General features: G+C 56.3%; 106 protein-coding genes, 5 tRNA genes, 2 pseudogenes and 1 other annotated feature (1 of these 114 running past the window's edge). Of the genes and pseudogenes, 16 read left to right on the forward strand and 97 right to left on the reverse strand.

Annotated features, from left to right (window positions below; translation table 11 throughout):
* Window positions 1-70: 70 nt before the first annotated feature.
* The 11 genes from OL236_RS06540 to OL236_RS06590 form a co-directional block, all read right to left on the reverse strand.
* Window positions 71-871 carry a glucosaminidase domain-containing protein gene (locus OL236_RS06540; protein ID WP_265070025.1) on the reverse strand — a complete coding sequence of 267 codons (801 nt, stop codon included), beginning with the start codon at window positions 869-871 and terminating at the stop codon, window positions 71-73.
* Between the two features lie 18 nt (window positions 872-889).
* A complete protein-coding gene (locus OL236_RS06545) occupies window positions 890-2104 on the reverse strand; it encodes an NCS2 family permease (RefSeq protein ID WP_265071797.1) in 1215 nt (404 codons plus the stop codon).
* 328 nt (window positions 2105-2432) lie between these two features.
* Window positions 2433-2508 (reverse strand) — tRNA-Met (locus OL236_RS06550).
* A gap of 13 nt (window positions 2509-2521) precedes the next feature.
* Window positions 2522-2607, reverse strand: a tRNA-Tyr gene (locus OL236_RS06555).
* Window positions 2608-2640: 33 nt separating this feature from the next.
* A tRNA-Met gene (locus tag OL236_RS06560) sits at window positions 2641-2716 on the reverse strand.
* A 137-nt stretch (window positions 2717-2853) separates the two neighbouring features.
* Complete coding sequence (gene pfp / locus OL236_RS06565) at window positions 2854-4101, reverse strand: diphosphate--fructose-6-phosphate 1-phosphotransferase (protein ID WP_009646823.1); 1248 nt, start codon at window positions 4099-4101, stop codon at window positions 2854-2856.
* A gap of 183 nt (window positions 4102-4284) precedes the next feature.
* On the reverse strand, window positions 4285-5625 hold the full coding sequence (locus OL236_RS06570) for a DEAD/DEAH box helicase (protein ID WP_265070026.1): 1341 nt from the start codon (window positions 5623-5625) through the stop codon (window positions 4285-4287).
* Window positions 5622-6497: a type I methionyl aminopeptidase gene (map, locus tag OL236_RS06575; RefSeq protein WP_009646816.1), complete on the reverse strand. Its 876-nt coding sequence runs from the start codon at window positions 6495-6497 to the stop codon at window positions 5622-5624. The genes OL236_RS06570 and map overlap by 4 nt, the downstream gene beginning before the upstream one ends.
* A 216-nt stretch (window positions 6498-6713) precedes the next feature.
* The gene (locus OL236_RS06580) at window positions 6714-7178 is read right to left on the reverse strand and encodes a chemotaxis protein CheX (protein WP_006192820.1); all 465 of its coding nucleotides are present in this window, start codon (window positions 7176-7178) and stop codon (window positions 6714-6716) included.
* A 6-nt stretch (window positions 7179-7184) separates the two neighbouring features.
* Complete coding sequence (locus tag OL236_RS06585) at window positions 7185-8048, reverse strand: response regulator (RefSeq protein ID WP_265070027.1); 864 nt, start codon at window positions 8046-8048, stop codon at window positions 7185-7187.
* 105 nt (window positions 8049-8153) lie between these two features.
* Window positions 8154-9554 (reverse strand): NAD(P)/FAD-dependent oxidoreductase, encoded by a 1401-nt coding sequence (locus OL236_RS06590; protein ID WP_264918742.1) that lies wholly within the window; start codon window positions 9552-9554, stop codon window positions 8154-8156.
* Window positions 9555-9694: 140 nt separating this feature from the next.
* Between OL236_RS06590 and putP the strand changes: the two genes are divergently transcribed.
* Window positions 9695-11173, forward strand: coding sequence for a sodium/proline symporter PutP (gene putP, locus OL236_RS06595; RefSeq protein WP_320109793.1), 1479 nt, complete (start codon window positions 9695-9697; stop codon window positions 11171-11173).
* Window positions 11174-11244: 71 nt separating this feature from the next.
* Here the strand turns inward: putP and OL236_RS06600 are convergent, their stop codons facing one another.
* A complete protein-coding gene (locus OL236_RS06600; RefSeq protein WP_265070028.1) occupies window positions 11245-12246 on the reverse strand; it encodes a hypothetical protein in 1002 nt (333 codons plus the stop codon).
* A 136-nt stretch (window positions 12247-12382) separates the two neighbouring features.
* Here OL236_RS06600 and OL236_RS06605 point away from each other — a divergent pair, with 136 nt between their 5' ends.
* The gene (locus OL236_RS06605; RefSeq protein WP_265070029.1) at window positions 12383-12655 is read left to right on the forward strand and encodes a type II toxin-antitoxin system RelB/DinJ family antitoxin; all 273 of its coding nucleotides are present in this window, start codon (window positions 12383-12385) and stop codon (window positions 12653-12655) included.
* 69 nt (window positions 12656-12724) lie between these two features.
* Here OL236_RS06605 and OL236_RS06610 read toward each other — a convergent pair whose 3' ends face one another.
* The 17 genes from OL236_RS06610 to OL236_RS06690 form a co-directional block, all read right to left on the reverse strand.
* A complete protein-coding gene (locus tag OL236_RS06610) occupies window positions 12725-13306 on the reverse strand; it encodes a GerMN domain-containing protein (RefSeq protein WP_265070030.1) in 582 nt (193 codons plus the stop codon).
* Between the two features lie 25 nt (window positions 13307-13331).
* A complete protein-coding gene (locus tag OL236_RS06615) occupies window positions 13332-14405 on the reverse strand; it encodes an N-acetylmuramoyl-L-alanine amidase family protein (protein WP_265071799.1) in 1074 nt (357 codons plus the stop codon).
* A 52-nt stretch (window positions 14406-14457) separates the two neighbouring features.
* A complete protein-coding gene (locus OL236_RS06620; protein WP_006192833.1) occupies window positions 14458-14670 on the reverse strand; it encodes a DUF3006 domain-containing protein in 213 nt (70 codons plus the stop codon).
* Window positions 14671-15570, reverse strand: a complete 900-nt coding sequence (locus OL236_RS06625) for a ComEC/Rec2 family competence protein (protein WP_265070031.1) — start codon at window positions 15568-15570, stop codon at window positions 14671-14673.
* Window positions 15571-15606: 36 nt separating this feature from the next.
* A complete protein-coding gene (locus OL236_RS06630) occupies window positions 15607-16398 on the reverse strand; it encodes an HAD family hydrolase (protein WP_265070032.1) in 792 nt (263 codons plus the stop codon).
* Window positions 16395-16601: a hypothetical protein gene (locus tag OL236_RS06635; RefSeq protein WP_265070033.1), complete on the reverse strand. Its 207-nt coding sequence runs from the start codon at window positions 16599-16601 to the stop codon at window positions 16395-16397. The genes OL236_RS06630 and OL236_RS06635 overlap by 4 nt, the downstream gene beginning before the upstream one ends.
* 164 nt (window positions 16602-16765) lie before the next feature.
* Window positions 16766-17512 (reverse strand): RNA polymerase sporulation sigma factor SigH, encoded by a 747-nt coding sequence (gene sigH, locus OL236_RS06640; protein ID WP_006192838.1) that lies wholly within the window; start codon window positions 17510-17512, stop codon window positions 16766-16768.
* Window positions 17513-17714: 202 nt separating this feature from the next.
* The gene (locus OL236_RS06645) at window positions 17715-18245 is read right to left on the reverse strand and encodes an NYN domain-containing protein (RefSeq protein WP_265070034.1); all 531 of its coding nucleotides are present in this window, start codon (window positions 18243-18245) and stop codon (window positions 17715-17717) included.
* Window positions 18246-18249: 4 nt separating this feature from the next.
* Window positions 18250-19086 (reverse strand): 23S rRNA (guanosine(2251)-2'-O)-methyltransferase RlmB, encoded by an 837-nt coding sequence (gene rlmB, locus OL236_RS06650; RefSeq protein ID WP_265070035.1) that lies wholly within the window; start codon window positions 19084-19086, stop codon window positions 18250-18252.
* A 27-nt stretch (window positions 19087-19113) separates the two neighbouring features.
* A complete protein-coding gene (gene thyX / locus OL236_RS06655) occupies window positions 19114-19761 on the reverse strand; it encodes an FAD-dependent thymidylate synthase (protein ID WP_265070036.1) in 648 nt (215 codons plus the stop codon).
* A 34-nt stretch (window positions 19762-19795) separates the two neighbouring features.
* Window positions 19796-20314, reverse strand: coding sequence for a Mini-ribonuclease 3 (locus tag OL236_RS06660; RefSeq protein WP_009646865.1), 519 nt, complete (start codon window positions 20312-20314; stop codon window positions 19796-19798).
* Window positions 20311-21741: a cysteine--tRNA ligase gene (gene cysS / locus OL236_RS06665; protein WP_009646813.1), complete on the reverse strand. Its 1431-nt coding sequence runs from the start codon at window positions 21739-21741 to the stop codon at window positions 20311-20313. The genes OL236_RS06660 and cysS overlap by 4 nt, the downstream gene beginning before the upstream one ends.
* Window positions 21742-22227, reverse strand: coding sequence for a 2-C-methyl-D-erythritol 2,4-cyclodiphosphate synthase (ispF, locus tag OL236_RS06670; RefSeq protein ID WP_265070037.1), 486 nt, complete (start codon window positions 22225-22227; stop codon window positions 21742-21744).
* Window positions 22224-22937: a 2-C-methyl-D-erythritol 4-phosphate cytidylyltransferase gene (ispD, locus tag OL236_RS06675; RefSeq protein WP_265070038.1), complete on the reverse strand. Its 714-nt coding sequence runs from the start codon at window positions 22935-22937 to the stop codon at window positions 22224-22226. The genes ispF and ispD overlap by 4 nt, the downstream gene beginning before the upstream one ends.
* Before the next feature lie 74 nt (window positions 22938-23011).
* Complete coding sequence (locus tag OL236_RS06680; RefSeq protein WP_265070039.1) at window positions 23012-24169, reverse strand: PIN/TRAM domain-containing protein; 1158 nt, start codon at window positions 24167-24169, stop codon at window positions 23012-23014.
* Between the two features lie 123 nt (window positions 24170-24292).
* Complete coding sequence (locus tag OL236_RS06685) at window positions 24293-24784, reverse strand: CarD family transcriptional regulator (RefSeq protein ID WP_009646831.1); 492 nt, start codon at window positions 24782-24784, stop codon at window positions 24293-24295.
* A gap of 164 nt (window positions 24785-24948) precedes the next feature.
* A complete protein-coding gene (locus OL236_RS06690; RefSeq protein WP_009646840.1) occupies window positions 24949-25161 on the reverse strand; it encodes a hypothetical protein in 213 nt (70 codons plus the stop codon).
* Window positions 25162-25469: 308 nt separating this feature from the next.
* Window positions 25470-25704 (forward strand) — a binding site (T-box leader).
* A gap of 51 nt (window positions 25705-25755) precedes the next feature.
* Between OL236_RS06690 and OL236_RS06695 the strand changes: the two genes are divergently transcribed.
* Complete coding sequence (locus OL236_RS06695) at window positions 25756-27090, forward strand: MFS transporter (RefSeq protein ID WP_265070040.1); 1335 nt, start codon at window positions 25756-25758, stop codon at window positions 27088-27090.
* An 85-nt stretch (window positions 27091-27175) separates the two neighbouring features.
* Here the strand turns inward: OL236_RS06695 and rplL are convergent, their stop codons facing one another.
* The 22 genes from rplL to rplU form a co-directional block, all read right to left on the reverse strand.
* Window positions 27176-27547, reverse strand: coding sequence for a 50S ribosomal protein L7/L12 (rplL, locus tag OL236_RS06700; protein ID WP_009646830.1), 372 nt, complete (start codon window positions 27545-27547; stop codon window positions 27176-27178).
* Window positions 27548-27633: 86 nt separating this feature from the next.
* Window positions 27634-28188, reverse strand: coding sequence for a 50S ribosomal protein L10 (gene rplJ, locus OL236_RS06705; RefSeq protein WP_009646856.1), 555 nt, complete (start codon window positions 28186-28188; stop codon window positions 27634-27636).
* Between the two features lie 175 nt (window positions 28189-28363).
* Window positions 28364-29050 carry a 50S ribosomal protein L1 gene (rplA, locus tag OL236_RS06710; RefSeq protein ID WP_265070041.1) on the reverse strand — a complete coding sequence of 229 codons (687 nt, stop codon included), beginning with the start codon at window positions 29048-29050 and terminating at the stop codon, window positions 28364-28366.
* Between the two features lie 168 nt (window positions 29051-29218).
* Window positions 29219-29644 (reverse strand): 50S ribosomal protein L11, encoded by a 426-nt coding sequence (gene rplK / locus OL236_RS06715; RefSeq protein WP_006192855.1) that lies wholly within the window; start codon window positions 29642-29644, stop codon window positions 29219-29221.
* Window positions 29645-29708: 64 nt separating this feature from the next.
* Window positions 29709-30245, reverse strand: a complete 537-nt coding sequence (gene nusG, locus OL236_RS06720) for a transcription termination/antitermination protein NusG (protein ID WP_009646860.1) — start codon at window positions 30243-30245, stop codon at window positions 29709-29711.
* Between the two features lie 15 nt (window positions 30246-30260).
* The gene (secE, locus tag OL236_RS06725) at window positions 30261-30485 is read right to left on the reverse strand and encodes a preprotein translocase subunit SecE (protein WP_232208275.1); all 225 of its coding nucleotides are present in this window, start codon (window positions 30483-30485) and stop codon (window positions 30261-30263) included.
* A gap of 41 nt (window positions 30486-30526) precedes the next feature.
* Window positions 30527-30676: a 50S ribosomal protein L33 gene (gene rpmG, locus OL236_RS06730; protein ID WP_006192858.1), complete on the reverse strand. Its 150-nt coding sequence runs from the start codon at window positions 30674-30676 to the stop codon at window positions 30527-30529.
* 134 nt (window positions 30677-30810) lie between these two features.
* Window positions 30811-30887: transfer RNA gene (locus tag OL236_RS06735), tRNA-Met, on the reverse strand.
* 9 nt (window positions 30888-30896) lie between these two features.
* Window positions 30897-30972: transfer RNA gene (locus OL236_RS06740), tRNA-Thr, on the reverse strand.
* A 128-nt stretch (window positions 30973-31100) separates the two neighbouring features.
* On the reverse strand, window positions 31101-32069 hold the full coding sequence (locus OL236_RS06745; RefSeq protein WP_037370553.1) for a chemotaxis protein: 969 nt from the start codon (window positions 32067-32069) through the stop codon (window positions 31101-31103).
* A gap of 81 nt (window positions 32070-32150) precedes the next feature.
* Window positions 32151-33068, reverse strand: a complete 918-nt coding sequence (locus tag OL236_RS06750) for a S1 RNA-binding domain-containing protein (protein WP_265070042.1) — start codon at window positions 33066-33068, stop codon at window positions 32151-32153.
* On the reverse strand, window positions 33069-33401 hold the full coding sequence (gene rsfS, locus OL236_RS06755) for a ribosome silencing factor (protein WP_006193080.1): 333 nt from the start codon (window positions 33399-33401) through the stop codon (window positions 33069-33071). It lies immediately after the preceding gene.
* A 43-nt stretch (window positions 33402-33444) separates the two neighbouring features.
* A complete protein-coding gene (locus OL236_RS06760; protein WP_265070043.1) occupies window positions 33445-34476 on the reverse strand; it encodes an LCP family protein in 1032 nt (343 codons plus the stop codon).
* Window positions 34473-35063 (reverse strand): bis(5'-nucleosyl)-tetraphosphatase (symmetrical) YqeK, encoded by a 591-nt coding sequence (yqeK, locus tag OL236_RS06765; protein ID WP_265070044.1) that lies wholly within the window; start codon window positions 35061-35063, stop codon window positions 34473-34475. Before yqeK ends, OL236_RS06760 begins: the two co-directional genes overlap by 4 nt.
* On the reverse strand, window positions 35060-35674 hold the full coding sequence (nadD, locus tag OL236_RS06770) for a nicotinate-nucleotide adenylyltransferase (protein WP_265070045.1): 615 nt from the start codon (window positions 35672-35674) through the stop codon (window positions 35060-35062). The genes yqeK and nadD overlap by 4 nt, the downstream gene beginning before the upstream one ends.
* 69 nt (window positions 35675-35743) lie before the next feature.
* Complete coding sequence (locus tag OL236_RS06775; RefSeq protein WP_265070046.1) at window positions 35744-35896, reverse strand: hypothetical protein; 153 nt, start codon at window positions 35894-35896, stop codon at window positions 35744-35746.
* Window positions 35893-37152 carry a glutamate-5-semialdehyde dehydrogenase gene (locus tag OL236_RS06780; RefSeq protein WP_265070047.1) on the reverse strand — a complete coding sequence of 420 codons (1260 nt, stop codon included), beginning with the start codon at window positions 37150-37152 and terminating at the stop codon, window positions 35893-35895. Before OL236_RS06780 ends, OL236_RS06775 begins: the two co-directional genes overlap by 4 nt.
* A 44-nt stretch (window positions 37153-37196) precedes the next feature.
* Complete coding sequence (proB, locus tag OL236_RS06785; RefSeq protein WP_265070048.1) at window positions 37197-38324, reverse strand: glutamate 5-kinase; 1128 nt, start codon at window positions 38322-38324, stop codon at window positions 37197-37199.
* Between the two features lie 76 nt (window positions 38325-38400).
* Window positions 38401-39690 carry a GTPase ObgE gene (obgE, locus tag OL236_RS06790; protein WP_265070049.1) on the reverse strand — a complete coding sequence of 430 codons (1290 nt, stop codon included), beginning with the start codon at window positions 39688-39690 and terminating at the stop codon, window positions 38401-38403.
* A 208-nt stretch (window positions 39691-39898) separates the two neighbouring features.
* Window positions 39899-40180 carry a 50S ribosomal protein L27 gene (gene rpmA / locus OL236_RS06795; RefSeq protein WP_006193088.1) on the reverse strand — a complete coding sequence of 94 codons (282 nt, stop codon included), beginning with the start codon at window positions 40178-40180 and terminating at the stop codon, window positions 39899-39901.
* 5 nt (window positions 40181-40185) lie between these two features.
* Entirely contained in the window at window positions 40186-40497 is a 312-nt protein-coding gene (locus OL236_RS06800; protein WP_265071800.1) for a ribosomal-processing cysteine protease Prp, read from the reverse strand.
* Window positions 40497-40808, reverse strand: coding sequence for a 50S ribosomal protein L21 (rplU, locus tag OL236_RS06805; protein ID WP_009646866.1), 312 nt, complete (start codon window positions 40806-40808; stop codon window positions 40497-40499). Before rplU ends, OL236_RS06800 begins: the two co-directional genes overlap by 1 nt.
* A gap of 339 nt (window positions 40809-41147) precedes the next feature.
* On the opposite strand from rplU, the pseudogene OL236_RS06810 reads away from it, so the two are divergent.
* Window positions 41148-41606, forward strand: a pseudogene (locus tag OL236_RS06810) (DDE-type integrase/transposase/recombinase); the annotation flags it as partial.
* Here OL236_RS06810 and OL236_RS06815 read toward each other — a convergent pair.
* From OL236_RS06815 to OL236_RS06860, 10 genes and pseudogenes are all read right to left on the reverse strand, one after another.
* Entirely contained in the window at window positions 41570-41914 is a 345-nt protein-coding gene (locus OL236_RS06815; protein WP_265070050.1) for a hypothetical protein, read from the reverse strand. The pseudogene OL236_RS06810 and the gene OL236_RS06815 sit on opposite strands and share 37 nt — an antisense overlap.
* A gap of 747 nt (window positions 41915-42661) precedes the next feature.
* Window positions 42662-43288 (reverse strand): phospholipase D-like domain-containing protein, encoded by a 627-nt coding sequence (locus tag OL236_RS06820; protein ID WP_265070051.1) that lies wholly within the window; start codon window positions 43286-43288, stop codon window positions 42662-42664.
* 14 nt (window positions 43289-43302) lie between these two features.
* Entirely contained in the window at window positions 43303-45051 is a 1749-nt protein-coding gene (gene drmB, locus OL236_RS06825) for a DUF1998 domain-containing protein (protein WP_265070052.1), read from the reverse strand.
* A 1-nt stretch (window position 45052) separates the two neighbouring features.
* Window positions 45053-48376, reverse strand: a complete 3324-nt coding sequence (gene drmA / locus OL236_RS06830) for a DISARM system helicase DrmA (RefSeq protein ID WP_265070053.1) — start codon at window positions 48374-48376, stop codon at window positions 45053-45055.
* Window positions 48376-51027 (reverse strand): DEAD/DEAH box helicase, encoded by a 2652-nt coding sequence (locus tag OL236_RS06835; protein ID WP_265070054.1) that lies wholly within the window; start codon window positions 51025-51027, stop codon window positions 48376-48378. Before OL236_RS06835 ends, drmA begins: the two co-directional genes overlap by 1 nt.
* Window positions 51028-52557 carry a site-specific DNA-methyltransferase gene (locus tag OL236_RS06840; RefSeq protein ID WP_265070055.1) on the reverse strand — a complete coding sequence of 510 codons (1530 nt, stop codon included), beginning with the start codon at window positions 52555-52557 and terminating at the stop codon, window positions 51028-51030.
* Between the two features lie 11 nt (window positions 52558-52568).
* Entirely contained in the window at window positions 52569-55187 is a 2619-nt protein-coding gene (gene drmD, locus OL236_RS06845) for a DISARM system SNF2-like helicase DrmD (protein ID WP_265070056.1), read from the reverse strand.
* Window positions 55177-56463, reverse strand: a complete 1287-nt coding sequence (locus OL236_RS06850; RefSeq protein WP_265070057.1) for a DNA cytosine methyltransferase — start codon at window positions 56461-56463, stop codon at window positions 55177-55179. The genes drmD and OL236_RS06850 overlap by 11 nt, the downstream gene beginning before the upstream one ends.
* Before the next feature lie 85 nt (window positions 56464-56548).
* Window positions 56549-56752, reverse strand: coding sequence for a helix-turn-helix domain-containing protein (locus OL236_RS06855; protein WP_265070058.1), 204 nt, complete (start codon window positions 56750-56752; stop codon window positions 56549-56551).
* Between the two features lie 131 nt (window positions 56753-56883).
* Window positions 56884-57099, reverse strand: a pseudogene (locus OL236_RS06860) (DNA-binding protein); the annotation flags it as partial.
* Window positions 57100-57643: 544 nt separating this feature from the next.
* On the opposite strand from OL236_RS06860, the gene OL236_RS06865 reads away from it, so the two are divergent.
* Together OL236_RS06865 and OL236_RS06870 are read left to right on the forward strand one after the other, a co-directional pair.
* Complete coding sequence (locus tag OL236_RS06865; protein ID WP_265070059.1) at window positions 57644-58090, forward strand: hypothetical protein; 447 nt, start codon at window positions 57644-57646, stop codon at window positions 58088-58090.
* Window positions 58050-58757 (forward strand): nucleotidyl transferase AbiEii/AbiGii toxin family protein, encoded by a 708-nt coding sequence (locus OL236_RS06870; RefSeq protein WP_265070060.1) that lies wholly within the window; start codon window positions 58050-58052, stop codon window positions 58755-58757. Before OL236_RS06865 ends, OL236_RS06870 begins: the two co-directional genes overlap by 41 nt.
* A 412-nt stretch (window positions 58758-59169) precedes the next feature.
* On the opposite strand, the gene OL236_RS06875 is transcribed toward OL236_RS06870, so the two are convergent.
* Together OL236_RS06875 and glmS are read right to left on the reverse strand one after the other, a co-directional pair.
* Window positions 59170-60672, reverse strand: coding sequence for an IMP dehydrogenase (locus tag OL236_RS06875; protein ID WP_009646802.1), 1503 nt, complete (start codon window positions 60670-60672; stop codon window positions 59170-59172).
* Between the two features lie 24 nt (window positions 60673-60696).
* On the reverse strand, window positions 60697-62526 hold the full coding sequence (glmS, locus tag OL236_RS06880; RefSeq protein WP_006193103.1) for a glutamine--fructose-6-phosphate transaminase (isomerizing): 1830 nt from the start codon (window positions 62524-62526) through the stop codon (window positions 60697-60699).
* Between the two features lie 595 nt (window positions 62527-63121).
* Here glmS and OL236_RS06885 point away from each other — a divergent pair.
* Together OL236_RS06885 and OL236_RS06890 are read left to right on the forward strand one after the other, a co-directional pair.
* Window positions 63122-63826: a Bax inhibitor-1/YccA family protein gene (locus tag OL236_RS06885; protein ID WP_265070061.1), complete on the forward strand. Its 705-nt coding sequence runs from the start codon at window positions 63122-63124 to the stop codon at window positions 63824-63826.
* Between the two features lie 154 nt (window positions 63827-63980).
* Window positions 63981-65045 (forward strand): nuclease, encoded by a 1065-nt coding sequence (locus OL236_RS06890; protein ID WP_265070062.1) that lies wholly within the window; start codon window positions 63981-63983, stop codon window positions 65043-65045.
* A gap of 88 nt (window positions 65046-65133) precedes the next feature.
* Here OL236_RS06890 and moaC read toward each other — a convergent pair whose 3' ends face one another.
* The 12 genes from moaC to OL236_RS06950 all read right to left on the reverse strand — a co-directional run bounded on the left by moaC (window position 65134) and on the right by OL236_RS06950 (window position 79439).
* On the reverse strand, window positions 65134-65610 hold the full coding sequence (gene moaC / locus OL236_RS06895) for a cyclic pyranopterin monophosphate synthase MoaC (protein ID WP_265070063.1): 477 nt from the start codon (window positions 65608-65610) through the stop codon (window positions 65134-65136).
* Window positions 65611-65625: 15 nt separating this feature from the next.
* On the reverse strand, window positions 65626-66966 hold the full coding sequence (locus OL236_RS06900; protein ID WP_265070064.1) for an MFS transporter: 1341 nt from the start codon (window positions 66964-66966) through the stop codon (window positions 65626-65628).
* 27 nt (window positions 66967-66993) lie between these two features.
* Window positions 66994-67683, reverse strand: coding sequence for a class I SAM-dependent methyltransferase (locus OL236_RS06905; RefSeq protein ID WP_265070065.1), 690 nt, complete (start codon window positions 67681-67683; stop codon window positions 66994-66996).
* Window positions 67684-67686: 3 nt separating this feature from the next.
* Window positions 67687-68859: a molybdopterin-guanine dinucleotide biosynthesis protein B gene (gene mobB, locus OL236_RS06910; protein ID WP_265070066.1), complete on the reverse strand. Its 1173-nt coding sequence runs from the start codon at window positions 68857-68859 to the stop codon at window positions 67687-67689.
* The gene (locus OL236_RS06915) at window positions 68844-69770 is read right to left on the reverse strand and encodes an MOSC domain-containing protein (protein ID WP_265070067.1); all 927 of its coding nucleotides are present in this window, start codon (window positions 69768-69770) and stop codon (window positions 68844-68846) included. The genes mobB and OL236_RS06915 overlap by 16 nt, the downstream gene beginning before the upstream one ends.
* A gap of 3 nt (window positions 69771-69773) precedes the next feature.
* Entirely contained in the window at window positions 69774-70760 is a 987-nt protein-coding gene (moaA, locus tag OL236_RS06920; protein ID WP_265070068.1) for a GTP 3',8-cyclase MoaA, read from the reverse strand.
* Between the two features lie 87 nt (window positions 70761-70847).
* Entirely contained in the window at window positions 70848-72074 is a 1227-nt protein-coding gene (glp, locus tag OL236_RS06925; RefSeq protein WP_265070069.1) for a gephyrin-like molybdotransferase Glp, read from the reverse strand.
* Between the two features lie 8 nt (window positions 72075-72082).
* On the reverse strand, window positions 72083-73117 hold the full coding sequence (locus OL236_RS06930; RefSeq protein ID WP_320109813.1) for a molybdopterin-binding protein: 1035 nt from the start codon (window positions 73115-73117) through the stop codon (window positions 72083-72085).
* A gap of 11 nt (window positions 73118-73128) precedes the next feature.
* On the reverse strand, window positions 73129-73812 hold the full coding sequence (narI, locus tag OL236_RS06935) for a respiratory nitrate reductase subunit gamma (RefSeq protein WP_265070071.1): 684 nt from the start codon (window positions 73810-73812) through the stop codon (window positions 73129-73131).
* Window positions 73809-74333 carry a nitrate reductase molybdenum cofactor assembly chaperone gene (gene narJ, locus OL236_RS06940; RefSeq protein ID WP_264918693.1) on the reverse strand — a complete coding sequence of 175 codons (525 nt, stop codon included), beginning with the start codon at window positions 74331-74333 and terminating at the stop codon, window positions 73809-73811. Before narJ ends, narI begins: the two co-directional genes overlap by 4 nt.
* A complete protein-coding gene (gene narH, locus OL236_RS06945) occupies window positions 74333-75754 on the reverse strand; it encodes a nitrate reductase subunit beta (protein ID WP_265070072.1) in 1422 nt (473 codons plus the stop codon). Before narH ends, narJ begins: the two co-directional genes overlap by 1 nt.
* Complete coding sequence (locus OL236_RS06950) at window positions 75744-79439, reverse strand: nitrate reductase subunit alpha (RefSeq protein WP_265070073.1); 3696 nt, start codon at window positions 79437-79439, stop codon at window positions 75744-75746. Before OL236_RS06950 ends, narH begins: the two co-directional genes overlap by 11 nt.
* Window positions 79440-79693: 254 nt before the next feature.
* On the opposite strand from OL236_RS06950, the gene modA reads away from it, so the two are divergent.
* From modA to modB, 3 genes are read left to right on the forward strand one after another with little or no spacing between them, the layout of a single operon-like run.
* Entirely contained in the window at window positions 79694-80485 is a 792-nt protein-coding gene (gene modA, locus OL236_RS06955) for a molybdate ABC transporter substrate-binding protein (protein WP_265070074.1), read from the forward strand.
* On the forward strand, window positions 80485-81528 hold the full coding sequence (locus tag OL236_RS06960) for a sulfate/molybdate ABC transporter ATP-binding protein (protein WP_265070075.1): 1044 nt from the start codon (window positions 80485-80487) through the stop codon (window positions 81526-81528). The genes modA and OL236_RS06960 overlap by 1 nt, the downstream gene beginning before the upstream one ends.
* A 9-nt stretch (window positions 81529-81537) precedes the next feature.
* On the forward strand, window positions 81538-82191 hold the full coding sequence (modB, locus tag OL236_RS06965) for a molybdate ABC transporter permease subunit (protein ID WP_265070076.1): 654 nt from the start codon (window positions 81538-81540) through the stop codon (window positions 82189-82191).
* 88 nt (window positions 82192-82279) lie between these two features.
* Here the strand turns inward: modB and groL are convergent, their stop codons facing one another.
* The 5 genes from groL to OL236_RS06990 all read right to left on the reverse strand — a co-directional run bounded on the left by groL (window position 82280) and on the right by OL236_RS06990 (window position 87763).
* Entirely contained in the window at window positions 82280-83911 is a 1632-nt protein-coding gene (gene groL, locus OL236_RS06970) for a chaperonin GroEL (RefSeq protein WP_009647022.1), read from the reverse strand.
* Between the two features lie 57 nt (window positions 83912-83968).
* Window positions 83969-84250, reverse strand: a complete 282-nt coding sequence (gene groES, locus OL236_RS06975; RefSeq protein WP_006193124.1) for a co-chaperone GroES — start codon at window positions 84248-84250, stop codon at window positions 83969-83971.
* A gap of 198 nt (window positions 84251-84448) precedes the next feature.
* Window positions 84449-85702 carry an ATP-binding protein gene (locus tag OL236_RS06980; protein ID WP_265070077.1) on the reverse strand — a complete coding sequence of 418 codons (1254 nt, stop codon included), beginning with the start codon at window positions 85700-85702 and terminating at the stop codon, window positions 84449-84451.
* Between the two features lie 465 nt (window positions 85703-86167).
* Window positions 86168-86920: an exodeoxyribonuclease III gene (locus OL236_RS06985; RefSeq protein WP_006193130.1), complete on the reverse strand. Its 753-nt coding sequence runs from the start codon at window positions 86918-86920 to the stop codon at window positions 86168-86170.
* A 12-nt stretch (window positions 86921-86932) separates the two neighbouring features.
* Complete coding sequence (locus OL236_RS06990; protein WP_264919885.1) at window positions 86933-87763, reverse strand: undecaprenyl-diphosphate phosphatase; 831 nt, start codon at window positions 87761-87763, stop codon at window positions 86933-86935.
* Window positions 87764-88023: 260 nt separating this feature from the next.
* Between OL236_RS06990 and OL236_RS06995 the strand changes: the two genes are divergently transcribed.
* Window positions 88024-88455 carry a Dps family protein gene (locus OL236_RS06995; RefSeq protein WP_265070078.1) on the forward strand — a complete coding sequence of 144 codons (432 nt, stop codon included), beginning with the start codon at window positions 88024-88026 and terminating at the stop codon, window positions 88453-88455.
* Window positions 88456-88614: 159 nt separating this feature from the next.
* On the opposite strand, the gene glyS is transcribed toward OL236_RS06995, so the two are convergent.
* The 6 genes from glyS to nifJ all read right to left on the reverse strand — a co-directional run bounded on the left by glyS (window position 88615) and on the right by nifJ (window position 99654).
* The gene (gene glyS / locus OL236_RS07000) at window positions 88615-90681 is read right to left on the reverse strand and encodes a glycine--tRNA ligase subunit beta (RefSeq protein ID WP_265070079.1); all 2067 of its coding nucleotides are present in this window, start codon (window positions 90679-90681) and stop codon (window positions 88615-88617) included.
* Window positions 90678-91559 carry a glycine--tRNA ligase subunit alpha gene (gene glyQ, locus OL236_RS07005; RefSeq protein WP_264918682.1) on the reverse strand — a complete coding sequence of 294 codons (882 nt, stop codon included), beginning with the start codon at window positions 91557-91559 and terminating at the stop codon, window positions 90678-90680. Before glyQ ends, glyS begins: the two co-directional genes overlap by 4 nt.
* A gap of 276 nt (window positions 91560-91835) precedes the next feature.
* Window positions 91836-92048 (reverse strand): hypothetical protein, encoded by a 213-nt coding sequence (locus OL236_RS07010; protein WP_265070080.1) that lies wholly within the window; start codon window positions 92046-92048, stop codon window positions 91836-91838.
* Window positions 92049-92114: 66 nt separating this feature from the next.
* Window positions 92115-93866, reverse strand: coding sequence for an ABC transporter ATP-binding protein (locus OL236_RS07015; protein ID WP_265071801.1), 1752 nt, complete (start codon window positions 93864-93866; stop codon window positions 92115-92117).
* Window positions 93859-95607, reverse strand: a complete 1749-nt coding sequence (locus OL236_RS07020; RefSeq protein ID WP_265070081.1) for an ABC transporter ATP-binding protein — start codon at window positions 95605-95607, stop codon at window positions 93859-93861. Before OL236_RS07020 ends, OL236_RS07015 begins: the two co-directional genes overlap by 8 nt.
* 522 nt (window positions 95608-96129) lie before the next feature.
* Window positions 96130-99654 carry a pyruvate:ferredoxin (flavodoxin) oxidoreductase gene (gene nifJ, locus OL236_RS07025; RefSeq protein WP_265070082.1) on the reverse strand — a complete coding sequence of 1175 codons (3525 nt, stop codon included), beginning with the start codon at window positions 99652-99654 and terminating at the stop codon, window positions 96130-96132.
* Window positions 99655-99888: 234 nt separating this feature from the next.
* Between nifJ and OL236_RS07030 the strand changes: the two genes are divergently transcribed.
* Both OL236_RS07030 and OL236_RS07035 read left to right on the forward strand, forming a co-directional pair.
* A complete protein-coding gene (locus OL236_RS07030) occupies window positions 99889-101229 on the forward strand; it encodes an SGNH/GDSL hydrolase family protein (RefSeq protein WP_265070083.1) in 1341 nt (446 codons plus the stop codon).
* A 128-nt stretch (window positions 101230-101357) separates the two neighbouring features.
* Entirely contained in the window at window positions 101358-102527 is a 1170-nt protein-coding gene (locus OL236_RS07035) for an FprA family A-type flavoprotein (RefSeq protein ID WP_265070084.1), read from the forward strand.
* An 88-nt stretch (window positions 102528-102615) separates the two neighbouring features.
* On the opposite strand, the gene OL236_RS07040 is transcribed toward OL236_RS07035, so the two are convergent.
* From OL236_RS07040 to motA, 11 genes are all read right to left on the reverse strand, one after another.
* Entirely contained in the window at window positions 102616-103752 is a 1137-nt protein-coding gene (locus OL236_RS07040; protein ID WP_264918675.1) for a sodium ion-translocating decarboxylase subunit beta, read from the reverse strand.
* A 27-nt stretch (window positions 103753-103779) separates the two neighbouring features.
* On the reverse strand, window positions 103780-104118 hold the full coding sequence (locus OL236_RS07045) for an OadG family transporter subunit (RefSeq protein WP_013740913.1): 339 nt from the start codon (window positions 104116-104118) through the stop codon (window positions 103780-103782).
* A 131-nt stretch (window positions 104119-104249) separates the two neighbouring features.
* The gene (locus OL236_RS07050; protein WP_265070085.1) at window positions 104250-105044 is read right to left on the reverse strand and encodes a sirohydrochlorin cobaltochelatase; all 795 of its coding nucleotides are present in this window, start codon (window positions 105042-105044) and stop codon (window positions 104250-104252) included.
* Complete coding sequence (glmM, locus tag OL236_RS07055; RefSeq protein ID WP_265070086.1) at window positions 105044-106393, reverse strand: phosphoglucosamine mutase; 1350 nt, start codon at window positions 106391-106393, stop codon at window positions 105044-105046. Before glmM ends, OL236_RS07050 begins: the two co-directional genes overlap by 1 nt.
* A gap of 36 nt (window positions 106394-106429) precedes the next feature.
* A complete protein-coding gene (locus OL236_RS07060; protein WP_265070087.1) occupies window positions 106430-108046 on the reverse strand; it encodes an NAD(P)/FAD-dependent oxidoreductase in 1617 nt (538 codons plus the stop codon).
* The gene (locus OL236_RS07065; protein WP_009647045.1) at window positions 108043-108999 is read right to left on the reverse strand and encodes a YbbR-like domain-containing protein; all 957 of its coding nucleotides are present in this window, start codon (window positions 108997-108999) and stop codon (window positions 108043-108045) included. Before OL236_RS07065 ends, OL236_RS07060 begins: the two co-directional genes overlap by 4 nt.
* The gene (gene cdaA / locus OL236_RS07070; RefSeq protein WP_009647036.1) at window positions 108996-109829 is read right to left on the reverse strand and encodes a diadenylate cyclase CdaA; all 834 of its coding nucleotides are present in this window, start codon (window positions 109827-109829) and stop codon (window positions 108996-108998) included. Before cdaA ends, OL236_RS07065 begins: the two co-directional genes overlap by 4 nt.
* A 108-nt stretch (window positions 109830-109937) precedes the next feature.
* Window positions 109938-111479: an NAD(P)H-hydrate dehydratase gene (locus OL236_RS07075; RefSeq protein WP_265070088.1), complete on the reverse strand. Its 1542-nt coding sequence runs from the start codon at window positions 111477-111479 to the stop codon at window positions 109938-109940.
* Window positions 111457-111855, reverse strand: a complete 399-nt coding sequence (gene acpS, locus OL236_RS07080; protein ID WP_037370649.1) for a holo-ACP synthase — start codon at window positions 111853-111855, stop codon at window positions 111457-111459. Before acpS ends, OL236_RS07075 begins: the two co-directional genes overlap by 23 nt.
* Window positions 111856-111971: 116 nt before the next feature.
* Window positions 111972-112883, reverse strand: coding sequence for a flagellar motor protein MotB (locus OL236_RS07085; RefSeq protein WP_009647057.1), 912 nt, complete (start codon window positions 112881-112883; stop codon window positions 111972-111974).
* A 3-nt stretch (window positions 112884-112886) separates the two neighbouring features.
* Window positions 112887-113663, reverse strand: coding sequence for a flagellar motor stator protein MotA (gene motA / locus OL236_RS07090; protein WP_009647037.1), 777 nt, complete (start codon window positions 113661-113663; stop codon window positions 112887-112889).
* 596 nt (window positions 113664-114259) lie between these two features.
* On the opposite strand from motA, the gene OL236_RS07095 reads away from it, so the two are divergent.
* Window positions 114260-115141: a LysR family transcriptional regulator gene (locus tag OL236_RS07095; protein WP_037370641.1), complete on the forward strand. Its 882-nt coding sequence runs from the start codon at window positions 114260-114262 to the stop codon at window positions 115139-115141.
* Window positions 115142-115292: 151 nt separating this feature from the next.
* Window positions 115293-115343, forward strand: partial view of an LL-diaminopimelate aminotransferase gene (locus OL236_RS07100; protein WP_265070089.1) — the 5' portion only. It continues 1179 nt past the right edge of the window; only the first 51 of its 1230 coding nucleotides appear in the window; it begins with the start codon at window positions 115293-115295; its stop codon lies off the right edge, out of view.

The raw sequence follows: 115343 nt of genomic DNA on the forward strand, positions 1-115343 counted from the left end.
CTCAACCTTCCCTATACTGTTTTCTTCTTCTGCAAAAGAGCCGCGCGTTCCATGCCCGTGAAATATATATTCACTGGCGCAGGATGTCGCGGAAAAGCTGCATGATGCTCTGACCGTACGTATGTCCGGGCACCGCCCAACGTCCATTGAGATCCGTCCATGTGCCGAGCGTGCGAGCGCCGTACGTCGAGCGCACTAGGTCGTAGCGCGGATCGACGATGGGCAAGGCGGGGCGGCGCGTCGACGCATAGGCCAGAAGGTGCTGAATATGCGCGCGCACGCCCAGCTCCGACGTAGAAAAGTACGCGCCCTTGACCGTCGCGCTCGTCGTGCCGAGACCGCAGTAATTGTTCTGATCGGGCGTGACCGTGCCGCCGTAGCGGAAGAAGCCCGTTTCCTTCAGCGCCTGCGCAAACGCCACATCGGGCCGCACACCTTCGCGTGCGCCTTCCTTATAATAATACGAAACGAGCGCTTCCGGCGAAACGGAGATGTCCGGATGCGGGTTGTTCATCAGCAGATAATCGACGCACTGCTTTTCCGTCGCCATCGCTGCGCCCAAGATGGCGTCCGCTGTGCGCGGCGCCGTCACGAGAACGCCCGGCATTTTTTCCACTGGCTTCTTTTCGGGCGCAGGAGGATTCAAGATGTCCTTGATGCGCTCGGAAAGCGGCTGCTGCGCGTGCGCTGCCTGAACCTTCGTCTCCTTCGTCCTGCCCTGCTCGATGCCCTGATGCATTTCCACTTTCGTTTCCACCTGCGGATCATGCAGGCGTCTGGCGTCTGCCGCCGATGGAAGCGAAAAAGCAAATGTGCCGAGCACGAGCGCCGTCAAAACTGCCTTACCCTGAAAAGACCCCTTGAAACCCAATGCAATTCCTCCTAGAAATCACGGCGTATAGTACGCGAAATAAAGCGAGAAAGCCCCCGCGAAAAAGAACAGTACCGGATGAATCTTCTTCCCTCGTCCCGAAAAGACCTCCAAAAAAACATAGACGATCATCCCTGCGCCCAATCCTGCAACAAGACTGCAGGACAATGGCGTCACGAGAAGCACGGCGAAGAACGCGACATGTTCCGACGTCTGCTGCCAGTCGAGCCGCAGCCCCTTGAGGAGCAAACAGCCGGAAAAGATGAGGAGCGGCGCGAGAATCGCCGAAAAGTCGAGAACGGCCGCCGCCACAGGCTCCAGGAACAGCGCGAGAAGCAGAACGGCTGCCGCCGCACAGGCAGCGAGCGGCGTGCGCGCGCCGATGGCACGCGCCGCCACGGACTCCTTCGCCAAGGCGACGGGGCCAGCGCCGAGGAGCGCTGCGACGGCATTTCCTGCGGCAAGCGCGAGGAGCGTGCGCCTTTCGGCAAGTCCATGCGCCTCTTCCACCTCTCCGAGTGCGGCGAATGTGCCGCACGTATCGAAGAAGAGGAAAAGCCACAGCGCCAGAACGACGCCCGAAAGCTCTGCAAGATGCGCAAAATCAAGTGCAAACGCCGTCCGATCAAGTCCCTCTGGCAGCAGGAACGGCGCCTCGGGCAAAACGAGGAAGCCTTCGAAGAGCGCGAGCAGCACAGCCGAAAGAACGCCCCAGAACGCCGCCGCGCGAACGCCCATCGCCCAAAAGGCGAGCGATGCCGCAAGGCCTGCGAGCGCGACAAATGCCGCCGGCTCAGAAAGGCTGCCGAGCATCGTCACCGTCAGCGGCGAACCGACGACGAGCTTGCCCATCTGAAGCCCCGTAAAGACGACGAGCAAGCCCACGCCGCCGCGTGCCGCCTCCGCGATCGCACGCGGCATCGACGCGAAAAAGATGCGGCGAAGCGGTGTAGTCACCGTCAGAAGGACGAGGAGCGCGGCTATAAAGCATGCGGCAAGAGCCTCCTGCCACGCGACGCCGAGCGGATAAATGACGCCGTAGACGAGCCAGACGTTGATGCCGAGCGCAGGCGCGACGACAATCGGCTGACGCGCAAAAAGCCCCGCAACAAGCGTCGCCAAACACGCAGCGAGAAGCGTCGCCGCATAAGCTCCGACAAAAGGCGCACCCGCCCTCGCCCAAAGTGCGGGCACGACGGCAAATGTCGCCAGAAGAGCGAGCGCCGTCAGCACGCCGCCCAAAACCTCCCGCCGCCACTGGACGCGCGCCTCCTTCCATGAAGGAAAAGAAAAAATCTCGGCCCGTCCTCCCTTCTCAAAAAACCAATCCGCTCCTATTGTACCACAAGACCGCCAAGGCTTTCAATCCTAAGCAGAAGCTTTTTGCTGAACCCTCAAAAGTCCGACGAAAGGCGCAAACCGATCGACTGGCGAGAGCGGCGCACCGTGCCCACGATACCACGATAAAAGGCTCGACCTGCTTGCAAAGAAGCAGGTCGAGCCTTTCGCCGACTCTATTCACTTTCTCTGATGAGTCATCAACCCATCGGTAAACTTGCATTGGTTGCGGGAAGAGGACTTGAACCTCTGACCTTCGGGTTATGAGCCCGACGAGCTACCAACTGCTCCATCCCGCGATAAAAATAAAAATGGTGGGCAGGGATGGATTCGAACCATCGTAATCCGAAGATGACAGATTTACAGTCTGTTCCCTTTAACCACTCGGGCACCTACCCATATATCAAGACGGCTTGCGCCGCATCTCGCGTTGGTTGCGGGAAGAGGACTTGAACCTCTGACCTTCGGGTTATGAGCCCGACGAGCTACCAACTGCTCCATCCCGCGATGTTTTGTCACACCGTAAACCATCGGCTGACAAGAAACAATTATACTATAGTGGAAGAGCTTTGTAAAGGGCGCAAAAGGAAAAAGTCGCCGAAACATGCGGCATCGGCGACTTTTTCATCAAAACCTCATCTCAATCACTCAAAAAGATAGGCGTACCTCTCCTTGAACTCGTCCTTTTCCATATGATAGGCATTGGCGAGGCCGGGATCGTCGAGATCCTCCTTTTCCATGCGCATCATGAAACCACGCGCAATTTTGTAGTGGACAGACTCGATATTGACCTTGCGCACCTTCGTCTTGCCCGTCTCAGGATCCTTGATCTCGTCGAAGAAGAGCGGCTTCGCCTGGTTGTCCTGCAGAGTGATGAGCGCCCCCGTCTCGCCGCGCATGAGAAACTGCACGGCCTCGTAGCCCAAGGAGCGTGCATAGTCGATGTCGTAGGCGATCGGCGTGGCACAGCGAAGCTCGTAGCCGATTTCCTTGTCCACGATGGCGATCTTGATGCCGATCTTCTTGACTTCGGCGAGTACCGCCTGCTTCAGGATTTCGCCGAAGTCCAGTTCCGCGTAGCGAATGTGGCCATGTTCGTCGAGTACGAGATTGCCAAGCTTTTGGAAGTCCTCCTGCGCGATCTTCTCGATGACACCCTCGGCGATGACGGCGACGCCGTAGTTGTGCCCCGTCAAGTAGCGCTTGACAATCGACCCCGTGATGATGTCGACGACTTGCTGCAAGGGAATCGACTCCGCCGCGAACTCCTCGGGAATGATCGTCAGAGCCGCGCCTGCCGAGCGCCCCATACCGAGCGCCAAGTGTCCCGCAGTGCGTCCCATAGCGATCGTGAAGTACCAGCGATTGTTGCTCGTACGTGCGTCCTCCATGAGGTTTTCAATCTCCTCCGTGCCGAAAGCGCGCGCCGTCTCGAAACCGAACGTCGGGATGCCCTCGGGCAGCGGCAGGTCGTTGTCGATGGTCTTTGGCACATGGACGACGTTGATCGTCTTGCCGATCTGACGCGCGTAATTCGACACCGCCATAGCGCTGTACGCCGTGTCATCGCCACCGATCGTCACGACGTGCGTAACGCCAAGTTCCGTCAAAGTATCGACAACTGTGCGCAGGTCGGATTCCTTCTTCGTCGGATTGTAGCGCGACATCTGCAGGATGCAGCCGCCTGTCAGATGGATGCGGTTCACGCGCTCCATGTCGAGGCGCACATACTTCTTCTCGCCGCGCGCGAGGCGCGAAAAACCATCGTAGATGCCGAGTACGTCCCAGCCATGGCGGTCAGCCTCGATGGTCACGGCGGAAATAACGCTGTTGATGCCGGGCGCTGGCCCGCCGCCACAGATAATGGCAATGACATTCTTGATTCCGATCATGAAAAAGCCCCCTCTTCCATTTCGCGCATAAATTTTATTGCTTCATATTGAACATACTTCCTTTATTCTGTCAAAAAAGCGAATTTCCTGCCGCAAACGAGGAGAAGGCGAAAGAAAGTTCCCACGCGAAAGAAAAGAGCAACGGCATCGCCAGCCATCGCTCTTTCGCATGTTCCAATAAAACTACCGCTTGCCGAGATGCGAACTCCTGCCGGCGTTCGTCTTCGTACCGCTCTTGGAGCGTGCCGCAGGGCGTCCCACGCGCTTCTTGGCGACGCGGCGTGCACGCTGCGCCGCCTTGCCGCGCTTGGGCGGCGGTGCGCTCTTCGCGGGCGCTGTACGCTCTTTGTCTGCGTTCTCCTGCTTCACCGCTGCCGCTTTCGCCGCCGTCTTCCGTCGCACGTTCTTGCCGCCGCTTCTCTCCGACTTTTCCTTGGTGAGGCGAGCCTTGATGCCCGCCTCAATGCGGCGCAGCTGATCGTACTGATGCGCATTGACGAAGGTGACGGCAAGCCCCTTTGCTCCCGCACGCCCCGTCCTGCCGATGCGGTGAATATACCACTCCGTATCCTGCGGCAGATCATAATTGAATACGTGCGTGACGCCCTCGATGTCTAGTCCGCGCGCCGCGATGTCGGTGACGACGAGGATCTGCAGCTTCGCCTCGCGGAAACGGCGCATGACGAGGTTGCGCTGCGTCTGCGTGAGGTCACCGTGCAGCTCGTCGACGAGATAGCCGCGCCCCGCGAGTTCCAGCGTCACATGCGCGACCTTCTGCTTCGTATGGCAGAAGACCATCGCAAGGTACGGCTGGTATTTGTTCAACAGTTCACAGAGCTTGTCGAGCTTCGTCTCCTCGCGCGTGTCGACAATGATCTGCTCAATATTCGCGAGCGTCACGCACTCGGGCTGCACCGTAATCTCGCGCGGCTCCTTCATGTAGCGGCGCGTGAGCGCCCGTATGCGCTCAGGCATCGTCGCCGAAAAGAGCATGAGCTGATGGTCGCCCGCCAGCGCTTCGAGCATCGTTTCCACATCCTCGACAAAGCCGAGGCGCATGAGTTCGTCGGCCTCATCGAGGACGATCTTGTTGACCTGCGAGAGTTCGACCGAGTGGCGGCGCAGGTGATCGAGAAGCCTGCCGGGCGTCGTGATGATGAGCTGCGGCTTCTGTCGGAGTTTGTCCTTCTGCCGCTCAATGTCCTGCCCGCCGTAAACGAGCGCCGTTCGTATGCCGACCGCATCCGCAAGCGTCCTGGCGATGCGCGCCGTCTGCATGGCCAGCTCACGCGTCGGGCTGACGACGAGAGCCTGCGCTACCTGGACATTTCCCTTGATGCGCTCAAGCAAGGGCAGCAGGAAGGCGAGCGTCTTGCCCGTGCCCGTCTGCGCCTGCACGATGGCGTCGCGTCCCGAACGCACGGCAGGAATCGCCTGCTCCTGCACGGGAGTAGCCTCGCGTATACCCTGACGCGCGAGAGCGTCGACCAACACTTCCGGGCAGTGAAGTTCTGAAAAATTCAACTCGAAAGTACCTCCGTTCCCGTCTCCGTGATGAGAATCGTCTTTTCCCACTGCGCCGAGAGCGAGCCGTCCTTCGTGCGCACCGTCCAGCCATCCTTCTTGTCGACCGTCACCTTGTACTTGCCTGCGTTGATCATCGGCTCGACCGTCAGCACCATGCCCGGCACGAGCAGCATGCCCGTGTCGACCTCGCCCACATGCGGCACGAAAGGCTCTTCGTGGAAGTCCTTGCCCACGCCGTGTCCGCCGAGCTGCGTCACGACGGAGCAGCCGTTGGCGCGCGCGTGCGCGTCACACGCCGCACCGATATCGCCGAGGAAGTGCCACGGCCTGGCCGCCTCAATGCCGAGGTTCATGCACTCCTTCGCCACCTCGACGAGACGCGCCGCTTCCGGCGTCGTCCTGCCGCCGACGATGTACATGCGCGACGCGTCGGCATAGTAGCCGTCCAAGATCGTCGTGATGTCAACGTTCACGATGTCGCCTTCCTTCAAGATCGTTTTCTTCGACGGTATGCCGTGGCAGACGACGTCGTTGATCGAGATGCAGACGCTCTTGGGGAAGCCCTCGAAGTTCAGGCACGCGGGAATGCCGCCGTGATCGATGATATAGTCATGCGCCGCCTTGTCGAGCGTCGCCGTATCGATGCCCGGCTGCACCATCTCGCCCATGAGGTCGAGCGCCCCATCGTTGACGACGCCGCTCTTTCTAATGCCCTCGATGTCCGCCGCATTCTTGATGATGCTGTGCGGCGGACGCACCTGCCCGCGATAGATGTCGAATTTCATCGAGCGAATACGCTCATCGAAATCCATGTGGCATTTCTTGTACTTCTTGCCGCTGCCGCACCAGCACAAATCATTTCTCGTCATTTCATTGCTCCTCGCACGCATGACGCAAAGCGTCATGCAAAATCATGGCGCACCAAGGCTATGTCCAGTACACCCTTTAAAAAGTCCTTCCCATTATAACACATTCCGTCCCGCACTGCGAACCATTATCTCTAAAAAACAGATGCCGCAATCCCCTCCCGTGAGGGAAACTGCGGCACCGGATGAAAATGCTGCCTTTTTCACGCAAGGCAGGCGTCAAGTCGTCGCAACAGAAATATCAAGCTCGACGATATGACCGCCGAGATCCATATCGACGGCAAGGTAGCCATCACTGCTGATCTTGATCTGGAAGTCCTCACCGATGGAAAGCGACGGCGTGGAGATATCGACCTCCAAGCCGAGTCCTGCGATATGCGTCGCCGTGTTCGCCGTCAGCATGTTGCTGAGCTCGGAAATCGCACTCTGCGCCATCTCATCGAAGTTCTCGACGGGCATGCCCATCATCATCGTGGAGGCGATGAATTTCGCCGTATCCTCCGTCATGTTGTAAACGACGTTGCCGCGAATCTGCTTCGTGAAGCCGACGATGACAGAAACGCCGAGACTCACGGCGTTCTTCTGCTTTACCGTGACCTTGGCACGCTTCGGCTCAGGGAAGCCGATCTGCGGCATGACAGCGGTGAAGGCGTCAATAAAAGGGTTGACAAGTTTTGCATCCATCTTTCTTTATTCCCCCTCCGCAAATCCAAGATTCAAGCAGATGTTTCCGATCTCCGTCTTCGCGACGACCTCGAACGAGGTGAGCTTCGGATTGGCAATGCGGATGTTCGCGCCGCTGATCGTCCCCGGCGGAGTCAGGCGCATTTCCTTGTCGCGGAAGATATCATTGACCTTCGATACGCCGCGGCCGACGATGATGTTCGCCGCCTCCTCGACCGAATCGTTGATCTCGTCCTCCTCGATGTCGTCATGCTCATCCATCGCGAGCATGCGCAGAGCAAAGCGGCGCATGGTATCAGTATCCATGTGGACGACGGCGCGTCCCACGGGCGAACCCGTGAGTCCAATGATGACCGCGATGCCCTTGATCGCCAAATAGGGGCTTTCATCGACGGAAACCTCGATCTCGCTCTCCATGCCAAGAAGACTGAACAGACTGCGCTGAAGCCCTTGCGCAAACGTCGCCACATAAGAGTCGCGCAGCATCGTGACGGCGCTCCCCTTCTTCTGGCACAGGATGATCAGCATATCGACGATCTCATTGGGCTTCACAGGCTTCTGCAGGAAAGCGTGGATGCCCACCTCGCGCCCCTGCGTCATGAGGCTCGCATCCTTCATCGCACTGATCATGACAATCGTGGCGTCAGGATCAAAGGCGAGGATGCGGCGGCTCGTCTCAATGCCGTTGGCATCGGGCAGGTTCATGTCCATCGTCACAGCGGCCGGACGCGTCTCCTTGTATTTCTCAACGGCCTCGGCAGCGTTGCTCGCTATGGCGCAGACCTCGAAGCCCGCCTTCTTGAGGATGCCCTCAAGCATCGCCTGGCTGACGCGCGAGTCGTCGACAATCATGATCTTGATTTTATTCACTAAGCTCACCCTATTCTTTCCGTCCAATAAGATATTGCCTGAAAAAAGAACATACTCCCTTATATTATCCTATCGGCCAAAGTCACTAAAAGATTAAGAACTTTCTCAACCTGCGCCCATGCGCGAGAGTATGACGCGGGCAACATGCACGCCGCTCGCGCCCGCCTGCGAAAGGCCGCGCGTGACGCCGGCGCCGTCGCCGACGGCAAAGACGTTCTTGAGGCGCGTTTCCAGCTCATTGGACAGCACGATGCGCGAACTGTAGAACTTGACCTCGACGCCGTAGAGCAGCGTGTCGTCATTCGTCATGCCCGGTGCAACGGCGTTGAGCGCCTGCACCATCTCCATGATGTTGTCGAGATGGCGCTTGGGCAGGATCAGCGAGAGATCACCGGGCGTCGCATGAAGCGTCGGCTCCATGAAGCTGTGACTCATGCGGTGCGCGTTCGTGCGCCTGCCCTTGACGAGATCGCCGTAACGCTGCATGATGATGCCGCCGCCGAGCATATTGGAAAAAGACGCGATGCTCTTGCCGTACTTGTGTGGCTCGTTGAACGGCTCCGTGAAGTGATTCGACACCAGGAGCGCAAAGTTCGTATTGTGGCTCTGCATTTTTGGATCGCTGTACGAGTGACCGTTGACCGTCATGATGCCGCCCGTATTCTCCATGACGACATGACCGTGCGGATTCATGCAGAAAGTTCGCACGGAATCGCCGTAGCGCTTCGTGCGATAGACGAGTTTCGCCTCATAGACCTCCGACGTGATGTGGTCGAAGATCTCGTCGGGCACTTCGACGCGCACGCCGACATCGACCTGATTGTTCTTCTGCTCGACGCGCAGCCGCCGACACTCCTCGGAAAACCATTCGGCGCCCGAGCGCCCCGGCGCAACGACGAGATACTCGGCGGCGATGCGCTCGCCGCTTTCCAGTTCCAAGGCGTTTTCTCCCTCGCCGTCGGAAAGGATATTCCTGACGGGTTCATGGAAGCGGAATTCGACGCGATCCTTCATGTACTCATACGTTTTTTCGAGCATCTTCAAGTTGTTTTCCGTGCCAAGGTGGCGCACGCTCGCTTCCAAAAGATGCAGATCATGCTCCAAGGCGAGCTTGCCGATGCGGCTTCCCTTCGTGCTGAACACCTTCGCGGGCGCACCGTGGCGCATGTTGATCGCATCGACGTATTCGATGAGACGCATGACCTCGGCGGAACTGATGTACTCGCCGAGCCAGCCGCCGAACTGCGTCGTGAAGTTGTACTTGCCGTCGGAAAAGGCGCCCGCGCCGCCGAAGCCGCGCATGATGCTGCAAGGCTTGCAGCCGATGCAGCTCTTGACCTTGCCCGCCGCAATCGGACAGCAGCGATGATATATGTCGTTGCCGCTCTCTAAGACGACGATGGAAAGGCCGGGCTTCTTCTCCGCCAGCTCATACGCCGCGAAAACGCCCGCCGGACCCGCGCCCACAATGGCGACATCGTATTTTTTCACCTCGCCGCCTCCCATCCGCTCACTCTTCTACAATTGGTATTATATAGGAAGAAGTTCCTTTATGCAAGGGATTCGTTGCATAAAGGGCCGCTTTTCATTATAATAGGGAAGTATATCCGTAGAATTCATCCGTACTTCCTTTAGGGGGACTTATCTTGACAAACAACATGGCGATCATCATCGCATTCATCGTCTACCTCGGCCTCATGATGCTCATCGGCATCTACTACTATCGGCGCACGCGCTCCATGGCGGACTACATTCTCGGCAACCGCAAGCTCGGCGCATGGGTCACGTCCTTGAGCGCCGAAGCCTCCGACATGAGCGGCTGGATGCTCATGGGGCTGCCGGGCTTCGCCTACATCGCGGGACTCAATGCGGGCTGGATCGCCTTGGGGCTTGCGCTCGGCACCTATGCGAACTGGAAGTTCGTTGCCGCACGTCTTCGAAAATATACGGAGCTTGCCAACAATTCGCTGACGCTGCCCGATTTTCTGCAGAATCGCTACGAGGACAAGTCGAACCTCCTGCGCATCATTCCCGCCGTCTTCATCTTGCTCTTCTTCATCATCTATACATCGTCGGGCTTTGTCGCGGGCGGCAAGCTCTTCGAGACGATCTTCGCGCTTCCCTACACGCAGGCGCTGTTCCTCGGCGCTTTCGTCGTTGTCTTCTACACGCTCGCGGGCGGCTTCCTCGCCGTCTGCTGGACAGACTTCATCCAGGGCGTCATGATGTTCTTCGCCATCCTGCTCGTGCCCGCCGCCGCCTCCTATCTGCTCGGCGGTCCGTCCGTGACGCTCGCTGCCATCTACACGATGGAGCCGTCGTTCTTCAATCCTTTCCAGAAACCTGACGGTTCGACGCTCGGTTTCATCGAGTTCATCTCGCTCATGGGCTGGGGACTCGGCTACTTCGGTCAGCCGCATATCCTCGTACGCTTCATGGCAATCCGCTCATCCGCCGAACTCGGACGCGCCATGCACATCGCCATGACGTGGGTCGCCATCTCGCTCACCGCTGCCGTCCTCGTCGGCATGGTCGGACGCGCCTACCTTACCGAGCCGCTCTTCGGCACGGCAACGGAGACGGTTTTCCTCGTGATGACGGATTCGATCTTCAACCCCTTCATCGCTGGACTCATCCTCTCCGCCGTCCTCGCCGCCATCATGAGCACGGCATCAGCGCAGCTTCTCGTCGCAGCTTCAGCCTTCGCACAGGATTTCTACCGTTCGCTGCTTCATAAGAACGCGAGCCAAGGCGAACTCGTCTGGGTCAGCCGCCTCTCCGTCCTCTTGATTGCCGCCCTCTCTCTGACGCTTGCCATGAATCCCGAGAGCCTCATCCTCGACATGGTCGCCTACGCATGGGCAGGCTTCGGCGCCGCCTTCGGCCCCGCATTGCTCGCCTCGCTCTTCTGGCGCCGCGCCACGAGAAACGGCATCCTCGCGGGCATCATCACGGGCGGCGTCACCGTCCTCGTATGGAAGCAGTTCGCCCTCTTCGGCCTCTACGAGATCATCCCAGGCTTCGTCCTTGCCCTTTGCGCCATCTATGTCGTGAGCCTCTTGGATAAAGAGCCTGCAAAGAGCATCACGGACACGTTCGACGCCGTGGGAAAGAGCGAGATATAGTTCTGAAACGAGAAAAAGAACGATCGCCGGAAGCACATCAAGAGCTTCTGACGACCGTTCTTTTTCATGTTTCAATGTTTCGCCGCATAGCGAGCCATGGCGATGCGGACGGCTGCGCGGGCAGCAGGCGATGCAGTCGGGGCAGCGGCGCCGGCAATCTTGCCCTTGTCTTTTCCATCGTCATTATCGGCGTCGGCATCTTCCTTTTGCTTCTTTTCAGGCGGCAGAGGCAGAAGACCTTCTTTCATTTTCGCGATTTCCTCGAGCTTTTTCTGCTCTTCCTTCATCTTCTCGGTGGCCTCATCCGAGTCTTCCTGACGACCGCATTCGGCAAGCTTCAGAAGCGTCCACTCCAGATCTTCCGCCAAAGCCTGTGTGTCCTCAAGCCATATATTGAGTTTGGAAAAGCTGGCATCAAGTTCGTCAAAGTCTCTCTGTTCTCTGCCCCGCAGCCCTAGAGGATCCTCTATACGCCGGCCTGCCATCCGCGCCTCCTCTCTTTTATTTATCTTCTCAATCATCTTTTCCACTTCTTCGTGGCTGGCTTCAAACCAATTGAAATCCTCGTCCTCATCCTTCGGCAAAGGCGCACACAGGCGGTCTTCCTCGACTTCTGCACGCGCTTCAGCCACCTTCTTCTCCAACTTTGTTTTAAGGTCATAAATCATGGAGATCTTGTCGTCGTACGAGGTCGCGACAATGTGTGACAAGAGCTTTTCCTTCTCCTCCTTGAGCACTTTTCTTTCATCGTCGGTCAAGGTATCATCCTTGAGCAGTTCCTTGATGGCAACGACGCGCTCCTTCTCCGCCTTGACGACATCCCTCGTGTCCTCCACGCTTTCGATCCTGCCGCGTGCCGACATGTCGTCCCGCTCCTCGGCATCGCGCAGAATCTCCTTCGCGTCCTTTTCCCCAAGCTGCAGAAGCCGCGCCTTCCTGCTGATCAGCACCTCAGCCGCACTGCCGAGATGCGTCTTCTCCTTCTCCTTGCCCTTCAATGCCATGGCAGAGGATGGCGCAGATACAAAAGAAGCGCTCGCCTCGCGCCCGCGCACGACAGTTCCGATTCTCATGCTCATTTCCTCATCCCTTCCCTGTGCTGAGAAAACAATCTTCCGCTGTTCTTCTTTATTTCATCGAAAATTTCTTGTTGTTTCTTAAGCTGCAAACACGATACGATAGATGTACGGAAAGGAAGGAGCGAATCCTATGGCACAGGCAGTTGTAAATTTTTCTATGGATGCAGTCTTGAAAGAGCAGATGGAGCAGACATGCCATGCGATGGGCCTGACAATGGCATCCGCCTTCACGATGTTTGCTACAAAAGTCACGCGAGAACAGCGCATTCCTTTTGAAGTATCCGCCGACCCCTTTTACAGCGAAGCTAATATGGAGCGGCTGCGAAAATCCATCGCCCAAATGGAAGCAACCGGCGGTACAAATGACCATCTTACAGCAAACAAAAGGGGCTGTCGCACTTAGATCATGTGCGGCAGCCCCTTTTTCCATAGAGAAATATCTATCCTCATCCCGAAATCATCAGGATTCTTCTCACAGAAGTTCTGTCATGCGCTTGAGTGGCTTCGACGTGTCGAGGTGACCGGCCAGAGAGTCGACTTTCTTTCCTTCGAGGAGGATCTGCACGGACTTCACCTCGGGGAACTCGGTCAGAGTGTTGACGATGGAGCCGACGAGCATTTCCTCTCCCGTCGAGCCTCCTGCAAAGTTCTTGACGAGGTCTTCGCTGAAATCGACGGTCGCAATGCCGTCCTTGACTGCAACGCTCTTGAGCTTCGTCTTCTTGGGGATGATCGTGATGACGCCCTTCGCCTTCGTGCCCGAGAGCAGGGATTCCATCGCCGCCTTGTACTTGCCGTCCTGCGTCGTCTCGACCGTGCGCGTCTCGGCTACGAGCTTCATGCCGTTGTCGTCGGGATAGTAGACCTTGATGCCGATCTTTTCTGCCGGCTTGGCCGAGCCGTTCTTCGCCCCCGCGTCCTTCTTGTCTGTCGCCGCTGGCTTGTCTGCCGCCGGCGTGTCCGCGCCCTTGGATTTGTCGTCTGCGCCGCAGCCCACAGCAAGGAGAAGCGTCAGAAGCATGAGGAGCGCGAGCATGGATTTCATGATTTTCATTCTAAAAAACCGCCTTTCTTTTCGCTTATCCGCCCACAAAGAAGCGGCTCAGCCCCTTCGCTATGGCAAATGCCATCTTGTTTTGAAAATCTTCCGAGGTCAAGAGAGCTTCTTCGCGTTCATTCGAGATGAAAGCAAGCTCGACAAGAGAGGCAGGCATGCTCGAATGCTTGAGCACGTAGAGGTTTGCCTCCTTCGCGCCGCGATCCCGCAGGCCGCCCGCCGCAAGAAGCTCTTCCTGCAGGATGGCAGCGAGCCTGCCGCCCTCGATCGAGCCATAGTACGAATACGTTTCCGTGCCGTTCGCCGTCGGGCTGGAAAAAGCGTTGCAGTGGATGCTCAAGAACAGCTCCGCTCCCGGCGTGCGCTCGGCGACATCGACACGCGCCTGCAGTTCCTGTCCGTCCGAAGCGTTCGGGCCGTAGACGTCGCGATCCGTCGTTCGTGTCATCACGACGTGCGCACCTGCACCTTCCAAGAGACGCTGTACCTTCTGCGCCACCTGGAGAGCCACATCCTTTTCACGCACGCCATTCGGGCCGACCGCGCCCGAATCGCTGCCGCCGTGCCCAGGATCAAGCACGATCGTATGCCCGGCGACGCCTTCGATGCCATCGGGTGCGACGAAGGCCGGCACAGGAGCAGCGACGGGCGTCATCACGTCGATAACGAGGCGATCCGGCTTCTTCGCGCTGCGATCGGCAGGCAGCGTGTAAACGGCGTAATTCTGCTCCTCCACCTCCGAAGCGAAGGAAACCATGATCTCCACGCCGCGCCGTCCCTCCTCGCGCAGCGTCATGAAGCGTCCGAGTGCGCCGTCGAGCGTCGCATCCGTGCGCATGGCGCCGAGTTTCGCATCCTGCACGGCCACGATCAGATGCTTGGGCTTCGACGAATCTTTCTGAACCGTATAGGAAACATCCGCACGACTCATGCCGATCTCGATGCGCAGCACGCTGCGTCCATCCTCCTCGAGCACCTGATACTGGAGGTCATTGAGCTCAAGCGCCCGCGCGGCGAAAGCCTCGGGGGCAAAGAGCATGAGCGCCATCAGAAAAAGGCTGAAGGACAAAAAAAATCGTTTGAACAAAAAAACCACTCCTATCGTCAATCTCATAAGAGCGTCAAGCTCCGAGTTTCCATCTCACTTCTCAATCTCCCTTGAGACTCTGCAGAAGCGCCTCCGCTTCTTCGCGCGCCGCCTTCGTGCGCTCCTCGTCAAAGGAAATCTCCCAGCGAATATAATCGCCCTCTGAAAGCCCTGCGGGCAGTTCGTCCGCAGGAAAGACGACTTTCTTCTCTTCCTCTCCCACGAGGAGAACTGCTTTCTCTTCCTCGAAGCGATCGATGACGGCAAATGCCATTTACTTTTCCTCCTTCACGCTGTAGGTCTTGCCGTCCGAGGTTATGGCAATCGTGCCGCCTTGGTCGGTGCGATAGACCTTGATGTTGAACTTCTTGTATCTTTCGAGGACTTCCTTGTGCGGATGCCCGTAGTCGTTTCCCGCACCGCAGGAGATCGCGACGACCTCGGGCGCCGTCGCCTTCAAAAATGCCGCCGTCGACGATGTCTTGCTGCCGTGGTGCGGCGACTTGAGGATGAGGCTCTTGAGGTCGGCCGCGCTGTGGCGCGAGAGCGTTGATTTCTCCGTCTCCTTTTCTGCATCGCCCGTGAAGAGCATCGTGAAGTCACCGTATTCGAGCCTGCCGACGATCGAGTTGATATTGAGGTTCGGCTTGCCGTTTTTCTTGCCGCCCTCCTTCACCATCTCGGCCGTCGGACTCAGAACGTGAAACGAGACGCCGCCGCCGAAGTCGAGCACATCGCCGTCGACGAGCGCCTTGTAGGGAATGCTCTTCGATTTGATGGTCTTCAGGTAGTCGCGGTAGAACTTCGCCGTCGTCGGCTCGCCGTTGTCATAGACCGCCTTGACCTCGCAGTTCTTGAAGAGGACGGAAGCGCCGCCCAAATGGTCGGCATGAGGGTGCGTGATGATGAGCTTGTCGACCGTCTTGATATTTTCTTTCTTGAGCGCCGCTTCGAGCTTCGGATGCTCGTCGAGGTCGCCCGTATCGATGAATATGGTCTGATCCGCCGTTCGTATGAGGATGGCGTCTCCCTGCCCGACGTCGAGCACCTTGACGTTTAGAGCGCCGCCCTTCGCCTGCGCCGCTTCCTGCGCCGCATTCGGTGCTCCCATGCAGCCCGTCAGCAACGTGCAGGCAAAAACGAGTGCGGCGAGCATGCCCAGCATTTTCTTCATAAGGATTCTCCTATCGTTCGTCCAAGCTGTCATATTTCAATCGTCCTGCAAGATGCAATGCTCGATTCCCCATGCCGCACCGTCTTCCAGCACCGTGGGCACAACGGTCTCAGCATGAGGCAGCAGCCTCTCGTTGGCGTTCCCCATGACGAGGGCGTGCGCGACGGTCTGCATCATCTCGATGTCGTTCTCGCCGTCGCCGAAAGCGTAGCTTTCTTCCACGGGAACACCGATGTATTCGAGTGCATGAAGGATGCCCGTGCCCTTCGATTCGTGCGCGGAATACAGCTCGAAGTTCCTGCCGTGCGCCGCATCGACGAGCCCTGTGACGCCCGGAAGCTGCAGAAAGTCCGCAAAGGACGTGCGCTCTGTAGCATAAAACTCCATCTTGTAGGTCACGACATCGCGCCAGGAAAAGTCGCGGCGAAAGAAGTCAAGCGGCACATCGAAGCTCTTGAAGAAGGCTTCCAGCCCCTTGCATTCCGCGCCCATGTAGGTGAAGTCCACGCTCTCCTGGCAGAAGTCTAAGCCCTTCTCCTGAGCCAGACGCACGATGCGGCAGACGAGCGAAGGAGGCAGAGGCTTCTGGAAGATGATTTCACCGCCGATCATGACGACGGCGCCGTTCATGAGCACGAAACCGTCGAAGCCGAGGTCGAGCAGCCCCTGCTCAATGAAGCTGTACGGACGCCCCGTGGCAACGAAGGCATAGTGTCCCGCTTCCTGCAGACGGCGGATCGCCGTGCGCACCGCCTCGGCAGGCAGCGGCCTCTTGTGCGTGACATCGATGATCGTGCCGTCGAGGTCGAAGAAAACCGCCTTTCTCATTTCTCTTCGCCGACCTCACTCTTCTTCTCATGCGGCAGATCGAAGACGACGCGCATGATGAGGAACACGATCCACAGCGCCATCGAAACGAGATAGGCGATGTCGATGGTCTGCAAATTGTCATAGTCAAGCGTGGCCATGAGCCAAACGGCCACGACGAGGATGAACCAATCGAGCTTGCGTATTCTTTTCAGTTTTTCCATGCATTTCACCTTTCTCCTTGCTTTTCCTGTACGCTTTTGCATCGGAAAGCTCACGCGAATCCACCGTCAAGAACCGCTTGCCGCCCAATTTCCGAGCGCCCTCCCCCTGCATGTGAAAAAGCCGCTCCCATGCCAAGCGCCTTGGCTGAAAGCGGCTGCCCTCTCTATTTCCGCTGCATCTGGGCGTCAAGGGCGTCGTGCATACGATGATTGATCGTGCTCAAACCTCGGTAGACCGTCGTGATGTCAACCTCGTCCCCGCGGTTTTCCATATAGCGCTCCAACTTGCGCTTCACGCGCTGCAGAGCATTGTCGATGGACTTGACATGGCGGTCGAGATCGACGGCGATCTCCTGATACGACTTGCCGTCGAGGTAGCTCATGAGCACGCGCCATTCGAGATCGCTCAGGATCTCTTCCATCTTTTCCTCGATATCGACGAACTCTTCCTGACTGATGACGAGCTCCTCGGGATTTGAAACGCGTGCTCCCGGCAGAATATCGAGGAGTGTGCGGTCAGAATCCTCATCGTAAATCGGCTTGTTGAGCGATATGTATGAATTCAGCGGGATGTGCTTCTGGCGCGTCGCCGTCTTGATCGCCGTAATGATCTGGCGCGTCACGCAGAGCTCAGCAAACGCGCGAAAGGACGAAAGGCGGTCGTTGCGGAAATCGCGAATCGCCTTGTAAAGGCCGATCATTCCCTCCTGCACGATGTCCTCGCGGTCAGCGCCGATGAGGAAGTAGGAGCGCGCCTTCGCGCGAACGAAGTTGCGATACTTGTTGATCAAGTAGTCCAGAGCGATGTTGCTGCAATTTTCCTTGATCCTAGAAATGACTTCCTCATCCGTCAGGCCGTCAAATCCTTCAAACCGTGTATCATTGCCGCTGTCTCTCATTTCCGCTTCCATAGCATCGACCCCATTCGTGTTGTTTTCCACTTCTGAAGAAAACGATGTCCCCCAGAGGGCTGCCAATCCTTCGGCTTCCCCCTCAACTGCTTTGATTATACTCCACAGATGCCCGAAACGTCAAGCGCGGCGCGGCTTTTTCCGCCTTTGGCGCGTTTTGCTGCGCATATTTCTCATTTATCCGCGCCTTTTCGCGTACATTTCAGCGGCTGCGCTTTCGCAGAGCGTCGAGTTTCGCCGCCGTGCGGCTGTCGATGCGCGAGCCGACTTCGTTGCGCGAAAGGGGCAGCGTCACCTCGCCCAAGTACTCGTCGGCAATCTTTTTCTTCGTCTTCTTCACGCGCCGCCAAAGCTCCGCCGATGAGATGCGATAGGCGCCCGCGCCGAGGATCGCCGACTGCTCGGCGCCGTCGGAGGTCACGACGTGCACCTCGCGCGAGGTGCGCACGGATTCATAGGCAAGGCGCTCGATGCAGCTGTCCGCCGTCACGCCCTCGCCCGTGTAGATGACCTCGAAGTGCGGCGCGACCTGTTCTCTGTGCTCTTCGCCGCTTGCAAAGAGAGCGTCAAAGACGACGGTCATATCGTATTTTTCGTAAGCGCCGTACTCCATGAGCAGATGGAGCAAGCGGTCACGCGCTTCTGCAAGATCGCCCGCGAGGGAGGCCAGCTCGGGCAGCGCATGGATGACGTTGTAGCCGTCGATGATGAAATGCTCGCGCTTCTTCGCCATCGCCTTACGCCCTTCCCAAGAGGCGCGCACGCCTCGCCTCGTACATGAGGAGCGCCCCGGCGACGGAAGCGTTGAGCGAGTTGATCGCCCCGTGCATCGGGATGCGCACGAGAAAGTCGCACGTTTCCTTGACGAGGCGGCCGAGTCCCTTGCCCTCGCTGCCGATGACGATGCACAGAGCCCCCGTCAAGTCGGCATGGAACATGTCCTCATCGCCCGCCATATCGGCGCCGACGAACCAGAGGCCGCGCTCCTTGAGTCGCTTCATCTCCTGAACGATGTTGCCGATGCGCACGACGCGCACATGCTCGACAGCGCCCGCCGAGGTCTTGGCAACCGTCGCCGTCAGCGCACAGCCGCGGCGCTCGGGCACGAGCACGCCGTGCACACCCGCCGCGTCCGCCGTGCGCAGGAGTGCGCCGAAGTTGTGCGGATCTTCGATCTCATCGAGCAGCAGGAGAAGAGGCGGCTCGCCCTTTTCCTCGGCGCACGCGAAGACGTCATCGAGCGAGGCGTAGGCAACGGGCGCAGCGTAGGCGATGACGCCCTGATGGCGCATGTCGGGCGCGAGCTGTTCGAGCTTCTCTCGCTTGCTCGCCCGCACAGGCACGCCTTGCTCGCGTGCAAGCGAGAGAAGCGGCGCGAGCGCCGCCTCCTTCGCGCCCTGCGCGACGAGGATACGATTGATGCCGCGCCCCGCCTTCAGCGCCTCGAAGACGGCGTTCCTGCCGACGAGAATCTCATCGGCAGAAGGCGTATCGCGCCGCTCTTCCTGCCTCCCGCCGCGCTTCAAGGCCGTCCGCTCTTCCTTCGCAGGCCGTTTCTTCTGCTTCGTTTCCATCGCTTCGCACCATCTTCCGCTCTTCATTCAGCGCACTTCGGGCTTCACGATGTACCTCGTGAGCCACGGCTCTTCTTCGACGAGGAGGTCGCGCATCCTGAGCATCATGTCGCGGATCTCCCACTGTGCGCCCGGCGTCGTCACGCGCTTTTCGTAGACGTCCATGAAGGAACGCAGGTTGAGCGTCGTCACGAAGTTCGTGCACGCCGCGCCCGGCAGCACGAAGCGTGCGTCCTGCTTCGCCACGCCGAGCGCGAGAAGATCGTCGTAAGCTCTCTGAATCACCTGCATCGTCTCAAGATAGCGCGCATACGCCGCTTCCTTCTCACGAATCGTCTCGGGCACGACGTGGGCGAAGATGCCGTCCGCCTGCTTTTCCGACTGCTCCGAAACGTAGCGCTGGCTCTGGACGCTTAAGGACACGCCGATGCGGTGGCGCGAATACTGCGCGAGAAGCGTGCGCGAGACGCCCTTGACGGCGAACGTCATCGAGCAGTGCTCGACGACCGAAAGATGCTTGCTCGTCATGATGCGCTCCAACAGGCGCAGCATGTCCGCCTCGCTCTTTTCCTCGGCCAGAAGCTCGATGGGCGAATCCGCGCTGTAGCAGGTACGCGCTGCCGTCCAGCACGTTTTGAGGTAATTCGGCGTCTTTGCAATCAACTGTATTTCCAAGGCTCTTTTCCTTTCATCTTCGTAAGGCGTGCCGTCATTCAGCCGCCCCTTTCTTCACGCGCTGTCCGCGTTTAGCGGCAATCTCCGCCATCATGCCCTGCGCGATGGCCTGAAACGCCCATTCGGCGATCTCGTCCAAACGCTCCGTATCCTTTTCCAAAAACAGCGTGCCAAGAAGCGCCTCGAAGCCCGTGCTCGCATGGTACTCGGCGACGCTCGCGCGGCGCGGCGCATGGCTCTTCGCGTTCCTGCCGCGGCGGAAGATGCCGCGCTCGCGCTCCGTCAGACGCTCCTCAATCGCGTGATATGCCTTCGCCTGCCAGACCGCCGAGACGATCTGCGCGGCAAAGTCACTCAGGACGTGCACCTGCGACTGCTCGAAGGATAGAAGGCGCGTGCGCACGAAGAGATGGAAGTAGGCATCGCCGATATAGGCGAGCACGAGGGGGCTGGCGAGGCGCACATCAATTCCTTCGTAGCGCTCGGCGATGCCGCCCTCGCCGTCGGGCGTGAACATTGAACCGACGATGGCGCGAAAGCGATCAAACCTCATGCGCGCTTCCACCTTGCGCCCTGCGGCGTATCCTCGATGACGACGCCGCGAGCCTTGAGTTCGTCGCGCAGATGATCGGCGAGCGCCCAATTTTTCTCCTCACGCGCCTTCTGGCGCAGATTGAGGAGAAGTTCCATAAGGCTGTCGACAAGCCCGTCATCCGCCTTTTCTTCCTTCGCCTCGAAGATGCCGATGACTTCCGCCATCTCGGCGTAAACGGCACGAACCTTGGCGAAGTTCGCCGCGTCGAAGGCAGCTGCGCCCGTCGTGACCTCGTTATAATAGATGTTGATTTCCTTCGACAGGGAGAAGAGGTGGCTGATGGCGAGCGCCGTATTGAAATCGTCGTCCATCGCTTCATAGAACGCCGCCTTGGCTTCCATCGCCGCTGCCAAAAGCGACTTCGCGCTGCCAGAGCTCTCGTCCTTGCGCGACGAGAGCTCTGCGGCATTGTCCCACGAATTCTTGAGGCGTGCGAGGCTCGTCTTCGCCTCCGCCAAGCGCTCGTCGGTGAAATCGAGCGGACTGCGGTAGTGCGTCTGCACGATGAAGAAGCGCACGACCTCTCCCGCGTATTTCTCCAAAATGTCCTTGACGGTGAAGAAGTTGTTTTTCGACTTCGACATCTTCTCGTCATGGATCGTGATGAAGCCATTGTGCAGCCAGTAGCGAGCGAAGCTGTGGTCGTCGCCCGTGCATGCCTGCGCCTGTGCGATCTCGTTCTCGTGATGCGGGAAGATGAGATCGCTGCCGCCGCCGTGGAAGTCGAACGTCTCGCCCAAATACTTCATCGACATCGTTGAACACTCGATGTGCCAGCCCGGACGCCCCTTGCCCCACGGGCTGTCCCAAGAAGGCTCTCCGGGCTTCGCCGCCTTCCACAGCGCGAAATCCATCGGATGATGCTTGCGCTCGTCGACGCCGACGCGTGCGCCCGCCTGCATGTCGTCCAAAGAGCGGCCGCTGAGCTTGCCGTAGCCCGCGAAGCGCTCCACGCTGTAGTAGACGTCGCCGTCGAGCGCATAGGCATAGCCCTTCTCGATCAGCTTTTCGATCACGGCGAGCACGTCCGCAATATGCTCCGAAACGCGCGGATAGGCGTCGGCGCGGCGCACGTTGAGCGCGTCGATCGCCTTGAAATATTCCGCGATGTAGTGGTCGGCAAGCTCCTTCCACGTCTCGCCCGCCTCCTTTGCACGGCGGATGATCTTGTCGTCGATGTCCGTGAAGTTCTGCACGTAGCGCACGGCATAGCCCTTCTTCTCCAGATAGCGGCGCACGACGTCCCATGTGACAAAGGGACGCGCGTTGCCGATATGCGGGTCGTTGTACGGCGTCACGCCGCAGCAGTAGATGCTCGCCTTGCCCGGCTCAAGGGGCTTGAACTCCTCTTTCTCGCGCGTCAGCGTATTGTAAACCCTCAGCATTTATTTTTCCTCCATTCGCTCCAAAGAAGCGACAGCGTAGGCGGATATGCCTTTCTCCTCGCCCGTAAAACCGAGCTTCTCCTCCGTCGTCGCCTTCACATTCACCTGATCCGGCTCCAAATCGAGCTTTTCGGCGATGTTCCGGCGCATTTCCTCGATGTAGGGCGCGAACTTCGGACGCTGCGCCACGATCGTCGCGTCGATGTTGCCGACGCAATAGCCCTTCGCACGAATCATTTCCGCGACATGCTCCAAGAGCTTCATGCTCGACACGCCTTTCCAGCGATCGTCACTGTCGGGAAAGTGCCTGCCGAGATCGCCGAGAGCCGCCGCACCCAAGAGGGCGTCCTCGACGGCATGCAGCAGCACATCGGCGTCCGAATGTCCCAGGAGCCCATATTCATGCGGGATGTCGACACCGCCCACGATGAGCTTGCGCCCTGTCACCAGGCGGTGCACGTCGTATCCCATGCCAAATCTCGTCATATCGTCACCTTCATTTCATCCACAATTCCTGCAGAATGCGCCAAAAGCGCCTCCGCCATCCACAAATCTTCAGGCGTCGTGATCTTCAGATTGCCGTAGTCGCTCTCGACGACGAAGACCGCCTCGCCGATTCGCTCGACGAGACTCGCGTCGTCCGTGCCGAGGAAGCCGTCCTGCGCCGCCTTCTCATAGGCGCGCTGCAAAATCTCACGGCGAAATCCCTGCGGCGTCTGCACCTCCCAGAGGCTTGCACGCGCCGGCGTCGCCTCGACGCGCCCGTCCTCGCCGACGACCTTGATCGTGTTCTTCGCACGCACGGCAGCGATGGCCGCGCCCTTCTCACGCGCCGCAGAGATGACCGCTTCGATTACAGCAAGGCTCACTAAAGGCCTCGCCGCATCGTGCACGAGCACAATGTCGGCATCTGCGGCGAGATGTGCCATGCCGTTCGCGATCGAATACTGGCGCTCAGCGCCGCCTTGAACGACGCGCCAGGGCTTCAAGCCCTGCGCCTTCTCCAGCATCTCCTCGACAAAAGCGATCTCATCCTTGGCGACGACGACGATCAGTTCGGCGACTGCAGGTACGGCGGAAAAGCGCCGCAGCGTGCGAAGCAGGATCGGCACGCCTGAAAGTTCCAGAAGCACCTTGTTTCTGTCCGCCTTCATGCGCCTTCCTGCACCTGCCGCCGGAAAAATCACGGAAACCATAAAGCCTCCTTGCATATACTGCTTTATAAACGCGCCGCCGATAAGTCGCATGACCTATCGGCGGCACTTCTCTTTCACCAATGTCTGGGCTTTGCAAAAATCATGCGTCCGGCTGCTGTCTGCAGCGCCGACGTGACCTCCACTTCAATCGTATTGTTGATATGGCGGCGGCCGTTCTCGATGACGATCATCGTGCCGTCATCGAGATAGGCGACGCCCTGTCCCGGCTCCTTGCCTTCCTTGACGACGGAAACGCGCATCGTCTCGCCTGGAATGACGACGGGCTTCACGGCATTGGAAAGCTCGTTGATGTTGAGGACGGGCACATCGCGCAACTCTGCGACCTTATTCAGGTTGAAATCATTCGTGATGAGCTTGCCGCCCACGACCTGAGCCAGGCGCACGAGCTTCGAGTCGACCTCGGCGATGTCGTCGAAGTCCTGGCTCGTGATCTCGACCTCCATCTTCGATTCCATGCGTATGCGCTGCAGGACATCGAGTCCGCGCCTGCCGCGCACGCGTTTCAACGCATCTGAGGAATCGGCAATATGCTGCAGTTCTTCCAAGACGAACTCAGGGATGAGCAATGTACCGTCAATGAAGCCCGTCTCACATATATCGGCGATGCGTCCGTCGATGATGACGCTTGTATCGAGCAGCTTGTAGAGCTTGGACGATTTCTGTTCCTTGGCGATTTGCCCCAGCGCTTCCTTTGCCTTCGCCTGCGCCTTCGCTTCGCGGCTCTTGCTGATCAGATTTGGCAGCGTGCCGAAAAGATCGCCGACTTCCTTGCGCTTTTTGATCGTGATATGAATGCCGAGATAGCCGAACACGATGCTGAAAACGACAGGAAAATATGCACCGACGAGCGGGATCTTGGAAAACGCCGCTCCCAATAAATTTGCAATGATAAGTCCGATGGCCAGCCCCGCTGCGCCTGCGATGACATCATGAATCGGCATCTTGTTCAGTTGCGTTTCGACCCAATAGGTGAAGCGCTTGAGCGTAGCCGTGAAAAGTGGCGTCGTGATGAAGCCGAGAACTCCGCCCAAAACAGCACCGACGAGGATGCAGACGAGCGAAGCGAGCGTCAGGCCGAAGAGTCCGAGATCCAGTTTGAGAACTTCCGTGCTCAGAAACAAGGTCAGAAGCGGACTGGCAAGCTGCATGAGCGCTCCGCCGAGAATGGCGAAGATCAGCGTGATGAAAAAACGCAATACTTTTTCGAGCAATAAACATCCCTCCCCATATAATGGAAATGACAAAGCCAAACAGATTTATCATACTAAATCTATTCGGCTTTGTCAAAAGAAATCACTCTCGAATCGCCGGGGTCTTCCCGGCGATCGTCAGCATCAGGCAAAATCGTTTTCCGCAAGGATGCCATCCATCCACGACTTGACTTCCTCGGGCGATTTGCTGCAGGCATAGACAAGCTCACTGACGATGATCTGCCGCGCGAGATCCAGAAGGCGCCGCTCGCCGCTCGAAATCTTGCGCAGGCGATCCTGCAGGACGAGATTTCGCGCGACAGCCGCCACATCGCATATATCGCCGCTCTTCATGCGCTCAAGATTCGCATGAAAGCGCTTGTTCCAGCTTCCCGTCGCACGCTCGGGAGCCATCTGCAGAATGTCCTTGACCTCTTCGACCTGCGTTTCGGGAATCACGTCTCGAAGACCCATATTATCCACGTTGTCCGTCGGTATCATGACCTTCATGTTGCCCAATGGCATTTGAAGCACATAATAGGATTTGCCCTCGCCGAGCACCTCGCAATCCTCTATGCCGGAAATCACGCCCGCCCCATGCATCGGATAGACAACTGTGTCACCAACCTGAAGCAATGCTACACCTCCTGCCCTTTCCCCATGCAAAACGCACGGAATTAAAAAACTATCCGCATACATTATAGCACAAATCTTCATAAGTTGGAAGAAAATAAGTAGTTTATCATATCCCTCATTTTATGTCAATCAGGTTTTATCATATTTAGGATAATTCTCTTACATTATGAATCCAGATCATGTCCATGCCTGTGCCCCAAGGCCGCCGCCCATTCGTGACTGATGAGTCCGCCATGGGCAAAAAGTTCGACGATGTGTGCATTCGTCTCACGAATCGCCCGCGCCTCCTCTTCCGTGCCGCCGTTTCGGATGCAGGCATGGTAAGATTTTTTCAGCTGACGGTTGATGCGGTAATACTGCTGTGTGCGAAAATACATGAGTTTTCCCCTCTCTTCTGCGCTTCTTATCCGCGCGGTGGTCTGTCTTCCTCTAGTATAGCAAACTACACGCACAAACGTCCAGTTTTTGGACATTGTGCGCCGCCCTTACGTGAAAAAGCCAATCGTTCTGCGCCCTTCGGGCTTGACCTCTTGGGTTTTCATAGCAAAAGCAGCCCGATCGACCAAGCGAAAATAAATTTTCTCCAAATGCTTGACAACCTTCTTTTCGAGGAGTATATTATGCTTCATCGAGGTTACAACTTAACAAACCACGATGCAAACCACGATGCAAAAGAATACATCGCCAAAATTCTATGACGGGAAAGAGTATTCGTGATACGCTGTCTTACAGAGAGCCGCTCCTGTGCTGAAAAGCGGCAGAAAGCCTCGCGAAGAAAATCCTCCCCGAGAAGCAAAGCTGAAATCGAGTAAGCCGAGCCGTTCCTTCCGCGTTAGAGGAAGCGCGTATGACTGTACGCGGCAAGCGCCCGCTTTATGCGGGAATCTGGGTGGTACCGCGGATAATCCTCCGTCCCTTTCGAGGGGCGGAGTTTTTGTTTATCATCCTGCATTATTTTAGGAGGAATCATTATGGAAAATTTGGATCTCGCCCGTCTCAGACGAAAGCGCGACCTGCGCATCATCCTGCCCGTCTTTCTCGTGTCCATCATCGCCTGCATCGACCGCGTGAACATCGCCTATGCAGCGCTGACGATGACGCAGGATCTCGACTGGATCACGCCCGAAATCTTCGGCGCAGGCGCGGGCATCTTCTTCATGGGCTATCTGCTCCTGGAAATCCCCGGCGCACTCATCGCCGCCCGCTTTTCCGCCGCAAAGTGGATCGCACGCATCATGTTCACCTGGGGACTTGTCTGCATCTTCATGGCATTCATGCAGACGCAGACGGAGTTCTACCTTTGCCGCTTCCTGCTCGGCGCCTCGGAAGCGAGCCTTTACCCCGTCATCTACTCCGTGCTCTTCGCGCGTTGGTTTTCCGAAAGGGAGAGAGCACGCGCCAATTCCCTCATGCTGACGTCACTTCTCATCTCAACGATCATCGGCGCACCGCTCGCGGGATTCCTGCTGCAAACATCCTTCTTCGGCATGCACGGCTGGCAGGAACTGTTCATCTTGGAGGCAGGGCCCGCCCTCCTCTTCGCCGTATTTTTCTTCTACTTCGTCAAAGACAAGCCCGACCAGGTTTCCTGGCTCAGTGCAGAAGAAAAGGAATACTTGAACCGCCAGTACGAAGAAGAGCAGGCGCGTATGCAAAGCGTCAAGAAATACACGATCTTCCAGGCTTTCTCCGATCCCAAGGTCTTGAAACTCTGCTTCATCTACTTCATGTGGGTCATCGGCTTCTGGGGCTTCAACTTCTGGATGCCGACGGTGCTCAAGGGGCTTTCGGGCTGGTCAACCGGATTCCTCGGCGGCGCCATCGCCATTCCGATGACGGCGGCGCTCATCGTGCAGGTCATCATCGGCAAAACCTCGACGAAGACGGGCGACAAGGTCTGGCACGTCGCGGGCGCTCTCCTCGTCGGCGCCGTCGGCCTAGGACTCAGCCCCTTTGCTGATGACATGTACACGGCACTCTTCCTCGTCTGCCTGTCCGCCATCGGCATCTACGCCGCCATGGGCGTCTGGTGGACGATCCCGACGAGCTTCCTCTCCGGCTCCGCCGCTGCCGGCAGCGTCGCCCTCATCAACTCCTGCGGCAATCTCGGCGGCTGGGTCGGCCCCTACATGATGGGCTGGCTCAAGACGGAGACAGGCTCCTTCGACACGGGCTACTTCCTCATGGCGCTCTTCATGTTCATCGCCGCGCTTACGGTGCTGACGATCCAATACCGCTGGAACGGGGCGCGAAAAACAGCACAGAGAGAAAGCGAACATCCGGTTCCTCTGCAGCAGGAAGCGTAAACCAACCAACCAAACAAAAACCGCCCTTGCAGTCGAAAATCGACTTGCAAGGGCGGTTTCTTATGCAGCTTCTGCTGCGCCCAAATTACTTGAGCTCGACCGTTGCGCCGGCCTCTTCGAGCTTCTTCTTGAGCTCTTCTGCCTCTGCCTTCGCGATGTTCTCCTTGATCGGAGCAGGAGCGCCGTCAACGAGCTCCTTCGCTTCCTTCAGGCCGAGACCCGTAGCTTCGCGGACAGCCTTGATGACGTTGATCTTCTTGTCGCCGGCAGCAGCAAGAACGACCGTGAACTCGGTCTTCTCTTCACCGCCCGCAGCAGCCGGAGCAGCGCCGGCAGCAGCAACAGCAACCGGAGCCGCAGCGCTGACGCCAAACTTCTCTTCCATATCCTTGACAAGTTCGGAAAGTTCGAGGACGGTCATGCCCTCAATGGCCTGCAGGATTTCTTCTTTAGTCATGATTGTACCTCCATAAAATTGTTTTCTTCAAATGTATTCAGCCTGCAAGCGGCGGACGTCTGCCCAACCGCTGCACTCTATAAGGTTCAGGCGGAAGCCTGCTCCTCCTTTTGCTTGCGGATCGCCTCAAGCACATAGACCGCGTTGCGGATGACTCCTTGGAGCACGTTGACCGTACCCGCAATCGGAGACTGCATGCTGCCCAAGAGCTTTGCGAGAAGAACCTCGCGCGACGGCAGATCGGCCAAAGCCTTGACCTCAGCGACGTCGATGACGCGTCCGTCGAGAAGACCTGCTTTGAGCGTCAGGATGCCGGCTTCATCGAGCTTGTTCTTCTTCATGAACTCGCAGATGACCTTCGCCGGCGCCACAGCGTCGTCAGTGGAAACGGCAAGAGCCGTCGTCCCCTCCAAGTGATCGCAAAGTTCGTCGAGCCCGAGTTCCTTCGCGGCGATGCGCGTCATCGTGTTCTTGACGACATGATACGAAACGCCTGCCTCACGAAGCGCGCGGCGAAGCGCCGTGTCCTGCGCTACCGTCAAGCCTTTGTAGCTTGTAAAAACGGCTCCCTTCGCCGTCTGAAGCCTTTCCTTCAGCTCAGCAACGACCGCTTCCTTCTTTGCATTTACCTTTGCATTCATTCTTGCACCCCCTCTCAATGAGATTCAACAAAATAAAACGGCTCCCAACTGTATGCCGGAAGCCGCATCTTTTGAAGCAATGCGCCTGAATCCGACCTCGGCGGGCGAGCAACTTGCTCGTTAGATGGAAGATCCATACCTGCTGTCTACAGTCATCGTATGCTGTTTTATCGGATTAGGCCATCGTAGCAATCGGAACGCCGGGGCCCATCGTAGAGCTGACCGTGATCGCACGGATGTACTGCCCCTTCGCTGCTGCCGGGCGAACGCGGACGAGCGTGTCGATGAGTGCCTGATAATTCGCCTTGAGCTTATCGACATCGAACGAAGCCTTGCCGATCGGGACATGGACGTTGCCGGCCTTGTCCGTGCGGTACTCGACCTTACCGGCCTTAATCTCGCTGATCGCCTTCACAAGATCCATCGTGACCGTACCGAGCTTCGGGTTCGGCATGAGACCGCGAGGACCCAAGACCTTACCGAGGCGGCCGACCGTGCCCATCATATCGGGCGTAGCGACGGCGACATCGAAGTCGAACCAACCGCCCTGAATCTTCGTGACGATCTCGTCCGAGCCGACGTAATCAGCACCTGCATCCTCGGCTTCCTTGACCTTCTCGCCCTTGGCAAAGACGAGAACCTTTTTCGCCTTGCCCGTGCCGTGCGGCAGAACCATAGCACCGCGAACCTGCTGATCAGCGTACTTCGGATCAACGCCGAGACGGACGTGCAGCTCGATCGTCTCATCGAACTTTGCCGTCGCAGTTTTCTTCACGAGTTCCATAGCCTCAGCGACACTGTAGAGCTTTCCGTCTTCCAGAAGCTTCGCAGCATCCTGATATTTCTTGCCGTGTTTTGCCATTCAAAAATTCCCCTTTCGTGGTCATAGCGGTTTTTTTACAACGAAACCCCAAGGGATCAAGCCGAAGGCGCAGACCGATTGGCTGGTTTCATGTAAGGACGGCGTACAACGTCCAGGAAGTGGACATTTGTGCGCGTAGTTTCCTGCCACGAGCATGAGCGTCTCGAATCAATCGACGATTTCGATGCCCATGCTGCGAGCCGTTCCCTCGATCATGCGCGTAGCAGCTTCGAGGTCTGCCGCATTGAGATCCTGCATCTTCGACTGCGCGATCTCCTGCGCTTTCGCGCGCGGCACCTTAGCGACTTTCGTCTTGTTCGGCTCACCGGAAGCTTTTTCAATGCCGGCAGCTTTCTTCAAAAGAATTGCGGCGGGCGGCGTCTTCGTGATGAACGTAAACGAACGATCCTCGAAGACCGTGATCTCGACCGGAATAACAAGACCAGCCTGTTTGGCCGTCCTCTCATTGAATTCCTTGACGAAAGCCATGATGTTGACGCCTGCTTGACCGAGTGCCGGGCCTACCGGAGGAGCCGGACTTGCCTTGCCGGCAACGACCTGCAGCTTGACGAGCTTTGCGACCTTCTTTGCCATACTTTTTAACACCTCCTTAAAAGGGGTTTATGCTGCTTCTCATATCGAGACACCGAGCGATTCCCTAGATTTTTTCAACCTCGTTGTACGACAGCTCAACCGTAGTCTCGCGTCCAAACATATCGACGAGAACTTTGACCATGCCCTTTTCTGGGAAGACTTCCGCTACCGTGGCAGCGAAATTCTCAAAAGCACCCGAATTGATATGTACGGCCTGCCCAACCTCGAGATCGATGTGGGTGACGGGCTTCTCTTCCTCCGTCCCCATAGATTTCAAGATATGCTTTACTTCTGCTTCCGACAGCGGAATCGGCTTCGTTCCCGAGCCGACGAATCCCGTGACACCCGGCGTGTTGCGCACAACGTACCAAGAGCGGTCATTGACGATCATCTCAACCAAGGCGTAACCGGGGAAAACCTTCTTCTTGACGAGCTTCTTCTTGCCGTCCTTGATTTCGGCCTCTTCCTCCATCGGGACGATGACGTTGAAAATATTGTCCTCCATCCCCATGGTATGGACGCGAGACTCAAGATTCGCCTTGACCTTGTTCTCATATCCGGAATAGGTATGGATCACATACCATTTCTTCTCAGACTCCATCGCGCCTCCAGCCTTCTATTGCAGAATAAGTTTAAACAGTCTTGCAAAAAACGTATCGCATACCCAAATCAGCGCACAGACGACAACGACCGCCACCCCCACGACACCGGTATACGTCACCAGCTCCCTGTGAGTCGGCCATGTCACCTTCTTCATCTCTGCCTTGACCTCGCCCAAGAAACGGAAGAGGTTGAAACCGCCCGAAGAAGACTGCGGCGCTGACGATCTTTCATCTGCCAAAGCATTCACACCCCGTATCATATTGCTGCAAGCCGCAGGGCTTACTTCGTTTCTTTATGCGGCGTATGCTTCTTGCAGAACTTGCAATACTTGTTGAATTCAAGCCGATCGGGATCATTCTTCTTGTTCTTGTTGGTCTGATAGTTGCGGTTCTTGCAAACCGTGCAGGCCAACGTAACGGCGTTGCGCATGTTTCAGCACTCCTTCCCTTCCATAAAATCACTAACATACTTTATCACACTTAATACCGAGTGTCAACAATATGCAAGGAAAAATCCCCGAACTTCCCACCAACATAACAAAAACCCCTCGCGGGGCTTGAAAATGGTGGCGGCACAGAGATTCGAACTCCGGACACTGCGGGTATGAACCGCATGCTCTAGCCAACTGAGCTATGCCGCCCTATTATGATGGAGCTGATGACCGGGATTGAACCGGTGACCTTATCCTTACCAAGGATACGCTCTGCCGACTGAGCTACATCAGCAAATCGACAACAATAGGATTATACACGATACACCTCGGATTTGCAAGGGATTTGCGAAAATTTTCTTTTCCCTGACGCGAAAAACCGCAGCGCCATGAAGGCGCTGCGGCAAAAAGAGGAATTGTTCCTTAAAAATCGTCGTCCATGCCCGTCGTGTCGATGCCGAAGATCAACTTGTCGATCGTATGGATGAGCTGATTGATCTCAGGCTTCGAAATCTGGGCGCTTGCGCCAAGGTCATCGCCCTTGCGGCGCATTTCCTCGGAAATTAACGACGAGAATAGGATGAGCGGAATCTGACGCAGACGGTCGTCCTCGCGCACGAGCTTCAGCAGGCGATGTCCGTCCATCTTCGGCATCTCGACGTCGGAGATGATGATGCGCACCTTCTCGGAAATCTGCTCAGACTCCGTCTTCTCTGCGACCTCTCTAAGGAAGTTCCACGCATCTTCGCCGTTGCCAAAGTCGCGCACGAACGTATATCCGGCGCCATGCAGCGTATTGACAAGAAGGTCGCGCAGGAGCATCGAGTCCTCCGCCACGACGATGTGCTGCGAGGCACGCCTCTGCTTGATATCTTCCGTCGTATCATCAACCGTCGTGAGTTTCTGGTTGATTTCGGGATTGATCTCCGCCATGATCGTCTCGAAGTCGAGCAGGAGGACGATCTTGCCTTCCATCTTCACGAGACCGACGACGCGCGACTGGTCGCCAACTTCCGGCGCCGGTTCCATGTTCTTCCACGAGATGCGGTGGATGCGCGAAACATTGTCGACGAGGAAGCCCATGTCGTAGCCGTTGATCTCCGTCACGATGATGTTCTGCGAGCGTCCCGCCGCCTGTCCGCTCATGACGCCGAGGCAACGCGGCAGATCGACGAGCGGCACAGCCCTGCCGCGCAGGGTGAAAAGCCCGTTGATGTACGGATGCGCCTGCGGCATCGTCGTCACGGGAAAGTCCGAAGCCTTGATGACCTCGCGCACCTTCGCGACGTTGATGCCGTAATCGACAGCGCCGATGTTGAACTCGATGATTTCAAACTCATTTGTGCCGGTTTCCAGCAAAATGCCCTTCTTCTCGTCTTTTCCTTCTGCCATGAAAAATCCGCCCCCTATTTCATACTTCATAAGACACAATTCGTTAAAAAGGTCTGAAATCCTTCTTTTATTTGCAGGGAATCACGGATTATTTTCGCGCTTCCCCTCGCCCTCCTCAAGCGAAGCTCCGTCTTTAAGAAGCGTCCAGCCGTCCTTCTCCTCGATGTTTCCCGCCTTAAGCAGATGTCCGAGAGCGCGCTTGAATGCCGCCTTGCTGATCTGGAATTTCGCCTTGATGATCTCAGGCGTCGTCTTGTCGCTGTAAGGCATCCTGCCCCTGTGCTCCTCAAGGTAGGCGAGGATGCGCTCAGCATCCGTGACGAGCGCCTTCTCCTTCGGCTCACGCAGGGAGCCGTTGAGTCTGCCGTCCGTGCGCACATAGGTGATGCGCACGGTGACCTCCTCGCCCACGCGCGGCCGCTCGCGCATGTCCTTGTGGGGAACGAACACGATGTAACGTTCGTTCGTGAAAATGAACGCGCCGCTCTCCGTGATGTTGTAGATCGAGCCGGATAGATGGGCGCCAACGCGCACATCTGTCGCGGGCTTCGAAGCGCGCCGCAATTCGTCCTCGACCTCCATCGTCACGGCAAGCCTTCCCGATTTGTCCGTGTAGAGCTTCGCCCAGACGACTTCGCCGATCTGCGGCCTGCCGCGCATTCCCGCATAAGGCAGGAAGATGCCGCGCTCAGCGCCGACATCGAGAAAAGCGCCGTCGCGGCTCACATTGATGACCGTGAGCCGTGCGACCTGCCCTTCCTTCATGCGCGGCGTCCTCATGCTCGCCGTCAGGCGGTGCTTGGGATCGAGGTAGAGGAACACTTCGACCTCTTCTCCGACGGAGAGTTCGCGCGTCTGCTGTGTCTTGTGCAACAGGATGTCGTCCGATGTACTGCCCGTCTCAGCGTCAAGGAACGCGCCGAAGTCGCCGAGACGCGCGACGCGAAGCTTGGCGACCGTACTCGGTCCGTACTTCCTGCGCTTTTCTTCCGCCATCATCTAGTCCTCATAATGCTCTGCCGGCGCATCGCTCCATAGCCTTTCCAAAGCGTAGAACGCGCGGCTTTCCGTCATGAAAACATGCGCGACACAATCGCCGTAGTCGAGGAGAACCCACTCGCCCTCGCGATAGCCTTCCTTGTGCAGATACGGCTTCTCGTGCTTCTCCAGCATCTCGTCTTCGATATTGTCGGCGATGGCGCGCACCTGCGTCGCCGTATTCGCCGAGCAGACGATGAAATAGTCCGCCGCTGTCGTGAGCTCCGCCATGCGCATGATGACGATGTCCTGCGCCTTCTTGTCGCTCGCAGCTCTGGCGATCGCCCGACTCATTTCTTCCGGTGTGTTGCTCAAAATCCATGCCTCCTACTGCTCTTCACTTATTATCGTCATTTTCTCCCTCATGCTTTACCAATTCTGGGAATAATTCTTCAATCTTTTGCCCGATCGCCGCGCGGTCCGGCAGCCAATAGCCGTCGCGCTGCACGGTGGGCAGAAGCAGCGTCGTCGGCGGCTCATCGCCGAGGTTCTTCAAGACCTTCGCAAGACGCGCCGAATCGAAAATCTCCGCACTCGTCGTCATGCGGTACTTAAAGATGTCCGCCACATCAGGCAACTTCGGGATCGTGTCGACCTGCAGGAACTTCTCGTAGAGCGCCTTAGCGAAGCGCTGCTGGCGGTGCAGCCTGCCGACCTCGCCGAGTTCCGAGCTACGGTAGCGCAGATATTTCTGTGCCGTGTCACCGTCTAAGTGTTGAAATCCCTTGGGGATATGGATGGAAAGCCCCGCCTCGGGGTCGTCGTAGTTCATCTCGTCCTCGACGTAGAGGTCGACGCCGCCCAGGACGTCGACGAGATCAGCGAGAGCGTGCGTATCGAGCGTCACATACTGATGGATGGAGACGCCGAGAAGATCCGACAGCGCCTGCACCATCGTCGGAGCGCCACCGTGCGCGTAGAGATCGGTTGCACGTATCTCGCCGCCCTTCTGCGGCAGCTGTACGATCATATTGGGCGGCACCGTGATGGCACGCAGACGACCCGTCGCATTTTCCATGCTGAGGAGCAGGATCGTGTCGGCGTGCTGCCCTTCCGTACCGTTCTCGTCCGCACCATCGTCAATGCCGAGCACGAGGACGTTCGTGTAGCCGTCAAACTTCGCATCGATGTGACGGTCGCGCTCCTGTCGCCGCTCCTCGTAGCCCTGGTAGACGGCGTCGATCTCCTGATAAATGCTGTGTCCGATGCCGTAGAGAAAGTAGCCTGCGACAGCGAGCACGGCGATGAATATGGTAAGGAAGAACATCAGCACGAGGAAGCGTGCGCGAGCGATGCGGCGGCGACGCGCCTGCTCCTTGCGCTTCAAGCGGATGTTTTCCTGCGTGCGGCTCCTCTTTTTCTGCGTCATGACGCATGACCTTCTTTTGCACGGGCGCGAAGGAGAATTTCGTTGCGTGCCGCCACCGTCGCCGGATGGATGAGCCTTCCGGACTGCAGAACGAATGCGATGGACTGGGAAAGCCCTTCGAGCACCATCGCATCGAGACTCGCCGTGCGCGACAGCGCACGCAGCTTCTCGACCTCAGGATAGTCGCGCTGCGGCTCGATCATGTCAGCGAAGTAGATAATCTTATCGAGCTTCGTCATGCGCTCGCCGCCGACCGTATGGCGCCAGATCGCCTGCTGAATCTCCGCGTCCGTCACGCCGTACAGTTCCTCCGCACGCCTTGCGCCCACATAGGCATGAAGAAGGAGCGGCATCGCGCGCTCGACTTCGCCGTAGGCAATCGAGCGCCGCGCCGCCTCAGCGGGAAGATCCGCCGTCCGATATTCGCGCGCGCAGTCATGCAGAAGCCCCGCAATACGCGCCTTTTCCACGTCCACGCCGAAGCGCCCGGCGAGCATGGCGGCGGTGTCCGCGACGCCGAGGGAGTGCTCGTAGCGCTTCTTTTGCAGCCGCTGAGCAAGTTCTTCTTTCATCGCCTCGTAATTCATGAATACAGACCTTCTTTATAGATGTAGGCTTCGACCTTTTCGGGCACGAGATAGCGAATCGAGCGCCCCTCCTGCAGGCGGCGCCGGATGTCCGTAGAGGAGATTTCCAGCTCCGGAGCCTGCACGAGTCGTATGCGCGAGAGCGCTTCCTCGCCGAGATGCGTGCGCACCTCGTCCAGGGAGAGCGACGCCCCCTTGCGCCTCGCCGCCACGAAGCGGCAAAGGGAAAAAAGCTCGGCGACGCGATGCCATGTGAGGATGGCGCTGATCTCATCGCCGCCGACAATGAAATAGAAGTCCACGCTCTCGCCATGCGTTTCGACGAGATCACGCAGCGTATCGTAGGAATACGACGGACCCTCGCGCCGCATCTCCACGTCGAGCGCACGGAAGAAGGGATTGCCTTCCACGGCAAGCTGCACGAGACGCAGGCGGTGCGCAGCCGCCGCCACCTTCCGTCCGGGCTTGTGCGGCGGCTGCGCCGCGGGAATGAAGATCACCTCGGAGAGCGCCAGTTCCTCCCGCGCCGCCTCCGCGATAACAAGATGCCCGAGATGGATGGGATCGAACGTGCCGCCCATGATGCCGACGCGCCTCTTCTCCTGTACCACGACCTCACCCCGCTTCCTATGCGACAAATGAATGCGACGAACAGATTCAGCGAGAGTTCCCTTCGTGAATCAGCCGAAGAGAAAGAACGCCACGGCCAGCGCCGCCGCCATGCTCAGGAAGATGACGAGGACGGCACGCACGGCATCGTAGAAATCGTACGCGCCCTTTTCCGTCGCCAGATACTGCCTGACGGCACGCGCATAGCCGAGGAGGCGCCTCATTCGCGCACCTGTCCTTCGCCGTAGATCAGATACTTCATCGAGGTCAGCTCCAGAAGTCCCATGGGGCCGCGCGCGTGCAGCTTCTGCGTGCTGATGCCGATCTCCGCGCCAAAGCCGAACTCGCCGCCGTCCGTGAAGCGCGTCGAGGCGTTGACGTAGACCGCCGCCGCGTCAACTTCCGCCTGAAAGCGATGCGCATGTTTGACGTCGTTCGTGACGATCGTCTCCGAATGACCCGTATTGTAGCGGTTGATGTGCGCGATGGCTTCTTCTAGATCACGCACGACCTTGACGGAGAGGATGAGATCGCCGTACTCCGTCGACCAATCCTCCTCCTGTGCCTCCTTGAGCGAGGTGCAGATGGCACGCGCCTTTTCACAGCCGCGCAGCTCGACGCCCGCCGCTTCCATCGCCCGCACGAGGCGCGGCAGGAAGTCTTCGGCGATGCTTTCGTGCACGAGCAGCGTCTCCATCGCGTTGCAGACCGACGGGCGCGAAACCTTCGCATTCAGAGCGATTTTCTCCGCCATGGCAAGGTCGGCGCTCTCGTCGACGAAGGTGTGGCAGACGCCGCTGCCCGTCTCCAGGACAGGCACCGTGCTTCCCTGCACGACGGCACGGATGAGACCCGCCCCGCCGCGCGGAATCACGACATCCAAGAGGCCGTCGAGGTGCAGCATCGCCTCTACGCCCTGTCGGTCGGCCGAGTCGATGAAGCCGATCGCGCCTGCAGGAACTCCCGCCTCCTGCGCCGCCTGCGCGAGAAGCGACGCGATCGCCGTATTCGAGCGGATCGCCTCCTTGCCGCCGCGCAGCAGCACGGCGTTGCCCGACTTCAGGCAAAGCCCAGCCGCATCTGATGTCACATTGGGACGCGCCTCGTAGATGATGCCGACGACGCCGAGCGGCACGCGCACGCGACGGATTTCGAGCCCATTGGGGCGCACCGTCGAGAAGTCGCCGCGCCCGATGGGATCGGCAAGAGCAGCCGTCTCGCGCAGACCCTGCGCCATCGCGTGAATGCGGCTCTCATCAAGCATAAGGCGGTCGAGGTAGGAGCGCTTGATCGCCTTCTTCATGCGCGCCTCTTCGAGATCTTCGGCGTTCGCATCCAAGATGAGACGCATCCGCTTTTCGAGCATATCCGCCATGGCATGAAGCGCCCTGTTCTTGTCCTCAGGCTTCATGACTGCCAGAAGTCTCGACGCCACCTTCGCCGCCTGTGCCTTTTCCTTGACCAACGCCTCAATGTCCATGATGAACCCCTCCCCATACTGCAGCCCCGCCGCTATGCGGGCCTTCAGACCATCAGAACCATATTGTCGCGGTGGATGACCTCCTCGTGAATCTCGCCCTCGATGAGTCCTGCGAAATCGCGGCTCTTGCGCCCTGCAATCTTCTCGATCTGCTGCGCACTGTAATTGACGATGCCGCGCGCAATCTCCTGCTGACGCGCGGACAGCACGCGCACCGTCGTACCCGCCGCAAAATCGCCCTCGACGGCGCGGATGCCTGCTGCCAAAAGGCTTGAGCCATGCGTGCGCATCGCCTCCTCGCAGCCCTCGTCGACGATGACGTCGCCCGCGATGCGCTTGCCGAAGGCGAGCCAACTCTTTCTGACCCGAAGATGCGACTCCTTCGCAGGGAACACCGTGCCCACAATCTCGCCCGCAAGGACAGCGGAAATCACATCATCCTTTGCGCTCGGCGCGATGACAAATGTCGCGCCCGCATTCACAGCAATCTTCGCCGCCTCGATCTTCGTCGCCATGCCGCCCGTGCCGAAGGAAGAACCGGCACCGCCCGCCATGCGCTCGATCTCGGGCGTAATCTCCGCGACTTCAGGAATCAATCGTGCGGTCTTGTCTTCCTGCGGATTTGCCGTGTAAAGCCCGTCAATATCCGAAAGGATGAGCAAGGCGTCGGCATCGATGAGCGTCGCGACCGTCGCCGACAGCGTGTCATTGTCGCCGATCTTGATCTCATCGACGGCGACGACATCGTTCTCGTTGATGACGGGCACGGCGCCCATGGCAAGAAGCTCCAGGAGCGCGTTGCGCGAATTGGCATACTGATGGTGACGCGCGGCATTCTCCTTCGTCAGGAGCACCTGCGCCGCCGTCTGTCCGTAGTCGGCAAAAAACTTTTTATAAAGCGTCATGAGGCTCGACTGCCCGATGGCCGCCAAGGCCTGGCGTGCGGGAATCTCCGCCGGCTTCTTCTGCAGGCCGATGCTGTCCATGCCGATGGCGATGGCGCCCGAGCTCACGAGAACCATCTCGCGCCCCGCGTTCTTGAGGTCGGCAATCTCGCGCACGAGGCGATCCATGCGCCGAAAGTCAGGCTTTCCCGAAGTGCGCACGAGCGTGCTCGTGCCGACCTTGACGACGATGCGATTCGCCTCGCGCAGACGTTCGCGTGCATTCATACACCATGCCTCCCTCGAAGAACCGCTGATACGTTCAGCCGCCTGTCTTCACACATTTGCGCTTCCCTTTTTACCGCTACTCGCGGTACTCGAACTCCATATCGCCGATATGAACCGTCATGCCTTCCTTGATGCCGCGCTCCTTCAAGAGCGCATCGATCTTCTTCATGCGCCAGATATACTGGAAGCGGCGCACGGCCTCATCGTTGCCGAAGTTCGTCATGGCGACGAGTTTTTCCAACGCCTTGTTCGAGACGATGAAATCGGCGCGGTCGTTGCGCGTGATCGTCACGGCGTCCTCCTCTGCCGTTTCAAAGGACGCATCGTAGACGCGCACCTCTTCCGCCTTCTCCTGCGGCTCTTCCTTCAAGGTTTCAAGCGTCTCGCCCACATAGTCGACGAGCTCCTTCAAACCCTGCCGCGCAGCCGCCGAAACGGCAAAAATACGGATGCCCTCCTTCTCAGCCAGGGCTTCGAGACGCGGCAGATTCTCAGCCGCTTCGGGCAAGTCCATCTTGTTGGCGACGAGGATCTGCGTGCGCGCAGCGATCTTCTCGCTGTACTTCTTAAGCTCCGCATTGATGCGGTAGTAATCCTCGACAGGATCGCGCCCCTCGATGCCGGAAGCATCGACAAGATGCAGAATGAGACGCGTGCGCTCGACATGACGCAGGAAGTCGTGCCCGAGACCCGCACCGTCCGCCGCGCCCTCGATGAGTCCCGGGATGTCCGCCATGACGAAATTCTTCTCGTAGTCCGTCTGCACGACGCCGAGCACGGGCACGAGCGTCGTGAAATGGTAAGCGGCAACCTCAGGACGCGCCGCCGAAACCGCCGTGATGAGGCTCGACTTGCCGACGCTCGGATAGCCGACGAGTCCGACATCGGCGAGCAGCTTGAGCTCCAACAGAAGCTCCTTGCTCTCACCCGGTTCGCCAAGCTCCGCAAACGTCGGCGCACGATTCGCCGAATTGGAGAAGCGTGCGTTGCCGCGCCCGCCGCGCCCCGCCTTCGCAATGACAGCCTGCTGCCCTACCTCCGTGAGATCGGCGAGCACCGCGCCCGTCTCCGCATCCTTGACGAGCGTTCCCGGCGGCACCTTGATGAAGCACGGTTCGGCGTTCGCGCCCGTCATATTCTTGATGTCCCCGTTGCCGCCATCCTTGCCCTTGAACTTCCGATGATAGCGGAAATCGAGCAAGGTGTTCATATTGCGGTCGACGACGAAGACGATGTCCGCACCGCGGCCGCCGTCACCGCCCGAAGGCCCGCCCTTGGGGATGAACTTCTCGCGGCGGAACGCCGACTTTCCCTTGCCGCCGTCCCCCGCTTTCACGCTGATCTTCGCACGATCGATAAACTGCATCGCTGCCTCCTTTCAAGAACGCCCTCGGCGTCGTCCCTGCGCCCTTGATGCACATGCCTCAGCGCCGCAAAACCTGCGGCGCTGGAGCATGAGCGCCAAGCGCCCCGAGCCTCAGATAGAAAAAGATACCTGCGTCGCAAAAGGCGCAGGTACTCTTTCTTGCAACATATTTAAGGAAGCGCCAATAAACTCAGCACCTCCTTAAGCCTTAAGCCGTCGGATAAACGCTGACCTGGCGGTTGTAGCGACCCTTGCGCTCAAAAGCGACCTTGCCCGCCACCTTGGCAAAAAGCGTATCGTCCTTGCCGATGCCCACGTTGTGACCCGGATGGAAATGCGTGCCGCGCTGACGCACGAGAATGCTGCCCGCCGTCACAACCGTGCCCGCGTGCTCCTTTACGCCGAGGCGCTTGGACTCGCTGTCACGGCCGTTGCGCGTGCTGCTCACGCCCTTCTTATGCGCGAAAAGCTGCAAATCAAACTTAAACATGGATCTCACCTCTCTTTGTATGAAATCTTTACGGCGTCGGGCTCGATCTTTCCGATCTCCTCCAACCCCAGCCGCATTGTTTCCAACACAGCTTCGGTGAAATCGTCGGGCGCTTCCTTGAGCTTCAGGAAAAAGTCTCCGCTCGCGACACGATAGCTTACCTCGCGATGCAGATGCTTTCCTATGCCGAGAAGAGCTGTCTGCACGATGGAGGAAACCCCCGCACAGACGATGTCGGCGCCATATTCGCCGTTGTGCCCCTTGACCCGGCAGCCCGATATTTTCCCGTCTTGACGCTCGATCTCGATCTCGATCATCAAGCTTCAATCTTCTCGATAACGACCTTCGTGAAAGGCTGACGATGACCCTGACGACGACGGTAGTTCGACTTCGCCTTGTACTTGAAGACGAGAATCTTCTTGTCCTTGCCCTGCGCCTGAACCTTACCCGTCACCTTCGCACCCTCGACGAGCGGACGGCCGACCTTGACGGTATCGCCGTCAACAACCGTCAGAACCTCATCGAACGTCACGCCCTCGCCCTCTTCGGCGCTGAGCTTCTCGATGCGGATGACATCGCCCTCGGCAACGCGGTACTGCTTGCCTCCGGTCTTGATAATAGCGTACATGAAAACACCTCCCTGCGTGTTACTCGCCGACTACGGTACGGCAAAGCCGTTTCAAAACCTCGCCGAGCGGTTGAAAAATGCTGCGTGAAAGACGCACACATTTACCGTAAGATAATATCATAGGAGACGGGAAAAGTCAAACGGCAATGATGAACGAGTATGTGACAGGATGTTCTCGGTGAGGAATTTTCACCCTTGAAGTGTCTGCCTTCGTGGCAGGGTCAGTTTTTGTCTTCAAGCAAAGCATTTGGACAATTGTCCAAATGCTTTGCTCATCGGTGCGCTTATTGTAATTGTTGTGGTAAACTAAAGTTGTACTAGGAATGTCTAATAGGAAACACCGAATTATTTCTTCATGGAGGCGATGTTCGATATAACTGTACGACTATTGACCTACATGACCGCAGCGTTGTCACAAGCCTGACAGATCGGCGTATGACGCGTGCCTTGGCAATCCGAACGCTTGGCAAAGCACTCAGCAGTCAACGAAAGAGAATCAAAGGTCTGACTCTTCATAGCGATCAAGGCAGCCCGTACACATCGAAGGCGTTCACCGACTTTTGCGAGGAACATGACCTGACGTAAAGCATGAGCAAAGCTGGATGCCCGTATGATAATGCCCCTATGGAGCGCTATTTCAATATGCTGAAAAACGAAGAAATTTATCTTCATGAGTATCGAGATGAGGAATCTCTCTATCGCGCAGTGGAGCATTTTGCTTATACCACATACAACCATGTACGACCGCATTCTTATAACGGCTATCGTACGCCATTCGAAGCGAGGTATTCGACATAAGTTGATTGGACACTCGTGTTACAAAAACGCTTGACCACAACAAGTTCTTTCGCATGGTTTCCTTCTTTTAAGTGTGCCTGCGTTTCTTCGATGGTCATGCCATCGACTCCCGCGGCTCCCTTGTTCTTCTTCACTCTCTTGAAAGCTCTGTTTAGGTTCTCCCTGCTCAGTATCTTCTCCAAGAGTTCTGGCTGTACACGGTTCCTTTCCTCCCATATCCGACGGAACGACCTTGACGCTCCCACATATTCTTCGTGTTCCGCACTATCCTTTTGCGGGAAGCCCTTTTCTTTCAGGTTTTCTGCCATTTCCAGTCGCTCCTCCTTTCCCGGTTGTACTTGGATACTCCTACTGATTCGGCCCTTCACCTCCCGGCTACTATGGCCTCTGCTGACTTCTGCATATTCAGCATAGCCTTTCGGCTGTGGTTGCCCTTTTCAGAGCGTTCTATGCAGACCTCCCCGGGTACCACACGTTTCTTTCCTTCCATCTACCTGCCGCATCTACCACCATTGGTTCCGTGTAGCTATGGGACTTCGACCTGTAGTGTGGCCTTATCCCCAACGATAGCCTCCTATGCGGTTCCTGTTCGTCAGGCCAGAGGTTTGCCGCCGACTTCCTTCAGATTTCGCCTCACAACGAACACCCTTGTCTTTGGCTATGTCTTTCCCGCTACCGGGCAGACTCCGGTCTTTCACCGGTTAGAAACGTGCGCCGCCGGGCGCACCATGAAAAAAGAATACCCTTATGCAAGAGTATTCTTTATCGAAATCTGAGATGACCGAACTGTATCAAATCAAGAAAAACTACGAGAAATATATAGAGAAAGAGATGGAGAGTTAGATAATGAAATGTATTTAAATACTATATTCGATATAGGATGTTTCCAATAAACAAAGGCTTTCAGCAGTATAATTTCTCGCCGAAAGCCCTTTTTTTGCTCATTTTCAGTTTTCTAGTGACTTTGTCCGTGAAACTTTGTTTCCTTGTGAACCCTCAAAATAAATCCCGTCGAGTGACAATAAAAATGTGTGAAAAATAATCAAAAAGTTTTCTTATACCTCACTGAATACTTTTGAAAAAATCATCTTGGTAAAAACATCGTCTATCTGCTTTGCAATTTGCTTTGATTCTATAAGTGTCCCAAGCTCAATGTTGCCCTGCTGTCCGTGATAGGATAAGTTCGCAGATGTTATTAAGGTCTGCTGCTGGTCAACGGAAATAACCTTTGCATGAAGCGCAGCCATCTTATCATCTTCCTGATGGTAGTTATATATTTTCAGGAATCGTCCTTTGTACCGAAGTATCTTTTCGAATCCGAGCTGCTTATCAATATCGTTTACAAAGAATTTCACAAATACCCCTCGCTGGCTTTTAAGAACGATTGTATCGACCAGTTCCGAGAAATATGAGGATAAGGAGTACCCCGTGATCAGGATGTTTCTTTCTGCTCCATTTATCATCGACTGAACCACATTCATTGTGGTTCTCGCATTGATAGAAAAAGACGGCGGTGCCGTGACCACGAGCGATACCTTATCTGCCTCAGACATATTCATAGCATCGATAATCGTTCCTATGACATCATCGCAATGCGCATCGGATAATTCCGAGCAACTTTGCTTCAGCATTGATACGGCATTAGTCGTTCCATTTGCCACATCGCTTTTGACCGTATTCAAGAATATCTCTTTGTTTAGATTTCCACTTGACATAAGTCACCTACTAATTCCTTAAAGTATGAGCATTCCTCACGTCCCGGAATAGGAACAACAAGACCTCTATCAAGCATCCTGTTTCCATTCTCGCACGCCGTTTCAGATATCATGCAGCATGAATGGCAGGCAGCGCCGTTTGAGTTTTTGCCAGCCGGCAAATTACTCATGCATTCCGGGTCATTCGTGCAAACAAGAGCCTCTTGAAAAGCATTCCGCATAAGATTAGTCATCTGATCGATAGTGCCGAGTTCAACCAAGCCGCCGAGTGAACCCTCCTTGTCAGAACTTCCTGTGTAGAGCAGAATGCCGGCCATTTTATCACCAAAGTAGATTCTTTCTCTAATGGCTGAAGAAGAATATCCCGATGACATAGACATCTGCTTAATCATTAAGTGAGCAAATGTGTGCATCAGAACATAAACGGCATTTTTCACAACCGCGATTGTCCAACCTTTTGACTCGCAAAACTCTCTGTAGGAATCGGAGTATTTTTCCGACAAGCCATTCACTGCAGGTGAGTTGAACCATGCCGCAAGCATATCTTTATTAAATTCTATGAAGATACCCTCGCCATTTACTTCCGCCGCAGGCAGCCAGCGTTCCTGCTTGCCTTTGCTTAATGCTACGACATTCGGCTGCTCATCCGCATCCGGATCAGGCGCATCTACTCTTGTGAATCCAAGAAGGACTCGAACCTCTCTAAGTCTGGTCACTCGGATGATACGGCTAAAGTACTTCTGCAAATATCTAGGCAGAGCATCCTCTTCAGCTTTGAAATGCTTCTTGTTTGATTCATATGCAGGGTCATTGTGGTGTGTGATGGCATTGTATTCCATCTGCTTAATTTCAGTGAACTCTTTGATATTGCTCATTCGACGCTCAAGAGCATCATTAAACTCATCCCTTGAGTAAGCGGAGAAATACATCTCGTATATTTTGGTTATTCCCTCATCGCCCATAAGCTGCTTTGCAAGCTCTATATCACGCAGATGCTCATCAATCAGGTTATACAACGGATTAATCCACGGTGGGATAGAGATTGCACTCCTGCTCACAGCAAAGTAAACATTAGATGCACCCCGCTGTGATGGGATGAGCGGCTTGTTGCATTTATGGTTTTTCACATTCGGTCTGAACGGATGGTGACCAGGGCAGGCAACACCGTCGAAATTATCTCGTTGTGTTGCGCCACTCATGCTCCGTTTAGCACTGCAGGAGCATTCTACCCACATATCCGCAAGAGTGGAAGTATTACCCGTCGAATACATCTTTAAGGTACCATTGCAATCAGACTCCCCTCTGTGTACCCACCACTTCCAAGGGAAGTCTGCCATGTGACCATCCTCGCAGATTGTGATAAAACGGGACGGATAGGCTGCACGATGGCACTCAGGGCAAGTGACGCCATACTTGAGATACTTATCCAAGTCAAAATATTTTCTGGCATCAAACAACTTGCCACATTTTAAATTAGAGCATACGTGCCAGTATGGGAAGGTCACAACAGGAACATCACCTGAAAAACTTGTCCGAGGCATATAGAAGCAATCGACGCCTAAGTATGATGCAAGCCTGCCATCGATTATTTTTTGTCCCTTCTGTTTCCAGTAGGAGATGTCAAGAATCGTAACCGAGTCCTTTACCGCATCGACTACCGAGCCGGGGCCAAAGGTGGTTATGATTTGGTTTGGACGTAACTCTCCAAGTTTATTATTATCAAAAGCCATGTCAATCCTCCATGTAATAGAACATATGCGCAGAACTCTCGACCTCACGCATGGAACGAAGTGTAGCTTTTGCGTTCTCATCGTGCGGCTGGTCATACGGATTCATCAACCTGTTATAGCGTTCAGTTCCGACAACGTAATACCGTAGCGATTTCGTCTGTGTCGCCTGCAGTTTCCACCAGTCAATGAAGCGGTCTATTTCTTCCTCCGCATCTGCTCGTGCTGACGGCTTTATGATATTAAGTCGGTCAACAATCAGCTTCTTCACAGAATCAAGCTGCTCTGTAGTTAGTGAACCGATAGCCGCCGCATCCGGATTATTTGCCATGTTCGAGAAGTTCAGCCGTATCGCAGATATTATCAGCGCATGCATAACACGGTCTCTTGCTCTGGCAGAGAATGGAGTCGCCGTTGTTCCCTCGACAAAACGATAAAGCTGCGAATGATATCCGGTAAAATTCTCGTAATGCGATAAGTCACGAGGACGATACGCATTGTAGAGCATAACCACAAGTCCAGGGAATGCACGACCGATACGGCTTGTTGCTTGGATATATTCCGAGTTCTGTTTCGGCTGACCTGCTACAACCATCAGTCCAAGGCGGTCAACGTCCATACCAACAGCAATCATATTTGTAGCGATAGCCGTATCCAGACAGTCTTTTGAAGCACAGGTCGTTTCAAGCTGATTCAGCTTTTCCGGTATCTTGTACGATGACATACGGGAAGTGATCTCTACGTTGTGATTCAAATACCGCTGCTTATCCAAACCGTACTTATTTTTGATACGATAAATTCTCTTCGGAATGTCGTCTTGTAAAAGTCTGACCGCACCGCCAAGCTCTCGGATACTGTTGAAGTAGCCGACAAGAGAATAGTACGGGTCAATCACATCCTTGTATTCATCTTGGAGGGAGTATGTATAAGCAGCCTGCAGGATAATGGCGTAAACACGTAGCAAAGCTGTCTTAACAGACTGACCAGGTGCGCAGACGCCCACATATTTTCGGAATGGATCATCCTCTATGGAAATCTCTCTGATGAAAAAGCTGTCTCCAATTTCAAATCCGTTCGGTGGAAACTGTGTCGTATTCTTTCTTGCGTAAAGGCATCTGGTCTGTGCCTCCGCATTCTTGATTGTAGCCGTCGAAACGACATACTTCGGCTTAATGCCATCGTGAATGCACATATCCTCGATGATTGTTTCATAGGCACCGTAGACCGTACCAAGCGGTCCCGTAATAAGATGCAGCTCATCTTGGATAATCAATTCCGGCGGCAGGAACGGTCTAATATTGACCATCGTTGATGCCGGCAACGAAGCCGTTTTGTTGTGACGTCCGTGTTCTGCTCCAATCGCAACATAACCATCGCGGCTGCATTTTCTATCCACTCTGCCAAAAAGCGCATTCGTATTCACATCCCAAGGCAGTCGTGCGAATTTATCAACAGTCGATAAAATAATAGTCGGACACTTGGCGCATATTTCCTCATCGACAAGATAAACCGGAATTGGCATCCTGTCCTTTTTATATCTGTAAAACTGACAATCTCGATCGGAACAGAAAATCTCGATGGACTTCTTGTCGGTGTCAATGTTAAAGTTCTCCTCTTTGAGAGGCTTTCCGCAAAACGGGCAGGTAAGAAGCTGCTTATAGACGTGGTTCCTTGCGCTTCTTGCGGCTTGTGGATTATCAGCCTTTTCAATAAACTCATCAAATTTGTTAGGCGTTACTCCGCCTCCTACCCAGAATCCAATGCTGATAGGCTCTTTGCCAAACTGTGGATATGCCTGCCGCCTGATCATTTCGGCTGCAAGTACCATCTTTGTAATACGGTCTCTCTGCTGTGTGGTGAGCAAACGGAGCGTATATCGGAGCATAACGGTCACGCCGCCATCTCGATTGTATTCCTCTCCATCAGACGCTCTGAGTCTTCTGTTGGCGATAACGAATGCCATAAGACCAAGGTAAGCCTCTGTTTTACCGCCGCCTGTAGGAAAGTACAGCAGGTCAACGACCTCACGGTCTTTATGTTTCGGATCAACGATTCCGGCAAGATTCATCAGAATAAAGGCAATCTGGAACGGACGCCATCCGAAGTTATTATCAGGATTCTTCGGATTAATGAAATCCTGGAAATTGCACTCTGTCCCTGTGCCGTGCTTCTTTGCGTAGCCCTTGATGCTGTTCTGCAAGAAGATTACACGGTTCATAAAGCAGAAAGCTTCAAATGAAATGGCATCATTTTCAATAATGCTGATTCCCTCACGGATACGCTTCAGAGCATCTTGGCAGCGGTCAATAACCTTGTTGCCAATCTTATCCTTAAAATCAGGAGTGCTCATCCTTGCGTTTCCGAGAAGTGTTGAGTTGATCCACTTTTCGTATGATTCAGCCAGTGTGTTAAGTTTTCCGACGGTTTCTTCTTTTTTCGATTTTACAGACATAGTAAATGTCGAGAAGAAGTATCGGTCAAATCCATCCAAAGCAGCGCTGACACCCGGAAATTCATACTCAGGTATAAACGCTGATTTCACATATGTTGTTCTGCCGTCAACAGGAGTATCCCACACCGCTGCGCAGCCACGTCCGCGTCCCATGATCGGGCGCTGTTCAAAATAAAACTCATCGGAGGCAAGTATCTCTCTGCAAATATGTTCTGCGATAAACGAAGCAGAATTGGCCTCCGTATAAGCCTTGATTTCCACTTGGAACATAATCGCTTCTGCGCTGTTAGCAGAATTTTTTCTCTTATTAATGACATATGCCGTTACAAGAGAATAGCCGCCCTTCAAAGAAATGCGGGACACATGAACATGGACATTGGAGTCGCAGACAAGCTGGTAATCCTTTGTTCGAGTAAAATCTTTAAGCTGAACATGAACCGTTTCTTCCATTGGCTGGCGCGTATATATGGCGCGACTATGTTCTTTTTCATCTTTGCCGGTATATTTCTCAGAGGACTTTACATAGTCCCCCCATGTCACATCAAGATTGATACTCTCTGTATCGCTTTGGATGTAGAAACTGATACCAATAGACGAAGGCAGTTGAAAGTGTATGGTTGAAATAGGCTCGTTGTCGTCATCCTCACCGACCGTAAAATCCTCACCATCTTCAAATGCCATATCAGCGTCAACTTCCTGCTCTCCAGCGCCAGAGTAATCCTTATCATCGCTTTGAATATCGAGCATACCCACGAGATAGGCATAGCGAGGATTCTCTTCAAGGACCTCTTCCTTTTCTCTGGGGCCGATAAGGTCAGTTCTTATGGCGTCAATGATTTTCTGCCTGACCTCTGAATATTTAAATCTGTCAGCCATTATGCCTCCTCCTTCACGGCATGAGCCGTACCGAGTGTATATTTACAGGTATTGCCAAGATGAATGTTGTCATCTGAAATCAGCTTGTACTCCCAAGGTTTATGATCCGGGTCTGCCGTTGAAGCAAAGCGGCACCACTTTATGCCTTCTCTTGCCTTTGATACGACCTCATCTGATGTCACTTCATTCAGAGCCTTAACCTCGACCATGAATTTTCCGGCAGTTGTTTCCACGAGAAAATCAGGATTGTACTGCTGCCCGGCTTTCCAGAATAAGCCCAGCTGATTAAGCGGCGGCTTGATCCAACGGATAACATCCGGGTCTTCCTCCAATATAATGGAGAACAGGCGCTCTGTATCGCTGTCGAAAGCATTCGCCGGATAATATGACTTCTTGTAACCGGTAAATAGATACTTCTTGATGTTGCTCTTATCAGAGAACGGCTTATCGTACTTAACCTTTCCGTCCTCTTTGACGTTCTTTACGAACTTACGGAACAGGATAAGGTCTTTCTGAATGATGTGGACATCCTGAGTTTTCCTATCCATATGCTCATAAATCTGCTTGCGGATATCGGACACAATCAAAGAAGCATAGCGGCGAACGATTCTCCGCTTGTTTTCTCCGTCTTCGGATATCTGGCTTAAATACTGTTCAACCACATCAATAACAAAATCTGCATCGTCATAAGACAACTCGCTGAGGGAATCGAGGAGCATACAAGCAAGAGTATTCATAGCATCATTGACCTCAAGAACCTGCGCATCCACGACAGAAAGAAGCTGCTGATTGATAGCGTCAAAACGCTCAATCTTAGCCATAGCCACTTCAAAGTCAGCGATTGTACGCTTCACTTCAAAACGATTAAACTTCACCTCCGAAGTGGTCTGCACAAGGATTTTCGGAACAGAGATAGCTTTCGCTGAATACTTCAAAACCGCCTTTACAAACTCGTCCTTGCTAAGAGGCTGTTTGCCTAGTTTACCACCGGTAGCTGCCTGCGGCTGTTCCTGTGCGGGTGCTGTGGTCTCAGCAGAGTCACCGGAAAGCATCTCAGGATGACGGTCAAAGAGCGTCATCTGGCCAGGGTCTTCATTCTTGTCCTTCTTCTGCGCAGCCATAAAGTTCTTCACATATTCCTGATAAATCTCAAGCTGCGTTTTCGGATTACTGACCTCGGCAAAGGACTTCACGCCGGATGCAGTAATGGCAAAATCAAGCAGAGAAAGCTGACCATCATCTACGGTGGCAGATACTCCCACGGACTCTGACGGCTCTACAATCGCTTTATCAAGGTCACGATAACGGAAGATATCACTGCTCTTAATCTCATCCACGAGTTCTCTATAGTGGTCGTGGGCAACGATATCAAGAGAGTCTATGTCTTCGTTGCCGGTCTGTTCACCGAACGGAAGTCTTAAACCACGACCAATAGTCTGCATAGCGAGGATATCACTCTTTGCTGCGTTGAGCGGAATAATCGCAAAGAGGTTATTGACATCCCAGCCTTCCTTCAGCTTGTAAACGTGCAAAACAATCTCAACCGGGTTAGAAGCACTCTCTATAGAGAGCAAAAGACGGATGTTTTCTTCCGACTCCTCGCCAGTCTGCTTTGAATGTATTTCGATAACCTTGCCCTTATACTTTCCACCTTGGAAATCATCGCTGTCTATCAACACACGGATTTTCTTGGCGTGATCCGTATCTTTGCAGGCTACAAGAACAATCGGCTTTACATAGTCGAGGTCGTTTTCGCTACAGTACTCGCGCAGCACAGCCTTGCGATGCTCATGAAGCGTAAGACCGTCTCGGATTTTCATCTCCTCGATATCCTCCTGGTTATATCCCGCCATGTTGGAGCGTCCCATAACGACAGGAATCTTCAGATATCCCTCGACAGCGCCACGAGCAAGATCATAGGCATAAATGACATTCGATGTGGTCTTCGGCGTGGCGGTAAACTCAAGTCCGAGAACCGGCTTCAGATAATTGATTGCCTTCATTGAAGCCGGGGCATAATAACGGTGCGCCTCATCCATGCAGATAACAAGATCATCGAACTGCGCTAATACATCCGCAAAGGAAGCACCCAGCGTTTCCTTAAACTTATGGAAATTGAACTGCGTGTCCGTTTTGCTATTGAAGATTTTCCCAATATTAAAGATAAAAAGCTGAATCTCCGAAGTCTTTTCAATTCGCATAGACATCTGCTCAAACTTCACAGGGTAGGTATCATAGTTTTCCCCATCATACACCTTCGGTCTTCCCATTTCCGATTCAAGACCTTTGAAAATATACTTCGGATGGTTCGGATTGGACTCCTTGCGCAGTTTTTCGTAGATGGTGTTTCCGGGCGCAAGAATGAAGAAGTGCTTGTAGCCCTTCGCTCTGTACAGATAATAGATGCTTGCTCCCATCAGACGGGTCTTTCCGATACCCGTGGCCATAGCATAGCAGAATGACGGGAATTCAAACCTAGCTTTGACCTTGCGCTGCTTCTCACAGTATTTCGTTGCAGCCGTCTCAACTATATCCTTGCTGTCTTTCTTGTAATCACAATGCGAACTTATGGCATCAAGGTAAGAGAGAGCCTCCTCCTGCGGAGTTCTCAGGCTCATTGCGTATTTGATCTTGGTTACTATCTCAGACATTTACTGCACCTCGCTTTCAAAATCGCATTTCTCTAGGAGGTCTTTCGGAATCTTCTTGACCTCGATGTTATCGGGCAATACCATATTCGACTGTACTTTTGTTCCGTAGATCAGGAGCGACTGACCTTCGGCAAGCCGCGCGGACAGCGATTTTATATATCCGGCGTTAATGAACTCCGTAGTGATGTGAATAAACCGTTTCTCCGAAGAATGGCCGTGGAACATATCCTGTGGTTTATATCGGAATCCTTCAATCTTACAGATTGCCTCGCAGAGCATCTCAAAGGTGTAGGAGGGATTGGTTTGATAAATCGGCAGCTTATCATTCTTCACGAGAAGGCTCGGTGCCAACTCATAGAAGTGATATCCGCCGCCGCCTTTCCAATTAACAGGCTTTGTGATACCTCCTTCATCCGAACCCTCGATTATTTTATCTAAACGCACCTTGCAATTTGTATAAGCATGCTCACCCATTTCTATGCCTATATACTTCCTATTCATCTTATGGGCAACCGCAACAGTTGTCCCAGAGCCAAGAAATGAATCCAAAACCAAATCCTCCGGTTTCGTTGCAATATGAAGGATACGCTCTATCAATGTTTCTGGCTTAGGCGTGTCAAAAGCATCATCCTTTCCAAATAATGCCATTATTTCTTTCTTTGCCGAATCTGTATGTCCGACTTCATCGCTCGGCCACCAAGTCCACGGTGCTACCCCCGGAACCTCGGATAAATACCTGATCTTATTGGGTTGGCCGTTATTATCTTTGCCAAAATAGATTCTCCCGTCGGTGCGTAATTCTTCAAACGTCTTTTTAGACAAAGACCAGCATCTTCCTGCTGGCGGTGTGTGTACCTTTCCTCCCGGCGCGGTTATTTCATAAAATTGCTCAGGGGTTGCATGTCCCGCTTGCGCAGTCATAGGTACTGGTCTCCATCGTCCCCTCGGATCATTGTTAGGATTCCTATACACCTCGGCCTGCTTCTCTGACATAGGAACGAGATTTCGATATTCCTTAAACTTTGTTGGATTTTTTGCAAAAACAATAATGTATTCATGAACATCGCCTATTGCTTCTCTATTCTCTCGTGAATATCTTTTTTGCCATACAATCTGTGCAATAAAGTTTCTCCGCCCGAAAAGCTCATCGCACAGCACTCGCATATATGCCTGTTCCGAATCATCTATACTAATCCAAATACTTCCTGTATCTTCATTAAGTAGATTCCATAGTAGCTCTAAGCGCGGTCTTATCATGCACAACCAAGTACTATGCTCCAATCCATCATCATAATAATCAAATGCGCTACCGGTATTGTAGGGGGGATCAATATAAATACACTGAACTCTCCCCACATACTCCTGTTGTAACGCTTGTAATGCAATCAAATTATCTCCGTGAATGAGCATATTCTCGCTGGATGGGTCACCATAAGACTTATCGACAGCCTCCATGAAAATTCTCGGCTCCACGACCTTGTCATCATATTTGCCCACCCAAGTCAATTCTAATTTTCCAGTCTTCTGCATAATAATCTCTCCTAAAACTTCAGTACGATGTTAACCAACAGAATCGGGTTAATATCAAACTGTTTTTCAAACTCTGCGATTTCCCGTTCGCCCTCAGCTTTGAAGCCGGTACCTTTCTCGTAAAAAGACTCCTGCAGCTTTTCAAGCGCCTTGGACTTCTCGGTTATTTTTTTTCGTATGTCTATCTTCTCGTAGAAATTATCCGAGGCTCGTTCCTCTTCCTTTAGAACATCGATCTCGGCGTTCATGTCCTGGTATGTCGCTATCAGCTGTTCCATCTGAATGCGCTCCCAGTTTTCGATCTTTCTGCGGTTATAGGCTTTAATCGATTCTGACTGTTCTTGATAGCGTTTAACCATCTCTGCGGTCAGATTGTCGTAAACACGCTGATAGAGCTGCATCTCGGATTCTGTCGGTGTGAAATAGCGCACATCCATATCGTCTATCTGCTCAAGTTCGGGGATAAGGTCTGCCTCGTCAAAGTCTATATATGCCCCTTTTTCATCACAAAGCAATACTACCGGGAAGAGAAGTTTCGAGGAATCGCAGAAGGCTCCTATGAACAGGATTCCATGCGATCCGAGGACTTTTTCTCCCCAATTATCGACCTTCCAGTAATGAAGACCGCCGTCAACCTCCGGCTCTTCAAAGGCACTCCAGTATTCCACATCATGCAGATACCTTGCAATATCAGACTTTGTAGCGTCAAGCGCCTGTTCCTTTGCACCACTGCTTTCAGTAAGCAGAAGGGAGCGGAGTTCTCTTGCTTTCTTGTCCCGCTTTGCGTTCAGCTTGCGATCCAGTTTATCAAAGGCTTTCTTGAACTCTGCCGTGGTGTCGCAGGTCTGATAAATTTGCAATACCATTTTTTCAAAACTTGTACCCGACTCCAATACGCCAAGAGCAATATCCGATGCACCGAAGACACCCTCGAATAGTTCAAACTTCTTCGAGAGGATATTGTAAACACGCCGGTCAGCGGCATTCTGCGTATTCAACAAATTGATTGCCACAACGTCATGTTTCTGGCCGTAGCGGTGGCAACGGCCGATACGCTGCTCAATCTTCATCGGATTCCAAGGCAGGTCGTAGTTAATTACCGTATTGCAGAACTGGAGGTTCAAACCTTCGGAGCCTGCATCCGTGCAGATTAGCATCTTTGCGTTATGGCGGAAGTAATCTACGATGGCGTGTTTATATTCCACGCTGCGACCGTAGTTTTCCTTGCCGAAATTCTTGACCTGCCATGCTTTGTATATTTCCTGCGTCATAGTGTCATCAAAATCACCATTGAAAAGGAGAATATCCTCGTCCTCGAATCCTGTCTTACGAAGCTCTGCGACTATGTACTTCTGTGTACGCTTTGATTCCGTGAAAATTACTACCTTCTGTGGGATTCCTTGTTCCTGCTGGTAGTCGAATGCAATCTGTATGGCAGTCTTCAGAGCATTGACCTTTGCGTTTGCTTTGATGCGCTTTGCAACATCAATGATGATATTCACCTCATCGAGTTCAGCTTGGATGAACTGTTTCTGAACAATGGTATCTTCATCCTCTGTATCCTCAAAGCCCGACTCATCGATTTCATCCTCAACATAGCTCCAGAATAGGTCGAAGCCTTCCTGCGCATTTGCAGACTCGCTACCCTCGTATAGCTTTTCGAGTCTGTTCTTCAGAATTTCAAAGGTTTCTATCAAAGCGAAACTCGAAGAAGCAAGCAGCTTTCTGATAACAAGGATGATCAGCCTGCGGTTTGAGGTCGATATAGAGTATAGCAGCTCACGTTTCAAGAAGTCGTTTACCCGCTGATATAGTTCGATCTCATCCTGTGACAGGGTAAAATCCACTGTTTTGCAGGTTCTCTTTTTGAAATTCATGTACTTTGCTACATCTTTACGGAGGGTACGGTACAGAATCGGCGAAAGTTCACGCTTAAGGTCAGAGTAATCCTGTCCCTCGATGTAGCGTTTGTTAAAGACCTTCTCGCTGCCGAATATACGCTGGTCGATAAAAGATACCAGCCCGTGAAGGTCTGTCAGCGAATTTTGAAGTGGCGTAGCGGTCAGCAGAATCTTCGGTATGCCCTTTGACAGTTCATACAGATTCTTTGCCCTTTTAGTACCGTGAAATACGTTTCTTAGATTATGCGCCTCATCGATGATGATAAAATCCCACTTCACCTCCGGGAACCGTTTCATCAGCTTGGATGAATAGTCATAGGAGGTAAGAACAATTCGGACAGATTTATTGTCGGTGAGTCTCTTGCGCCAGTCAGAACTGTCTTTTTCCACCGTCAGCCTGTCAAGTATCACCGACTCCAAGCCGAACTTATCCTCAAGTTCCAGTTCCCACTGTTTTCTCAAGGATGCCGGAAGCGCAATCAAGACACGCTTTGCGCCAGTCTCAAGAACATATTTCAGTACGAGTCCGGCTTCAATGGTCTTTCCGAGTCCAACCTCATCCGCCAGAACAATACCCCCTGTTTTTAACGCTTGAATAGCAGTGCAGAAGGCATTGATCTGATGGGGATTCAATTCAATATTCGTATCCAAAAGGAAGTGGAACGGAGAAGCCTGAAGTTCCAGCTTTTTATATCTGCTGAATTGTTCAAGCAGCAGGTTACCTTCCATCTGAATCTCCTTTATACAGTTGCTCAAAAATACCCATCGCTATCCCTTTTGCCATCATCGGAGGCACAGCGTTCCCAATCTGGACGAATTGTGATGTTCGTGGTCCCTCAAAGAAATAGCTGTCCGGGAAAGACTGTATTCTTGCCGCCTCACGGACGGTAATTGATCTGTTCTGCTCAATGTCAGGATGAATGAAATAATGACCGTCCTTTGAAAGGTGTGCCAGAATAGTATGACAGCACGATTCATCGCCCTCGACAACTTTAAACCTGTCCTTAAATGAATGCCTGTTCTTGTGCGTTTTCAATTCATCCGGGAGATCATTGTAATTCAGGCGTTTATGACCGTCATTCCACAATTCAACAGCCCGCCTGTAAATCTTGATATCCCGATCTATATTCGGTCGGCAGTTATGGTGAGTCAGCACGTCATCCTTCGTCCGTATTCCTGACTCCATAACATAGCTTGTGGCTTTGGTTTTTGCGTACTTATCGGAACTCTCTCCGGGATGCAGCTTTGGCAAATCAGCGAAGAGGTCATTTACTATAGCGTCAGTTTTTAATTCAAGAAAATCGGGATATTTCAGACCGCTTTTCTTTAACCATCCGACGATAATCATTCGACGTCTGTTTTGGAGTACACCAAAGGTATGAGCGTTCTGCTCACGGCATTCAATTTCATATCCCACTCTTTTTAAGTATTTTTGAATGTTCTTCCAGGTAGCTCCGCCATTAGCCGATTCAATACCCGTAACATTCTCGAACACAAACATACGAGGCTGATAGCGTTTTAAGAAACGCGCATACAGTTTATACAAGTAGTTACGAGGATCTTCCGCCATCGGCACTTCCATGTGACTGCTTTGCGCTCTGCCCACCAAGGAATATGCTTGACAGGGCGGTCCCCCCACAATGACATCAATCTTTGAGATGCCTCGTATTTTCATTATTCCATCAATCGTCTTGAAAATTGATGGCAATGTTTCGTCAGACATCGTTTTATTGATTATGGTTTTTGTTATCGAAGCAGGAATCTGCTTCATGAATTCATCACGGGATATTTTCCTAGAAAGATATTTTTTATATAAACCGATATTGCCAACGTCTTTAAGGTAGTAATAGGCGCTTCTCGTTTCAAGCGTTTTAGCTGCAAATTCGTTCATTTCAACATGAGCCACTGGCTTAAAGCCGGCTTGGAGAAAACCTTCTGAAAGTCCTCCAGCTCCCGCAAAGAGATCGATAAAATTGTAGCTACATTGCGCATTTATCTTTTGCATATAATTTCCTCTTAGTAAATAGCAACTAACTTCCACACATTCAAAGTTCATTTGAGATGTAAAATCAGTAAGCCATTTATTTTCTTTACTTTTTTTCGATACTAATTAAATCCCCAATGTCAGTATCTAGCTCTTCACAAATCTTACCAATAACGGTGAGTGATACCGCATCACCTCTAACCATTTTTGATATCGTAGTAGGTGAAATACCTGTCTTTTCAACTAGGTCTTTTTTCTTCATATTGTTGTCTATTAGAGCTTTCCAAAGTCCACTGTAGTTAAATTTCATTTTTCACTCCTATAACTCCATATATGCGGATTTTTAATCCATAATATTATAGCATATCTACTTTTATATTTTCTATACATATGATTTGAACAAAAAAATCGGTGCAGTCCGAAGACCGCACCAGCAATTCCTTATAACTCGGCTTCTTTGGAAGCCTCTTTCTTTTCTGTTGGGTTTGCTTTTTCTTCCGCCTTATACTTCTTAATTGCTCCAAGGACGGACTCTTTCTTTTCCTCCTGATTTTTCATCTACCCTTTGCCTTTTAGAAGCTTAGAAGAAAGTATCCTCACATTGGTATGCTCCTTGCCGTTTTCGTCAATGGATTTTCTCTCCTGACCGAAGAGCTGGAAGATTGCAATTTTAATTTTCGCATCGTTCTGCCAAACTTTGGTATCTTATACAGCCGTAGCATACATGTCATTTGCAGTCTTATAACCGAAGATTTTGCACGGATAGTTGTTCACCCAATCTTCGATTCGTTTCAGCTCTCTTGGTTTCAACGTGCTGAAATCCGTTCCTTTCGGCAAAAATCTGCGCAGAATACGGTTCCCGTTCTCGTTGCTCCCCGCTCCCAACTACTGAAAGGATGGGCGTAGTACACTTCATCGCACTTGGCTGCCTTTTGCAGCCCTTTGCCATCCAAAAACTCTGAACCATTGTCTGCCGTAATGCTTTTAAATACTTGCGTGAAATCTCCCTTCACTCGGCGATGGGCGCGCCGAACCGCCTGCAACACTTCCTTTTATGTTTTATTTTTCACGAGCACATAGATAGTCTTGACACATACTCCTTCAATCGAATGCCCAAAAGGCAACGAAGATGCTATAATATGAACAAGAAGAGAAGATATGGCACGCGCAAGGTCGTCCGCCATAGGAAAGGAGCGTTGTCATGAAATACATATCGGGGCTTCATGCGCTCAATATTCCCTGTCGATTGGAAACGAGCGGCGATTGGCATACGCTGTCGTTGTCATGGGAAAACATTCCCTTATGGAATACGGAGAAATCGCCATTTGGCACAAAAGGGATCGAACGGCATCAAAGTCTTATGGGCAAAAAAGGGACTTTCTACATTGCAAACCACATCCGAGCCTGCCTTGATCTGCTCTTGGCAGGAGACTTCTCCAATTTGCAAGGTATGCGCCGCGATTATATCTGCACGGATATTTATGACGCAGGTATTTTTGCCGCTGTTTGGAAACTGCGCGAGACAGCGCACTGGACAGACATCGACCGATTCATGGAAAACGAGTATCGAATGAAGTGGATTCTTTTCAGAAAGGAGCAAAAGGCGAATGAATACCGCACAAATGCGTCATATAGAAATCATGCGTAATTTCTTGACAGAACTCAACAAGGAAACCGATACGTTCATCTTGAAAGGCGGAACGAGCCTTCTTCTTGCTTATGGACTGGATCGTTTTTCCGAGGATATTGACTTGGATGGAGAGAAACGGCGTCTCAAGGGATTCATCGAGAGTTATTCCCAAAAGCATGGATTTTCTTTCCGTATCGCCAAAGATACACCAACAGTCGAGCGATTCATGCTGGCATATGACCCATCCATACAGAAACCATTAAAAATCGAAATCTCCTATCGCAGCCGCAGCATTCCCGCGAATACGCATCATCGCGTGAACGGAATAGAAGTCTACACGATCGACCGAATTTGCCAGTTGAAAACAGGCGCGTACCAGGGACGGGATAAGATCCGTGATCTCTATGACATTTGCTTCATTTGCCATCGATACTTTGAGGAATTGTCGGAGTCTGCAAAGGAACAGCTGAAGGATGCTTTGACCTATAAAGGCTTTGATTATTTTGATTATGTCACTTCCACGCAGGACGACGCACTGATCGATAAGGACGCATTGGCAGGACTTTATCTGAATATGTTTGAAAAGCTGGATCTTCTCTATTCAGAGGAGGAAGCGAAAACTATTTCTGCCAAGGAACCTGATGCAGAAAAAGAAGACGATGAACAAGAGGACTGGCGCCGCTGAAACCGACGAGCAGAGAATCTCATGCCGCAGTTCTTTCCGTAAACCGCTCCGATGCCGCATAACTTGGAGAAACTGCATCAGAAGATTCAACGGGGCAAGCAACACCTCTTCCCCATAGAAGTTGCAGCATAAGCTACACGCACAAACGTCCACTTTGTGGACATTGTGCGCCGCCCTTACCAGAAACCCAGCCAATCGGTCTGCGCCCTTTGGGCTTGACCTCTTAGGGTTTCATGGTAAACTACACGCAAGAAAAAAGCTGTGTTATGTCGACTTCCTTTCCTGCGCATTTTTTCGAGAGAGTTCTTATAGAAACGATTCCTTGATTCCCATGATAAAAACGAGGGGCTGTGCATAAGTCGAATTTGACTCATGTAACAGCCCCTTTTACTATGCTGTTTATCACAAAAAATCAGTCACGGCCAAACTTGTCCTTCAAGATGACGTCGTGCGAACCGCCCTCGACGATGCTCGTCGAGGATACGAGCGTGATCTTCGCTTTGTCGCGCAACTCACTGAGGTTGAGCGCACCGCAGTTGCACATCGTCGAGCGGATCTTGCTCAGCGAGATGTGGATGTTGTCGCGCAGGGAACCGGCATAGGGAACGTAGGAGTCTACGCCCTCTTCAAACGACAGCTTGCGGTCGCCGCCGAGGTCGTAGCGCTGCCAGTTGCGCGCGCGGTTCGATCCTTCGCCCCAATATTCCTTGTAGTAGGTGCCGTTGACCTTAACCTTGTCCGTCGGGCTCTCGTCGAAGCGCGAGAAGTAGCGGCCGAGCATCATGAAGTCCGCGCCCATCGCCAAGGCGAGCGTCATGTGATAGTCGTGCACGATGCCGCCGTCCGAGCAGACGGGGATGTAGACGCCTGTCTCCTTGAAATACTCGTCGCGTGCGCGGCAGACGTCGATGACCGCCGTCGCCTGACCGCGGCCGATGCCCTTCGTCTCACGCGTGATGCAGATCGAGCCGCCGCCGATGCCGACCTTGACGAAGTCTGCGCCCGCATCCGCGAGGAAGCGGAAGCCTTCGCCGTCAACGACATTGCCCGCACCGACCTTGACATCCTCGCCGAACTCCTTGTGGATGTACTCAAGCGTCTTCTTCTGCCACTCCGAATATCCCTCGGAAGAGTCGATGCAAAGGACGTCCGCACCCGCCTCAAGGAGCGCCGGCACGCGCTCGGCATAGTCGCGCGTGTTGATGCCCGCGCCGACGATGTAGCGCTTGCGCTCGTCGATCAGCTCAAGCTCATTCTCCTTATTGTCCGTGTAGTCCTTGCGGAACACCATGTAGCGCAGGCGCTGGTTCTCGTCAATGAGCGGCAGCATGTTGAGCTTGTGCTCCCAGATGAGATCGTTCGCCTGCGGCAGCGTGAGATTGGCATCTGCGTAAATGAGGCGTTCGAACGGCGTCATGAAGTCCTTGACGGGCGTGTCGAAGCTCATGCGCGTCACGCGGTAGTCGCGGCTCGTGACGATGCCGACGAGCTTGCCGTTCGGCGTACCGTCCTCCGTGACCGCCATCGTCGAATGTCCCGTCGCGTCCTTGAGCGCCAAGACCTCGCCGAGCGTCGTCGTCGGCTTGATGTTCGAATCGCTGCTCACGAAGCCCGACTTATAGTTCTTGACGCGAGAGATCATCGCCGCTTCCTGCTCGGGCGTCTGCGAACCGTAGATGAAGGACACGCCGCCCTCGCGCGCCAAAGCGATCGCCATCGTGTCGTTCGATACCGCCTGCATGATCGCCGAGGTCATCGGAATGTTCATCTTGATCTTCGGCTCTTCTCCGCGACGGAACTTCACGAGCGGCGTCTGAAGCGAGACATTCGCCGGAACGCACTGCTCCGAGGAGTACCCGGGCACGAGCAAGTATTCACCAAAGGTATGCGACGGCTCTGTGAAATAATATGCCATTTTAACCCCTCATTTCTTCTAGCATCATTCGACCGTGACGGACTTCGCGAGGTTGCGCGGCTTGTCCACGTCGCAGCCGCGCGTGATGGCGGCGAAGTAGGCGAGCAGCTGCAGCGGCACGACCGTCAAGAGAGGAATCAGAAGCTCATCCGTCTCAGGCACGTGGATGACGTGATCGACGTACTTTTCGAGTTCCGTATCGCCCTCGGCAGCAATGCCGATGACAACGGCGTCACGCGCCTTGACTTCCTTGATGTTCGACAAGGTCTTCTCATAGACGCTCTTCTGCGTCGCGAGCGCGATGACGGGCACGCCCTCGACGATGAGCGCAAGCGTGCCGTGCTTGAGCTCGCCCGCCGCATAGGCCTCAGCGTGAATGTAGGAAATCTCCTTGAGCTTCAGCGAGCCTTCAAGCGCCACATGATAGTCGAGACCGCGTCCGATAAAGAAGACGTCCTCGTTGAAGCCGTACTGCTTCGCAAACGTCTTGATCGGCTCGACGTCGCTCAGCGTCTCGCTGATCTGCGCGGGAATCTTCGTAAGGCCCTCGATCAAAGCCTCGCTGCGCTCCTTCGCGAGCGTTCCCTTGAGATCTGCCATGTAGACGGCGAGCATGAACATCAAGATGAGCTGCGTCGTGTACGCTTTCGTCGAGGCAACGGCGATCTCAGGTCCCGCCCAGGTGTAGAGCACCTGCGCGGCCTCACGCGCGATGGACGAGCCGACGACGTTCGTGACGGCGAGACTCTTCGCACCCAGACGCTTGGCTTCCTTCAAGGCAGCGAGCGTGTCGCTCGTCTCACCCGACTGGCTGACGACGATCATCAGGGTGTTCTCGTCGATGATCGGCGAACGGTAGCGGAACTCCGACGCAACGTCAACCTCGACGGGGATGCGCGCGAGCTTCTCGATGTAGTACTTGCCGACAAGACCCGCATGATACGCCGTGCCGCAGGCGACGATGTAAACCTTGTTGAACGAATCAAGGAATTCGCGGCTCCAGCGCAGCTCGTCCATGACGATATGCTTGCCGTCCTTGGCGATGCGCGGCGACATCGTGTCGCGCACGGCCTTCGGCTGCTCGTGAATCTCCTTAAGCATGAAGTGCTCGTAGCCGCCCTTTTCCGCCGCCTCGGCGTTCCAGTTGACCTCGAAGACCTTCTTCGTCACGACTTCGCCGCGGCGATTCGTGATGTGCACGCCGTCCGCCTTGACGACCGCCATCTCACCGTCATTGACGATGTAGGTGCGCCGCGTGCGCGCAATGATCGCGGGGATGTCGGACGCGATGAAATTCTCCCCTTCGCCGAGACCGATGACAAGCGGATTGTCCTGCTTCGTGCAGATCAGGCGGTCGGGATGCTCGCGCGACATGAATACGAGAGCGTAAGAGCCTTCGATACGAGAAAGCACCTCGCGCACCGAGGCCTCGAAGTCGCCGTTGTAGACTTCCTCCAACAGGTGTGCGACGACCTCCGTATCCGTCTCCGACTTGAAGGAATGACCTTTTTCAATCAAATCTTCCTTCAGCGACATATAGTTTTCGATGATGCCGTTGTGCACAACAGCAAAATTGCCCGCGCAGTCTGTATGCGGATGTGCGTTGCTGTCCGACGGACGTCCATGCGTCGCCCAACGCGTATGCCCAATGCCGATATGACCTGCCGGCTCATTTCCTTCGATGATTCGCTTGAGTTCGGCAAGACGACCCACGCATTTTTCCACGCGGATCTTCTCCTCGTTCAAGACTGCGATGCCCGACGAATCATAGCCGCGATACTCAAGCTTCGTCAGCCCCTCGATGAGAAACGGCGTCGCCTGACGCTTGCCGACATAACCAACGATTCCACACATAAGCAAAAACCTCCTAAGTTTCCAGCAGGCAAAACGCCTGCCATTCCATATTCATTTCTGTTCCTGCCCATCTTATGAACTGCCTTGTCCCCCTCGTCACCAAGGGGCTTTGCAGCTTTTTACGACCGATGCAGCCGAGAGGCATCCGCTGAATGTTCGACAACCTCTTCCTCGTCCCCTTGCAGTACGCTCCTGCAAGGTCTCGCGCTAAGGCATATGCCTTTTCCCCTTCTCCATGCTCCTTCCCATCACCGCAGCCGACAGGCAGACCGCTCATATTCAGCGCATGAAAGCATTTTTTCACGCACCGCATGATGTATATTTTTGCTATTTTAGTTTATCTTCCCTGATTTGTCAATAGGATTCACGCGCCCTCTTTCGCCGCTCGTGGTGCACCGTTTCTATAGGAATCACTGATAAATTCAGCCACCCATCCTCGCACATCTGGGCGACCTCATTTTATCAGCGCTTCCTTTACATTTCATGAGGAACGTAGACAAAACGTCTGCCTCCCTTTATAATAGAAGAAAGTCGCAGCTTGTCTGCGCCTTGGTTCATCAACTACAGCAAAGGAGCTGATCTCTTGAACAATCCCATGTTATCCAAAGTGAGCAGAGCGACGGACGCCGTCTTTTCGGGCGAAGCCGCAAGCTACAGCGGCATCGCCATAAAGAGCACGGGGCTTGTCCTCATTGTCGCGGCATCTGCCGTCATCACTTGGCTCACGGGCTATGCAACGCCGACGACGACGATGGTCACCGCCGTCATGGGGCTTATCACGGCCTTGATCGTTTCCTTCAAGCCCGGCACGGCAGGGCTTCTCGCGCCGCTCTACGCGATCCTAGAAGGCATGTGTCTCGCGTGCCTGTCCGTGACAGTTGCGTTCATCTCGCCGAGCATACTCGTCAATGCCGTCATGCTGACCTTCGGCATCGCCATCGCCGCCGGACTCGTCTACGCACGCGGACTCGTGACGGTCAACTCGAAGTTCATGCGCATCACGATGATCGCTCTGACGGGCGTCGTCCTCACGTACATCGCGGAAATGGTGCTCGGCTTCTTCGGCATCCACTTCCCGATGCTGCACGACGGCGGCATCGTCGCCATCGCCATCGAGCTTGTCATCATCGGCGTCGCGACGCTGTGCCTCTTCATGGACTATGAGCTCATCAATCGCAGCGTGCAGGAAGGCCTGCCGAAAGACTACGAATGGTACTGCGCCTTCTCGCTGCTCGTGACCCTCATCTGGCTCTACGTCGAGATTCTCGATTTGCTGCGAATGCTGTCGGGAAGAGACTGACCTCAACGCAAAGCCCGCCGTTCCCCCAATACTTATCGAAGTGGGGATGGCGGGCTTTTTCGCATTTTTTCAAAACAATCCGCCACTCCTTGACGACACTGGATAGAATGGCGTTTCAATGATATAATAAAGGCAAAGAAGGTGACATTGCATCATGCAGCAGAAAGAAGACCTCCCGTCGGAATATCATGCGTCTGATTATCGAAATCCAACGTATGATCAACATGCCAAACGCCTGCTTGCACAAAGAACTATCATGGCACGTCTCCTCAAACGAACCGTGCCGGAATTCAAAGAAGCGACGATTTCCGATATTGCTGAAAAATATATTGAAGGCACCCCGCAGATCAGTGAGATTCCTATTGACAGGGATATGACCAATGCGGTTGGAAACACCCCGCGCTCCCCAAAAGAGTTTCTCGGTTCCGCTACGGAAAATATCGGCATCACGGAAGGCTGGATTCGTTTTGACATCCTCTTTCACGCGCGTGTTCCAAAATCGGGCGAACTCATCACCCTGATCATCAACGTCGAAGCACAAAGAACTCAGCGAAGCTCCAAACTCGGCTATGCACTCTTGAAACGAGCCATTTACTATGCGAGTCGTTTGATTTCATCCCAGAAAGAAACCGAATTTACGGGCTCATCCTACGATGACCTCAAAAAGGTCTACAGCATCTGGCTTTGCATGGATTCACCCGATGGCAAAAGCTCCATCAATCGCTACGATCTCAACGAACATCATATTCTTCATGAATATAAGGCCAATCATGCGGATTATGACCTGATCAGCATCATCACCATATATCTCGGCGAAGAGCAGCCACCCGATGAAGATTGGCTCATCCGCTTCCTGCGTCTGCTGTTCAAAGACACACGAACACCAGCCATGAGAAAGAAACAACTTCTGAAAGATGAATTCGATATGGATACAACTACAGATATAGAAGAGGAGATGAAAACGATGTGCAACTTGAGTACAGGCATCTATGAACAAGGCATGGAGCGTGGCATCGCCCAAGGCATGGAGCGCGGCATCGCCCAAGGCATGGAGCGCGGCATCGCCCAAGGCATGGAGCGCGGCGCAGAAAACACCCGCAGAGAAACGGCTCTTTCCATGCTCAAAGAAGGACTTCCCACCGATATGGTTGCACGTATCACAAACTTGTCAATGGAAGAAATCAAAGCCTTGCACCAAAAGATGCCCAATTTGAATTGAAAAACATCGCCAACCATCGGCGAAGCAATAAAAATCCCGCGCACCTCAAAAGTGCGCGGGATTTTTATTGCCGTTTGCTGATTTTCCATCAGCGCCGAAAATCGCCGCTCTTGCCGCCGCTCTTCGCGTCTAGATGCAGCGCGGTGATTTCCATGCGCTTGTCGAGCGCCTTGCACATGTCGTAGATCGTCAAGAGCGCGACGCTCACGGCATGCAGCGCTTCCATCTCGACGCCCGTGACGCCGCGCGTCTTGACCTCGGCACACGCTTCGACCGCAGATGCTTCAGCCAGAAGCCCAAAGTCGATGCTCACGCGCGTCAGCGGCAGCGGATGGCACAGCGGGATCGCGTCGCTCGTCTTCTTCGCCGCCATGATGCCGGCGATGCGCGCGACGCCGAGGACGTCGCCCTTCTTTGCCGTGCCGCCCGCAATCGCCTCGTAGACGGCAGGGCTTACAAGGATGCGGCCGCTCGCACGCGCGATGCGCTCCGTTTCCTTCTTCTCGCTGACATCGACCATGTGCGCGTTGCCTGCCGCATCAAAATGCGTCAATTCGTTTGCCATGAAATGCACCTCATCCTAGCAGCGGATTCCCGAACCCTTGCGGTCGTAGAAGTACCATGTGATAACGATGGTGCTGACCGTGAACGCGATGAGGATGTAGAAGGCGGGAGCGACGACGCCGTAGTTCGCGTAGGCGAAGCCGAAAAGCTTCGGGATAAAGAACGCGCCATAGGCCGCGATCGCCGCCGTGAAGCCCGTAACGAGCGAGGAGTGGAACGGATTGTTGAAGATGTAGGGAATCATGCGGAAGGAAGCGCCGTTGATGAAGCCCGTCGTCAAGAAGAGCAGCAGGAATGCGCCGAAGAACACGGGGAAGCGATGCGCCTCCACGCCGAAGAGCACGAGGAAGCTCGCGCCGAGCATGACGAAGAGCGAGATGAGAGTGACGCGCGAACCGCTGTTCATCTTGTCCGCCAGAAGGCCGCCGACGGGACGGATGCCCGCGCCGATGAAGGGGCCGAGGAAAGCGGCATAAGAGAATGGCATCTCGGGGAATTCCTTCGCGACGAGCAGCCCGAGCGCCGCCGAAAAGCCAATGAAAGAGCCGAAGCCGCAGGTGTAAATCCAGCACATGAGCCACGTATGCTTGTTGCCGAAGATGGACATCATGCTCTTGGGGCTTTGCTTCGGCAGCGGCAAATTGTCCATGAAGAGCCAGACGAGGACGAGCGTCAGCGCCGTCGGAATCGTCCAGAAGTAGCAGACATTCTGCACGTACATCATGCCGTCAGGACCCGGCACGCCCTCGCCGAAGAGCGAGGAGAGATTCCAGCCCAAGAGGATCGGCGCCGTCAGATAGATGAGCGATACGCCGAGGTTGCCGATGCCCGCATTGATGCCAAGCGCAAATCCCTTGTTCGCCTTGGGGAAGAAGAAGCCGATATTCGCCATCGAAGCGGAGAAGTTTGCGCCCGCAATGCCGATGAAAGACACGAGAAGGACGAACGTCTCATACGGCGTTGTGGGATCCTGCAGAGCGCGGCCCAAACCGAAGAGCGGCAGCAGAAGCAGCGCCGTCGTGATGAGAGTGGAGTTCCTGCCGCCGATCAACCCCGGCAGATACGTGTAAAACAAGCGTCCCGTCGCGCCGACGAGACCGGGCAGCGCCGCGAGCGTGAAAATCTGATCGTCCGAGAAGTTGAAGCCGATAAACTTGAGCTTCGCCGCGATCGTCGCCCAGAGCGTCCACGCAACGAAGCTCAGGACGAGCGCCCAAGTCGATGTGTAGAGATTCTGCGTCGCGATGCGCTTGCCATACTTCTCCCAAAAGCCCGCGTCCTCGGGATTCCAGCATGCAATGATCTCCTTGCGCGATGGATTGGGACCGAGATTCTTCCATGCCATTTCATCAGCCATTGATTCAACACTCCTCATGAAAACAACTTAAATCTTCTTGCAAAGAAAGCCTGCGAACGAGCCGATCGTCATGATGTCGACTTCGCCGTACATCGCCTGAAGCCTTGTCCGCAGGCTCTCCTCCGTCTCGTAGGGCGGCGAGAAGAAGCCGCGCCGCTCGCAGAACTGCTTGACGAAGAAATCGGTGCGCCGGCTCTTGCCGCGCACATACATCGAGCCGGAAAATATGCCGCCGCGCTTCAGGACGCGCTCCGTCTCGCGGTACGCCTTCTCCTTCTCGGGAAAGGCGTGAAAGCCGTTGACGGACAATACGAAATCAAAAGTTTCATCGGCGTACTGCAAATCGCCGACATCGCCGAGCGCAAAGTCAACCGCACCGAGAGAAAAGTTCGCCGCGTGCTTTTTCGCCGCCTCCAGCATCGTCTCCGAAGCGTCGAGGCAGGTGATCTGCGCCTCCTTCATCTTCTCATAATGCGGAAACGACAGCACGCCCGTGCCGACGGGAACTTCGAGCAGCCTTCCGCGAAAATCTGCGGAGAGTCCGCGATACGCCATCGCCAGAAACTCCGGATAGGAGGCGAAGCCCCAGAGCCAGCGGATGGCAAAGCGCCCCGCCCAACTCGTATTCGTCATCATGCCGTCGTATAGGCGCGCGATATTGCCGAGCTGGCGATACGCGCGCTGCACCTTGCGCTCTTTCTTTTCGATATCATTCATGCGCTATGCGCCTCTCTTTCCGCTATGGCCGCCGTCCCATGCGATTCGATGCAGATCGAATCCTTCCTCCCGCCCCATCAGAAAAAGGACGAGATGTGCGGCATCCTCCATAGCTTCGAGGTCAAGCTGCAAAATCCCTTCCGCCTGCCGCTCATGGCAAGAGGAGAAGAGCGCCGCGACGCGCTCGTCGAGCAGCGGCTCTTCCAGCTCGCGCCAGAGCGACAAGGCGGGAAATACGCCGTGTGAGCGCGTCTCGATGAGCACGAGATCGACACCCGTCATGCGTGCGGCGGCCGCTTCCAGCGAGAGCTTCTCCTGCGTGCGCTCGTAGAGCCAGAAACCCGCAGGCGCGACGACGGCGACGCTCGACGCGCCCGCCGCGCGGAAGCGTCCGCTGTCCTTCGCCTCGTCGTTCAGGACAATGCCGTGCGCATCGCTCTTGACGACGCCGACGCGCACGCCGCGCGAGGTCAAGAGCGGCAGGAGCTTTTCGACAAAGGTTGTCTTGCCTGTGCCCGATGCGGGAGCAACGATGGATACGATGGGCACGCGGCGCACGAGGTTCGCCGCTCGGCCGCGCGCCAAGCGAAGGGCGGCGGGCGTGTTCACATTGAAGAAGCATGCGCCCGCGCGAACGGAAACTTCAAGCGAGGGGAGCGCGGCGGCCGCTCGCCGAAGGCTGCGCTCGCCTGCCGCCATAGCCGTAGAGAACACGTGCGCCGTTTCCTTGTGGTAGAGCGCGGCAAGCGGCTCGCGACGCCCATCGGCGACGGGAACGACAGCTCGTGCCATACGCTCCGCCTTGGGCAGAAGTTCTATCGCTGCGTCGAAGGAGAAAAAGGGCATATCCGCCGACACGGCGAAGGACCAAGTATGAGAACTCGCCGCCAGGCCGCGTGAAAGCCCCGCCACAGGCCCCTGCCCCGCCGTTTCATCGACGAGAATCCTCGCGCCACAACGGCTTGCCAAGGCTTGCAGGTGCTCGCTCCTTTCTTCGACGCACAGGAAGATTTCTGCAAATCCCGCAGCAGCCGCCTTTTTCAGCAGCCCCTCCAACAGCGGCACGCCGCCGACATCGAGCCAACGCTTGTCCTCGCCCATGCGCCGGCTTCTGCCGCCCGCGACGACGAGAAGCGTCACATCGGCGAGGCTCTGCGGCCTCACTTTCTCGCGCACTCGCTTGCATCGCCGCGCAGGATCTCGATGCCGTGCGCCAACTGCGGCAGGACGAAGCCGAGGCACTCCTCGACAGCCTTGGCGCTGCCCGGCAGATTGACGATCAGCGTGCGCTTGCATATACCGGCGGCGGCGCGGCTCAGCATGGCACGCGGCGTCACCTGCATCGAGAGGGCGCGCATCGCCTCGGCGATGCCCGGCGCCTCACGCTCGATGACGGCTCGCGTCGCCTCGGGCGTCACATCGCGCTCGGAAAAGCCCGTGCCGCCCGTCGTGGCGACGAGCGCGACTCCGAGATCGGCGCATTCCTGCATCTCCTTCGCGAGCGTCTCCTCATCATCGGGCAAAATCACACGCCGTGCGATGCGATAGCCCGCCTCCTCCAACAGATGCTGCGCCAAGTCGCCGCTCTTGTCCTCGCGCTCGCCGCGCGCCCCCTTGTCGCTCGCCGTGATGACGGCGGCATCAAGCGGCAGCTTGCCCTCGAAAAGGTGCAGCTCGTCGCCGGGCTTCAGTGTGCCGCCGTGCAGCACGCGTGCAAAGACGCCCTCGCGCGGCATGATGCAGTCGCCGACCGCCGCGTAGATGGCGCAGTGCGCATGGCACTCCTTGCCGATCTGCGTGATTTCGAAGATGACATCGCCTGCCGCGAGGCGCGTACCGACGGGAAGCTCACGGAAGGAGAAGCCCTCTGCGACGATATTCTCACCGAAATCGCCGTGGGAGACCGTCGCACCGCGGGCGCGAAACGCCTCGATCTCCGCCGCACCCAGAAAGCTCACCTGCCGGTGCCATTTTCCCGCGTGCGCATCGCCGACGATGCCGTGCCCCACATGAAAGAGCGCCTTTTCCAGCGGTTTCTTCTTCGTGCCGCGCCGCTCGCTCGCGGCAATCGTTACAATCTTTCCCAATCCTCACCCTCCGATCTGGTACATGCGCCGCTTCTCCTCGCCCGCGCCGCCCGCCGCTTCAAAGCGATGTTCGCGCGGCTTTTCGGCAATCACCTGCCGCAGCTTCCTGAAGAGAGCCGCGTCATCCGCACCCGTGCGCAGAAGTGTGCGCAGGTCAAGCCCCGCATCCAACGCAAGGCACAGCTTCAGATAGCCCTCCGCCGTCAACCGCACGCGATTGCACGAGCTGCAGAACTTGTGCTCCAGCGCGTCGATGAAGCCGAGCGCACCGCGAAATCCTGCCGGTCGAAAGCACGCGGCGGGACCGGTGAGCGTTTCTTTGACTACAGGAACGAGCGCACCGAAAGATTCCTCCAAGATGCGGCGCACCTCAGCGGTCGGCACGCCCGTCAGCCCCGCCTCCTTCGCCATGCCGATCGGCATGAGCTCGATGAAGCGCACGTCGATCGGTCGCTCCTTCGCGAGGGCAGCGAGCGAAACAAGTTCCGCCTCATTGACTCCCTTAAGCGGCACGCAGTTGAGCTTCGTCTTGAGCCCTGCGACGAGCGCCGCCTCCATGCCCCGGCGCACGACGGGCAGAAGCGAGGCAGAACGGCGCGTGATGTCAGAGAAAGCGTCCTCTGCCAGCGTATCGAGGCTGATGTTCACGCCGTCAAGCCCTGCCGCGCGAAGTTCCTCTGCGAGGTAGGCGAGGAGAACGCCGTTCGTCGTCAGAGCGACGCGCTCGATGCCCTCGACCGCCTTGATCTCGCGCACGAGATCGACGATGCCGCGCCGAAGGAGTGGCTCGCCGCCCGTCAGACGCACCTTGCGTATGCCGAGCTGCGCGAGAGCACGCACGACACGCACGATCTCCTCGAAGGACAGAATGTCCGCGTGGGAGAGCTTCTCCACGCCATCTGCGGGCATACAGTAGCGGCAGCGCAAATTGCAGCGATCCGTCACGGAAATGCGCACATATTCGATTTTGCGGCGATAAAAATCAAGCATACGACGCCTCTCTTACCACGAATATCCGATAATCAGACCCAAAGGGCGCAGACGCATCGGCAAACTCGCAATCAACGCACAACAATTTCACAACAAGATGACATCGACCTCCGCACCCGCAGCAAGGGGCGGCGAGCCGACAGGAATATCGACGAGCGCGTTGCAGCCGACGGCGGAGAAGAGCACGCCGGAAGCATGCTTCTCGGGCAGATGCACCTCGCCCTGCGCATACTGCGCTCGCACGAAGCGTCTGCCGCGGCTCTCCTTGGAAAAGCCGCCCCGCAAGACGGCGCGGCAGCGCATCGGCAAGAGCGCGTCTTGCGCCGTCAATTTGGCGAGCACGGGACGCGCGAGAAGCTCAAACGTCGCCGAAGCGGCGAACGGATTGCCCGACAGGGCGATGCCGAGCGTGCGGCGCGAGTCGCCCGCCGCCGAAAACGTATAGCCGATCGCAGGTGCTCCGGGCTTCATCAGAACGCGCCAGAAAAGACGCTCGGCATTAAGTTCCTTGACGACGTCGTGCATGATGTCCTTCTTGCCCACGGAAACGCCGCCCGTCGTCAGAACGAGATCGGGCGGCTCGGCAGAACTCACGAGCGCACGCGCAATCTCCTCCGCATCGTCGGGCAGCGCACCGAGGATTTCCGCCTCGAAGCCCATCTCCTTAAGTCTTGCCGCGAGCAGGTAGAGATTGCTGTTGTAGATCTTGCCGGGGCAGAGCGACTCGCCCGGCTCGACAAGCTCGTCGCCCGTGCTCGCCAAAACGATGCGCGCGCGGCGCACGCAAGGAAGACGCTTCCTCCCCTGCCCTGCCAGGACGGCGATGTGCGCCGCCGTCAGACGATCGCCCGCCTTGGCGAGCACGGCGCCTTCTTCCACATCCTCCCCGCGAAAGCAGAAGTTCTCGTGATGCTTGAGCGCATAAGGCACGAGAATTTCCTCGCCCTCCACGCGCACGTCTTCCTGCCGCACGACGGTGTCCGCGCCCTCGGGCATCGCCGCGCCCGTCATCAGACGAAGCGCCTCGCCCGCGCCCACCTTGCCGGCGAAGAAGCTGCCCGCACACTCCTCGCCGATGACGCGAAAGCGCGCGGGAGCGTCCGCCGACGCCCCCTGCGTACAGGCAGCCAAGAGCGCATAGCCATCGAGCGGCGAGCGGTCAAACGGCGGCTGGTCGAAGGCGGCGCAGCAGTCCTCGGCAAGCCTTCGCCCGAGCGCCGCGAGAAGCGGCACGTACTCGGCTTCCGACAGCGGAATCTCGCGCACCTCGCGCAAAAGAAGCTCCTGCGCCTTTTCCAATGATATGTCCTGCATCGCTCCACCTACTCCCACTTGCCGAAGGTGCAGCGCGGATAGTGGCACGTCTCGCACGCGAGACACAGCCCGCCGAGTCCAAGGCGGCGGATCTCGCGGCGCGTCACGCGCTCGCCCGCCAAGATGCGCGGCAGCACGATGTCGAAGATCGTCGCCGCACTGTACATGACGCAGCCCGGCAGGCCGAGCACGGGCACCGTGCGCCCGTCGCGCTCGGCATAGGCGAGCAGGAACATCGCACCGGGCAGGACGGGAGCGCCGTACGTCACGACCTCCGCACCCGCAGCGCGGATCGCGGCGGGCGTGCGGTCGTCGGGATCGACGCTCATGCCGCCCGTGCACAGCACCATGTCCATGCCGCGATCAAGAAGCTCCTCAATCGCCGCCTGCGTGTGCTCCAAGGCGTCGTCAGAAATGCGGTGCTCGTTGACCGAAAGCCCGAAGCCGCGAAGCTTCGCGTCAAGGACAGGCGTGAACGTGTCCTTGATCCTGCCGTGCGCGACCTCCGATCCCGTCGTCACGACGCCGACCTTCAGCGAGCGGTACGGCAGAAGCCGAAAGATCGGCTCATCGCCGACGGCTCGCGCCGCCTCTTCCATCAAATCCTTCTTCACGGCGAGCGGAATCACACGCATCCCTGCGAGTAAATCGCCCTTCTTGACCGCCATGTACTGCGGCGCACAAGCCACCATGATGTCATCGAAATCGTTGAGCCGATGGAAGCGCTCGACATCGACGGCAAATACGCCGTCATGAAGCGCCCGAAGCTCGATCTTGCCCTCCTTCGGCTCAGAGGCTTCCATTCCCTCGTTCTGACAGAAGCCGCGCAGGATCTCCGCCGCTTCGTTCTCGTGCAGAAGCGTGCCGTCGTTTTCCCAGACGTAGAGATGCTCCTTGCCCAAAGAGAGCAGCACGGGTATGTCCGCCGCCTCGACGACATGCCCCTTGCAAAAGCGTGCGCCCTTCCTCACGCCACGCACGATCTCCGTGATGTCGTGACAGAGGATCTGCCCGACCGCATCTTCCACGGCGATTTCCTGCATCGCCAAGGCGCTCACGAACGGCTCTCCTTCCTGCGATAGACGATGGGGCTGCGCGTCAGATAGAGGAACGGGAAGCTCAGACAATGCACGAGGCGCGTGAACGGAAAGAGGATCGCCGTCACCATCCACAGCAGCATGTGCGCGCGGAACACGAACGGCACGCCCTCCATCAGCGAAACGTCGGGAGAGAACGCAAGGAGCGAGCGGAACCACGGCGAAATCGTCGCGCGGTAGTCAAAAGCGAAGCCGCCCAGGGCGTTCGACAGCGTCCCCGCGCAGCCCGTCAGGATGGCGAGGAAGAGCACGAGGTAGAGCCAACGATCCATGCACGACGTGTTGACCTGCATGTAGTCTTTGCCCAGAAAGCGGCGCTTCAAGAGCAGCAGGAAGCCGAGGAAAAACAGGATGCCCGCCGGTATGCCGCCCGCCAGCGCGATGATGTGATAGAGATGCTCGTTGATTCCCGCCGCCTCCGTGCAGACCTTTGGGATGAGCACGCCGATGATGTGACCGCCCAAGGCCATGAAGAGGCCGAGGTGGAACATCGGACCTGCAATCTTCAAATCATTCTTCGAGAGAAATTCGCTCGATTTCGTCGTCCAACCGCGCTCCATCAAGACGTAGCGCGCTATCGTGCCGCCTATGAGCACGGTGAAAGCGATGTAGGGCAGTACGCCCCAAAAGAACTCATTCATGCTGCATCCCCTTCCCATCTCTCCGCCTGCATGAGCACGACGTCCAAAAGAAAAGCATAGGCAAGCTTCGCCTCGATGAAGCGGTCGCGCAGGAGCTTGAGCTTGTCCTTCATCGTGCGAAAGACCTCCGCCGCCTTCTCTTCGGGCAGGGCGGCGGCAAGCTCCAAGAGCGCCGGCAAATAGTCGGGAAGCTCGTTCTGCGTGTCGAAGCCGTTCTTGAGAAACAGCTGCTTGTAGACGTGCATCTCGCTCGCCTGCTTGCCGAAGTCCGTGCGATCCTGCGTCGTCAGATAAAGATTCGTGTTCGGCGAGAACTCGAAAGAGCGCACATACTGCTCTTCGTAAGCCTTATTGCCGAGCTCCTGCGCGTAGTCAAAAAGCTCTTCCAAGACCTCTCGCGCCTGCTTCGTTTCAATCTCTGCCGCCGCGGCGCGGCAGGCATCGAAATCCTGCCACCACGCCTCGCTCGGATACTCCAAAAGATATGCCGCGAGCTTCAGCAGCTTCTTGTACTCTTCCATCAGCAACCTCCCGGGCAGACATAGCCCGCGCTGCCCTGCAGCTCGCGCAGACGCTCGTGCGTCTCCGCCTGCAGTCCCGCCGGAATGACGACGCGATCCTTGCGCTTGGCGATGGCAAGCAAGCGGTACATCTTCTCGTACTCCGCCTCATGCAGGGAAAGCTCTTCGGGAAGCGACTCTTTCGTTTCCTTGTAGCGCATGACCGTGCGCATTTCCAAGAGCCGCGCGAGCGTATTCTTGACGACGGCGACGTCGCCCGCCGCGAAGAGCTGCGCCAGATATTCGAGCGGGATGCGCATGTCCGCTGCGTCGGGCAGATAGACCTCCGCTTCCACATGCTTCAAGATCGGCGAGAGCGGCGGGATGTACCAGACCATCGGCAACGTGCGGTACTCGGGATGCAGCGGCAGAGCGATCTGCCACTGACGGATGATCTTGTCGACGGGCGAACGCTCCGCCGCATGAATCCACGCATCGGAAATGCCCGCCTCACGCGCCGCCTTCTGCACGTCCGGATCGTGCGGATCGAGGAAGATGCCGCGCTCGCTCGCAGGAATGTGCGCGGCATTTTCCGTCTTTGCCGCCTCTTCCACCTTGTCCATGTCGTAGAAAATCACGCCCATGTAGCGGATGCGCCCGACGCAGGTGTCGGTGCAGACCGTCGGGAGGCCGTTTTCCAGACGCGGATAGCACAAGACGCACTTCTCCGCCTTGTTCGACTTCCAGTTGTAATAGATCTTCTTGTACGGACAGGCTGGCACGCAGTGACGCCAGCCGCGGCAGACGTCCTGCGAGATGAGGACGACGCCGTCCTCGTCGCGCTTGTAGATCGCGCCCGAAGGACACGCAGCGACGCAGGCGGGATTCAGACAGTGGTTGCAGAGGCGCGGCAGGTACTTCATGAAGAGATCGTGAAATTCCAGCTTGATCTTCTCGCCGAGTTTCTTCAAATTGTGATCGCTGCGCGCCGACTCGCCGCTCGCGAGATCGTCCTCCCAGTTCGGCCCCCACTTGATCTCCATGCGCTTCTGCGTGATCAGAGAGCGCGGACGCGCCACGGGCTGATGGTTCTTGCGGCCCGAATGGATCAGCGTCTCGTAGTCGTATGTCCACGGCTCGTAGTAGTCGTCAAGCTCGGGCTGATCGGGATGGTAGAAGAGCTTCAGGAGGCGCACCGCCTTGTTTGCGCCGGAGGCGAGCGAAAGTTCGCCGTCCTTGACCTTCCAGCCGCCCTTCCACTTTTCCTGATCTTCCCAATTCTTCGGGTAGCCGATGCCCGGCTTCGTCTCGACGTTGTTGAAGTACATGTACTCCGCGCCCTCGCGGTTCGTCCAGACGTTCTTGCACGTGATCGAGCAAGTATGGCAGCCGAGGCACTTGTCAAGGTTCATGACCATCGCTATCTGAGCTTTAATCCTCAAGCCAATCGACCTCCTTCATCTTGCGCGCGACGACGTAGGTATCGCGCTGATTGCCCGTCGGGCCGTAGTAATTGAATCCGTAGCTGAACTGCCCGTAGCCGCCGATCATGTGCGTCGGCTTCATCATGATGTGCGTCGGCGTATTGTGCGTGCCGCCGCGCGTGCCCGAAATCTTCGAGCCGGGCACATTGATGTGGCGATCCTGCGCGTGGTGCATAAAGACGACGCCGCGCGGCAGGCGGGGCGAGGTCACGACGCGCGAGGCGACGACGCCGTTGCGGTTGTAAAGCTCGACCCAGTCATTGTCCTTGACGTCGATATCGGCGGCGTCCTTCTCGTTGAACCACACGGTCTGCCCGCCGCGGAACAGCGTCAGGAGCTGCTGGCTGTCGAAGTACATGCTGTGCGTGCTCCACTTGTTGTGCGGCGTCAGATAGCGCAGCGTGATTTCCTTGCCCTCGCCGAGCTTCTTCTCGATCGGGCGGTTCTCCAAGATCGGGCGGTACGTCGCCATCGCCTCGCCCCACTCCTGCATGAGCTCGTGATCGACGTAGAAGCACTGGCGTCCCGTCACCGTGCGGAAAGGCACGAGCTCCTCGACGTTCGTCGTGAACGGCGTGTAGCGGCGATTGCGGTTGCTGCCCGTGAACGTCGGCGTCGTGATCGTCTGGCGCGGCTGCACGGCGACCTGATCGAACGTGAAGCGCTCGATCTCGCGATCCTTGGCGAGCCGCGTGAGATTCGTAAGACCTGTGCGCTTCTCCATCGACTGCCATGCGCGCACGGCGACGGAGCCTTTCGTCGTCGACGAAAGCCCCATGACGGCGTCGGCGGCCTGGCGCGCCTCAAAGATCGACGGCATGCCGTAAGAAACGAAATCCTTGTTTTCAATGACGCCGTTGCGCTTTCGGATCTCCTCGTAGTCTTCCTTCGACTCCCACGAGAGGCCGTGTGCGCCCATGCCCTTCTCCACGTTGGGGCCGAGCGCGATCCACTTCTCGTAAACCTTCGTATAGTCGCGCTCCACCTTGACGAGGTTCGGCATCGTCTTGCCCGGGATCGGCTCGCAGTCGCCCTTCTTCCAGTCGCGAATCCGACCCTCGGGCTGCGCCGTCTCGCCTTCCGTATCGTGCTGCAGAGGTACGGCGACGACATCCGTGTACGGCTTCATGCCCGCTTCCTTGGCGACGCGCGAGACAGCCTCGGCGAGCGTGCGGAAGATGTCCCAGTCCGTGCGCGCCTCCCACAAGGGATCGACGGCAGGCTGGAACGGATGGACAAACGGATGCATGTCCGTCGAGGAAAGGTCGGTCTTCTCGTACCACGTTGCCGTCGGCAGCACGACGTCGGAATAGAGTGCCGAGCCGGCCATGCGGAAATCAAGGTCGATGAGCAGGTCGAGCTTGCCCTCGGCCGCGCCGCCGGGCTGACTGATCTCCTGCTCCTCGCGCCAACGTATCTCCGTCGGGCGCGTCGGGCACTTCTCCTCGGCGAAAAGACCGTTCTTCGTGCCGAGCAGATACTTGAGGAAGTATTCGTGCCCCTTCGACGACGAAGTGATGAGGTTCGCGCGCCAGATGAAGAGGTTGCGAGGGAAATTCTCGGGCGCGTCGGGATCTTCCGCCGAGAAGTTCAGCTCGCCCTTCTTGAGGCTTTCAGCGACGAACTTCTTTACGTCCTCGAAGTCCTCATGACCCGCCGCCTTCGCCTCGTCGATGATCTTCTGCCCGCTCTTGTTGAACGTCGGGTAGGATGGCAGCCAGCCGAGACGTGCCGCGAGCACGTTGTAGTCGCCGGGGTGGCGGTAGCGCGGCTTGCCCGTCGCCGCGACAATCTCTTGCGTGTCGATCTCGTCGCTCCGCCACTGATCGGTGCCGAAGTAGAAGAACGATGTGCTGTTCTGCAGACGCGCCGCCGGCTGCCAGTCCGTCGCCGTCATGACGCGCGCCCAGCCCTCCGCCGGACGCAGTTTCTCCTGCCCGACGTAGTGCGCCCAGCCGCCGCCGTTCCTACCTTCCGCACCGATGAAGAACAGGAGGTTCAAGATCGTGCGGTAGATGATGTCGGCGTTGTACCAGTGGTTGATGCCCGCGCCCATGATGACCATGGTTCTGCCGTCCGTCTTGATCGAGTTGTCCGCCATCTCACGCGCCGTATGAATGGCAAGCTCGGGCGAGACGCCCGTGTACTTTTCCTGCCAATGCGGCGTATACGGCACATCGTCCTCGTAGGACGCAGCCGCCTCACCGCCGAGGCCGCGGTCGATCGCATAGTTCGCCATCGTCAGGTCGTAGACCGTCGTCACGAGGCGCTCGCCCGCCGCCGTCTTGATCTTCTTTACGGGCACCATGCGCTTTAAGAGCATTTCCTCGCGCTCCGTGCCGAAGTACGGCAGAGTGACTTCGACCGCGTCATCCTTGACGTCGAGGACGGAAAGCCGCGCCTTGATCGCCTCGCCCGTGTCGCTGTCCTCTTCCTTGAGGTTCCACTTCGCCTGACGATCCCAGCGGTCGCCCATCGTGCCGTTCGGCACGACGAGCCTTTCCGTCATCTCATCCACGACGTAGAACTTGAAGTCGGCGTGCTTCTCGTCGGCACGTCCCATATCCTTCGCGTTGAGGAAGCGTCCGGGCAGGAAGCTGCCGTCTTCTTTCTCGTCGAGGAGCACGAGGAACGGGAAATCCGTAAAGCGGCGCACATAGTCGACGAAGAACGGCACTTCCTTGTCGATGTAGTACTCCTTCAGGATGACATGCCCCATCGCCATGGCGAGCGCTGCGTCGCTGCCCGTGTGCAGGCTGATCCACGTGTCGGCGACCGTCGTCGACTCCGCGTAGTCGGGCGCGACGGAGACGACCTTCGTGCCCTTGTAGCGCACCTCCGTCAAGAAATGTGCGTCGGGCGTGCGCGTCAGCGGCACGTTCGAGCCCCAGGTGATGATGTAGCCCGCATTGTACCAATCGCTCGACTCCGGCACGTCCGTCTGGTCGCCCCAGACCTGCGGGCTTGCCGGCGGCAGATCGGCGTACCAGTCGTAGAAGGAAAGACCCGCGCCGCCCATGAGCTGCATGAAGCGAAGTCCTGCGGCATAGCTGAGCATAGACTTCGCGGGAATGACGGAAAAGCCAAAGTTGCGGTCCGGACCGTACTTTTCTACCGTGTAGAGAAGCGACGAGGCGATGAGCTCCGACACCTCGTCCCAATTCGAGCGCACGAAGCCGCCCATGCCGCGCGCCGCCTTGTAGCGCTTCTTCTTCGCGGGATCGTCGGCGATGCTGCGCCATGCCTCAAGTGCCGTCTTATGGCTCTTCTTCGCTTCACGCCAAAGCTCCGCGAGATCGCTCCTGAGATACGGGTACTTGATGCGCAGCGGGCTGTAGAGATACCACGAGAACGAAGCGCCGCGCGGACAGCCGCGAGGCTCGAAGTCCGGCATGTCGGGCGCGGTCTCCGGATAGTCGAGTGCCTGGTTCTCCCAAGCCACGAGGCCGTCCTTCACATAGATGTTCCAGCTGCACGACCCCGTACAGTTCACACCGTGCGTCGAGCGCACCCGCTTATCGAATGACCAGCGGTCGCGGTACATGTTCTCCCAGTCGCGCCCGCCCTCATGAATCTGTTGGTGGCCGCTCGCCGTCCGCTCCTTCGGGATAAGATAACGGAACTTCTGGAAAATGCTGCTCACTTCTCCATCTCCCTCCTGAGGAAATCTCATTTTCTTAAAGAATACGGATATTTTCATCCGCACTTCTCTAACTTCTCTAATCCGATTTATTATAGCAAAATTTTCTCGGATTTGTCCTGTAACAAATATCACAGATGAAAAATTTTCTATCGAATATGGGATATGCAGTGATAAATATTACTGCAAGTCGCTTTTCTTATGCTATACTAAGATGATATGGTATAATGATTTTCACCGAAGAAAGGAGTTTTTCCATGAAAAAAATCGCCCTTCTCCTCTCGTGCCTCGTCCTCTTCGTTCTCGCGGGCTGCGGCACAGCGCCGAGCGCTTCGGACGCGAAGAAAGATTCCGTCGAGCTGCAGGTCTCCGCTGCCGCGAGCCTGACCGACGCGATGAATGAGCTGGCGACCGAGTACGCGAAGGAGCATCCTCAGACGAAGCTCGTCTTCAACTTCGGCAGCAGCGGCGCCCTGCAGCAGGCGATTGAGAACGGCGGCAGCGCCGACCTCTTCTTCTCGGCGGCGCAGAAGCAGATGGATGCGCTCGAAAAGGCGGGACTTCTCGCTGACGGCACGCGCAAGAACCTCCTCGAAAACGAAGTCGTGCTCATCGTTCCCAAGGATGGCGGCAAGGCGATCACCTCCTTTGAAGCGCTTGCGACTCCTACGGTTTCTCGCGTTGCACTCGGCGAGCCGAAGGGCGTTCCCGTCGGCCAGTACACGGAGGAAATCCTCACGAAGCTCGGCATCCTCGACCAGGTGAAGACCAAGGCGGTCTACGGCTCCGACGTGCGCCAAGTTCTCTCGTGGACGGAGACGGGCGACGCGGACTGCGGCGTCGTCTACGCGACGGACGCTGCCATTTCCGACAAGGTCAAGGTCGCAGCGAAAGCTCCGGCAGGCTCGCACAAGCCCGTCATCTATCCCGCTGCCATCTTGAAGGACACGAAGCACATGGACGAGGCGAAATCCTTCCTCGACTTCGTTTCCTCGGAAAAGGGCACGGCAATCCTTGAAAAGTACGGCTTCAAAGCCGCCGGAAAATAATGGAACTTGAAGTCAAAATCCGCAAGAAGCTGCGCGGCTTCGATCTTGCCGTGGAATTTTCCGTGCGCGACGAAGTGCTCGCTCTGCTCGGCGCCTCGGGCTGCGGCAAGAGCATGACCTTGAAGTGCATCGCGGGCATCGAAAAGCCCGACGAAGGTCGCATCCTGCTCAACGGGCGCACGCTCTTCGACAGCGAAAAGGGCGTGAACCTCGCGCCGCAGAAGCGCCGCGTCGGCTACCTGTTCCAAGACTACGCCCTCTTTCCCAACATGACCGTCGCCGAGAACATCACGTTTTCGGCGCACGGCACGAAAGAAGAAAAGCGCAAGCTCCTCGAAAGGGAGCTTGCGCGCTTTTCGCTTGCGGGACTCGAAAACTCTTACCCCAAGGAACTTTCGGGCGGACAGAAACAGCGCACGGCGTTCGCGCGCATCCTCGCCTCCGATGCCGAACTTCTGCTGCTCGACGAGCCGTTCTCCGCGCTCGACAGCTACCTCAAGTGGCAGTTGGAGCTGGAGCTGCTACACCTCTTCGACGACTACGGACGCGCCGCCGTCCTCGTCTCGCACGACCGCGGCGAAGCCTACCGCCTGGCCGATCGCATCGCCGTCCTGAGCAGCGGCGCCCTCGAATCGCTCGGCACGAAGCACGCGCTCTTCGAGCAGCCCGGCACACTCGCGGCGACGCTCCTCACAGGCTGCAAGAATATCTCCCGCGCACGCCGCACGGCAGAGCATGAGCTCTTCGCCGAGGACTGGCAAATCACGCTGCACTCTGCCGCCCCCGTGCCCGAGAACCTCCGCCATGTCGGCATCCGCGCCCACTTCTTTTCCCTGCGCGAAGAAGCGGCGGAAAACACGCCGCGCATGGAAGCCGTGCAGATCATCGAGGATGCCTTTTCCTACCTCGTCATGGCGAAGAAGGCGGATTCGGACGCCGCGCCCGTGCGTTGGGAGATTGAAAAAATCGCTTGGCAAGGGCTGGGGCAGAAAGAATTCTATCTGCATTTTCCCGCCGATCGGCTCATCTTGCTCGAACGATAGGAGGCGCACATGGAATTTTCTCCCTTTTGGATCACCTTGAAGACGGCGACGGTCGCCACCTTCATCTCCTTCTTCCTCGGCATCGCCCTCGCCTACGCCGTCCTCCATCTGAGGCGCTTCCAAGGCATTGCCGACGCCGTCATCACATTGCCCATGGTGCTGCCGCCGACCGTCGTCGGCTTCTTCCTCCTGCTCGTATTCGGCAGGAAAAGCCCTCTAGGGCAAATGCTCCTCGACTTCGGCATGCCGCTCGTCTTCACATGGAAGGCGACCGTCATCGCCGCCGTCGTCGTCTCGCTGCCCCTCATGTACCGCACGGCGCGCGGCGCCTTCGAGCAGCTCGACAAAAACATCGTCTATGCGGCACGCACGCTCGGCATCTCCGAGTGGCGCATCTTCTGGCGCATCCTCGTGCCGAACGCCAAGCACGGCATCGTTGCGGGACTCGTGCTGACGTTCACGCGTGCACTCGGCGAGTTCGGCGCGACTATCATGTTCGCAGGCAACGTCCCCGGCACGACGCAGACGATGTCCACAGCGATCTACGCCGCTGTACAGGCGAACGACTACGACCTCGCCTTCCAATGGGCGACGGCTCTCGTCCTCTTCTCCCTCGTCTTCGTCGCCGCCATGAACGCTTGGCTCGCGCGAAGCCGCGGCTAAAATACGGACGCAAAAAAAGCTTCCTGCTGCAGCGTCGCTGCAGCAGGAAGCCTTTCTATTTTAATTTGTTCGCGATGGATTTCGCGCCTTACATCATGCCCGGCATACCGCCGCCCATGCCCGGTGCGCCCATCGGCATCGGAGGCTCCTTCTCCGGCTTGTCCGCCACGAGCGTCTCCGTCGTCAGAACCATCGCCGCGATGCTCGCCGCATTCTGCAGAGCGGAGCGCGTGACCTTCGCCGGGTCGACGATGCCCGCGCCGATCATGTCGACGTACTCGCCCGTCAGAGCGTTGAAGCCCGTGCCGTTCGCCGACTTCTTGACGTTCTCGACGACGACGGAACCTTCAAGACCCGCGTTGTTCGCAATCTGGCGAACCGGCTCCTCGATGGCGCGCTTCACGATGTTGATGCCCGTCTGCACGTCGCCTTCGGCGCTCAAAGCGTCAAGCGCGGGCAGGATGTCGACGAACGTCGTGCCGCCGCCGGCGACGATGCCCTCTTCGACCGCCGCACGCGTAGCGTTCAGAGCGTCCTCGATGCGCAGCTTCTTGTCCTTCATCTCGACCTCGGTCGCAGCGCCGATCTCGATGACGGCGACGCCGCCCGCGAGCTTTGCGAGGCGCTCCTGCAGCTTCTCCTTGTCGAAGTCCGAAGTCGTCTCCGCAACCTGCTTCTTGATCTGCTCGACGCGCGCGTCGATCGCAGCCTTGTCGCCGGAGCCGTCGACGATCGTCGTCTCTTCCTTCGAGGCGCGAACCTGACGCGCCTGACCGAGATCCTCGATCTCGACGCTGTCGAGCTTCCTGCCGACTTCCTCGGAGATGACCGTGCCGCCCGTCAGGATAGCGATGTCTTCGAGCATCGCCTTGCGGCGGTCGCCGAAGCCCGGAGCCTTGACGGCAAGAGCCTTGAACGTGCCGCGCAGCTTGTTGACGACGAGCGTCGCAAGCGCCTCACCGTCGAGATCCTCGGCGATGATCATCAGTTCCTTGCCCTGCTTTACGACCTTCTCAAGAATCGGCAGGATGTCGGCAATCGCCGAAATCTTGCGATCCGTGATGAGGATGTACGGATTGTCGAGAACGGCTTCCATCTTGTCCGTGTCCGTGACCATGTAGGGGGAGATGTAGCCGCGGTCGAACTGCATGCCCTCGACGACCGAGAGGTTCGTGTCCATGGACTTCGACTCCTCGACCGTGATGACGCCGTCCTTGCCGACCTTCTCCATCGCCTCTGCGATCAGCTCGCCGACTTCCTCGTCGCCCGAGGAAATCGCCGCGACCTGCGCGATCGCCGCCTTGCCCTCGACCTTCTTCGAGTTGCTCTTGATCTCATCGACGAGCTTCTTGACCGCCTGGTCGATGCCCTTCTTGAGGATCATCGGGTTCGCGCCCGCAGCGACGTTCCTCATGCCCTCGTGGATCATCGCCTGCGCGAGAAGCGTAGCCGTCGTCGTGCCGTCGCCCGCGATGTCGTTCGTCTTCGTCGCGACTTCCTTGACGAGCTGTGCGCCCATGTTCTCAAACGGATCTTCGAGTTCGATGTCCTTCGCAATCGTCACGCCGTCGTTCGTGATCGTCGGTGCGCCGAACTTCTTGTCGAGAACGACGTTGCGACCCTTAGGCCCAAGCGTGACCTTTACGGCATTTGCCAAAGCGTCGACGCCCTTGCCGAGCGCACGGCGCGCTTCTTCATTGAACAAAACCTGCTTTGCCATGGTAAAACCTCCCAATATCTATCGAATCTATCGAATCTGCGCTCTCTCAGACAAATCTCAGAGAACCGCGAGGATGTCGCTCTCGCGAACGATCAAGTAGTTCTGCTCGTCAACCTTGACTTCAGAACCCGAGTACTTCGAGAAGATAACCTTGTCGCCCGTCTTGACTTCCATCTGCGCACGCGTGCCGTTGTCAAGCATCTTGCCCGTGCCGACTGCGACGACTTCGCCTTCCTGCGGCTTCTCCTTCGCCGTGTCCGGCAGCACGATGCCGCTCGCCGTCTTCATATCGCCTTCCGAAACCTTGATGACAACTCTGTCGCCCAATGGCCTGATCATGTTTATCTTCCTCCCAAATCAACGGAATCGCTGACGAATCAGCTCTTCCTAAATTCTTTTTTGTTAGCACTCGCATTGCTTGAGTGCTAACCACAGTTCTTATATTACTCATTTTTCGACAAATAGTCAAGAACTTTTTTTGATTTTTTGACCTTTTAGAGAAAAATCTGCCGCGAAGTGTAATAGAACGGCACGTTGTCAGTTTTCCAGACTCTTCTCATCGAGCAGAAAATCATAGACATTCATGAAGAGGACGCCCTTCTCATTATAATGCGGCGCCGGGCTGTCCTTCGTGATGATCATGCGCTTGAAAAAATCCCCCGTCAGCATCAGGGAGCGCTGCTCCTGCTCCATCTTCGCGGCATCCGGCAGCGCGTAGGCAGACTGAATGTAATAGCGCTTCGAGCCCTTATTGCAGACGAAGTCTATTTCGAGCTGCCTGCGGATGCTGCTTCCCTTATCATTCGTGCCGTACTGCTGGATGACGCCCACATCCACATTAAACCCACGGATCTTCAGCTCATTGAAGATGATATTCTCCATGCTGTGCGTTTCCTCCAGCTGTCTGAAATTCAGTCGGGCATTCCGCAGCCCCATGTCCGTAAAATAGTATTTCACTGGAGTGTCCATGTATTTCTTTCCCTTTACGTCATAGCGCAGAGCACCGTCAATCAGAAACGAATCACACAGATAATCAATATAGCGTTTGATCGTACTGTTGCTGATCTTCTTTCCCTTGACCGAGCGAAAGGTCGCCGACAGCTTTTCCGGGTTGGTCAGCGAGCCGATGGCAGAAGAGAGAATGTTCAAAAGCTCTTCCAGTTCCGTCTTGTTGCGTATCCTGTGCCTGCCGACAATATCGGAAATATAGGTTTCCTCAAAAAGTGCTTTCAGAAAAGCAATCTTCTGCTCTGTCGTCGTAAAATTCAGCACCAACGGCAGACCGCCGTAGAGCATATATTCATTCCAGCCATCGTATTTGCTGCCAGAATAGACCGACATAAATTCTGCAAAGCTCAGCGGATACATGCGAACCTCATCGCCGCGCCCTCGGAATTCCGTAATCACGTCCTTCGACAGAAAGCGGGCGTTACTGCCGGTCACATACACATCTACATTTTCCATGCGAATCAAACTGTTAAGGACGGACTCAAATTCCCCCAGAAGCTGCACCTCATCGAGCAGTACATAATACAGCCCTTCACCTGCGAGCTGTTCCTTCAAATACGGATACAGCACAACAGGATCGCAGAATCGCTTATTTTCAAACGTATCGAACGCGATCTCGACGATATGATTCGCGTCCGTTCCTTCCGAGAGCAAATGCTCCTTGAAGAGCTTGAACAAGAGATACGATTTCCCGCATCGTCGCATGCCCGTAACGACCTTGATCAGCCCGTTATGCTTCTTGCTGATCAGGGTATTCAGATAACGATCTCTTTTGATTTCCATTCCATAGCCTCCTATTGAAGATTTTTGCGGTATACTGAAAAAATCTTCAATATAATTATATCCCCGACAGCATTATTTTTCCAGTCAAATAAAAAGATTTTTGCGGCTGCCCGCAAAAATCTTTTTTAGGGAAACGCTGATAAAATGAAGTCGCCCAGATTTGCGCAGATGCGCTGTATCTATCGAGGAGACAAGCTACACGCACAAACGTCCACTTTGTAGACATTGTGCGCCGCCCTTACCTGAAACCAGCCAATCGATCTGCGCCTTCGGCTTGACCTCTTGGGGTTTCAGTGTAAACCGGAGGCGTAGCGGTGCTACGTCGAGGATTTGTCGACGACGAGAGGACAGCGCAGATGCGTGAAGATGGGTGGCTGAATTTATCAGTGGTCCCTTAGGAACTCATATAAAATCGACCTGCCGCGTAGCAACAAAGCTGTTCCTCGCTTCTCCGATCTTCCCCCCTCACCCCAGCACCAGTCCCACAGGACAATGATCGCTGCCGAAGACCTCGTTGTGGATCGTCGCCTCCTTGATCTTCGGCGCAAGGCGGTCGGAAACGAGGAAGTAGTCGATGCGCCAGCCTGCATTCGTCTCACGCGCCTTGCGGAGATACGACCACCAGGTATAGATGCCCGTCTTGTCGGGGTAGAGTGCGCGGAACGTGTCGGTGAAGCCCGCTGCGAGAAGCTCCGTCATCTTCTCGCGCTCCTCGTCGGTGAAGCCTGCATTCTTGCGGTTCGTCTTGGGATTCTTGAGGTCGATTTCCGTATGCGCCACGTTGAGGTCGCCGCAGACGACGACGGGCTTCTTCGCGTCAAGCGCCAAAAGATAGTCGCGGAACGCCTCCTCCCACGTCATGCGATAGGCGAGGCGCTCAAGGCCGCGCTGCGAATTTGGCGTGTAAACTGTCACGAAGTAGAGATCGTCGAACTCCAACGCGATGACGCGCCCCTCGTGATCGTGCTCTTCAATGCCGAGACCGTAGCTGACGGAAAGCGGCTCGATGCGGCTGAAGACCGCCGTGCCCGAGTAGCCCTTCTTCTCCGCACTGTTCCAATACTGCTTGTAGCCCGTAAGCTCCAAGATTGCCTGCTCCGGCTGCATCTTCGTCTCCTGCACGCCGAAGACGTCGGCGTCGAGCGCCTTGAACGACTGCATGAAGCCCTTGCCGAGGCAAGCGCGCAGACCATTGACATTCCATGATACGAAACGCATGATATTTCCCCCTCAGCCCTGCACGGGATCGCCGACGAAGTAGAGATAGAGGACGACGATGATGCCGAGCACGATGCGATACCAACCGAACGCCTTGAAATCATTGTTCTTGATGTAGCGCAGCAGAAACTTGATCGAAAGGATCGACACGACGAATGCCGTCGCCATGCCCACGACGAGAATCAAGATCTCGCTGCCCGTGTAGTGCCAGCCAAACTTGACCATCTTCAAGAGACTCGCGCCGAACATGACGGGAATGGCGAGGAAGAACGTGAATTCCGCCGCCACATAGCGCGACGTGCCGAAGAGGATGCCGCCCAAGATCGTCGCGCCCGAGCGCGACGTGCCCGGCACGAGAGACAGCACCTGGAACAGGCCGATGATGAACGCCGTCTTGTAGTCGAGCCGCTCGATCTCGCGCACGCGCGGCGTGCGACGCTTATTGTACGTCTCGACGACGAGGAACATGACGCCGTAGAAGATCAAGGTCGCCGCGACGACAGGCGCTGTCATAAAGTGCTCTTCCATGAACTTGTTGAACAAAAGTCCGATGACCGCCGCCGGCACGCAGGCAAGGATGACCTTGTACCAGAGCTGCCACGTAGCACGCTTCTCCCAGCTTGACTTCCAGCTCGAAAACGGGTTGAGCTTCTCAAAGTTCAGCACGACGACGGCAAGGATGGCGCCGAGCTGTATGACGACGAGGAACATGTCCATAAAGGACTTCGAGACGTCGAGCTTGATGAACTCATCGACAAGAATCATATGTCCCGTACTGCTGATCGGCAGCCACTCCGTCAGCCCTTCGACAATGCCCAGGACAACCGTTTTCAAAAGCTCCATAATACTTAAATCCACACAGAATCCCCCTAATTCTCCCTACGAGATATTGAACGGGAACATTATACCACAGTTGCCGCGTCGTTGGAACAAAAAGGATTGCTCTTTCCATTCGCAAACTTACGGAATCACTGCCCACTCATGAATCCTTGAATTATAAAAGATAATAAATCTTATTTGTGAATCCGTACCATTTATGCTATAATGGGAGCGATGAATTTGCGGGCAAAGTTCCGCCCCTATATCGCAAAGGAGGATTTTTCATGCACAAGATGTTGAACCAGCTTCTTTCCGACCTCGTCGTCGAATATCACAAACTTCAGCACTACCACTGGTACGTCAAGGGTCCCGACTTCTTCCCCGTTCACGCGCAGTTGGAAAGCTACTACGACGGCGTGCGCGAAGACATCGACGCCATCGCCGAGAGCCTGCTGCAGATCAACCACGAACCGCTGTCGTCCCTCAAGGACTTCCTCGCAACCGCGAAGATTGAGGAAGCGAAGCCCGGCTTCGTGACCTCGGACGAGATCCTCGCTGAAGTCGAGAAGGACTTCTCCTATATCTACGAGCAGGTGCGCAGCCTCAAGAAAGCTGCCGACGAGGCGAACCGCTACGTCACTTCCATGCTCATGGACGACCTCATCAAGAAATACGCCAAGTCGCTGTGGATGCTTCGTCAGGCGCGCATGAAGTAAGAGAACCCGCAGCATGAACAGTCAAAAATGGGCGATGCATAGACATGCATCGCCCATTTTTTCATTTCGTGCCGCTCTTCAGGTCTTGAACTTGGCGGCCGCCGCATTGAGGTCGTGTGCCATATCGGAGAGACCGCGCGTACTTGCAGCGATCTCTTCTTACGCTTGCACGATCTTACTGAAGTCAGCGACCTCGCGCAGGAGATCGTCGACGCCCTTCAAGAGGGCGAGGCGATTCTTGCGAATCTTCTCGTCGTCCGCCATGACCATGACGGCGTCAAAGAAGGCGTTGATCGGCTCGGCAAGATCCTTGAAATCGTCGATGGCGCCGACGAAGTCGTGCGCCTCGATGAGGCTCTCAGCTGCACTCCTAGCGGAAGCGTAGGCCTTCATCAGTTCCTTCTCCTCGTCCGTCTCGAAGAGCGCTGCATCGACGTGCACTTCGCCCTTCTCCGCCTTCGCCGCGAGGTTCGCCACGCGCACGAAGGCCTGCACGGCGTCCGCCATGCCGGGCGCGGCAAGCTGCTCTCTGACCGCCTTCGCCGCGAGCAGCACGCGGCGCACGTCGTCGACATTGCCAAGCACAGCATCAGCGATGTCGTAGCGTATGCCTTCTTCGGCGAGCACGTTCTTGAGGCGCAGGCGCATGAAGTCAGCGACATCCGCCTGCATCTTCTCGCGCACCGCCGCATCCGTGATCTTGAGCAGATCCATCGTCCAGTCCACGAGGTCATGCAGGGATATGGCAACGCCCGCCTCGATGATGCTGTGTACCATGCCGAGCGCCTGGCGGCGCAGGGCGAAGGGATCTTGAGAACCCGTCGGAATCAGGCCGCGGCTGAACGTCGCGACGATGTTGTCCATCTTGTCCGCGAGACTCACGACGAGCCCCGCACGCGTCTTCGGCTGCGCATCGCCCGCAAAGCGCGGCATGTAGTGCTCGTCGATCGCGAGGGCTACGTCCTCACCCTCGCCGTCGAGACGCGCGTACTCCTTGCCCATGACGCCCTGCAGCTCCGTGAACTCCGTGACCATTCCCGTCACGAGATCCGCCTTGGAAAGAAGCGCTGCACGCATCGCCGCTTTCTTCTCGGCATCATTCGCATCGATGGCGTCAGCGATTTTTCCTGCGAGCTTTTCGAGACGCAGTGACTTGTCGTAGACCGTGCCAAGCCCTTCCTGGAACACGACGGTCTTGAGCTTTTCCAAATGCTCCGCAAGGCTCTTCTTCCTGTCCTCGTCGAAGAAGAACTGCGCGTCGGCGAGGCGCGCGCGCAGCACGCGCTCGTTGCCGTGCTGCACCGTCTCAAGGTACTCTTTCCCGCCGTTTCGCACCGTGAGGAAGAGCGGCAGGAGCTTGCCGTCCGCCGACTTCACGGGGAAGTAGCGCTGATGGTCGCGCATCGGCGTGATGACGGCATCGGGCGGCAGCGCGAGATACTTGTCCTCGAAACTTCCCGCGAGCGCTGTCGGATACTCGACGAGGTAAAGCACCTCTTCGAGGAGGTTCGGCGTGATTTCCGCCGTGCCGCCATGCGCCTTCGCTGCTTCGACGAGTCCCTCCTCAATCAGAGCCTTGCGCCGCGCGGGATCGACGATGATGAAGGCCTTCTCGCACGCCTCCTCGTAATGCGCGGCATCCTCAATCGTGAAGTCGCCCGTGCTGAGGAAACGATGGCCGCGCGATGTATTGCCGCTCTTGACACATGCAAGCTCGAAGGGCACGATCCTATCGCCGTAGAGCGCGACGAGCCAGCGCAGGGGACGAATGAAGCGGAAGTCGAGGTCGCCCCAGCGCATGCTGTTCGGAAGCGGAAGACCTGAAATGAGCTCGGGCAGCATCTTTGCCAGCACCTTTTCCGCACTCTCTCCCTTTTCTTCGACGAGCGCATAGACGTAGCCGTCACGCACGACGAGATCCTGCGCCTTCAATCCCTGCCCGCGTGCGAAGCCTTCCGCCGCCTTCGTCGGCTTGCCTGCCGCATCGAACGCCACCTGTACGGAAGGACCGCGCTTCTCCTCGGCGACGTCCTCCTGCTTTTCTGCGAGTCCTTCGACGACGAGCGCGAGGCGGCGCGGCGTGCCGAGCGTCCGCACCGCGCCGTGCGCGAGGCGCAGTTCCTTCAGAGCCTTCTTCGCGTTCTCGCCAAGCTCCTTGAGCATTCCGGGCATCGCATGTGCCGGAATCTCCTCCGTACCGATCTCCAACAACAAATCCTTGCTCATGCTTTCGCCCCCCTCTTCAGCATCGGATAGCCAAGTTCCTCGCGCTGCTTCAGATAGCACTGGGCGCAAAGGCGCGCAAGCCTTCTCACGCGCCCGATGAACGCCGTGCGCTCCGACACGCTGATCGCGCCGCGCGCGTCGAGCAGATTGAAGGCGTGCGAGCACTTCAAAACGTAATCGTAGGCGGGATGGACGCGCCCCAGCTCAATGATGCGCACGGCCTCCTTCTCGTACTTGTCAAAAAGATCGAAGAGAAGAGCCTCATCCGACAGGTCGAAGGAATACGCCGACTGCTCGACTTCGTTCTGATGGAAGACGTCGCCGTATGTATAATCTGCCGTCCACTGGATGTCGAAGACGTTCTCGACGCCCTGGATGTACATGGCAAGACGCTCCAGCCCATAGGTGATCTCCGAGGAGACGGGCTTGACGTCCACGCTGCCGACCTGCTGGAAATAGGTGAACTGCGTGATCTCCATGCCGTCGAGCCAGACTTCCCAGCCAAGACCCCATGCGCCCAAGGTCGGCGACTCCCAGTTGTCCTCGACGAAGCGGATGTCGTGCTGCTTGGGATCGATGCCAAGGCTTTCGAGACTTTCGAGGTAAAGCTCCTGGATATTGTCAGGCGACGGCTTCATGATGACCTGGAACTGATGGTGCTGATACAGACGATTCGGATTGTCGCCGTAGCGCCCGTCCGCCGGACGGCGCGAAGGCTCGACATAGGCGACGTTCCACGGCTCCGGCCCCAAGACGCGCAGGAAGGTCGCGGGATTCATCGTGCCCGCGCCCTTCTCCACGTCATACGGCTGCGCCAAGATGCAGCCTTGCTCGCTCCAGAACTTCTGCAGAGCGAGGATGATCTCCTGAAACTTCAAATCGAACAACTCCTTATCTCGCGAAACGGACAAAAAAACGCCCCGCCCCGCAACAAAAATGTCACAGGGACGAGACGTATCCCGCGGTTCCACCCTGATTGACGCCGCCGTGCAGCAAAGCATGCTGCGGCAAACGCCCACCTTGAATTTTATTGAACTGATGCTCCAAAGCGCCCGTCACTCCCAAGAACCGCGCAAGAATCGTGCGCCGCCCTGACGGTCTTCCACTGCCACCGTCTCGCTGTACGGAAGTTCCTTTTCTTCTTCATCGCATGTTTAGTTTAGCAAAGGATGCGGCGGCTTGTCAATGGAGGGAATATCATTTGTTATCATACCCAGTTTTCCACGCTTAATCCAGCAACACGTTATGCCGAGCTGCTGCAGCGCCAACCTTTTTAAAAGCTGCGGCACATTCGATCTCTTCGCACGCGCCGCCTTCACAAATTTTCTGCGCTCCATATTGTTGAGCGGAACATTCACCATACGCATAGCAGCCACCTCCCTACAAATGATTATATTTCATCCAATCGTATGCCGTCAAGACAAACTGCACGTTCAAACGCCCGTTTCCCCACGCGCCGCCTTCCAGCCGAGCGCTGCCTGCCTCGCACGGATGAAATCGGCGTAGATACCGCGTTCTTGCAAAAGTTCCTCATGCGTGCCGCGCTGCACGATCCTTCCCTCAGCGACGACGATAATCTGCCGCGCGTTCCGCACGGTGTTGAGCCGATGTGCGATCATGATGACCGTCTTGCCTTTCGTCAGCGATTCCATCGCCTTTTGCAGACGGTCTTCGTTCTCGGGATCGACATTCGCCGTCGCCTCGTCGAAGATGATGATCGGCGCGTCCTTCAAGATGGCACGCGCAATGGAAATGCGCTGGCGCTCACCGCCCGAAAGGCTCGCGCCACCGTCTCCGATCACAGTATCGTAGCCCTCGGGCAGCGCCTCGATGAAGTCGTGGCAGCAGGCCTCGCGTGCAGCGGCGACAACTTCCTCGTGCGTTGCCGTCGGCTTGCCGAAGCGGATGTTGTTTTCTATCGTATCGCGGAAAAGATAGACGTTCTGGAAGACGATGCTGATCTGTCGCATCAAAGATTCGAGCGTGTAGTCGCGCACATCATGTCCGCCGACCTTGATGCTGCCGTCCGCCACATCCCAGAAGCGTGCGATGAGATGGCAGAGTGTCGTCTTGCCCGAGCCGCTCGGACCGACGATCGCCGTCAAGGCGCGCTCAGGAATCGCCAATGAAACATCATCAAGAATCTTTCGCGTACCGTAGAAAAAGTCGACGTGTTCGAAGGAAACATCGTGATGCTCCGGCTCGATATCCGTGCCGCCCGAATCCATCTGCGGCAGATCCGCCGCCCGCTCCGCCTGCTCGATGGAGCTTGTCACAACGCGCAGAATCATCAGCATGCTTCCCGTCGATTCAATCTGCGAGAAAATCAGAAACGAGAGCACCAAACCCATGAGAGCTGTCAGAAGATCCATCGTACCTGCCTCGTAAGAAAACAAGGCGACGAACATGATCAAGACGCTGAAGAGGCGCAGCGTCGTCTCCTGCGCGATGGCGTACGGCGTGAAGATCCTTTCGATAGCGAGATTCGCTGCACGGCTCTCATCAAGGGCTTCACGCACGCGTGTATCGCCCTTGCCACGCAGGTTGAACGCCTTGATGACGGGCATTCCCTCGATCTGCTCGAGAACCGCCTCGACCAGTTTCGCTTGCGCCTTCTGCCGCTTCGGTGCAAGGCTGCGCGACTTCTTTTCCACCGAAGAGGTCACGAGCAAGTAGCAGAGGACGCCGAGAATAAAGAGCACGCCGATGCGCCACTGCCAGAAAAGCAGCATGAGCATGAGGATCAGCGTATTCAAAAAGCCGCTCAAAAGGGTGACCAAGAGGCGCGGCGCCGTGTTCTCCACATCGTTCAGAACCGTCGTCGCAACACCCGTAAGCTCGCCTCTGCTGCTTTCGTCAAAATAGCCCATGGGAACCGCCTTGAGCTTGTCGCCGATGGCGATGCGCTTTTGTGCCACCATGAAGTAGCCGGCATGGACGCGCTGCAGCTGCGAAAAATAATGGGCAACTGCCCTGCCCGTCACGCTCAATGCGAGCAACCCCAGAGAAGAAAGCGCCGCCTCCGCCGTAACCCTTCCTTCGACCAAGGCCTGCAGGACGATGTAGATCGCCGTGATCTGCAGGATGTGGAAGAGTGCGTAAATAACGCCCAGAGCGAGCGACTTGTTGAGGTTTCCCCGCTCCTTTCCCGCAAAATGCCAAATCATCTTCAGCGCTTCAAGCATGGCAATCACCATCCTTTGCTCCGACATGCGCGTGCCACATCGCGCGATACGCTGTGCTCTTTTCAAGCAGCTCCTCGTGCGTGCCGCTCGCCGCAACCATGCCCGCTTCTATGAGGAAGATCTTGTCGGCGTCCGTAATCGTCGACAGCCGATGCGCGATGATGATGACCGTCTTCCCCGCGATGAGGCGTGCGACCGCCCGCTGCAGGACCGCCTCGTTCTCAGGATCGACATAGGCAGTCGCCTCGTCGAGCACGACGATCGGCGCATCCTTCAAGACGGCGCGCGCGATGGCGATGCGCTGACGCTCGCCGCCCGATACATGACTGCCGCCCGTGCCGACGCGCGTGTCATAACCATGCGCAAGCCGCAGGATGAAGTCTTCGCATCCCGCAGCTCGCGCGGCGCGCTCGACCTCCTCGTCGGAGGCCTGCGGCCTGCCCATGCGAATGTTCTCACGAATGCTGTCGTCGAAGAGATAGGCGTCCTGCGCAACGAAGGAAACGAGATCGTAGAGCTGCGCGAGCGGAATATCCGTACTCTCCCTGCCGCCGATCTTCAAGCTGCCCGAATCTATATCCCAATAGCCGGCAATCAGGCGTGCGAGCGTCGTCTTACCGCTGCCGCTCTGTCCGACGAATGCGTTCAAGGTATGCGGTGCAAGCGCAAGGCTCACGCCATGCAGCACTTCCTTGCCATCTTGGTAAGAAAAGCGCACATCCGTAAGCTCGATGCCCGCATTGAGAAGCTCGACATCCGATGTGCCATGATGCTGCTCCTCCGCTCTCAGCAGCTTGTCAGCCGAAGCGACGACTGTCCCGACCTGCGACACCGTGTCAATGAACCCCATGGCCTCGATCAACGGCCCTGCGACTCCCAGAGAAAGAATCACCGCCGTCACGAACACTTCCATGCTCATGCAGTCCTGCATGTAAAGAAGCCAGCCGCCGGGCAAAACCGTCAGCAGTGTCGTCGGCGCGATCGTCATCGCCAAGGAGATGGGAAATTGGCAGTCCTTCATCCACTGATAGAAATATGCAGCGTTCGCCGCGATGCTGCGCGAGAACTTCTCGTAGGACGCCGCGCCCTGGTTGAACGCCTTGATGACCTCGATGCCGCCGATGTACTCGACGATAGCGGCATTCATCGTCTCCGTCGCCGCCACCGACGCCTCGAAGCGCTCCTTGTAATCGCGCATGGCGAAGCTCAGGCAAAAGAGCCCGACGGGGATGGAAACGATTGCCAGGAGCGCCATGCGCCAATCAAGCACAAGCAGATAGCAGAAGATGCAGAAAGGGCCGACGAGATTCGCCGTCAACTCGGGCAGAAGATGCGCGAGCGTGCGCTCCGTGCTCTCCACCTGGTCAACGATGATGTGCTTGACCTCGCCGACAGGCAGATCCGTGACCGTGCCGAGCGGCAGCTTCGGCAGTTTTTGCAGGATCTTCCAGCGAACTTCGCGCAGAATGGAGAACGCCGCCTTATGCGAGACGGAAAGCGCGTACGCATAGAGGATGCTGCGCAGAAGATAGCCGACGAACGCGGCGAAGCACAGCAGAAAAACCTCATCTCTCTGCAGCCCCCGTCCTGCCAGAAGCGCCGCGAGGAGTGACGATACGACGAAATACGGCACAAGTCCGCAGAGCACTGCCGTAACAGAAAGGAAAATCGAAAAGAGAAGCCTGCCATGCTCCTCTTCATCCAACTCCCACAGACGCAGCAAAGCACTTTTCGCATCCATGTCCGCACCTCCTCAATATTTTCCGGTTGGATTCCATGATAAGTTTAACGAATCTTTAGGCAATGATATGTAAATCTATTATCAATGATAATCTATATCGTTATATCATACTTCACGCTGCAATGCAAGAATAAAGGAAGCGCTGATAAAATGAGGTCGCCCAGATTTGCACAGATGCGCTGTATCTATAGCGGTCAACGTCAGCCAATCATGCGACGCGCTTCGCGCTTGCATTCTTGGGACGTTTTCGCATACGAGCCGTTGCCCAATCGCCTGCGTCCTTCGGACTTGGCTCTTGGACGGCTCAGCAAGGAGACAAACCGCAGGCGTAGCGGTGCTACGTCGAGGATTTGTCGACGACGAGAGGACAGCGCAGATGTGTGAAGATGGGTGGCTGAATTTATCAGTGATTCCTAAAGTTTTATTAACGCCTTTCTGCGACACAAAACAGCATCCGTCAAAGAAAAAAGGGCTGCCGCACAAATTGTGCGGCAGCCTCTTTTCGTTGCAGCAAACCTCGCCTTACTTGCCGGCGAGCTTCTTGTAGCCTGCGAGCCTCATCTTGGCATCGCTCTCCGTCTTCTCGAAGAGTGCGTCGGCAGCTTCGGGGAAGCTGCGCTTCAAGGAAGCATAGCGGACTTCGCCCTGCAGGAATTCCTGGAACTTGCTGAAATCCGGCTCCTTCGAGTCGAGCGTGAACGGATTCTTGTCCGTGCCGACGAGCGTCGGGTTGAAGCGATAGTTCGCCCAGTAGCCGCAGGCATTGGCGCGCTTGCCTTCTTCCTGGCTGCAGCCCATGCCGATGCGGATGCCATGGTTGATGCACGGCGAATAGGCGATGATGAGCGACGGTCCTTTATAAGCCTCGGCTTCCTTGATCGCCTTCAAGACCTGGTTGTGGTCGGCGCCCATGTTGACCTGCGCGACGTAGACGTAGCCGTAGGACATCGCCATCATGCCGAGATCCTTCTTCTTCGTCCTCTTGCCCGTCGCAGCGAACTCTGCGATCGCAGCCGCCGGCGTGGACTTCGAAGCCTGACCGCCCGTATTGGAGTAGACTTCCGTATCGAACACGAAGATGTTGACATCCTCGCCCGAAGCGAGCACATGGTCGACGCCGCCGTAGCCGATATCGTAAGCCCAGCCGTCGCCGCCGAAGATCCACTGCGAACGCTTCACGAAGTAGTCGCGCTCATCGTAAATCTTGTTCAGAAGCTCGTCCGTGCCCTTCTCCTTTTCGAGAAGTTCCGTCAGCTTGTCAGCGCGCTCGCGCGTGCCCTCGCCCTCGGCCATGTTGTCCTTCCAGTCCTTCAAAGCAGCCTGGAGGTCTGCGCTTCCCTTGCCATCTGTAAGAGCCGCATCGACATCTGCCGCAACGCGGTCGCGGATCGCACGAACGCCGAGGAACATGCCGAGACCGAACTCTGCGTTGTCCTCGAAGAGGGAGTTCGCCCAAGCCGGGCCATAGCCCTTCTCGTTCTTCGTGTACGGCATCGCCGGCGCGCTGCCGCCCCAGATCGACGAGCAGCCCGTAGCATTCGAGATCATCATGCGGTCGCCGAAGAGCTGCGTGAGGAGCTTCGCGTACGGCGTCTCGCCGCAGCCTGCGCAAGCGCCCGAGAATTCGAGCAGCGGCTTCTCGAACTGCGAGCCGATGACCGTGTCCTTCTTCATCGGGTTCTTCTTCGGTGCGACCTTCTTCGCGTCGACGCCGTAATCGAAGTAGACCTGCTGCGCCTTGAGGTCGTCGTCGAGCGGCTTCATGTCGAGAGCCTTCGCCGGGCAGACCTGTGCACAGTTGCCGCAGCCGAGGCAGTCCATCGTGGAGACGGCGATCGTGAAGTTGTAGTCCTTGATCGCCTTGGACTTCTTCCACGGGAAGCCAGCGGGGGCCGCATCCTTCTCCGCGTCCGTCGTGAGTACGGGCCGGATCGTCGCATGCGGGCAGACGTACGAGCACTGATTGCAGCCGATACACTTTTCGGCATTCCATACGGGAACATTGATCGCCGTGCCGCGCTTCTCGTAAGCCGCGCCGCCGACAGGGAACGTGCCGTCGACCATTTCCTCAGCGAACTGCGAAACCTTGAGGCGGTCGCCTTCCTGACGGTTCATGACATTCTGAACGCCCGTGATGAACGCCGGAATCTCATGTGCCTCTTCCTTCTCGTCCTCGGCATTCGCCCAGTCCGCAGGAACATTGACGCGATGCAGAGCCTCGATGCCCTTGTCGATGGCGCCATTGTTCATGTCGACGATCTTTTGACCCTTCTTGCCATACGATGTGACGACAGCATCCTTGAGGTATTTGACAGCCGTTTCAATCGGAATGATGTTCGCGAGCTTGAAGAACGCGGACTGCATGACCATGTTGAAGCGACCACCAAGGCCGAGTTCCTTGGCAATTTCCACAGCGTTGACCGTGTAGAACTCGATGTCGTTCTTCGCGATGTAGCGCTTCATGTAGGCGGGCAGGTGCTTCGAGAGATCCTCCTCGCTCCAGACCGTGTTGAGCAGGAATTTGCCGCCGCGCTTGAGACCTGCGAGGAGATCGTACTTCGTCACATACGACTGCTGCGAACACGAGATGAAGTTCGCGTTATGAATGAGGTACGGCGAATTGATCGGAGACTTGCCGAAGCGCAGATGCGACATCGTGATGCCGCCCGACTTCTTCGAGTCATAGGCGAAATACGCCTGCGCATACATGTCGGTCTTGTCGCCGATGATCTTGATGGCACTCTTGTTCGCGCCGACCGTGCCGTCCGAGCCAAGACCCCAGAACTTGCAGGCCGTCGTGCCTTCCGGCGTGAGATCGACGTCCTCGGGATACTCAGCGAGCGACGTATGCGTGACATCATCGTCGATGGCAATCGTGAAGCCGTGCTTCGGATCGTCCTTCTTGAGTTCCTCGTAGACCGAGAGGACATGATCGGGCGTCGTGTCCTTGCCGCCGAGACCATAGCGGCCGCCGACGATGACAGGGTTCATGTCGGAGTTGTAGAATGCCGCCTTGACATCGAGGTAGAGCGGCTCGCCGATCGCGCCCGGCTCCTTCGTGCGGTCGAGGACGGCGATCTTCTTGACCGTCTTCGGCAGATACTTGAAGAAATGTTCGAGCGAGAACGGACGATAGAGATGCACGGAAAGAAGGCCGACCTTTTCACCCTTGGAATTGAGATAATCCACGGCTTCGCCGGCCGTCTGACAGATCGAGCCCATGGCGATGATGATGCGCTCGGCATCCTTTGCACCATGATAGTCGAAGAGATGGTGCTCGCGGCCCGTGATCTTCGCGAGATCTGCCATGGCTTCCTCGACAAGCTCAGGCAGCGCTTCATAGTACTTGTTGGCGGCTTCCTGCGACTGGAAGTAGATATCCGGGTTCTGCGCCGTACCGCGGATGACCGGATGATTCGGGTTCAGTGCGCGTGCACGGAACTCCTTGACCGCATCCCAGTCGAGGAGTTTCGCAAGATCGTCAAAGTCGATGACTTCGATCTTCTGAATCTCATGCGACGTGCGGAAACCGTCGAAGAAGTTGATGAAAGGCACGCGGCCCTTGATGGCGACGAGATGCGCGACAGCGGCGAGATCCATGACCTCCTGCACGCTCGCCTCACACAGCATCGCACAGCCCGTCTGACGCGCTGCCATAACATCGCGCTGATCGCCGAAAATATTGAGGGAGGAAGTCGCCAGAGCACGGGCGCTCACATGGAAGACACCGGGAAGGAGCTCGCCGGCAATCTTGTAGAGGTTCGGGATCATCAGCAGGAAGCCCTGCGAAGCCGTGTACGTCGTCGTCAGGGCGCCTGCCTGCAAAGAACCGTGCACAGCGCCTGCAGCGCCTGCCTCGGACTGCATCTCGATGACGCGCACCTTCTGACCGAAGATGTTCTTCGTTCCCTTCGCCGCCAGAGCGTCGACATGCTCCGCCATCGGCGAGGACGGCGTGATCGGGTAGATGGCCGCAACATCGGTGAATGCGTAGGAAATATATCCCGCAGCCGTGTTGCCGTCCATGGTCTTCATTTTTTTGCTCATGTTTTGAATTGCTCCCCTCTTTATAAAAAGATACAAAACACATAAATGTGGGTAATACCCGCTATGACCTATTATACACCGAACCATTCCTGTTGTAAATAAACAGCATGAGGAACAATTCGGAAAAATAGGAGAAAATCACAGATTTATTGACCTTGCGTCCGCCTCCCGATATAATAGAAACCATTATGAAAACTGCACCAAGACCGCCAAGAAAGCTAGGAGTGGAATCTCTTGCATCACCTTCGCCGCCTGAGGCCTCTCGTGCCCGCACTCATCGTCCCTCTGATCCTTTGGGCGACCGTCATCGAAAGTGATGAAGCGCTCTATGCCAAGGCGCCGCTTCGCGCCATAACGGAGACGTCCATGCTGCATCCCTTGTCCTTCTCCCCCATTCTCGTGTGGGAGAAGAACGTCAACGCCACGCACTACGAAATCGAATTCTTCCGCGAACAGCCTGCCATTTGCTATCCCGATACGGCGTCCTCCGAAGCCGTCTGGCGCTCCGATGACGTCTATGCGAGCAGTTACAACCCGCCGCTCTTCCTCTTCGCTGCCGATCTCTTGGGGCGCGCGCCGCTCTATTGGCGCGTGCGCGCCCTCGACTTCGACGGCACGCCCGTGTCGCTTTTCAGTGCCGTCATGCCGCTCTACACGAGCGCCGCCGTCGCGCCGAGCGTCATGACCGTGCCACTTCCCATCGCCTTCTCCGAGCTCACAGCGCCTCTTCTCTATCCCGTCTACCATTGGGTGCGCCCCTATCGTGCGCATGCCTTCGAGGTCGCACTCTACGCAGAAGATCCGACGGAAACCCCCGACGCCGAGCCGATCGACACGATGACGACGCGGCTTTCTGAAATCTACGACCAGAAGCCCCGCATCGGCTCCGGATTCTTCTACTGGCGCGTGCGTTCGCTCGACGAGGCAGACGAACCCGCAAGCGACTGGTCTCCCGTGCTGAAGTTCCGCAACGACCCCCAAGACAACTGGGAAATCGCTGTTTTCGGCGACAGCATCAGCCACGGCGGCGGTCATATCTCCTACGGGCCCGCCGACCACGAATTCAGCTGGCTCTCCTATCTCGACTTTCCTGCCATCAACCTCTCGATGAGCGGCGATACGAGCGTGACAATGCTCGAACGCTTCGAAGCGGACGTCCTGCCCTTCCATCCGCGCTACCTGCTTATCCTGAATGGCACGAACAGCCTGCGTGCGGGCGTCAGCGCCGCCGAGGTCATCGCCGACCTTGAAGAACTCAAGGCACGCTGCCTCGCGAACGGCATCCGCCCCATCTTCCTCACGCTGCCGCCGATCAACCCCGAGAACATCGCACGCGCCTTTGACGAGCCGACGGCGGATGACTGGCAGACGCAGTTCTCCCTCGTCAACGCCTTCCTGCGCACCGAGGTGCACATCGATGTGGCGGCGGCATTCTCCACCCATCCCCTGCTGCCGACGGAACTGGCTCTGGACGGACTGCACGAGGACGTGATCGGAAAGCAGCTCATCGCCCAGACGGTCAACCGCGCCTGGCCGGAAACGAAGCAGCAAGCTGACCGACTTCCCGCGCAGTAGGTTTTGGGGCGTGATGACAATATATTAAGGAGAATATATTGTATTTATCTCTCTTCCGATATAGAATAAGGAGTATAGATTCAAAACACACGGACATGCTCCGTTCCAAAAGAAAGGCGGTCATATTCATGCAGGCAATCGAAATCAAGAAAGGCATCTACTGGGTCGGCGCCATCGACTGGTCGATGCGCAGTTTTCACGGCTACGAGACGGGACGCGGTTCAAGCTACAATGCCTACCTCATCCTCGACGAGAAAATCACGCTGATCGACACGGTGAAAGAACCGTTCCGTGATGAGCTGATTTCACGCATCTCCTCCGTCATCGACCCCGCCAAGATCGACATCATCGTCTCGAACCATGTCGAGCCCGATCACTCCGGCTCTATCCCTGCGATGATGAAGCTTTGCCCCAAGGCGGAAATCTATACGAGCGATCCCAACGGCTTCAAGGGATTGACCGCCCACTACGGCGATCTTCCCTACCACGGCGTCAAGGCGGGTGACACACTGAGCCTCGGCAAGCGCACGCTCACGTTCGTGCCGACGCCCATGCTCCACTGGCCCGACAGCATGGTCACCTACTGCCCCGAAGAGAAGATTCTCTTCTCGAACGACGCTTTCGGTCAGCACCTTGCCGCTTCCAAGCTCTTCGACGATGAAGTGGACTTCGCCGTACTCATGGAAGAGGCGAAAAAGTACTATGCGAACATCCTCATGCTCTACGGACGCCAGGCGCAGACGGCCTTGAAAGCGCTCGCAGGGATCGACATCGAGATGATCGCCACAGGACACGGCCGACTCTGGCGCTCCCATATCCCCGACATTCTCGCCGCCTACCAGAAGTGGAGTACGGGCGAGCTGGAAGATAAGGCCGTCGTCGTCTTCGACTCCATGTGGCATTCGACGGAAAAGATGGCGCGCGCCATCGCCGAGGCCTTCGCTGAAAAGGGTCTGCCCACGCAGTTCTATGACATCAAGAAGACACATATGTCCGACATCGTCGTCGACGTCCTCACGAGCCGCTACCTTGCCGTCGGCTCGCCGACCATCAACAACCAGATGATGCCGACCATCGCGGGCTTCCTCTGCTACCTCAAGGGACTCGCGCCAAAGGGACGCGAAGCCTTCGCCTTCGGCTCTTACGGCTGGGGCGGCCAGAGCATCAAGCTCGTCGAAGACGAGCTCAAGGCCGCCGGCTGCAACATCTGCCTCGCCATGATCCGCATCGCGAACGTGCCGAGCAAAGAGCAGCTCGATGAAGTCCGCGAGAAGGTCAAGGGAATTGAGATAAAATAATGATAAAGAAAAACGCTGCTGAAAATGTTCGGCAGCGTTTTTCTTTATCTCACACAAAAGCAGTATGACTTTTGCCATATTTTTCCTTTTACCGTCCGAGCATCGCGAGCATCGTGCCTGCGGCGACGGCGGTGCCGATGACGCCGGCTACGTTCGGTCCCATGGCGTGCATGAGGAGGAAGTTGCCGGGCCGTGACTTCGCGCCGACGACCTGGCTGACGCGCGCTGCCATCGGCACGGCGGAAACGCCGGCGGAGCCGATCAGCGGATTGACCTTGTGACCCGAAACGACGTACATGATCTTGCCAAAGATGACGCCGCCCGCCGTGCCGCCGATGAAAGCGACGAGTCCGAGCATGATGATGAGCAGCGTGTCGCGCGTGAGGAAGTGCTCCGCCGACATCGTCATGCCCGTGCCCGTGGCGAGAAAAATCGTGATAATGTTGCACAGTGAGTTCTGCGCCGTATCCGAAAGGCGGTCGGTGACGCCCGATTCACGGAAGAGGTTGCCGAGCATGAGCATGCCCAAAAGCGCTGCGATCGACGGCAGCAGCAAGCTGATGAAGATGGTCGCGACGAGCGGGAAGATGACCTTCTCGAACTTCGTTACGTCACGCAGCTGCTCCATGACGACCTCGCGCTCCGTCTTCGTCGTGAAGAGCTTCATGATGGGCGGCTGAATGAGCGGCACGAGCGACATGTAGGAGTACGCTGCGACAGCGATCGCCCCCAAGAGATTCGGCGCGAGCTTCGTCGCCAGATAGATGGACGTCGGTCCATCGGCGCCGCCGATGATGCCGATGGCGGCGGATTCTTCGACGGAGAAGCCGCAGACCATGGCGAGCCCGAGTGCTACGAAGACGCCGATCTGCGCCGCCGCTCCCAAGAGGAGCGTGTTCGGATTGGCGATCAGAGGGCCGAAGTCCGTCATCGCGCCGATGCCGAGGAAGATCAGCGGCGGAAAGATTTCGTAGGTGATGCCGAAGTTGATTGCCTTCATGACGTTCATCTCTTCAGCGAAGAAGCCCGTCTCCGGAAAATTCGCCAAGATACAGCCGAAAGCGATCGGGCCAAGGAGCAGCGGCTCGAACTCCTTGGCAAAGGCCAGATAAAGAAGCACGAGTCCGACGAGAATCATGATGCCGTTGCCCATCGTGAAGTGGGAAAAGCCCGATCCTGCCCAGACGGCCTGCAGCGATACGATAAAAGCATTGAGGAATTCCATGATTTTGCCTCCTTTGCATCCGATGGTCTAGCGCAGGGCGCGGCCGGAGTTCTTCCAGCCATCGCGCGCCAGCGGGCGGATCGTGCGGATCGCGCCTGCCGAAAATCCCGCGAGCGTGACGGCCGCCGCAATCGCCGCGACAACCTCCGCCGAAAGGCCTTCCGGCTCGGGAGCGCGCACAGGCTCCGGCGCGGCAATCGGTGCTGCTGCGGGAGCTGCGACGGAAACCGGCGTTTCCTTCTTGCGCGTCGGATCAACGGCATGGATCAGCCGAATCAGGAGACTCAGTGAAATCAAGACGATGAATACGACGGTCATGTTGATCAGCATGATGATCAAAGGATTCGTTGTTACTGGCTGTGACATACACTCACCTCATTCTTGATAGATGAAAATGCTGCGTCTTGCAAGGAAGTGTATCGTTTCCTCGTTTCTATTATAGATGAATTTTCAAAAAACTTAAAATACATTATATGAATAAAGAGGATAACTTTTAGTTATCCTCCGATAAGACAACGTACTTTTTCCACATAGATTCTCCGAAAGGCGGCTCTTTCCCCAAGCGTCCTCCTGTCGAGCCGCACGGAAAAGCCCGCCTTCTGCAGGCGGCTCTTCCACGAGCCGTCCTCTTCCCCTGCCAGATCGTGCCTGACATGGCGTCCGCCCGCCAAGAGGAGCGGGGCGAGCAGCACGTGCTTTTTCCCGCTCTTTTCAAGGCGATCGAGCACCATGGCAAAGTTCGGCACATCCGCCTCCTCCAACACGCCGATATGTACGGGAAGCCCCTCTTCATCTGCACGCTGCTGCAACAGCGTGTAGGCAGGATTGTGCCTGTGCGGCGAACCGTGGCCGAGGAGCACCATCTCCTCTCCTGCCTGCGCTGCAAGACCGGAAAAGATCGCGGCCAAACCGTGCGCAATATCATCGTTTTCTGTACCGTCTGCGCGAAAGAATACAGGCTCACCGACCTTGAGCACGTCGAAGCGCGAAGAGAACGCTTCCGCTTCCTTGAGAATCTTGTTTTCGTATTCCTCTCCTGGCGTCAGATGCGTCGGCTGCACATAGACTTCACGCACACCCGCCCGGCAAAGTTCTTCCAAGCGCTCCGCCAGAGAAGCCATATCGATTCCCGCCTCCTGCAGGCGGCGACGAATGAAGGCGGACGTATAAGCCTCGACAACCGTGAATTCCGGAAAGGCCTCCGCGATCTCGCGCGCGATTGGTACGAGGCTTTTCTCCCGCGCCTCGGACGCACTGACGCCGAAGCTCGTGACGACGATAGCAGGGCGCATCACCCCTGCTCCTTCTTGACGATGTCAGCGATGCGGCGGCAGATCGTCTCAAGCTGCGCCTGGTCAGGGCCTTCCGCCATCACGCGGATCAAAGGCTCCGTGCCCGACGGGCGCACGAGGATGCGGCCATCGCCGCCAAGCTCTTCTTCTCCTGCGCGAATGGCCGCAGCAATCGCCTCATTCTCCTCCCAACCTTCCTTCGAAGCGACGACGACGTTGACGAGAAGCTGCGGATAGCTCTTCATCAGGGCGGAAAGTTCCGACGCCTTGCGCCCCGTGCGCTTCAGCGCTGCAAGCACCTGCAGGGCGGTGATGAGTCCGTCGCCCGTCGTGCTGAAGTCAGAAAAGATGATGTGCCCCGACTGTTCGCCGCCGAGACGGTAGCCGTGCTCGCGCATGTTTTCGAGCACATAGCGGTCGCCGACCTGCGTAATCTCCGCACGCCCGCCCGCTTTCTCGATCGCCTTGTGAAAGCCGATGTTTGCCATGACCGTCGTCACGACGGTATTCCCTGCGAGCCTTCCCTTCTCCATCATGTCCTTGGCACACATGACGAGGATGTGGTCGCCGTCGATGACCTCGCCCTTCTCATCCACACACAGGCAGCGGTCAGCATCTCCGTCGTGCGCGATGCCGATGTCCGCGCCATCCGCAAGCACCGTCTTCTGCAGCGATTCAAGATGCGTCGAGCCGCAAGCCTCGTTGATGTTGACGCCGTCCGGTTCTGCATGGATCACATGCACGTCGGCGCCCAGGCGGCGCAGGACGCGCGGCATGCAGTCGTACGCCGCGCCGTTCGCACAGTCGAGCACAATCTTCAAGCCGTTGAGCTGCACGCCTGCCGTGCTCTGCACGAAGTCGATGTACTCGCGCACATATTCCTTGCGGCGCTTGATGCGGCCGATGTTCTCACGCGTCGCACGCGGCAGCTTCTCGCCCGCCTCGATGCGGCGCACGAGGCTTTCGATCTCGTCCTCCACAGCATCGGGCAGTTTGTAGCCATCGCCGCCGAAAAATTTGATGCCGTTGTCGTAGAAGGGATTGTGCGACGCCGAGATGACGATGCCCGCAGCCGCCTTGTGTGTCCTCGCCAGATAGGCGATAGCGGGCGTCGGGCAGACGCCGACGATCTCGACGCGCCCTCCGGCCGAGCAGATGCCCGTCGCGAGAGCGGACTCGAAAAGGTTGCCCGAGATGCGCGTGTCGCGCCCGATGATGATCAAGGGATTTTGCTGCACCTTCTCGCCGAAGTACAGGGCTGCCGCCCAGCCGAGACGATATGCCAACTCCGGGCAGAGCGCCACGTTTGCTTCTCCGCGAACACCGTCCGTACCAAAAAGTCTTGCCATGAAATTCTCTCCTATTCTTCATCGCCCTTGGCGATCTTATTCCATAGACTCCCTTTGCTCCAAGAAAGCGATAGCCGCCTTCATGCCATCGACGGCAGCGCTCATGATGCCGCCCGCGTAGCCCGCACCCTCGCCGATGGGATAAAGCCCCAAAAGACCATGCGCCAGGAAGCTCTCCTTCTCGCGCACGATGCGGCACGGCGCAGAAGAGCGCGTCTCGACGCCCGTCAGAGGCACATCAGATGCGGAAAATCCCTTCATGCGCCCGTCGAAGGCGCGAAGAGCATCCTCGAGCGTATCCGTGACGAAGCGCGGCAGGCACTCGTGCAAGTCGACAGGGCGCACGCCGGGCAAATACGTCGGCTGCACGAGGAAGTCTACCGCACCCTTTTGATGTGCAAGAAAGTCGCCGACGGACTGCACGGGCGCACGGTAGTCTGCACCCGCCAGCTTGAAGGCGAGGCTCTCGCACTGCCTTTGAAATTCCATTCCTGCGAGCACCCCGATGCCGAAATCCTTCGGGCCAACCTGCACGAGAAGCGCGGCGTTCGCCACGCCCGAATCGCGCTTGTAGCAGCTCATGCCGTTCGTCGCGACGCGGGAAAGCTCGGACGCCGCCGCAACGACCTGCCCGCCCGGGCACATGCAGAAGGAATACGCGCCCCTGCCACGCAACTTGTCCTGATACGTGAGGCTATAGTCGGCGACAGGCAGGCGCACATTCCCAGCATCCTCTCCGTACTGCGCACGATCGATGAATTCTTGGGGATGCTCGATGCGCACGCCCACGGCAAACGCCTTCGCTTCCAGAAAAAGGCCGCGTGAAAGAAGCATCTCGTAGGTGTCGCGCGCCGAATGTCCAATGGCGAAGAAAGCTGCTCCGGCCTCCACGCGCTCCTCGCCGTTGACGATGAGCGCGTGGAGCGCGCCGTCTTTCAGCTCGATGTCTGTCACTTGAGCCAAGAAGCGAATCTCGCCGCCCAGGCGGCGGATCTCTTCACGGATGTTCTTGACGATGCCGCGCAGGAGGTCGGTGCCGACATGCGGCTTGTGCAGATACTTGATCTCTTTTGGTGCGCCGGCCGCCACGAAAGCGTCGAGCACCTCGCTCACGAGAGAATCGCCGATGCGCGTCGTCAGCTTGCCGTCAGAAAACGTCCCCGCGCCGCCTTCACCGAATTGGACGTTGGAACGCACGTCAAGCGTTCCCTTCTGCCAGAAGCACTCGATTGCCGCATGACGCGCCTCGACGTCATAGCCGCGCTCTAGGATGAGTGGTGAAAGCCCCGTGCGTGCGAGCGTCAGCGCGGCGAACATGCCGGCAGGGCCGAAGCCCACGACGACAGGACGCGCCTCGCCCGGTGCGAGCGGGGAAAAGCGTGCAAGGTCGAGCTTTTCCTCCTTTTCAGCAAGCGCAACATGGCGGTCGCGCCGCAAGCGCGACAAAAGCTTTTTCTCACTGCCCTGGATGCGCACATCGAGCGTATAGAGGAAGGCGAGCGGCGCTCCACGGTAGCGTCGCGCATCGAGTGCCCTGCGCACGATGCGCACTGCAAGAATATCGTCTGGAGAAATACCCAAACGCTCAGCGGCAAGAGCTGCAAGCGGGCGTTCGTCGCTCAAGGGGACAGCATAGCTGCTGATTCGGATCATGGCGCGTCCGCTCCCTTTGCCTGTGCCTTCGGTTTCAGCTCGACCGTGACCGTGACCTCTCGATTGGAAATCGCAACACCATTGGGTATGGCAAGATGTACTATCTTCTTGCCGCTCTCCTTCATGTCCGAGATGACGATCTTCTCCGTGTCGATGCTCGCCACCTTGCTGATGAGCGCAGCCTCGCCTGCGATCTCGATCTTCGCCGGCTCAACTTGCACCTCGCCCAGAGTGAATCCCTCGGGCAGAGCATCGTCAAGGACGGGGCGAACACTGACGATCTTGCGCGTCAGCCCGCGCGCAAGCTGTACGGAAACCTCAACCGTACGCGCGAGAAGATCCACATCGTCGACTGCCTTGCCGTCGCTGTTGATCGGCGTCAACGGCACCTGCAAGGTGAAGTCGTCACGATTTCCCGAAAGGCCGACGTAGCCGATGACGCGGTCGACCTCCGCCACGCGCGACTCGGGGCCCTCGATGACCGTGGTGTTCGCCGACTGCGAAATCTTGCCCACGGTGTAGCCAGCAGACGCCGAACCTGTGACAATGAGATCGATGCGAACCGCTCGCCGCACGATCTTGTCCAAGGTGACCGAAACGGTCTCCGGCTGCGCGTCGACGAGTTCGAATCCCTGCGGCAAAACGGCCTTGACTTTAACCTCGTGCTCGCCTGAATCAAGTCCGTCAAGATCAGCGTAAGCCTTGAATCCTTCCGGCTCTGCTGAAACAAAGAAGGAGCGCGCGCCGCGCACCTTGAGTTTCACACTTTTCTCCGACTGCGTGATCTTGTATCCCTCAGGCGCATTGCGCAGCTCAACGGCAACAGTGAAGCTGCCCTCGATCTGCGGATTTTGCTCGTTCATGACGAAAAGCCAGAGCACGACGGCGACAACAAGGGCGATGATTTTTGCCGGGAGGTTGCGCTGGACGAGCGCACGCAATCGTGTCATCATTTCCCCTTCCTCCAATTCAACACCATGTCCTTGATGCCTGTCGTCTTGGGCATGAAGATAGGACGCAAGTAGGATTTCAGGTGTTCCGAACTCAGGCGGCGCACGATCCTGCCGTTCTCCGCGACGGAGACCGTACCTGTCTCCTCACTAACGACAACGATGAGGGCATCACACTGCTCAGAAAGGCCGATGGCAGCGCGATGGCGCGTGCCAAGTTCCGTGCTCAGCGTGCGATTTTCTGTCAAGGGCAGAAGGCATCCCGCCGCGATCAGGCGCTTGCCGCGTATGACGGCGGCACCGTCGTGCAAAGGTGTATTCGGGATGAAGACGTTCATGAGAAAGTCTGCCGTGATGAGACCGTCGATCTGGACGCCCGTAGCGCTGATGTCGTTGAGTCCCATCTCGCGTTCAAAGACGAGCAAGGCGCCAATCTTACGCGAAGACAGGAGCATCACCGCCTTATCAAGCTCATTGACGAGTGAGCGCGCCTCACTGTCATCGAGAAAAAGTGATTTGCCGAAGAAGCGTCCCTGTCCCAGATGCTCAAGCGTACGGCGAAGTTCCGGCTGAAATACAATGGGAAGCGCGACGAAGAGCAAGGTCAGCGTCTGCTGCAAGAGCCAGTAGATGACGTGCAGCGACAGCCAGTTGCAGACAATCGTGAGCCCTAGGAGCACGAGCAGCCCCTTCACCAATGTGATGGCGCGCGTATCCTGCAGCATCACATAGAGTTTGTAAAGAATCAATGCCACGATTAGGATGTCAAGAACGTCCAACAAGCTGATCGTCGACAAGATTCCTTGAAAGTGAATCGGAATATGGAACGGCATAAACAAAACCCCTAGAAAAGCATCCCATCATAGTTGAACATAAAACCTATTTCTTCTCGTGTGCAGGGAAATCCTTTCGAGAAAACGAATTTGCCCAAAAGACCCATTTCAAACCAAGGTGCACAGTGCACACGGTAGATTCTCCAAAATATCGGAGGCGATGAGTCCATAGCCCTTCTCCTTCGCCGCCAGATCTCCGGCAAGACCATGGATGTAGACACCTGCGAGCGGCGCAAGCCCCGCCGCCGTCTGCTTCATAAGCCCGGCAATCGCACCTGCAAGCACATCACCCGCACCTGCCGTCGCCATACCCGAATTGCCCTTCGACGTGAGGAAGACCTGTCCGTCGGGATAGACGATGATCGTGCATTCGCTCTTGACGACGAACACGGCATGATACTCGCGTGCGGCTTCACGAGTCATGTCAAGAAGCGACGTGCGCAGATCGCTGACAGCGAGTCCCAAAAGGTGTGCCATCTCGCCGAGATGCGGCGTCAAGATCGGCACGAATGCGAAACCCTTGAACGCGTCCGTCTTGCCGCAAAATGCGTAAATGGCATCGGCATCCAGAATCAAAGGCTTCTTGACGGCGGCGCAGAAATCCTGCACGAACTTCTGCGTCTCCTGCGCCCTTCCAAGTCCCGGACCGATCAGCACGGCATCGAAGCCTTCCGCCAGCGCCAGCGCCTCGCCGAGCGCCGCGATGTCAATCGCACCCTCGTCCGTCTCGGGAAGAGGTTTCGTCATGACCTCGGTCAATTTTCCCGCCATCATCTCCTGAAGACTTCTCGGCAAAGCCAACACAGCAACGCCCGCGCCGCTTCTGAGAACGGCAGAAGCGGCAAGCGCCGCCGCGCCTGTCATGCCGCGCGAACCCGCAATGACGAGGATGCGTCCGCAAGAACCCTTGTGCGCATCGAGCGGACGCGGCAGCAGGACCGGCGCTACCGTCACATCATCAAGGTAGGTCTGGCGGATCGTATCGTCTTCGAGCAAGACTTTCGGTATGCCGATGTCATCGACGAGCAGTTTTCCCGTCGCCGTTTCGCCGGCGCCAATCATATGCCCGAACTTCGGCAGCCCGAAGGTCACAGTGAGATCCGCGCGAATCGCCTCGGGAGAAGCGTTCCCCGTATCTGCCTCGACACCCGTCGGAATGTCGACGGCGATGACCGGCTTGCCGTGACCATTGACCATGCGCACGACACGCGCGGCCGCGTCGCGCAGATTGCCCTTGAATCCCGTGCCCAGGATGCCGTCGACAACTCCATCGACGAAGCGCAAAGTCACTTGCAGTTTGTCCCAATCGCGCTCCGTTTCGAGAACATGTACGACGACGCCCATCTTGATGATGATGTCACGGTTGAGCGCCGCACTCTTCGTCAGATGCGCAGGACTGCCCACGAGGAATATGCTGATCTGCGCACCATGGTTCATCAGATGCCGCGCAGCGACGAAAGCATCGCCGCCATTGTTGCCGCTTCCCGCGAGCACACAGATCCGCTTGCCCGAAACGCCGCCTAGGTATTCCTCAAAAGCAGCGGCGACTTCGCGTCCCGCATTCTCCATCAGCAGAATCTCCGGTACGCCGTATTCCTCGATAGCTCTTTTATCGATCTTCTTCATCTCATCTGCCAAAGCGATCTTCATGCTTCTCCCCCTCCAGAATACATTGTGCGACGGCATATTCCCTGGCGTGACTCAAGGAAAGATGTATGCGGCGCACGCCCCTCTCCTCTGCGAGCGTCGCAAAGAACCCGAAAAGATGTACCTCGGGTGCGCCGAGCGCATCGGGCACGATCTCAACATCCAGCAACGTTCCTCGGCGCAATCCCGTACCAAACGCCTTCAAGACGGCCTCCTTACCAGCCCAGCGCGCTGCATACGACGCCTCACGACCCGCACCGCGTCCATCACAGTAAGCTCGTTCCTCCTGCGTGAAAACGCGTGCAAGGAATGCCTCTCTCCCCATCGCTTTTTTCATACGCTCGATCTCGATGATGTCCGTGCCGACTCCCAAAACCATCGCATCACCCCAGCTCACAATCCCCGCCCATCGCCAAACTGCACGGCGAGTCAGACGTTCCACAAGAAAAGCCGGCTTTATGCGGAAAGAGATAAAGCCGGCTTTCATCCACTATTCTACTGTTCCTGCCGCGCAGGTGCAGGCGCCTGCGGCTGCTCCACATTGCCGGGCGCCGTCGGGCGCATCGGCGTGATGACGGGATTCATGCCGCCGCCCGAAAGGTTGGGCGAAATGTCGGGCAGTTCAGGTTTTGCCGTCAGTGTTTCCGTCGATGAACTGTCGGGATTGAACTGGTACGTCCTGGCAATCAGAACCTCGACGCGACGGTTCTGTGACCTGCCCTCGTCCGTCTTGTTATCCGCGATCGGACGATATTCGCTATAGCCGATGGAACTGAAGCGTGCCGGATTGAGCGACGCATTGCTCGCAAAAAGGAATTTCATGAAATTCAGGGCGCGCTGTGAACTCAGTTCCCAGTTCGACGGGTAGCGCGCCGTAGAAATCGGCACATTATCCGTATGCCCCGAGATGACGACGCGCTCGGGAATCTTCGCGAGAAGGCCTGCGACGACAGGGCCGATCTTCTGCGCCTCACCTACGAGTTCCGCCGAGCCCGAGGGGAAAAGCGCCTTTTCCTTGATGCGGATCATCAAGCCGTCATCGGTCATCGTCGTGTTCAGCTCACCTTGCAGGCCGTTCTGCTTGATGTAATTATCAAGTTCCTTCTGCACCTCTTCCAAAGCCTTCGCTTCTTGAATGTAGGCGCTGTTACCCTTGTCTTCCGTCGCCATGCGTTCGGCATGGCGGCTTTCGCTCGGCCCCATCTGACTGAAGAACGAAGGCCCGCCCGTATTGAAAGCCGCTGTGAACGCCTGCGCCATCTGCGCCATCTTGGCCGAGTCCGTAGCGGACATGGCATAGAGGGCGATGAACGTGGCAAGGAGCAGCGTCATGAGGTCGGAGTAAGGCAGAAGCCAAGCCTCGCCCGCTTCTTCTTCATGCGGTGCATGCCGCTTCTTTCTTGCCATGCCTTACGCCTCCTTCTTCAGTAGATCGCGCTCCGACTGCGGAATGAAGACCATGAGCTTCGCCTCGATGGCCGTCGGTGAATCACCTGCCTGCAGAGACAGGATGCCCTCGACGATCATTCGCTTCTGACCTATCTCAGAATCTGACATGATCTTGAGTTTATTTGCCCACGGAAGCCAGAGAACGTACGCCGTATAGATACCGAGGATCGTAGCGACAAACGCGGCCGCGATGGCGTGACCGACGACGTTAACATCCGACAGGTTGCTCAGAGCTGCGATCAGACCGATAACGGCACCAAGAACACCGAGCGTAGGCGCGTAGGTACCGGCCTGCATGAGCATCAGACGCCCCAGGGAGTGACGCTCCTGCATGACAGAAATCTCAGCGTCGAGAACGTCGCTGACAAAGTCCGGATCCATGCCGTCGATGACCATGCTAAGCCCCGTTTTGAAGAACGGATCGGAGATGTCCTCGACGCGGCTCTCCAATGCCAAGATACCTTCACGACGCGCAATCTGCGAAAGCTCGATAAAAAGCTGCAGAAGCTCACCCTTCTGATGCGAAGGCGGCGCCTGGAAAGTCATCTTGATCAACTTCGGCAGCATCTTCATCTCATCCATGCGGAAAGCCGTGAAAAGACAGGCAAACGTGCCGAGGATGATGATCATGAATGCCGCCGGATTGTTCAATGAACTGATTGGCGCGCCCTTCAGAACCATACCGCCGAAAATGGCGATGAGTCCCGACAACAGTCCGATTAGCGTTGATTTTTCCAAAAAAATCCCCCTCTTCCCTAATGGCAGAGACGCAGGGCGTCTCCTGCAACGCCGTCTGCCCACTTGCATCCAGCACCCGCAAACGATGCAGATGATTTTTGCGGCGTCTTCATCCTTGCTTGCGACCGACGGAATACGTCGGATAGAGCATCTTGGCTGCCCTTCCTCTCGCACGAAGCCCGCTCGACCTGTGCAGGTCATGACCGTCAAAACTTCATGGCAAAAGTGCAGAGCACAATCCACTGCTTAATATATATCGAAATAAATGCAAAAAAAATTCATGACTGGCTAAAGGACTTTGCCACTATTTTTCTTTGAACTTCCATCCTCGCGAATCTCAAGCCGGTACTTTAGGAAATGCTGATAAATGAAGTCGTCCAGAGGTATGAAGATGCAGGACAGAATTTATCAGTGATTCCTTTACAGTGTACACTAGATTGGTGTCGCTGTAAAGGAACATTTTCAAAAAAATTACATCTGTTTTTAATCATAAAAAATAAATTTTTCTTATTGTATCATAGATGATTTTGAAGTATGATAGATTTAACGAAAATAATTCATTTTTATGGACGACAGGGAATGGGTGGCGATCAAGCATGGAACTAAGACAACTCGAATACTTTCAAATGGCAAGCCGACTGAAAAACATCACGCGCGCCGCTGAAAGGCTTCGCGTATCACAGCCGAACATCACCGTCGCGATCAAGAAGCTTGAGGCGGAACTTGGCATCCAGCTCTTTGACCGCAGTCAGAAGCAGCTGTCTCTGACGCCCGAGGGCGCTGTATTTCTGACCCGCATTGAGCTTGCGCTGCGCAATATCCAGGACGCCGTGCTCGAAGTCAACGATTACAAACAGCTGCAGAAAGGCACGATCAAGATCGGCATCCCGTCGATGATCGGCGCCTACCTCTTCCCCAAGATTTTCTCCAGCTTCCAAAAGAAATACTCGCATCTCGACGTCTATCTCTACGAAGAAGGCTCGATGCGCATCCGCGAGCAGCTCGAGCGCGATGAGCTGGACTTTGGCATCGTCATCCTCTCCAATGCAGCGGCGAGCCTACAGACGCTTCCCATGGCGAAGAGCCAGATCGTCGCGTGCCTGCCCGAGCAGCACCCACTTGCCAAAAAAAAGGCCATCTCCCTGCACGACATCGAAGACGTGAACCTCATCATGCTCAAGGACGGTTCCTTCCTGCGAAAGCTCCTGCTCGACACCTTCAAGCAGGAAAGCATCACGCCCGACATCGTGCTCGAATCGAATCAGATCGAGACCATCAAGGGGCTGATCGCGAGCGGTGCAGGCATCGCCTTCCTGCTCGACTTCATCGTCGAGGAGACGCCCGGGATCGTGACGCTGCCCTTTGACAAGCCCGTCTTCGTCGACGTCGGGCTTGCCTGGAAGAAGGATCGTTACGTTTCCAAGGCCGCGCAGGCTTTCATCGACTTCTGCCAGAACACGCTGAAAAAAGAAAAATGATGTGCTTTCAGACGGCCGCTCCGAAGAGGGCGGTCTTTTTTTCAAAAATTTTATGGGAATTTACGGGAAATGTGCTACAATGGTAGCCGTAAACTCTGACGGACTCGAACTGTATCCGCCCACCTTGCATGAAGCAACAGGAGGAATCACCATGGCTTACATCAACGAAAACTATCTGAAACTCGCCGGCAGCTATCTCTTC

Origin of the sequence: Selenomonas sputigena (assembly GCF_026015965.1) — a bacterium.
In the GTDB taxonomy this organism is placed as follows: Bacteria; Bacillota; Negativicutes; order Selenomonadales; family Selenomonadaceae; genus Selenomonas.

Bases quoted from the DNA above. Each gene is read 5' to 3' on its own strand.
- pfp (WP_009646823.1), bottom strand. From the start codon at position 4,101: ATGATCGGAATCAAGAATGTCATTGCCATTATCTGTGGCGGCGGGCCA.
- map (WP_009646816.1), bottom strand. From the start codon at position 6,497: ATGACGAGAAATGATTTGTGCTGGTGCGGCAGCGGCAAGAAGTACAAG.
- OL236_RS06580 (WP_006192820.1), bottom strand. From the start codon at position 7,178: ATGGATGCAAAACTTGTCAACCCTTTTATTGACGCCTTCACCGCTGTC.
- OL236_RS06590 (WP_264918742.1), bottom strand. From the start codon at position 9,554: ATGGGAGGCGGCGAGGTGAAAAAATACGATGTCGCCATTGTGGGCGCG.
- OL236_RS06600 (WP_265070028.1), bottom strand. From the start codon at position 12,246: ATGAGAATCGGAACTGTCGTGCGCGGGCGCGAGGCGAGCGCTTCTTTT.
- OL236_RS06605 (WP_265070029.1), top strand. From the start codon at position 12,383: ATGGCACAGGCAGTTGTAAATTTTTCTATGGATGCAGTCTTGAAAGAG.
- OL236_RS06610 (WP_265070030.1), bottom strand. From the start codon at position 13,306: ATGAAAATCATGAAATCCATGCTCGCGCTCCTCATGCTTCTGACGCTT.
- OL236_RS06620 (WP_006192833.1), bottom strand. From the start codon at position 14,670: ATGGCATTTGCCGTCATCGATCGCTTCGAGGAAGAGAAAGCAGTTCTC.
- OL236_RS06625 (WP_265070031.1), bottom strand. From the start codon at position 15,570: ATGAAGAAAATGCTGGGCATGCTCGCCGCACTCGTTTTTGCCTGCACG.
- OL236_RS06630 (WP_265070032.1), bottom strand. From the start codon at position 16,398: ATGAGAAAGGCGGTTTTCTTCGACCTCGACGGCACGATCATCGATGTC.
- OL236_RS06635 (WP_265070033.1), bottom strand. From the start codon at position 16,601: ATGGAAAAACTGAAAAGAATACGCAAGCTCGATTGGTTCATCCTCGTC.
- sigH (WP_006192838.1), bottom strand. From the start codon at position 17,512: ATGGAAGCGGAAATGAGAGACAGCGGCAATGATACACGGTTTGAAGGA.
- OL236_RS06645 (WP_265070034.1), bottom strand. From the start codon at position 18,245: ATGGCGAAGAAGCGCGAGCATTTCATCATCGACGGCTACAACGTCATC.
- rlmB (WP_265070035.1), bottom strand. From the start codon at position 19,086: ATGGAAACGAAGCAGAAGAAACGGCCTGCGAAGGAAGAGCGGACGGCC.
- OL236_RS06660 (WP_009646865.1), bottom strand. From the start codon at position 20,314: ATGAGGTTTGATCGCTTTCGCGCCATCGTCGGTTCAATGTTCACGCCC.
- cysS (WP_009646813.1), bottom strand. From the start codon at position 21,741: ATGCTGAGGGTTTACAATACGCTGACGCGCGAGAAAGAGGAGTTCAAG.
- ispF (WP_265070037.1), bottom strand. From the start codon at position 22,227: ATGACGAGATTTGGCATGGGATACGACGTGCACCGCCTGGTGACAGGG.
- ispD (WP_265070038.1), bottom strand. From the start codon at position 22,937: ATGGTTTCCGTGATTTTTCCGGCGGCAGGTGCAGGAAGGCGCATGAAG.
- OL236_RS06690 (WP_009646840.1), bottom strand. From the start codon at position 25,161: ATGTATTTTCGCACACAGCAGTATTACCGCATCAACCGTCAGCTGAAA.
- OL236_RS06695 (WP_265070040.1), top strand. From the start codon at position 25,756: ATGGAAAATTTGGATCTCGCCCGTCTCAGACGAAAGCGCGACCTGCGC.
- rplL (WP_009646830.1), bottom strand. From the start codon at position 27,547: ATGACTAAAGAAGAAATCCTGCAGGCCATTGAGGGCATGACCGTCCTC.
- rplJ (WP_009646856.1), bottom strand. From the start codon at position 28,188: ATGAATGCAAAGGTAAATGCAAAGAAGGAAGCGGTCGTTGCTGAGCTG.
- rplA (WP_265070041.1), bottom strand. From the start codon at position 29,050: ATGGCAAAACACGGCAAGAAATATCAGGATGCTGCGAAGCTTCTGGAA.
- rplK (WP_006192855.1), bottom strand. From the start codon at position 29,644: ATGGCAAAGAAGGTCGCAAAGCTCGTCAAGCTGCAGGTCGTTGCCGGC.
- nusG (WP_009646860.1), bottom strand. From the start codon at position 30,245: ATGGAGTCTGAGAAGAAATGGTATGTGATCCATACCTATTCCGGATAT.
- rpmG (WP_006192858.1), bottom strand. From the start codon at position 30,676: ATGCGCAACGCCGTTACGTTGGCCTGCACGGTTTGCAAGAACCGCAAC.
- OL236_RS06745 (WP_037370553.1), bottom strand. From the start codon at position 32,069: ATGGCAGAAGGAAAAGACGAGAAGAAGGGCATTTTGCTGGAAACCGGC.
- OL236_RS06750 (WP_265070042.1), bottom strand. From the start codon at position 33,068: ATGATGGCGGAAGAAAAGCGCAGGAAGTACGGACCGAGTACGGTCGCC.
- rsfS (WP_006193080.1), bottom strand. From the start codon at position 33,401: ATGAGTCGGGCGATCGCCAGAGCTGCGAGCGACAAGAAGGCGCAGGAC.
- OL236_RS06760 (WP_265070043.1), bottom strand. From the start codon at position 34,476: ATGACGCAGAAAAAGAGGAGCCGCACGCAGGAAAACATCCGCTTGAAG.
- yqeK (WP_265070044.1), bottom strand. From the start codon at position 35,063: ATGAATTACGAGGCGATGAAAGAAGAACTTGCTCAGCGGCTGCAAAAG.
- OL236_RS06775 (WP_265070046.1), bottom strand. From the start codon at position 35,896: ATGAGGCGCCTCCTCGGCTATGCGCGTGCCGTCAGGCAGTATCTGGCG.
- OL236_RS06780 (WP_265070047.1), bottom strand. From the start codon at position 37,152: ATGGACATTGAGGCGTTGGTCAAGGAAAAGGCACAGGCGGCGAAGGTG.
- proB (WP_265070048.1), bottom strand. From the start codon at position 38,324: ATGAATGCACGCGAACGTCTGCGCGAGGCGAATCGCATCGTCGTCAAG.
- obgE (WP_265070049.1), bottom strand. From the start codon at position 39,690: ATGCAGTTTATCGATCGTGCGAAGATCAGCGTGAAAGCGGGGGACGGC.
- rpmA (WP_006193088.1), bottom strand. From the start codon at position 40,180: ATGTTTAAGTTTGATTTGCAGCTTTTCGCGCATAAGAAGGGCGTGAGC.
- OL236_RS06800 (WP_265071800.1), bottom strand. From the start codon at position 40,497: ATGATCGAGATCGAGATCGAGCGTCAAGACGGGAAAATATCGGGCTGC.
- rplU (WP_009646866.1), bottom strand. From the start codon at position 40,808: ATGTACGCTATTATCAAGACCGGAGGCAAGCAGTACCGCGTTGCCGAG.
- OL236_RS06815 (WP_265070050.1), bottom strand. From the start codon at position 41,914: ATGGCAGAAAACCTGAAAGAAAAGGGCTTCCCGCAAAAGGATAGTGCG.
- drmB (WP_265070052.1), bottom strand. From the start codon at position 45,051: ATGGCTTTTGATAATAATAAACTTGGAGAGTTACGTCCAAACCAAATC.
- drmA (WP_265070053.1), bottom strand. From the start codon at position 48,376: ATGGCTGACAGATTTAAATATTCAGAGGTCAGGCAGAAAATCATTGAC.
- OL236_RS06835 (WP_265070054.1), bottom strand. From the start codon at position 51,027: ATGTCTGAGATAGTAACCAAGATCAAATACGCAATGAGCCTGAGAACT.
- OL236_RS06840 (WP_265070055.1), bottom strand. From the start codon at position 52,557: ATGCAGAAGACTGGAAAATTAGAATTGACTTGGGTGGGCAAATATGAT.
- drmD (WP_265070056.1), bottom strand. From the start codon at position 55,187: ATGGAAGGTAACCTGCTGCTTGAACAATTCAGCAGATATAAAAAGCTG.
- OL236_RS06850 (WP_265070057.1), bottom strand. From the start codon at position 56,463: ATGCAAAAGATAAATGCGCAATGTAGCTACAATTTTATCGATCTCTTT.
- OL236_RS06855 (WP_265070058.1), bottom strand. From the start codon at position 56,752: ATGAAATTTAACTACAGTGGACTTTGGAAAGCTCTAATAGACAACAAT.
- OL236_RS06865 (WP_265070059.1), top strand. From the start codon at position 57,644: ATGAAATACATATCGGGGCTTCATGCGCTCAATATTCCCTGTCGATTG.
- OL236_RS06870 (WP_265070060.1), top strand. From the start codon at position 58,050: ATGAATACCGCACAAATGCGTCATATAGAAATCATGCGTAATTTCTTG.
- OL236_RS06875 (WP_009646802.1), bottom strand. From the start codon at position 60,672: ATGGCATATTATTTCACAGAGCCGTCGCATACCTTTGGTGAATACTTG.
- glmS (WP_006193103.1), bottom strand. From the start codon at position 62,526: ATGTGTGGAATCGTTGGTTATGTCGGCAAGCGTCAGGCGACGCCGTTT.
- OL236_RS06885 (WP_265070061.1), top strand. From the start codon at position 63,122: ATGTTATCCAAAGTGAGCAGAGCGACGGACGCCGTCTTTTCGGGCGAA.
- OL236_RS06890 (WP_265070062.1), top strand. From the start codon at position 63,981: ATGCAGCAGAAAGAAGACCTCCCGTCGGAATATCATGCGTCTGATTAT.
- moaC (WP_265070063.1), bottom strand. From the start codon at position 65,610: ATGGCAAACGAATTGACGCATTTTGATGCGGCAGGCAACGCGCACATG.
- OL236_RS06900 (WP_265070064.1), bottom strand. From the start codon at position 66,966: ATGGCTGATGAAATGGCATGGAAGAATCTCGGTCCCAATCCATCGCGC.
- OL236_RS06905 (WP_265070065.1), bottom strand. From the start codon at position 67,683: ATGAATGATATCGAAAAGAAAGAGCGCAAGGTGCAGCGCGCGTATCGC.
- moaA (WP_265070068.1), bottom strand. From the start codon at position 70,760: ATGCTTGATTTTTATCGCCGCAAAATCGAATATGTGCGCATTTCCGTG.
- glp (WP_265070069.1), bottom strand. From the start codon at position 72,074: ATGCAGGACATATCATTGGAAAAGGCGCAGGAGCTTCTTTTGCGCGAG.
- OL236_RS06930 (WP_320109813.1), bottom strand. From the start codon at position 73,117: ATGCAGGAAATCGCCGTGGAAGATGCGGTCGGGCAGATCCTCTGTCAC.
- narI (WP_265070071.1), bottom strand. From the start codon at position 73,812: ATGAATGAGTTCTTTTGGGGCGTACTGCCCTACATCGCTTTCACCGTG.
- narJ (WP_264918693.1), bottom strand. From the start codon at position 74,333: ATGGAAGAGTACAAGAAGCTGCTGAAGCTCGCGGCATATCTTTTGGAG.
- modA (WP_265070074.1), top strand. From the start codon at position 79,694: ATGAAAAAAATCGCCCTTCTCCTCTCGTGCCTCGTCCTCTTCGTTCTC.
- OL236_RS06960 (WP_265070075.1), top strand. From the start codon at position 80,485: ATGGAACTTGAAGTCAAAATCCGCAAGAAGCTGCGCGGCTTCGATCTT.
- modB (WP_265070076.1), top strand. From the start codon at position 81,538: ATGGAATTTTCTCCCTTTTGGATCACCTTGAAGACGGCGACGGTCGCC.
- groL (WP_009647022.1), bottom strand. From the start codon at position 83,911: ATGGCAAAGCAGGTTTTGTTCAATGAAGAAGCGCGCCGTGCGCTCGGC.
- groES (WP_006193124.1), bottom strand. From the start codon at position 84,250: ATGATCAGGCCATTGGGCGACAGAGTTGTCATCAAGGTTTCGGAAGGC.
- OL236_RS06980 (WP_265070077.1), bottom strand. From the start codon at position 85,702: ATGGAAATCAAAAGAGATCGTTATCTGAATACCCTGATCAGCAAGAAG.
- OL236_RS06985 (WP_006193130.1), bottom strand. From the start codon at position 86,920: ATGCGTTTCGTATCATGGAATGTCAATGGTCTGCGCGCTTGCCTCGGC.
- OL236_RS06990 (WP_264919885.1), bottom strand. From the start codon at position 87,763: ATGGAGCTTTTGAAAACGGTTGTCCTGGGCATTGTCGAAGGGCTGACG.
- OL236_RS06995 (WP_265070078.1), top strand. From the start codon at position 88,024: ATGCACAAGATGTTGAACCAGCTTCTTTCCGACCTCGTCGTCGAATAT.
- glyS (WP_265070079.1), bottom strand. From the start codon at position 90,681: ATGAGCAAGGATTTGTTGTTGGAGATCGGTACGGAGGAGATTCCGGCA.
- OL236_RS07010 (WP_265070080.1), bottom strand. From the start codon at position 92,048: ATGCGTATGGTGAATGTTCCGCTCAACAATATGGAGCGCAGAAAATTT.
- OL236_RS07015 (WP_265071801.1), bottom strand. From the start codon at position 93,866: ATGCTTGAAGCGCTGAAGATGATTTGGCATTTTGCGGGAAAGGAGCGG.
- OL236_RS07020 (WP_265070081.1), bottom strand. From the start codon at position 95,607: ATGGATGCGAAAAGTGCTTTGCTGCGTCTGTGGGAGTTGGATGAAGAG.
- nifJ (WP_265070082.1), bottom strand. From the start codon at position 99,654: ATGAGCAAAAAAATGAAGACCATGGACGGCAACACGGCTGCGGGATAT.
- OL236_RS07035 (WP_265070084.1), top strand. From the start codon at position 101,358: ATGCAGGCAATCGAAATCAAGAAAGGCATCTACTGGGTCGGCGCCATC.
- OL236_RS07040 (WP_264918675.1), bottom strand. From the start codon at position 103,752: ATGGAATTCCTCAATGCTTTTATCGTATCGCTGCAGGCCGTCTGGGCA.
- OL236_RS07045 (WP_013740913.1), bottom strand. From the start codon at position 104,118: ATGTCACAGCCAGTAACAACGAATCCTTTGATCATCATGCTGATCAAC.
- OL236_RS07050 (WP_265070085.1), bottom strand. From the start codon at position 105,044: ATGCGCCCTGCTATCGTCGTCACGAGCTTCGGCGTCAGTGCGTCCGAG.
- glmM (WP_265070086.1), bottom strand. From the start codon at position 106,393: ATGGCAAGACTTTTTGGTACGGACGGTGTTCGCGGAGAAGCAAACGTG.
- OL236_RS07060 (WP_265070087.1), bottom strand. From the start codon at position 108,046: ATGATCCGAATCAGCAGCTATGCTGTCCCCTTGAGCGACGAACGCCCG.
- OL236_RS07065 (WP_009647045.1), bottom strand. From the start codon at position 108,999: ATGATGACACGATTGCGTGCGCTCGTCCAGCGCAACCTCCCGGCAAAA.
- cdaA (WP_009647036.1), bottom strand. From the start codon at position 109,829: ATGCCGTTCCATATTCCGATTCACTTTCAAGGAATCTTGTCGACGATC.
- OL236_RS07075 (WP_265070088.1), bottom strand. From the start codon at position 111,479: ATGAAGATCGCTTTGGCAGATGAGATGAAGAAGATCGATAAAAGAGCT.
- acpS (WP_037370649.1), bottom strand. From the start codon at position 111,855: ATGGTTTTGGGAGTCGGCACGGACATCATCGAGATCGAGCGTATGAAA.
- OL236_RS07085 (WP_009647057.1), bottom strand. From the start codon at position 112,883: ATGGCAAGAAAGAAGCGGCATGCACCGCATGAAGAAGAAGCGGGCGAG.
- OL236_RS07095 (WP_037370641.1), top strand. From the start codon at position 114,260: ATGGAACTAAGACAACTCGAATACTTTCAAATGGCAAGCCGACTGAAA.